The 96,139-nt window shown below is 42.2% G+C and carries 85 protein-coding genes, 1 tRNA gene, 1 other RNA gene and 1 pseudogene; 66 read left to right on the top strand and 22 right to left on the bottom strand.

Going from position 1 to position 96,139, the window contains the following annotated elements:
• Positions 1 to 134 precede the first annotated feature (134 nt).
• Together HMPREF2704_RS04910 and HMPREF2704_RS04905 are read left to right on the top strand one after the other, a co-directional pair.
• On the top strand, positions 135 to 815 hold the full coding sequence (locus tag HMPREF2704_RS04910; RefSeq protein ID WP_070845870.1) for an ABC transporter ATP-binding protein: 681 nt from the start codon (positions 135 to 137) through the stop codon (positions 813 to 815).
• On the top strand, positions 812 to 1,519 hold the full coding sequence (locus tag HMPREF2704_RS04905) for an ABC transporter (RefSeq protein ID WP_070845867.1): 708 nt from the start codon (positions 812 to 814) through the stop codon (positions 1,517 to 1,519). Before HMPREF2704_RS04910 ends, HMPREF2704_RS04905 begins: the two co-directional genes overlap by 4 nt.
• 135 nt (positions 1,520 to 1,654) lie before the next feature.
• On the opposite strand, the gene HMPREF2704_RS04900 is transcribed toward HMPREF2704_RS04905, so the two are convergent.
• The 10 genes and pseudogenes from HMPREF2704_RS04900 to HMPREF2704_RS04860 all read right to left on the bottom strand — a co-directional run bounded on the left by HMPREF2704_RS04900 (position 1,655) and on the right by HMPREF2704_RS04860 (position 10,165).
• Positions 1,655 to 2,188 (bottom strand): hypothetical protein, encoded by a 534-nt coding sequence (locus tag HMPREF2704_RS04900; protein ID WP_049474411.1) that lies wholly within the window; start codon positions 2,186 to 2,188, stop codon positions 1,655 to 1,657.
• A 571-nt stretch (positions 2,189 to 2,759) separates the two neighbouring features.
• Entirely contained in the window at positions 2,760 to 3,905 is a 1,146-nt protein-coding gene (locus HMPREF2704_RS04895) for a low temperature requirement protein A (protein ID WP_070845865.1), read from the bottom strand.
• 163 nt (positions 3,906 to 4,068) lie between these two features.
• Positions 4,069 to 4,425: pseudogene (locus HMPREF2704_RS04890) on the bottom strand (aldo/keto reductase); the annotation flags it as partial.
• Positions 4,426 to 5,044: 619 nt separating this feature from the next.
• Positions 5,045 to 5,560: an HdeD family acid-resistance protein gene (locus HMPREF2704_RS04880; RefSeq protein ID WP_003004261.1), complete on the bottom strand. Its 516-nt coding sequence runs from the start codon at positions 5,558 to 5,560 to the stop codon at positions 5,045 to 5,047.
• A gap of 218 nt (positions 5,561 to 5,778) precedes the next feature.
• Entirely contained in the window at positions 5,779 to 6,195 is a 417-nt protein-coding gene (locus HMPREF2704_RS10795) for a helix-turn-helix domain-containing protein (RefSeq protein WP_083324077.1), read from the bottom strand.
• A 518-nt stretch (positions 6,196 to 6,713) separates the two neighbouring features.
• The gene (locus tag HMPREF2704_RS04875) at positions 6,714 to 7,724 is read right to left on the bottom strand and encodes a YeiH family protein (protein WP_031576934.1); all 1,011 of its coding nucleotides are present in this window, start codon (positions 7,722 to 7,724) and stop codon (positions 6,714 to 6,716) included.
• 322 nt (positions 7,725 to 8,046) lie between these two features.
• Positions 8,047 to 8,460, bottom strand: a complete 414-nt coding sequence (locus HMPREF2704_RS10790; protein ID WP_081103087.1) for a helix-turn-helix domain-containing protein — start codon at positions 8,458 to 8,460, stop codon at positions 8,047 to 8,049.
• 96 nt (positions 8,461 to 8,556) lie between these two features.
• A tRNA-Lys gene (locus HMPREF2704_RS04870) sits at positions 8,557 to 8,629 on the bottom strand.
• A 5-nt stretch (positions 8,630 to 8,634) separates the two neighbouring features.
• Positions 8,635 to 8,827, bottom strand: a non-coding RNA gene (gene ssrS / locus HMPREF2704_RS04865) — 6S RNA.
• A 66-nt stretch (positions 8,828 to 8,893) separates the two neighbouring features.
• Entirely contained in the window at positions 8,894 to 10,165 is a 1,272-nt protein-coding gene (locus tag HMPREF2704_RS04860) for a replication-associated recombination protein A (protein ID WP_037608262.1), read from the bottom strand.
• Between the two features lie 114 nt (positions 10,166 to 10,279).
• Between HMPREF2704_RS04860 and HMPREF2704_RS04855 the strand changes: the two genes are divergently transcribed.
• The 7 genes from HMPREF2704_RS04855 to dtd all read left to right on the top strand — a co-directional run bounded on the left by HMPREF2704_RS04855 (position 10,280) and on the right by dtd (position 16,842).
• Positions 10,280 to 10,750 (top strand): DUF3013 family protein, encoded by a 471-nt coding sequence (locus HMPREF2704_RS04855; protein WP_024054562.1) that lies wholly within the window; start codon positions 10,280 to 10,282, stop codon positions 10,748 to 10,750.
• Positions 10,751 to 10,762: 12 nt separating this feature from the next.
• Positions 10,763 to 11,218 (top strand): NUDIX hydrolase, encoded by a 456-nt coding sequence (locus HMPREF2704_RS04850; protein ID WP_024054561.1) that lies wholly within the window; start codon positions 10,763 to 10,765, stop codon positions 11,216 to 11,218.
• The gene (locus tag HMPREF2704_RS04845; protein ID WP_070845863.1) at positions 11,205 to 12,104 is read left to right on the top strand and encodes a GIY-YIG nuclease family protein; all 900 of its coding nucleotides are present in this window, start codon (positions 11,205 to 11,207) and stop codon (positions 12,102 to 12,104) included. Before HMPREF2704_RS04850 ends, HMPREF2704_RS04845 begins: the two co-directional genes overlap by 14 nt.
• Positions 12,105 to 12,114: 10 nt before the next feature.
• Positions 12,115 to 13,065, top strand: coding sequence for a 50S ribosomal protein L11 methyltransferase (gene prmA, locus HMPREF2704_RS04840; RefSeq protein WP_070845861.1), 951 nt, complete (start codon positions 12,115 to 12,117; stop codon positions 13,063 to 13,065).
• Position 13,066: 1 nt separating this feature from the next.
• The gene (locus HMPREF2704_RS04835; RefSeq protein ID WP_070845857.1) at positions 13,067 to 13,810 is read left to right on the top strand and encodes a 16S rRNA (uracil(1498)-N(3))-methyltransferase; all 744 of its coding nucleotides are present in this window, start codon (positions 13,067 to 13,069) and stop codon (positions 13,808 to 13,810) included.
• Between the two features lie 162 nt (positions 13,811 to 13,972).
• Positions 13,973 to 16,192 (top strand): RelA/SpoT family protein, encoded by a 2,220-nt coding sequence (locus HMPREF2704_RS04830; protein WP_070845855.1) that lies wholly within the window; start codon positions 13,973 to 13,975, stop codon positions 16,190 to 16,192.
• Positions 16,193 to 16,398: 206 nt separating this feature from the next.
• Positions 16,399 to 16,842 carry a D-aminoacyl-tRNA deacylase gene (gene dtd / locus HMPREF2704_RS04825; protein ID WP_013904523.1) on the top strand — a complete coding sequence of 148 codons (444 nt, stop codon included), beginning with the start codon at positions 16,399 to 16,401 and terminating at the stop codon, positions 16,840 to 16,842.
• Positions 16,843 to 16,863: 21 nt separating this feature from the next.
• On the opposite strand, the gene HMPREF2704_RS04820 is transcribed toward dtd, so the two are convergent.
• Complete coding sequence (locus HMPREF2704_RS04820; RefSeq protein WP_061591415.1) at positions 16,864 to 17,517, bottom strand: metal-dependent transcriptional regulator; 654 nt, start codon at positions 17,515 to 17,517, stop codon at positions 16,864 to 16,866.
• Positions 17,518 to 17,641: 124 nt separating this feature from the next.
• On the opposite strand from HMPREF2704_RS04820, the gene HMPREF2704_RS04815 reads away from it, so the two are divergent.
• Positions 17,642 to 18,667 (top strand): DUF3114 domain-containing protein, encoded by a 1,026-nt coding sequence (locus HMPREF2704_RS04815; RefSeq protein WP_061591416.1) that lies wholly within the window; start codon positions 17,642 to 17,644, stop codon positions 18,665 to 18,667.
• A gap of 34 nt (positions 18,668 to 18,701) precedes the next feature.
• On the opposite strand, the gene tpx is transcribed toward HMPREF2704_RS04815, so the two are convergent.
• The 4 genes from tpx to HMPREF2704_RS04795 form a co-directional block, all read right to left on the bottom strand.
• Positions 18,702 to 19,196 (bottom strand): thiol peroxidase, encoded by a 495-nt coding sequence (tpx, locus tag HMPREF2704_RS04810; RefSeq protein ID WP_061455731.1) that lies wholly within the window; start codon positions 19,194 to 19,196, stop codon positions 18,702 to 18,704.
• A gap of 87 nt (positions 19,197 to 19,283) precedes the next feature.
• On the bottom strand, positions 19,284 to 20,213 hold the full coding sequence (gene fimA / locus HMPREF2704_RS04805; protein ID WP_070845852.1) for a metal ABC transporter substrate-binding lipoprotein/fibrin-binding adhesin FimA: 930 nt from the start codon (positions 20,211 to 20,213) through the stop codon (positions 19,284 to 19,286).
• An 11-nt stretch (positions 20,214 to 20,224) separates the two neighbouring features.
• A complete protein-coding gene (locus HMPREF2704_RS04800; RefSeq protein ID WP_070845850.1) occupies positions 20,225 to 21,067 on the bottom strand; it encodes a metal ABC transporter permease in 843 nt (280 codons plus the stop codon).
• The gene (locus HMPREF2704_RS04795; RefSeq protein ID WP_070845848.1) at positions 21,064 to 21,786 is read right to left on the bottom strand and encodes a metal ABC transporter ATP-binding protein; all 723 of its coding nucleotides are present in this window, start codon (positions 21,784 to 21,786) and stop codon (positions 21,064 to 21,066) included. Before HMPREF2704_RS04795 ends, HMPREF2704_RS04800 begins: the two co-directional genes overlap by 4 nt.
• Positions 21,787 to 21,978: 192 nt before the next feature.
• Between HMPREF2704_RS04795 and HMPREF2704_RS04790 the strand changes: the two genes are divergently transcribed.
• Positions 21,979 to 23,874, top strand: a complete 1,896-nt coding sequence (locus HMPREF2704_RS04790; protein WP_070845846.1) for a M13 family metallopeptidase — start codon at positions 21,979 to 21,981, stop codon at positions 23,872 to 23,874.
• A 265-nt stretch (positions 23,875 to 24,139) separates the two neighbouring features.
• Here the strand turns inward: HMPREF2704_RS04790 and HMPREF2704_RS04785 are convergent, their stop codons facing one another.
• A complete protein-coding gene (locus HMPREF2704_RS04785; RefSeq protein WP_048691616.1) occupies positions 24,140 to 24,916 on the bottom strand; it encodes a glycyl-radical enzyme activating protein in 777 nt (258 codons plus the stop codon).
• Between the two features lie 130 nt (positions 24,917 to 25,046).
• Here HMPREF2704_RS04785 and HMPREF2704_RS04780 point away from each other — a divergent pair, with 130 nt between their 5' ends.
• The 8 genes from HMPREF2704_RS04780 (at position 25,047) to HMPREF2704_RS04745 (ending at position 33,271) form a co-directional block, all read left to right on the top strand.
• Positions 25,047 to 25,790, top strand: coding sequence for a DeoR/GlpR family DNA-binding transcription regulator (locus HMPREF2704_RS04780; RefSeq protein ID WP_048717589.1), 744 nt, complete (start codon positions 25,047 to 25,049; stop codon positions 25,788 to 25,790).
• 14 nt (positions 25,791 to 25,804) lie between these two features.
• A complete protein-coding gene (locus HMPREF2704_RS04775) occupies positions 25,805 to 26,776 on the top strand; it encodes a sugar-binding transcriptional regulator (RefSeq protein ID WP_049486456.1) in 972 nt (323 codons plus the stop codon).
• A gap of 166 nt (positions 26,777 to 26,942) precedes the next feature.
• Entirely contained in the window at positions 26,943 to 27,266 is a 324-nt protein-coding gene (locus HMPREF2704_RS04770) for a PTS lactose/cellobiose transporter subunit IIA (protein WP_049486455.1), read from the top strand.
• 13 nt (positions 27,267 to 27,279) lie between these two features.
• Positions 27,280 to 27,588, top strand: a complete 309-nt coding sequence (locus HMPREF2704_RS04765; protein ID WP_070845844.1) for a PTS sugar transporter subunit IIB — start codon at positions 27,280 to 27,282, stop codon at positions 27,586 to 27,588.
• 11 nt (positions 27,589 to 27,599) lie between these two features.
• Positions 27,600 to 28,901: a PTS sugar transporter subunit IIC gene (locus HMPREF2704_RS04760; protein ID WP_049486454.1), complete on the top strand. Its 1,302-nt coding sequence runs from the start codon at positions 27,600 to 27,602 to the stop codon at positions 28,899 to 28,901.
• A 141-nt stretch (positions 28,902 to 29,042) separates the two neighbouring features.
• A complete protein-coding gene (locus HMPREF2704_RS04755; protein WP_070845842.1) occupies positions 29,043 to 31,481 on the top strand; it encodes a glycyl radical protein in 2,439 nt (812 codons plus the stop codon).
• A 15-nt stretch (positions 31,482 to 31,496) separates the two neighbouring features.
• On the top strand, positions 31,497 to 32,165 hold the full coding sequence (locus HMPREF2704_RS04750; protein WP_049486453.1) for a fructose-6-phosphate aldolase: 669 nt from the start codon (positions 31,497 to 31,499) through the stop codon (positions 32,163 to 32,165).
• Positions 32,166 to 32,179: 14 nt separating this feature from the next.
• Positions 32,180 to 33,271, top strand: coding sequence for a glycerol dehydrogenase (locus tag HMPREF2704_RS04745; protein ID WP_049506401.1), 1,092 nt, complete (start codon positions 32,180 to 32,182; stop codon positions 33,269 to 33,271).
• Between the two features lie 316 nt (positions 33,272 to 33,587).
• Here the strand turns inward: HMPREF2704_RS04745 and HMPREF2704_RS04740 are convergent, their stop codons facing one another.
• Positions 33,588 to 34,910, bottom strand: coding sequence for a DUF1958 domain-containing protein (locus tag HMPREF2704_RS04740; protein ID WP_070845840.1), 1,323 nt, complete (start codon positions 34,908 to 34,910; stop codon positions 33,588 to 33,590).
• A 165-nt stretch (positions 34,911 to 35,075) separates the two neighbouring features.
• On the opposite strand from HMPREF2704_RS04740, the gene HMPREF2704_RS04735 reads away from it, so the two are divergent.
• The 5 genes from HMPREF2704_RS04735 to HMPREF2704_RS04715 all read left to right on the top strand — a co-directional run bounded on the left by HMPREF2704_RS04735 (position 35,076) and on the right by HMPREF2704_RS04715 (position 42,158).
• Positions 35,076 to 37,052: a peptide ABC transporter substrate-binding protein gene (locus HMPREF2704_RS04735; protein WP_070845838.1), complete on the top strand. Its 1,977-nt coding sequence runs from the start codon at positions 35,076 to 35,078 to the stop codon at positions 37,050 to 37,052.
• Between the two features lie 123 nt (positions 37,053 to 37,175).
• The gene (gene leuS / locus HMPREF2704_RS04730) at positions 37,176 to 39,677 is read left to right on the top strand and encodes a leucine--tRNA ligase (protein ID WP_070845836.1); all 2,502 of its coding nucleotides are present in this window, start codon (positions 37,176 to 37,178) and stop codon (positions 39,675 to 39,677) included.
• Between the two features lie 182 nt (positions 39,678 to 39,859).
• Complete coding sequence (locus HMPREF2704_RS04725; RefSeq protein ID WP_070845834.1) at positions 39,860 to 40,315, top strand: MarR family transcriptional regulator; 456 nt, start codon at positions 39,860 to 39,862, stop codon at positions 40,313 to 40,315.
• Between the two features lie 57 nt (positions 40,316 to 40,372).
• Entirely contained in the window at positions 40,373 to 41,605 is a 1,233-nt protein-coding gene (locus HMPREF2704_RS11395) for an acyl-CoA thioesterase/BAAT N-terminal domain-containing protein (protein ID WP_061591275.1), read from the top strand.
• Between the two features lie 139 nt (positions 41,606 to 41,744).
• Positions 41,745 to 42,158: a YjdF family protein gene (locus tag HMPREF2704_RS04715; protein WP_070845832.1), complete on the top strand. Its 414-nt coding sequence runs from the start codon at positions 41,745 to 41,747 to the stop codon at positions 42,156 to 42,158.
• A gap of 53 nt (positions 42,159 to 42,211) precedes the next feature.
• On the opposite strand, the gene HMPREF2704_RS04710 is transcribed toward HMPREF2704_RS04715, so the two are convergent.
• The 3 genes from HMPREF2704_RS04710 to cbiM are packed head-to-tail and all read right to left on the bottom strand — an operon-like array spanning position 42,212 to position 44,714.
• Complete coding sequence (locus HMPREF2704_RS04710; protein ID WP_049474416.1) at positions 42,212 to 42,937, bottom strand: energy-coupling factor ABC transporter ATP-binding protein; 726 nt, start codon at positions 42,935 to 42,937, stop codon at positions 42,212 to 42,214.
• A gap of 12 nt (positions 42,938 to 42,949) precedes the next feature.
• Positions 42,950 to 43,738, bottom strand: a complete 789-nt coding sequence (locus HMPREF2704_RS04705; RefSeq protein ID WP_049522963.1) for an energy-coupling factor transporter transmembrane component T — start codon at positions 43,736 to 43,738, stop codon at positions 42,950 to 42,952.
• Positions 43,731 to 44,714 (bottom strand): cobalt transporter CbiM, encoded by a 984-nt coding sequence (cbiM, locus tag HMPREF2704_RS04700; RefSeq protein ID WP_021154344.1) that lies wholly within the window; start codon positions 44,712 to 44,714, stop codon positions 43,731 to 43,733. The genes HMPREF2704_RS04705 and cbiM overlap by 8 nt, the downstream gene beginning before the upstream one ends.
• Before the next feature lie 290 nt (positions 44,715 to 45,004).
• On the opposite strand from cbiM, the gene HMPREF2704_RS04695 reads away from it, so the two are divergent.
• The 8 genes from HMPREF2704_RS04695 (at position 45,005) to glmS (ending at position 53,773) form a co-directional block, all read left to right on the top strand.
• Positions 45,005 to 45,454: a MarR family winged helix-turn-helix transcriptional regulator gene (locus HMPREF2704_RS04695; RefSeq protein WP_003013716.1), complete on the top strand. Its 450-nt coding sequence runs from the start codon at positions 45,005 to 45,007 to the stop codon at positions 45,452 to 45,454.
• A gap of 17 nt (positions 45,455 to 45,471) precedes the next feature.
• Positions 45,472 to 46,326, top strand: a complete 855-nt coding sequence (locus HMPREF2704_RS04690) for an SDR family oxidoreductase (RefSeq protein WP_070845904.1) — start codon at positions 45,472 to 45,474, stop codon at positions 46,324 to 46,326.
• A complete protein-coding gene (locus HMPREF2704_RS04685; RefSeq protein ID WP_070845830.1) occupies positions 46,319 to 47,047 on the top strand; it encodes an ATP-binding cassette domain-containing protein in 729 nt (242 codons plus the stop codon). Before HMPREF2704_RS04690 ends, HMPREF2704_RS04685 begins: the two co-directional genes overlap by 8 nt.
• Positions 47,040 to 48,560 carry an ABC transporter permease/substrate-binding protein gene (locus HMPREF2704_RS04680; RefSeq protein WP_070845828.1) on the top strand — a complete coding sequence of 507 codons (1,521 nt, stop codon included), beginning with the start codon at positions 47,040 to 47,042 and terminating at the stop codon, positions 48,558 to 48,560. Before HMPREF2704_RS04685 ends, HMPREF2704_RS04680 begins: the two co-directional genes overlap by 8 nt.
• A complete protein-coding gene (locus HMPREF2704_RS04675; protein WP_070845826.1) occupies positions 48,557 to 49,180 on the top strand; it encodes an endonuclease III domain-containing protein in 624 nt (207 codons plus the stop codon). The genes HMPREF2704_RS04680 and HMPREF2704_RS04675 overlap by 4 nt, the downstream gene beginning before the upstream one ends.
• 336 nt (positions 49,181 to 49,516) lie before the next feature.
• Positions 49,517 to 50,212 (top strand): gamma-glutamyl-gamma-aminobutyrate hydrolase family protein, encoded by a 696-nt coding sequence (locus tag HMPREF2704_RS04670; RefSeq protein ID WP_129824477.1) that lies wholly within the window; start codon positions 49,517 to 49,519, stop codon positions 50,210 to 50,212.
• A 134-nt stretch (positions 50,213 to 50,346) separates the two neighbouring features.
• Positions 50,347 to 51,732, top strand: a complete 1,386-nt coding sequence (locus HMPREF2704_RS04665; RefSeq protein WP_070845822.1) for a glycoside hydrolase family 1 protein — start codon at positions 50,347 to 50,349, stop codon at positions 51,730 to 51,732.
• Between the two features lie 232 nt (positions 51,733 to 51,964).
• Positions 51,965 to 53,773 carry a glutamine--fructose-6-phosphate transaminase (isomerizing) gene (gene glmS / locus HMPREF2704_RS04660; RefSeq protein WP_013904548.1) on the top strand — a complete coding sequence of 603 codons (1,809 nt, stop codon included), beginning with the start codon at positions 51,965 to 51,967 and terminating at the stop codon, positions 53,771 to 53,773.
• A gap of 57 nt (positions 53,774 to 53,830) precedes the next feature.
• Here glmS and HMPREF2704_RS04655 read toward each other — a convergent pair whose 3' ends face one another.
• Positions 53,831 to 54,688, bottom strand: a complete 858-nt coding sequence (locus tag HMPREF2704_RS04655) for a 5'-nucleotidase, lipoprotein e(P4) family (RefSeq protein WP_070448942.1) — start codon at positions 54,686 to 54,688, stop codon at positions 53,831 to 53,833.
• Between the two features lie 434 nt (positions 54,689 to 55,122).
• Between HMPREF2704_RS04655 and HMPREF2704_RS04650 the strand changes: the two genes are divergently transcribed.
• The 19 genes from HMPREF2704_RS04650 to HMPREF2704_RS04560 all read left to right on the top strand — a co-directional run bounded on the left by HMPREF2704_RS04650 (position 55,123) and on the right by HMPREF2704_RS04560 (position 72,221).
• The gene (locus HMPREF2704_RS04650) at positions 55,123 to 56,124 is read left to right on the top strand and encodes a uroporphyrinogen decarboxylase family protein (RefSeq protein WP_070845820.1); all 1,002 of its coding nucleotides are present in this window, start codon (positions 55,123 to 55,125) and stop codon (positions 56,122 to 56,124) included.
• 17 nt (positions 56,125 to 56,141) lie between these two features.
• On the top strand, positions 56,142 to 56,342 hold the full coding sequence (locus tag HMPREF2704_RS04645; RefSeq protein ID WP_049482364.1) for a hypothetical protein: 201 nt from the start codon (positions 56,142 to 56,144) through the stop codon (positions 56,340 to 56,342).
• Positions 56,343 to 56,440: 98 nt separating this feature from the next.
• The gene (locus tag HMPREF2704_RS04640; protein WP_003016091.1) at positions 56,441 to 57,442 is read left to right on the top strand and encodes a uroporphyrinogen decarboxylase family protein; all 1,002 of its coding nucleotides are present in this window, start codon (positions 56,441 to 56,443) and stop codon (positions 57,440 to 57,442) included.
• Positions 57,443 to 57,469: 27 nt separating this feature from the next.
• Complete coding sequence (locus HMPREF2704_RS04635) at positions 57,470 to 58,348, top strand: transporter substrate-binding domain-containing protein (protein WP_045759046.1); 879 nt, start codon at positions 57,470 to 57,472, stop codon at positions 58,346 to 58,348.
• 66 nt (positions 58,349 to 58,414) lie between these two features.
• Complete coding sequence (locus HMPREF2704_RS04630; RefSeq protein WP_049482370.1) at positions 58,415 to 59,107, top strand: amino acid ABC transporter permease; 693 nt, start codon at positions 58,415 to 58,417, stop codon at positions 59,105 to 59,107.
• A 3-nt stretch (positions 59,108 to 59,110) separates the two neighbouring features.
• Positions 59,111 to 59,797, top strand: a complete 687-nt coding sequence (locus HMPREF2704_RS04625; RefSeq protein WP_070845818.1) for an amino acid ABC transporter permease — start codon at positions 59,111 to 59,113, stop codon at positions 59,795 to 59,797.
• A 19-nt stretch (positions 59,798 to 59,816) separates the two neighbouring features.
• Positions 59,817 to 60,581, top strand: a complete 765-nt coding sequence (locus tag HMPREF2704_RS04620) for an amino acid ABC transporter ATP-binding protein (protein WP_070845816.1) — start codon at positions 59,817 to 59,819, stop codon at positions 60,579 to 60,581.
• A 108-nt stretch (positions 60,582 to 60,689) separates the two neighbouring features.
• Entirely contained in the window at positions 60,690 to 61,073 is a 384-nt protein-coding gene (locus HMPREF2704_RS04615; protein ID WP_070845814.1) for a DUF1310 family protein, read from the top strand.
• A 172-nt stretch (positions 61,074 to 61,245) separates the two neighbouring features.
• Positions 61,246 to 61,641 carry a DUF1310 family protein gene (locus HMPREF2704_RS04610; RefSeq protein WP_070845812.1) on the top strand — a complete coding sequence of 132 codons (396 nt, stop codon included), beginning with the start codon at positions 61,246 to 61,248 and terminating at the stop codon, positions 61,639 to 61,641.
• Entirely contained in the window at positions 61,631 to 63,226 is a 1,596-nt protein-coding gene (locus HMPREF2704_RS04605; protein WP_070845810.1) for an alpha/beta hydrolase family protein, read from the top strand. Before HMPREF2704_RS04610 ends, HMPREF2704_RS04605 begins: the two co-directional genes overlap by 11 nt.
• The gene (locus HMPREF2704_RS04600; RefSeq protein WP_049491017.1) at positions 63,205 to 63,585 is read left to right on the top strand and encodes a hypothetical protein; all 381 of its coding nucleotides are present in this window, start codon (positions 63,205 to 63,207) and stop codon (positions 63,583 to 63,585) included. The genes HMPREF2704_RS04605 and HMPREF2704_RS04600 overlap by 22 nt, the downstream gene beginning before the upstream one ends.
• Positions 63,586 to 63,603: 18 nt before the next feature.
• A complete protein-coding gene (locus HMPREF2704_RS04595) occupies positions 63,604 to 63,903 on the top strand; it encodes a hypothetical protein (RefSeq protein WP_049523162.1) in 300 nt (99 codons plus the stop codon).
• Positions 63,904 to 64,258: 355 nt separating this feature from the next.
• The gene (locus HMPREF2704_RS04590; protein WP_070845809.1) at positions 64,259 to 66,388 is read left to right on the top strand and encodes an AAA family ATPase; all 2,130 of its coding nucleotides are present in this window, start codon (positions 64,259 to 64,261) and stop codon (positions 66,386 to 66,388) included.
• 225 nt (positions 66,389 to 66,613) lie between these two features.
• Entirely contained in the window at positions 66,614 to 66,859 is a 246-nt protein-coding gene (locus tag HMPREF2704_RS04585) for a hypothetical protein (protein WP_003009969.1), read from the top strand.
• Positions 66,860 to 67,015: 156 nt separating this feature from the next.
• On the top strand, positions 67,016 to 67,342 hold the full coding sequence (gene yajC / locus HMPREF2704_RS04580; RefSeq protein WP_003004444.1) for a preprotein translocase subunit YajC: 327 nt from the start codon (positions 67,016 to 67,018) through the stop codon (positions 67,340 to 67,342).
• A 154-nt stretch (positions 67,343 to 67,496) separates the two neighbouring features.
• Positions 67,497 to 68,246 (top strand): isoprenyl transferase, encoded by a 750-nt coding sequence (locus HMPREF2704_RS04575; RefSeq protein ID WP_070845808.1) that lies wholly within the window; start codon positions 67,497 to 67,499, stop codon positions 68,244 to 68,246.
• 9 nt (positions 68,247 to 68,255) lie between these two features.
• Entirely contained in the window at positions 68,256 to 69,059 is an 804-nt protein-coding gene (locus HMPREF2704_RS04570; protein WP_023919527.1) for a phosphatidate cytidylyltransferase, read from the top strand.
• A 36-nt stretch (positions 69,060 to 69,095) separates the two neighbouring features.
• Positions 69,096 to 70,355: an RIP metalloprotease RseP gene (gene rseP, locus HMPREF2704_RS04565; RefSeq protein WP_049523159.1), complete on the top strand. Its 1,260-nt coding sequence runs from the start codon at positions 69,096 to 69,098 to the stop codon at positions 70,353 to 70,355.
• Between the two features lie 15 nt (positions 70,356 to 70,370).
• Entirely contained in the window at positions 70,371 to 72,221 is a 1,851-nt protein-coding gene (locus HMPREF2704_RS04560) for a proline--tRNA ligase (protein WP_070845807.1), read from the top strand.
• A 54-nt stretch (positions 72,222 to 72,275) separates the two neighbouring features.
• Here HMPREF2704_RS04560 and HMPREF2704_RS04555 read toward each other — a convergent pair whose 3' ends face one another.
• Entirely contained in the window at positions 72,276 to 72,827 is a 552-nt protein-coding gene (locus HMPREF2704_RS04555) for a hypothetical protein (RefSeq protein WP_070845806.1), read from the bottom strand.
• A 477-nt stretch (positions 72,828 to 73,304) separates the two neighbouring features.
• Here HMPREF2704_RS04555 and HMPREF2704_RS04550 point away from each other — a divergent pair, with 477 nt between their 5' ends.
• From HMPREF2704_RS04550 to HMPREF2704_RS04485, 15 genes are all read left to right on the top strand, one after another.
• Positions 73,305 to 73,592, top strand: a complete 288-nt coding sequence (locus HMPREF2704_RS04550) for a WXG100 family type VII secretion target (RefSeq protein WP_003016069.1) — start codon at positions 73,305 to 73,307, stop codon at positions 73,590 to 73,592.
• Between the two features lie 131 nt (positions 73,593 to 73,723).
• The gene (gene esaA, locus HMPREF2704_RS04545) at positions 73,724 to 76,747 is read left to right on the top strand and encodes a type VII secretion protein EsaA (RefSeq protein ID WP_070845804.1); all 3,024 of its coding nucleotides are present in this window, start codon (positions 73,724 to 73,726) and stop codon (positions 76,745 to 76,747) included.
• Positions 76,744 to 77,199, top strand: a complete 456-nt coding sequence (gene essA, locus HMPREF2704_RS04540) for a type VII secretion protein EssA (protein WP_024054630.1) — start codon at positions 76,744 to 76,746, stop codon at positions 77,197 to 77,199. Before esaA ends, essA begins: the two co-directional genes overlap by 4 nt.
• Positions 77,200 to 77,442: an EsaB/YukD family protein gene (locus HMPREF2704_RS04535; protein ID WP_003013697.1), complete on the top strand. Its 243-nt coding sequence runs from the start codon at positions 77,200 to 77,202 to the stop codon at positions 77,440 to 77,442. It abuts the gene before it with no gap.
• 1 nt (position 77,443) lies between these two features.
• Positions 77,444 to 78,733 (top strand): type VII secretion protein EssB, encoded by a 1,290-nt coding sequence (gene essB, locus HMPREF2704_RS04530; protein WP_049514928.1) that lies wholly within the window; start codon positions 77,444 to 77,446, stop codon positions 78,731 to 78,733.
• Positions 78,734 to 78,736: 3 nt separating this feature from the next.
• On the top strand, positions 78,737 to 83,137 hold the full coding sequence (essC, locus tag HMPREF2704_RS04525; protein WP_070845801.1) for a type VII secretion protein EssC: 4,401 nt from the start codon (positions 78,737 to 78,739) through the stop codon (positions 83,135 to 83,137).
• Positions 83,138 to 83,153: 16 nt separating this feature from the next.
• Positions 83,154 to 83,522 carry a hypothetical protein gene (locus HMPREF2704_RS04520; RefSeq protein WP_024054634.1) on the top strand — a complete coding sequence of 123 codons (369 nt, stop codon included), beginning with the start codon at positions 83,154 to 83,156 and terminating at the stop codon, positions 83,520 to 83,522.
• Positions 83,523 to 83,529: 7 nt separating this feature from the next.
• Positions 83,530 to 85,590 (top strand): hypothetical protein, encoded by a 2,061-nt coding sequence (locus HMPREF2704_RS04515; protein WP_049523158.1) that lies wholly within the window; start codon positions 83,530 to 83,532, stop codon positions 85,588 to 85,590.
• A 2-nt stretch (positions 85,591 to 85,592) separates the two neighbouring features.
• Entirely contained in the window at positions 85,593 to 86,525 is a 933-nt protein-coding gene (locus tag HMPREF2704_RS04510) for a hypothetical protein (protein ID WP_024054636.1), read from the top strand.
• 21 nt (positions 86,526 to 86,546) lie between these two features.
• Positions 86,547 to 86,936 (top strand): hypothetical protein, encoded by a 390-nt coding sequence (locus HMPREF2704_RS04505; RefSeq protein ID WP_024054637.1) that lies wholly within the window; start codon positions 86,547 to 86,549, stop codon positions 86,934 to 86,936.
• A gap of 272 nt (positions 86,937 to 87,208) precedes the next feature.
• On the top strand, positions 87,209 to 87,763 hold the full coding sequence (locus HMPREF2704_RS04500; protein WP_024054639.1) for a hypothetical protein: 555 nt from the start codon (positions 87,209 to 87,211) through the stop codon (positions 87,761 to 87,763).
• A gap of 141 nt (positions 87,764 to 87,904) precedes the next feature.
• The gene (locus HMPREF2704_RS04495; RefSeq protein ID WP_024054640.1) at positions 87,905 to 88,309 is read left to right on the top strand and encodes a DUF3592 domain-containing protein; all 405 of its coding nucleotides are present in this window, start codon (positions 87,905 to 87,907) and stop codon (positions 88,307 to 88,309) included.
• A gap of 195 nt (positions 88,310 to 88,504) precedes the next feature.
• Entirely contained in the window at positions 88,505 to 92,899 is a 4,395-nt protein-coding gene (locus tag HMPREF2704_RS04490) for a PolC-type DNA polymerase III (protein ID WP_070845799.1), read from the top strand.
• 17 nt (positions 92,900 to 92,916) lie between these two features.
• Complete coding sequence (locus tag HMPREF2704_RS11155) at positions 92,917 to 93,066, top strand: hypothetical protein (RefSeq protein ID WP_003004689.1); 150 nt, start codon at positions 92,917 to 92,919, stop codon at positions 93,064 to 93,066.
• 172 nt (positions 93,067 to 93,238) lie between these two features.
• Positions 93,239 to 96,091 (top strand): AAA family ATPase, encoded by a 2,853-nt coding sequence (locus HMPREF2704_RS04485; RefSeq protein ID WP_061591298.1) that lies wholly within the window; start codon positions 93,239 to 93,241, stop codon positions 96,089 to 96,091.
• Positions 96,092 to 96,139: the final 48 nt, after the last annotated feature.

The following is a 96,139-nucleotide window of genomic DNA, read 5'->3' as shown; positions in this document are numbered from 1 at the left end:
AGAGGCTAGGACTTTTGTCCCAGCCTCTTTTTTGACTGTTCACGACGATTTTTTGACCGATTCTGACAGAGAGCTTCCAAGGTTTTCCCCTTGAAGTATAATGGACACAAGATCAATAAGAAAAGAGGGATCCTATGTTTCAGGTAGCATCTATTACAAAATCATTTAAGGAGAAAGCTGTATTAAAGGGGGTGTCTTTTTCGATAGAAGAAGGAGACAAAATTGCCTTGCTGGGAAATAATGGGGCAGGTAAAAGCACCCTGTTTAACATTATCGCAGGGCAGCTCCAGGCTGATTCGGGAACGATAAAGACTTCTCTTGATTTTCAAAGAGAAATTGGGATGATGCCTCAGGGAGATCTGCTCATCGAGGATCTAACCGTTGCTGAATTCGTCGAATTAAAAAGCCGGATGAATCAGCAGAAGCAGGCTGATATCAATGGACTCTTAGAAATGGTTGAATTGAGAGAATCAAGAGAGCAGATGGTGGGAAGTCTTTCTGGTGGTCAAAAGAGACGCTTGTCCTTGTTGTTAACTATTTTGAATCATCCAAAGTTGATTTTTTTAGATGAGCCGACGACTGGCATGGACTTGGAAGCAGTTGATAATTTTTGGAAATTGCTGGAGCAGCAAGAGTTTACATCTGTTGTGGTGACCCATGATTTTAACCAAATTGATGCCTTTTTTACAAAAGTCCTGATTTTAAAAGAGGGTCGAATTGCTGCAACAAAGGCTGTTGAGGATATTCACCAGGCTGGTCAAACTATTGAGCAGTATTTCCGAGAAGAGATGAATAAAGGAGGGGAACAAGCATGAGAAAGATTCAATTAAAACAAGTTTTACGAAATAAGCGCTTCGTATTATTCACCATTATTTTACCCATAGGCTGGTATATCTTCTTTTATCAGCTTCAAAAAGGGATTTCACCAAGTATTTTATTAGGCATTGCCGTATTTATCGGGGTCATTGGCAATAGCCTTGCAACTTTTAGTAAGCGAATCGCCTCAGATATCGGTTTTTATTCTTTTGAATCCCACTTTACAAACTATAGTGTCAAGAACTATTTATGGGATCAATCGATTGTACAACTGATTCTGAACAGTTTGATCTTTTTAGCAGTGCTAGTAGTTGCTGTCCTAGGTTTTCACTTTCCAGTGACGACTAACCTGTTGGTACAATTTTTCCTCTTATCCTTGATGGGGATCTACTTTAGTGTGATTGGCTTTGTACTTGGGGTGAGGGTAGATGCCAAGACGATTGATACCATTGGCTTTCCTGTTATTATTTTGGCCGCCATGACCATTATTCCCTTTGATACGCTTGGCGCAAGTGGAGGATTTATGGACTTGGTTGGCAAGCTACAACGGGTTTTCCCAGGCTATTATTATACAAAGCTGATCCAAGATTTGACTGAGAAACAAACGATTGATGCCACCCAAATAGCGCTCTTTGTTGCCGTATTTGGATTGAATTTGCTATTTATCTATCTGCTCGTACCCAAAGGAAAAATGGGGAATTAAGAACAGATAAAAAAGCCTTGAGAACAACTCAAGGCTTTTTCTTTGCTATAAAATGGTTCTTCTGTACTCTTCCTTCAAGTGCTTGGAAAGATCTTGCTATTCTAAAGTTCTAATGGAGGGCTTTTTTATTACATGCTAATAGAAAAAATCAATGCCGTAGTTTTCTTTTAGATAGGTCGCTAACTCGGCTTTTTCTTCCTCTCTAAATCGACAGAGGCTAAGGGCGAGACGCAATTTCAAGGTGCTTGTATTGATGATGATGTTTGACTTAGAAATATCTTCTAGCTGGGTGACTTCTCTGAGGTTAAAATCTAAATAGCAAGCCTTGCTGTTGACATGATCAGGGTCGCTGACGTCCACTTCAACATACGATGCTCGCAACAATTCTTCTTTGGGAATGAAGATTTCTTTTGAGAAGAAGAGTCCGGGATAGACCTCAATACCTTCAAAGGTGAATTCAAAGGAGACTCTGTGGCTAGTCAGTCTTTTGATGCCTGCAATTGTTGCGTAGATAGCAGCGAAAAAGAGGACGGTTGGAATCACAGTGAGAAGATTTAGTTGAGAAAAGTCGATCAATCCATGTAAGAGAAGAAAGAAAATTTGAATGAATATAGCCGATGCAAAGAGTAGATAGCCCCCACCGACATATTTTGAATAATAGATTTTCATTTTTGACTCCTTACATTTTAAATGCTATGAAAACTCGGAATTTCAAGTACCCTTATCATAGCGGATTCGGTGAAGAGCTGTCAAATGTTTGGTAGGGTTCAAAGGTGGTTTTTATTTTAAATGGAATAACAATGGTGCAGAATGATTTAACTTCGTAGGCTACATTATAGTATCTAAAAAAGTGAGCTAAATACTCTTAAGACAAGCAAAAAAGCCTTTGTTTTCAAGGCCTTTTGTGCATAAAAAATGCCCCCTACATGAATTTTTAAGAACTTTTCATATTGAAAATAAACAAAAATGTTGAAATATAGCTGATTTTAGGGAAATACTTTTAGGTATTTTCAATGTCAGGATTTAAAAATGGGGCAAAAGTGGGGCAAAAACAAATTAACGAAAAAAATATCGAGTTCGTGCATCAAGTAAATGATAAATTGCAAGAATAAGTGCAACATTTACTCGAACTCATCCTCTAGAGCTTCACTAGCAGTTCTGTAAGCTAAACATTTTCGTGGTCGGTGATTGATATCATATAAAGCCTTGGTTCCCAAAGCTTTTTTATGTTATAAACTCATTAAAAGAACCCCCAGTTAGATTTGGAATATTTTTTATTCTGTGTCACATAAAAATAAATAAAATGAATGGCTATAGCTAGAGTAAAAATGGTTGCAATACTCAACACTGTTATAGGATTAGAAGCGAAAAGCAAAGAGAGAATCAAGGCAGCCAGATAGAGTGTCGCTTGAGCACAGTAGTAACTTCTCGGATAGCGAAGATAGTTTTTGTTATAGGGCCCATTTGCTAGGACAGCAGCTTGGAAGAGGCCAATTCCGATATAAAAGAAGCTGATTGCAACGAGAAGATTAGCCTCGGGATTCAGGAGATAACCCATCGAAACTGTCATCAACATAAGCCCGATGAAAATAGGATAGTGACTATAAATTACAAATAATCCCTTTTGACTAGATCCTTCATCAATAGCATGGTCAAATTCGCCAAAATAAAACAAGAACAGGGAAAGCATGATAACGAAATTGAGAACCGAATAAATCGAGAAATTCTCGACTGTAAAGAAGCTAGCTAGCCCAACAACCATCTCTCCAAACGTAATAATCACAAGAAGGGAGACGCGCTCGATTAAATGGGGAAGATTTACCTGGAAATGCTCATCTTTAGTAATCAAGAAAATTGGCACAATAAATGTTAGCAGAATACTAGCAATAAAGATATAGACTCCAACGTAAATAGGAAAAAGAGCTGCCAGATAGACTCCTAAACTTCCTAGACCTGTTAACCATAGAAAACCTTTGATACTTTCCCGATCAGTATTATTGGTTGATTTTCTAAAAAATTCAACCAAATATTGAAAAAATAAGGTAAGGGTCAATGTACCAACAGCCCAACAGGTATAATAGAACCATTGTTGCCAATTGTATCCAATCATATTGGACATAAAGAGCATAAGTCCCATGTTGATAAACATGATTACCATGTTAAATAACGAGTTTGTTCCATAGCGATTGGTATAAATGGTTTGAATCATCCAGGAATTGATGATAACCATGACAGAGATGAAGAAATCAAGTAAAGAATCCCAAGCCACAACACCGCTATGAAAAGGGTGAATTAAAGCAGTTGCTTTTGAAATTGCAAAAACAAACACTAGGTCATAAAATAGTTCTGAAAATTCTACACGTTTATGCTTAATAAGAGTTGTCATATTAATATCTTTCTACTTTAGAAATACAATACATTATAACAGAAAATGGTAATGAAAGAAAAGGATATGCTTAAATAATTTCATGTGGCGCGAATTGTAAAAATCTTGACTTCTTTTGTCATTTACTTGAAAAAGCAACCCTGACGAGTTGATTAAAATCCTATTAAAAATTAACTTTGTCAGGATCATCCTGAGTTTTGATGCCTTGAATCTTATCCAAGACCGCCATATCTTCCTCTGATAAGTCGAAGCCGAAGATATCCAAGTTAGCTTTTATATTTTTAGGTGTCACAGACTTAGGTAGTGGCAAGAAACCTTTTTGAAGGCTCCAACGCAGAGCAACTTGTGCCACAGATTTACCGTTACGTTCAGCCACTGCTTCAACATCTTCATTTCCAAAAATACCACCTGTACCTAGTGGACTATAGGCTTCAATAAGGATATCGCGCTCTTGGCAATAGGCAACTAAGTCTTCTTGGTCACAACCTGGAGCCAAGAGGATTTGATTGACATGTGGAACATACGGATAAAGTCAAAGTCCTGGAGCACATTTATCTCATGTACCAACTCACAGGCGGAGTGATGGACGATTGATAGAAATGAACCACCTTCGAGGTGGTTTTTTCGACGAAAACGAGTGTGAGATAAATAACGAGTCTTTGGATGAGACTCGTTTATTTTGTGAATATAAACTTTTTGGTACAAAATTTGGTATAAAAAACAAAATGACAAGCAAAAAAGCCTTGGAACTCAAGGCTTTTTCCTGTTGATTTAGATGCCCCCTACATGGATTTGTAAGAACTTTTCATATTGAAAATAAACAAAAATGTTGAAATATAGCTGATTTTAGGGAAATACTTTTAGGTATTTTCAATGTCAGGATTTAAAAATGGGGCAAAAGCGGGGCAAAAACGAATGACTCGTATTTTGTTTGAAAACCTATAATACCTAATGATTATGCTATTCTAGATATATAGTTTTGTTATAAATAAATGTCAGTGCGAGATCAAATTGGAGAATAAAATGGAAAAACAAATTTCTACGTAGAATGGAATGCGAAAAAGTGATAATTAAAGAGACGAAAAAGCTGAGAATATGATTTCCCAGCTTTTTTGAATGCGATAGAAATAGCAACTAGACTATTTACGAAAGGCCTCAATAATGTAGGTGAAGCCAGTAACTAAAAATGAAAAGGCAATGACATAAACGACAAAGACACCTGTAGCCACTGGATTGAACAGAATCACTAGACCTAGTAAAAATTCAAGCAAGGCTACCCACATGATATTGCTACCAATAATAGGGAAAATCAATCTTAGACGATTGCCTTTAAAGAAAGCAATAATGGCTTCTACAATTAACCAAATTCCTACAATGGTCGGAATGACGACCGGCAGGGTCACAAAGCCATAAGCAACGAGGTAAAGAGCTAAGAGAAGACTAACAAATCCTTGGAAAAGATAAACAGGTGAGCGAAGCTCTTTTGGTGCAGAGAAATAGCCTAAAATAGCTGCTATAGAAGAAACCAGTAAACCAAATGAAATCCACCAGCTGTAAGCAACAAGATTAGCTACTGGGTTTGTAAATAGGAAAAGTCCTAAAAGGACAAAAACAACTCCTGCAAGGAATAGCAGTAAACGATTAGAAAATTTCATTTCAATACCCCCTATATAGTATAGTTTGCTAATAAAACTATTGTACTTATTTTTATAGAAAATGTCAATAAAATATATAAACAATTTGGAAGTTTCAGTCTGACTTACAAAAAGAAAAGGAGTTTTCACTCCTTTTCACAGATTGAAGACAAAGTCCTTATAAAAGTGTCTTCTAAAGATTTTAACTTCAATCTGAAGCGAGGTTATCCTCGCTTTTTCTATTTATCAAACAATTCCTTATTTTCAATTAAGAGTTCTAGTGGAGATTTATCCCTTGCTTCAATAAAACCAGGTTCATATTGGTTATGAAGTGTTCTTTTCTGAGAAGTTGGATCAATATACAACTCATCTCCATCTTCTGTGTATAGTTGGTTGCCTCTTGTTAAGTAAAGTAAATCCTCTAAGTACTGTCCATCAGTTTCTAGAAAATGTTCGATGTATTTGACAGCCTTTAAGATCTCACTTACTTTATCAGAGTATTCATTCGATTCAAGAACACTCTTTTCTAATTCAATCTCTTTACTAGTTCCAAATAGTTGGGTTGGAGTTGCATTAAAATATTCTGCTATCTTATCTAAATTTGCAAAGGTAGGATAGCTTTTTTGTTTTTCGTAGTCAGAGATGTCTGGAAAGATTGCTCATAAAAAAATGTGGGGCAAATGATGGGGCAAATCAGTTATAGACAAACAAAAAAGCCTTATAAATCAAGGCTTTTTCCTGTTGATTTAGATGCCCCCTGCATGGATTTGGAAAGGATTTTCATATTGAGAGTAATTAAAAATATTGAAATATAAGTGATTTTAGGGAAGTACTTTTAGGTATTTCCAATGTCATGATTTAAAAATGGGGCAAAAACGAATGACTCTCATTTGGTTTGAAAACCTATAATATCTAATGATTATGCTATACTAGAAATATAGTGTTGTTATCAATAAATATCAGTGCGAGACTAATCGGAGGATAAAATGGAAAAACAAATTAATGAAAAAATTATCGAAATGGATAGGGAATATCCCTTTTTATTTTGCTTTAAATCAGATTTTTGGATGGAATAGTAGATGATAAGACAAAATATCTTTGAACATACAAAAAGACAAACGCCAAAAATGACGTCTGTCTACGTTCTGAGGTAGCCTTTAGGCTCCCTTTTTTCTTAGAAAATACCGATGAGTAATTGCATGCCAAGACTAGTCAGGATGATAGCAATCCAGCAAAGGGCTCCAAGAAGAATGGATTTTCCACTGGATTTGATCATAGCAACGAGGTTAGTTTTGAGACCAATAGCACTCATAGCCATGATGATGAGGAATTTGGAGAGCTGTTTGAGAGGTGAAAAGAAGCTATTGCTAACACCAAAAGAAGTAAGGACGGTAGTTAGCAGAGAAGCTAGGATGAAGTAGAGAATGAAAACGGGGAAGATTTTTTTAAGCTTTACTCCTTGGTTGTTGTCTTGTTGACGGCTTTGCCAATAGGAGAGGAAGAGAGTAATAGGGATAATAGCTAAGGTACGAGTCAGTTTGACAATGGTTGCAGATTCTAGAGTATTGGTATGATACAGACTATCCCAGGCGCTAGCTGTGGCTGTTACAGAGGAAGTATCGTTGACCGCAGTACCCGCAAAGAGAGCAAAACCTTCGTTGGAGAGATGGAGCCAAGAACCTAGAGTTGGAAAGATAAGAGCTGCCAAGACATTGAAGAAAAAGATAACAGAAATGGCTTGGGCTACTTCTTTTTCCTTGGCGTGAATAACAGGAGCAGTCGCTGCAATGGCAGAACCGCCACAGATAGAAGAGCCTACCCCAATCAAGGTAGCTAGCTTTGTATCCATGTTAAAAAATCGTTGGAAAAAGAAAGCAATAATTAAAGCGATAGAAATAGTCGAAAGGATGACAGGAAGGGAAGATTTTCCAACTGCGAAAACTTGAGAGATATTGAGTCCAAAACCAAGTAAGATAACAGCATACTGAAGCAATTTTTTGGAGCTATAAGTCAAACCAGCATCCAGTTGTTTATAGGGAGTGAGAAAGGGGTAGAGAATCATTCCGATAAAAATGGCGAAAACAGGTGCTCCCACAACAGGCAGAAAGCCTCCTAAAACCCAAGAGATGATAGAAATGATCAGACAGGCTAACAGTCCTGCCCAATTTTTTGATAGAAATGACATAAAAACCTCCGAAAATAAATACCCCTTATTATAATCTTATTTATCAGAAAAGTAAAATAGAAAATAGAAAGTAGGAATAAGGTAGTAAATTAACGGAATTTTGCGGTCAGAGAGCTTTTTGTAATATAATAGATATATGTTCTTTGATCAATAAGGATGCAAATGTGGCATATGTTATTGAAAAAAATGAATTTGATGAGCCTGGACATGTGAAGTAATTATGTGAGATAAGAAAATAAATAAGAGAGTTGAAAATGTACTGATCCCAAAAGTTAGATTTTTTTCTGTCTAACTTTTGGGATCAGTACATATCCTCGCTTTTTTAATCTAATAGGTCCTTATTTTCAATTAAGAGTTCTAGTGGGGATTTATCTCTTGCTACAATAAAACCAGGTTCATATTGGTTATGAAATGTTCTTTTCTGAGAAGTTGGATCAATATACAACTCATCTCCATCTTCTGTGTATAGTTGGTTGCCTCTTGTTAAGTAAAGTAAATCCTCTAAGTACTGTCCATCAGTTTCTAGAAAATGTTCGATGTATTTGACAGCCTTTAAGATCTCACTTACTTTATCAGAGTATTCATTCGATTCAAGAACACTCTTTTCTAATTCAATCTCCTTACTTGTTCCAAAAAGTTGAGTTGGAGTTGCATTAAAATATTCTGCTATCTTATCTAAATTTGCAAAGGTAGGATAGCTTTTTTGTTTTTCGTAGTCAGAGATGTCTGGAAAGATTGCTCATAAAAAAATGTGGGGCAAATGATGGGGCAAATCAGTTATAGACAAACAAAAAAGCCTTGTAAATCAAGGCTTTTTCCTGTTGTATGTAGATGCCCCCTACAGGGCTCGAACCTGTGACCCATAGATTAAGAGTCTACTGCTCTACCAACTGAGCTAAGGAGGCAAATATAAAAAGCTGTATTGGTGCCGATACTTCACGATTTGTATTGAACCCGCGCAATTAAGCAGGTGGGCAACTCGCTCTGACTTAGCTGCTTCCGCGTGAAACGGCCTGCATACTGCCAGAAGTCTTTTGTTTCCCTAATAATACAAAAAATAGTCGGTCAACACTTAAGTGTGAAGTCGTACACCACAGCGTTTCTATATGTATATGATACCACATTTTGAAAATATTTCAAGGAAAAATCTCAATTTTTTGAAACCGATGTCACTTTTTCTTAAATTGATCAATCTTCTCCTTGGTGGCTCCGAGAGCACGCTCGTACTTGCCATTTTCATTGGGAATAAAGTAGGAAGCGTGTTTGAGCTTGTCTGGCAAGTAGTCCTGATTGACCCAGTTGCCAGGGTAGTTGTGAGGGTATTTATAGTTTTGCGCATTTCCCAGTTCCTTGCTTCCAGCATAATGACCATCGCGGAGGTGGCGAGGAATAGGAAGGTTGCCAGAACTTCTAAGATCAGCCAGCGCCTTGTCCATGGCAACGTAGGCTGAGTTGGATTTCGGCGAAAGGGCTAGATCGATGACGATGTTGGCGATGAGAATGCGGGCCTCAGGAAAGCCGATGCGCTCAGCTGCTTGTAACGCTGTCACGGTATGAATCTGCGCATCTGGATTGGCCAGACCGATATCCTCATAAGCGATGACAGTCAAGCGACGAGCTAGGCTGGGTAGATCTCCGGCTTCGATCAAACGAGCTGCATAGTGGAGACTAGCATCGACATCCGAACCACGGATAGATTTTTGCAGAGCAGAGAGCACGTCGTAGTGGCCGTCTCCATCTTTGTCCATGGTGATGTAGCTGCGCTGGAGACTGTTTTCCATGATCTCTAGCGTAATATGGCGAATTCCTTCTGCATTTTCAGAGGTCGACAGCACCGCCAGATCGAGAGAATTAAAGGCAGAGCGAAGATCTCCATTGGTTGAGGTAGCGATGAAATCCAAAGCGTCCTCATCGAGCACGACTGGAAAATCAAAGCCACGGTCGGGATCGTCCAGCGCCGTTTTTAGAGCTTGCTTGACCTCCTCCGTCGTCAACGGTTCCAGCTCAAAGATTTGTACGCGGCTACGAATAGCGGGTGTGACAGAGAAAAAGGGATTTTCAGTCGTTGCACCGATCATGATGACCAGACCACTTTCGAGCAAAGGCAGGAGAAAATCTTGTTTAGTTTTATCGAGGCGATGGATCTCGTCCAAGAGCAGGACCAAGCCACCAGAAAATTTGGCCTCCTCTGCGATTTCTTGTAGGCGTTTTTTACTGTCAACTGTTGCATTAAAGGTCCGAAAAGCATACTTGGTCGTTCCTGCGATCGCAGAAGCAATACTGGTCTTTCCGATCCCCGGAGGTCCATAGAGAATCATAGAGGACAGACGATTGGCCTCGACCATGCGACGAATGATTTTGCCTTCTCCAACCAGGTGCTGTTGACCGATGACTTGATCGATCGTTCGTGGTCGCATACGGAGTGCGAGATTGTCGGGCATTTCCTTCTCCTTTCTAGCTTTGTCTCCTTTCAAAGAGACGGTTTTTATGGTAAGATTGTAGTAACTATTGTATCATATTCCGCTCTAAGAGTGGGAAATTAGAAAGAGGACGCTATGTCTAAATACGGATTTTTAGATGTTTTACAAGAAGAGTTGGACAAGAACTTTCCTTTTGATTATGAGATTAGCTGGGACAAGCGCAATCATGCGGTTGAAGTGAGTTTTCTGCTTGAGGCGCAAAATCCTGCAGGAGTGGAGATGTTAGATGAAGACGGAGAAGTTTCGTCAGATGATATCCTTTTTGAAGAAGCGGTACTTTTTTACAACCCTGCCAAGTCAACAGTTAATGCAGAAGACTATTTAACTGTTATTCCGTATCTACCTAAAAAAGGTTTCTCTCGTGAATTCTTAGCTTATTTTGCGCTATTTTTCAAAGATACTGCAGAGGTTGGACTAGACGCCCTCATGGACTTTTTGGAAGACCCAGAAGCAGAAGAATTCGTCATGGAATGGAACCAAGAGGTCTTTGAAGAAGGAAAAGTTGGATTGGAAGAAGGAGAATTTTACCCTTATCCAAGATATTAGGAAGAAATGATTATGAATTTGGATTGTATTGATAAAAAGTTTGATTTTACGGGCTCTAAGATTGCCTTGATTTGTGGGGATAAGGTCTTGACTATCTTACGTGATGACAAGGACGATATCCCTTGTCCCAACATGTGGGAGTTGCCAGGTGGTGGTCGTGAAGGAAACGAAAGTCCTTTCGAGTGCGCGGCGCGTGAAGTTTATGAGGAACTGGGAATTCATTTAGGTGAAGACTGTCTGCTTTGGAGCAAGGTCTATCCCAGCGTGCTCTTTGAAGGTCGGCAGTCTGTCTTTATGGTCGGTCAGTTAAGTCAGGATCAGTTTGACAGTATCACCTTTGGGGATGAAGGACAGGCCTATAAACTGATGTCTATTGAGGAATTTCTCAATTCTAAACAAGCAGTGCCTCAGCTACAGGGGAGATTGAGGGATTATTTGGAGGAAAGTAAGGTAGATGCCAAATCGTAGTAAGAATATCAATATGTTTCTCATTAATGGAGAAGTTACTGGTATAATCAAATGTACCTTGTCCAATTGGACAGGGGTGATCTATAAAATTCCTCGAATTCAATTGGCAGATTTAAAATCACGTGATGAAATGAAGCAAAGTGGCATTTATTTCCTATTTGGTCGTAATGAGGATAAGCAAAAGGATGTTACCTACATCGGGCAGGCGACGAATCGCAAAAATGGTGAAGGTGTCCTTTTACGTGTTCAGGAACATACTCGTGACAATCATACAGATTATTTTAATGATGTCATTATTTTGACGACGCAGAATAACTCCTTTGGACCCACGGAAATTAGTTACTTGGAAAATAAATTTACACAACTAGCAAAGGACGCGGGGCGCTTCATTGTAAAAAATGGGAATGAGCCCAATTCTGGGAATGTAACAGAAGAAAAGCAATCCGAGTTGGATGAGGTTGTAGAAAATACTTTGATGATTGTAGGAACCTTAGGGTACCGAGTGTTTGTTCCTATGACCAAGAAAACAGGTCAGAATGTTTCTGATGAAAATTCAACTTATCTCTATCTAAAGCGAAAAACCAAGAAATCAAATAGAACGATCGAAGCAATCTGTGAACAGACTTCAGAAGGCTTTGTTGTTTTAGAAGGAAGTCAAGTGGATGTGGTTGATTCATCCGCAATACCAGCAAGCCTAAAAGAATTGCGTAAAGAGTTAATCAAAACAAATATGATTAAAGATGGTGTTTTACAAGAAAAACAACTGTTCTCCAGTCCATCTTACGCAGCCGCTTTTGTACTAGGCATGAATACGAATGGTCGAACGGATTGGAAAAATAAGGACGGTAAGACTTTAAAAGAATTAGAAGAAACAATGGATTGTTAAGGAGAATCAAATGGAAACATGGCAAGAGTTAAAAGTTACAGTGAAGCGTGAGGGTGAGGAACTAGTCTCCAACCTCTTGATCGAGTTAGGCGCCCAAGGGGTAGCAATCGAAGACAGCATGGATTATGTGGGAAATGTCGACCGCTTTGGTGAGATTTTTCCTGATGTCGAGCAGCAAGAAGAAATCGTGGTGACGGCCTACTACCCGGAAACGGTTGATGTAGCAGCGGTTGAAGCGGACTTGCAGGCTCGCTTAGCAGAATTGACGGATTTTATGGATCTAGGAGAGGTCAAGATGGGTACGACTGCCTTGGCTGAGGAAGACTGGGCAGACAACTGGAAGAAATACTATGAACCAGCTCGTATCACTCATGACTTGACCATCGTGCCGTCATGGACGGACTATGAGGTGACAGCGGGAGAAAAGATTATCAAGCTGGATCCTGGTATGGCCTTCGGAACAGGAACCCACCCGACAACCAAGATGAGCCTCTTTGCCTTAGAGCAGGTTCTCCGTGGTGGCGAAACGGTGCTAGATGTAGGAACTGGTTCAGGTGTCCTTTCCATTGCTAGCTCCCTTCTTGGTGCCAAGGAAATCTTTGCCTATGACTTGGATGACGTAGCGGTTCGCGTCGCTCAGGAAAATATTGAACTCAACCCAGGCATGGAAAACATCCATGTAGCCCCAGGCGATTTGCTGAAAGGCGTGGAGATTGAGGCAGATGTCATCGTGGCCAACATCCTGGCGGATATCCTTATCCATCTGACAGATGATGCTTATCGCTTGGTCAAGGATGAAGGTTATCTCATCATGAGTGGCATTATCAAGGACAAGTGGGACATGGTGCGCGAGTCGGCTGAGTCAGCAGGATTCTTCCTTGAAACCCACATGATCCAAGGGGAATGGAATGCCTGCGTCTTCAAGAAGACCAAGGATGTCTCCGGTGTGATTGGAGGCTAGCATGCAGCAGTATTTTGTAAAAGGTTTGGCTAGCTCACCTGTCGCCATTGAGGACAAGGAAACCAGCAAGCACATGTTTCAGGTCATGCGCTTAAAAGAAGATGATGAGGTGACTTTAGTCTTTGATGATGGGATCAAGCGCTTGGCGCGCGTGGTCAATGTAGAAGCCCGTCAGTTGGAGCTGGTTGAGGAATTAGCTGACAATGTGGAACTGCCAGTCCAAGTGACCATCGCATCAGGCTTTCCCAAGGGAGACAAGCTGGAGTTCATCACTCAGAAAGTAACAGAACTGGGTGCTAGCCAAATCTGGGCCTTTCCTGCAGACTGGTCCGTTGCCAAGTGGGACGGCAAGAAGTTGGGTAAAAAGGTCGAAAAACTAGAAAAAATTGCCCTTGGAGCAGCCGAGCAAAGCAAGCGGAATTTGGTCCCAAGCATTACCCTTTTTGAGAAAAAGGCAGACTTTCTGGCTCAGTTAGAACAGTTTGATCGGATCGTGGTGGCTTATGAAGAGTCGGCTAAAGAAGGAGAGGCAGCAGCTTTACTTCAGTCTCTGACCGGATTGGAAGCTGGAAGCAAATTGCTCTTTATCTTTGGGCCAGAGGGAGGCCTCTCCCCTGCAGAAATTGAAAGTTTTACAGTTAAAGGAGCCATTCTTGCAGGACTTGGTCCTCGCATCCTGCGAGCAGAAACAGCGCCACTCTACGCCCTCAGCGCCGTGAGTGTTGTCACAGAATTAATGAACTAACGAAGTGAAGGAATCGCTTCGTTAGTTTTTTTACAAGAATGATGAAAGCAAGGTGGATCCCAGAATGATCTTCGAGAAGTATCCGTATATTAAAGTAGCTTCATTGGTTCCCATCTGCTTCTAAAAGTGTTAAAATAGTATCCAAGAAACTGGAGAAAATACATGCCGAAAGAAGAGAATTTAACAGGGGACCAAGTCGTTGCCCTTACAAAAAAATATTTATCACCTGAAGATGTTGCTTTTGTACAAAAGGCTTTGGTCTATGCGGTTGATTGCCATAATGGGCAATTCCGTCAGTCTGGCGAGCCTTATATCATCCACCCAATTCAAGTAGCAGGGATCCTTGCCAAGCTGAAACTGGATGCTGTGACGGTCGCCTGCGGCTTTTTGCATGATGTCGTGGAAGATACGGATGCGACTTTAGATGATTTAGAGCGCGAATTTGGTCATGATGTGCGCGTGATTGTCGATGGGGTGACCAAGCTCGGGAAGGTCAAGTACAAGTCCCATGAAGAGCAGTTGGCGGAAAACCATCGCAAGATGCTCATGGCCATGTCTCAAGATATCCGCGTGATTTTGGTTAAATTGGCTGACCGCTTGCATAATATGCGTACCCTCAAGCATTTGCGCAAGGATAAGCAAGAGCGCATTTCGCGTGAGACCATGGAGATCTATGCGCCACTCGCCCACCGTCTCGGGATTTCCAGCGTCAAGTGGGAGCTTGAGGATTTGTCCTTCCGTTATCTGAATGAAGTTGAATTCTACAAGATTTCGCATATGATGAAGGAAAAACGTCGCGAGCGAGAAGAGTTGGTCGAAGAGGTTGTCCACAAGATCGAGACCTATGCTGGGGAACGCCATCTGCATGGGAAAATTTATGGTCGACCAAAGCATATCTATTCGATCTATCGCAAAATGCAGGATAAGAAGAAACGCTTCGATGAAATCTATGACTTGATTGCCATCCGCTGCATCCTGGACACTCCAAGTGATGTTTATGCCATGCTGGGCTATATCCATGAGCTCTGGAAGCCAATGCCGGGTCGATTTAAGGACTATATTGCCAACCGGAAGGCCAATGGCTATCAGTCCATCCATACGACTGTATACGGCCCTAAAGGACCGATTGAGTTCCAGATCCGAACCAAGGAAATGCATGAGGTTGCTGAGTACGGGGTTGCGGCTCACTGGGCCTATAAAAAAGGAATCAAGGGTCAAGTCAACAGCAAGGAATCGGCTATTGGGATGAACTGGATTAAGGAGATGATGGAACTCCAAGACCAGTCAGGCGATGCTAAAGAATTTGTTGAAAATGTAAAAGAAGACATCTTGGCAGAAGAGATTTACGTCTTCACACCAGATGGAACCGTGCGCTCGCTTCCGAAAGATTCTGGACCGATCGATTTTGCTTATGAAATCCACACCAAGGTTGGGGAAAAAGCGATTGGTGCCAAGGTCAACGGCCGGATGGTGCCCCTCAATACCAAACTTCGGACGGGAGACCAGGTGGAGATTATCACCAACGCCAACTCCTTTGGTCCGAGCCGTGACTGGCTGACACTTGTTAAAACTAGCAAGGCGCGCAACAAGATTCGTCAGTTCTTTAAAAATCAAGACAAGGAATTGTCGATTAACCGTGGTCGGGACCTCTTGATGGCCCAATTCCACGAGCATGACTTGGTAGCCAATAAGTTCATGAACAAAAAGCACATGGACAAAGTGCTACAAAAATCAAGCTATAAGACAGAAGAAGCCTTGTTTGCGGCGATTGGTTTTGGAGAGATTGGGGCTATTACCATCTTTAACCGCTTGACGGAGGATGAACGCCGGGAAGAAGAGCGGGCTAAGGCACGCGCAGAAGCAGAAGAGCTAGTCAAAGGTGGCGAGGTCAAGGTTGAAAATAAAAAAGACACCTTGAAGGTCCGTCACGAAGGTGGCGTGGTCATCCAAGGCGCTTCTGGGCTCTTGATTCGGATTGCGAAGTGCTGTAACCCAGTTCCAGGTGATGAAATCGTCGGCTACATCACCAAAGGACGCGGTGTTGCGATTCACCGTCAGGACTGTATGAACCTACGTGCCCAAGACAACTACGAGCAACGCTTGATCGATGTAGAATGGGAAGATAACAACACGACCAAGGACTACATCGCCCACATCGATATATACGGACTCAACCGTGCCGGACTTCTGAACGATGTGCTCCAAGTCCTCTCCAATACAGCTAAGATGGTCTCAACCGTCAATGCCCAACCAACCAAAGATATGAAATTTGCCAATATCCACATTTCCTTTGGGATTCCAAACCTGTCTATGTTGACAACAGTTGTGGATAAGATTAAGAGTGTGCCGGAGGTGTACTCTGTTAAGCGTACCAACGGCTAGTCGGCTGCTCAGTTATCTTTTATTGCTTCGTTAGCTCGCCTTGCCGTACTTAAGTACTGTCTTCGTCTCGCTGCCTCGCACTAAAAGCAACTGAACAGCCTTTACTTTTCAGATAGTGTGCCTGCGTCTCACTGCCTTGTCTGATGTCGATTTTCTTTTAAGGTCAGCAGTGAATGCTCAATAGATTTATAAAATAGGATAATAAAATGAAATTAGTAATTCAACGGGTCAAGAGTGCCTCGGTTTCCATTGATGGCCAAGTTTACAATGCGATCCAGCAAGGCTTGCTGCTCTTAGTGGGAGTAGGGCCTGAGGATGACCAGAAGGATTTGGAGTATGCAGTCCGCAAGGTATCGCAGATGCGTATTTTCTCAGATGAGGAAGATAAGATGAATCTTTCGGTCAAAGATATCCAAGGGGAAATCTTATCGATCTCTCAATTTACCCTCTTTGCGGAGACAAAAAAAGGCAACCGTCCTGCTTTTACAGGAGCTGCCAAGCCAGATATGGCCAGTCAGTTATATGATGCCTTTAATGATCAATTAGAAAAAGAAGTCCCTGTCAAACGAGGGATCTTTGGGGCTGATATGGCGATTGAATTGATCAATGATGGTCCAGTGACGATTTTGTTAGATACAAAAAATCCATAAGTAAGAAAACATGCAGTCGGTTTAGACTGCATATTTTTCGATATAGAGTTGTTGGGCGATCACTTGGTTGATAGAAATTTCTTGTCCTTGGATGACTAAGTGATAGAGGCCTGTGTAGTCATCATATCGTTGAAACTCGATAGTATCCCCAATCTGGAGATGGATCTGGTCTAAGAATTTTAACAATTCATAGGTGTCATAGACTCTTTGCAGAATATACAGACTAGGTTGGGTCGTTTCACTGAGACGGTCTTGGTAGGCTTCGACAAGCCTTTCGCCTTTCTTTGGAATTGTCCCACCATGAGGGCAGGTCTTAGGATTTCCAAGCATGTGATCCAGCCGGTCGATGAAATGTTCAGAAACGGTATGCTCGAGAACTTCTGCCTCTTCATGGACTTCTTCAGTTGTGTAGCCAAGATTTTTCAGCAGAAATACTTCGATCAAGCGGTGCTTGCGGTAGAGATCAGAGACCAATTGCGAGCCCAGATCCGTTAGTAGATAGCCATGGGTCTTATCTTTCACCAAGAGGCCCTCAGAGATCATGCGCTTAATCATCTCGGTCACAGCGGGTGGAGAGACCTGCATGCGACTAGCGATTTCCTTATTACTGATTTTTTCTACTTCTGTGCCAATTTCATAAATGCACTTGAGGTAATCTTCTTTGTTTGGTGTCATGCTTTCCTCTTTTCTTCGCTCACTTCTAGTATATCAAAAAAATCCTCAAAAACGCTAGTGGAGTAATGAGAATTGTCTCAAGCTCCAAAAGATGGTAGTATAGTAGAATAGAAAGGACGTCATCATGAACAGACGGGAATTAGCGAGACTAGGCTGGAGAGAAAATAGTTTAGCCTATCTAGAGAAGCACTTGCAGGGATTGAAAGATCCACAAGCCTACCAAGAACAATACCAGTCTGTCTTTTTCTTTGCCAGTCCTCTGTTTCAAAATATGTGGTTTCAAGAGATCAAGGATCTAACGGAAACGGCTGCCCAAGACTTGCTGAGGGGAGTCATGAAAATTCTTCTTATGCCAAGTGACCTGTCCGGAACTTGTGAAGAAACAGCCTTTCTTCTGAGTAGGATGGCTCCAGATTGTCCGCCAGGTTCCGATTTTTGGAAGGTTTTTTCACACGTCGTGCAAATCGCCTTTGAAAAGGATCCCTTAGCAGATCAGTCGGGAGATCAGCTCTTGAAACGCCAGGTTCACCAGTTGCGCTACCTACTTTCAAGTTACCAAGCCCAGTGGATTCGGACGCATGAGGCCAGAGCTGGACAGACTGACGAGGAGGCCTTACAAGCTTACTTACAGGAGGCTAGAGCGGTCACGGTGGATGCTTATGCGGCTGCCCGCCTTCACAATAAGGTCTCCCTAGGGCCAGATGGTCACCTTCATTATCCATCAGGGGCCTCCCAACAAGTCAATTTCAAGGTCTTGTTAAATTTTCATACGGAGTATATTCTCGATCAAGCCGGGCGTTTTCTCAATGAAGTCGATCCAGTAGAAGTTTCTGAAAATGGCATTGTCAATGGGGCTAGTTTTAACTACGGGCTGGCTAGGGGACGGACCCATAAGGACTTAGATATTGACCCCGTCAAAGCTTGGGATCCAGCCTTTCGCAAGCATGTCCTCTATCAGCAAGATGTTCGCTATCTAGCCCCTAAAAATGATCGCAGTGTCGAAGGCTACTGGAGTCGAAAAGGAGTCTTTGCACAAGGAGGCAAGAGCTACAAGCAACAAGTGGCACAGCGCGTGCGGAGTTTCCTCAGAGGCATCCCTCGCTTACGCTGGCGCGTCCTCCTACAGAATGGACTTCATCGGATTTTATAGCAATGGAAAAGAGGTCGCAGACCTCTTTTTTCATTTATCCAAGCGCATTGACGGCTTCGATTGCAGCGTCGTAATTTGGTTCGCTGTTGATATTGTCTAGGTATTCAACGTAAGTAACCTTGTTATCCGCATCTAAGACCAAGACAGCGCGTGCGAGTAGGTGCCATTCATTGATCAAGAGGCCGTATGCTTTCCCGAAGGAATGGTCGTAGTAGTCTGAGAGCATGATGGCATTGTCGAGCCCTTCAGCAGCGCACCATTTACCTTGAGCAAAAGGAAGGTCGACAGAGACCGTCAAGACGACAGTGTCTTCCATATCCGATAAGGTTTGATTGAAGTGACGTGTTTGCATCGAACAGATACCTGTGTCGATGGATGGGATAATGCTGAGGACTTTTTTCTTGCCAGCAAAATCAGCTAAAGATTTCTTCTCAAGAGCTGGAGTGATCAATGAAAAGTCATGAGCAGTATCGCCAACTTGAAGTTGAGATCCAGTAAAGGTAACAGGGTTTCCTAAAAATGTTGTCATAGCAAAGACTCCTTTTTTCTTTTCATTGTACATCAATGAAGGGGGAAGAGCCACTGATTTGTTTGAGAATCTAATCAGTTTGGAATCTTATTTGTTCAAACCTTCTGCGATCTTGTCTAAGTTCCATTTCATCATGCTGTAGTAGCTATCACCTTTTTCTCCCTCTTTGGCAATGGAATCAGTGAAGATCTTTGCATAGATCGGGATATTGGTATCTTTAGACACAGTTTTCATAGGACGTTCATCGACGCTAGATTCAACAAAGAGGGCAGGCACCTTGGTTTGCCGGAGCTTTTCTACCAGCGTTTTGATTTGGTCAGGTGTGCCTTCTTCTTCCGTATTGATTTCCCAGATATAGGCGGATGGGACGCCGTAGGCTTTGGAGAAGTATTTGAAGCAGCCTTCGCTGGTTACAATCATCTTCTTCTCTTCTGGGATATTGTTGAATTTTTGTTTGGCTTCTTGGTCGAGCTTGCTGAGTTTTTCAGTATAGGCAGCTAGATTTTTTTCGTAGAAGTCCTTGTTTTTGGGATCTTTTGCGATCAATTGTTTGGCAATGTTTTTAGCGTAGAGGATCCCGTTTTCGAGATTGAGCCAAGCGTGAGGGTCTTCTTTTCCAGCTTGGTTTTGGCCTTCCAAGTAGATGACGTCGACTCCCTCGCTAGCTGCGAAATAGTCTTTGTTTTCAACTTTATTGGCATTTTTGACCAATTTAGTAAACCAAGCATTGCCACCGGTTTCGAGGTTGATCCCGTTGTAGAAGATGAGGTCTGCTTGCGAAGTCTTTTTGACATCTTCTGGAAGCGGTTCGTACTCGTGAGGATCTTTGCCGACAGGAACGATACTGTGCAGATCGATCTTATCCTCAGCAATATTTTTAGTGATATCTGCAAGGATTGAATTGGTGGTGACCACTTTCAATTTACCAGAAGCTCCAGAAGAAGAGCCTTTGCTACAGGCCAACAGACCAAATAAGAGCGCCACAAAGAGGGCGAGGATAGAAGCGGTTTTTTTCATGTGTTTCTCCTTTAATGAGATGAAAGAGCGTGCTTATTCTTTCTCTGCTTAGGAGCGATAAAGAAGCTGATGAGAAAGAAGACAGCAGAAGTGAGGACAATACAAGACCCGACGGCGATGTTTAAGCTATAGCCAATAAAGAGTCCCAGGATGGATGCAAGAGCACCTAATCCGGATGAAAGGAGCATCATGGACCAGAGGCTATTGGTGTAGAGATAGGCTGTCGCAGCGGGTGTGATGAGCATGGCGACGATGAGAATGGTCCCGACACTCTGCATAGCCGTGACAGAAACCAAGGTCAAGAGTACCATGAGGAGGTAGTGATAGGCCTTGACCCGAACACCCATGGATTGGGCTAGAACGGGATCAAAAGATGTGAGCAGCAAGGGACGAAAGAGCAGAACAATCACCAGTAAGACCGCCACACCAATACCAATGGTCATCCACATATCCTGGTCTTGCACGGCCAAGATATTTCCAAAGAGGATGTGGAAAAGGTCGGTGGAACTTTTAGCGACTCCAATCAAGATGACCCCTAAGGCGAGGAAAGAAGAAAAGGTAATCCCAATCGCAGTGTCGCTCTTGATGATGGAGTTGCTCTTGATATAGGTGATGAGGACAGAAGCTAAAAGACCAAAGACAATGGCGCCAATAAAGAAATTGATACCCAGGATAAAGGACAAAGCCACCCCTGGAAGGACCGCGTGTGAGATGGCATCTCCCATGAGAGACATGCCTCGTAAAATAATGAAACATCCGACCGCACCAGCAACAATTCCGATGGCGATAGCAGTAATAAAGGCGTTTTGTAGGAAATGAAATTGTTGTAATCCATCGATAAATTCTGTAATCATCCAACTCCACCTCCTATAAAGAGTTCATGGCCGTAGGTGGCGTGCAGATTCTCCTTGGTAAAGGTCTCCTCTGTTTTTCCAAAAGCAATTAGCTTGCGATGAAGGAGGAGGACTTGGTCAAAGTAAGCTGGGACCTTGCTGAGGTCGTGATGGACGATCAGAATGGTCTTGCCTTCTTGTTTCAAGGTCTGGAGGGTCTGCATGATGATGTCTTCGCTGACAGAGTCAATCCCTGCGAAGGGCTCATCCAAAAAAATGACATCCGCTTCTTGGACCAAGCAGCGGGCGATCAGCACCCGTTGGAATTGCCCTCCTGAAAGTTGGCCAATCTGGCGATCCGCTAGATCAAGAAGATTGACAAGTTTCAAGGCATCTTCCACTTTTTGGCGATCCTCTTTGCTTTTTCTCTTTAAGATCGAAAGATGGGGATAGAGTCCCAGTGAGACACACTCCCGCACCGTGATGGGGAAGTGGAAATCAATAGCTGTCTTTTGTTCGACGTAGGCCACCCGTTGAAGAACTTGGCTGAGATCTTTTTGATTGAGCTGGACTTTTCCCGAATGAGGGAGAAGTCCTAGCATGGCCTTGATCAGGGTTGATTTTCCTGCTCCATTGGGTCCAAGAATTCCTAGGATGGTTGGACCCTGGATGGTGAGGGAAAGATCCTCCAAGGCCAGTGTTTGCTGATAAGCAACACTTAGATGTTCAATTTGAATCATGATTTTGCTCCTTTACCATTAATATACATGAATAAAAAAATTAAGTCAAGTTAATTTTTAAAATAATTATACATGAATAAAAAGTTAAGTCAAGTTAATTTTTAAAATAATTCAACTTAAATCTCTTGAAATCATTGAAAAAAGTTCCTATTTTTGATAAGGTTATTACAAAAGAATGAAAGCGAGAAGATCATGGTACGTTTACAAGATGATTTTTATGATTACGTCAATGGGGCATGGGCTGAGACAGCTGTGATTCCAGATGACAAACCGTCAACCGGTGGTTTTATGGACTTGATCCAAGATATCGAAAACTTGATGTTGGATATTACCGGAAAATGGCAAAGAGGAGAAGAATTGCCTGAAGATAGCATTCTGCAAAACTTTGTCAAATACCACAAAATGGTGGCAGATTTTGATGCACGGGAAGCAGCTGGTGTGGCTCCAGCTATGCCCTTGATCAACGAAATCAAGGCCTTATCTTCCTTTGAAGACTATACCAGCAAGTTGGGCACCTATGAGCTAGCTGGCAAACCAAATCTCTTGCCATTTAGCGTGTCACCAGACTTTATGAATGCCCAAATGAATGTCTTGTGGGGAGAAGCACTCGGTTTGATTTTGCCTGATACAACCTACTATGAAGAAGACAATGAAAAAGGACCAGAGTTATTAGCTGTTTGGCGTCAAATGGTTGAAAAACTCTTGGCAAAATTCGATTTCTCAGAGGAAGAAATCAAAGACATCCTGGATAAGGTCATTGCGGCTGATGCAGAATTGGCCAAATATGTCTTGTCAAACGAAGAAAAATCAGAGTACAACAAACTCTACCATCCTTATGAATGGGCAGATTTCAAGGCCTTGGTCCCAGAATTGCCACTCGATGCCTTCTTTACTGAAGTGATCGGACAAACACCAGATAAAATCATCGTTCCAGAAGAGCGTTTCTGGAAGGAATTCGCACCAAAATACTACTCGGCAGCCAACTGGGAAACCATTCATGCCAAATTGAAACTTGGTGCAGCTTTAGATTGGACGTCTTTCTTGACGGAAGAAATCCGTGTCTTGTCTGGTGAATATGGACGGATCATCACGGGGATTCCAGAACCTCGTCCAAAAGAAAAAGCAGCTCTGGCCTTGGCAGAAGGACCTTATAGCCAAGCACTTGGACTCTGGTATGCGGACGAAAAATTCTCACCAGAAGCAAAAGCAGATGTAGAGCATAAAGTAGCGACCATGATTGACGTCTATAAGGAGCGCTTAGAAAAAGCAGATTGGCTCGCTCCTGAAACTCGTGAAAAAGCCATTGTCAAACTCAATGTCATCACACCACATATCGGTTACCCTGAAAAATTACCAGAAACATACGCCAAAAAGATCATCGACGAAAGCAAGACCTTGGTTGAAAATGCTCAAGCCCTTTACGAAATTTCCATTGCCCATACTTGGAGCAAGTGGAACCAACCGGTTGATCGAAGCGAATGGCACATGCCAGCCCATCTGGTCAATGCTTACTATGATCCGCAACAGAACCAAATCGTCTTCCCAGCAGCGATTTTACAAGCACCTTTCTATGACCTTCACCAATCATCATCAGCCAACTACGGCGGAATCGGTGCAGTCATTGCCCATGAAATCTCCCACGCCTTTGACACCAATGGTGCTTCCTTTGATGAGCACGGTAGCTTGAAAGACTGGTGGAAGCCAGAAGATTACGAAGCCTTTACCGCTCGCACGCAAAAAGTCATCGATCAGTTTGAAGGGCAAGACTCTTACGGTGCCAAGATCAACGGGAAATTGACCGTTTCTGAAAACGTGGCAGACCTCGGCGGTATCGCTGCAGCCCTTGAAGCAGCGAAGAAAGAGAAAGATTTCTCAGCGGAAGAATTCTTCACCAATTTTGCTCGCATCTGGCGCATGAAAGCTCGGACTGAGTACATGCAACTCCTCGCAAGTGTCGATGTCCACGCACCAGGAAAACTCCGTACCAATGTCCAATTACCAAACTTTGACGAATTCTTTGAAACTTTTGATGTCAAAGAAGGCGACGGCATGTGGCGCGCACCAGAAGATCGTGTGATTATTTGGTAAAATAAGATAGGAGAGACGATTCGGTTTACCGAAACTTCCTGCAGAAAAATAGGAAATCAATGCCGCATTCCCTGAATGCCAATTGATTTATCTTTTTTCCAAAGGAAGTAGTCTCGACTTCAGTTAAGCAATTGATTGATTTTCTTGACCATGTGGGCCAGCCCACCAGTCAATCTCTCTTTTTCTCGACGGTCGTAAAAAAAATAAAAATCCCCAAAGCCAAGTTTCAATCTACTGAAACTAGTTTTGGGGATTTTTGAGTGGATTAGAAATAACAGTGAATGTCATGATCTAAAAAAACTTGCTGGTAGTCATATAAATCTTCTGGATGCAGAGCTTTTATTCCTTCCATTTCATAGCGACGTCCTAAAAGCTTGTATTTGTTTTCTCCAAACTGGTGAAATGGGAGAAGTTGTACTTCATCGATGTTGAGAGAATTAAAAAGGGAAGCAAATTCTTCAGCATCAGTTAAAGAGTCATTGAAATTAGGAATGACTGGAATACGTAAAACGATTGTTTTGTTTTGAGCAAAGGCATAATGAATATTTTTAATAATCAGATGATTGTTGACTCCGACAACCTTCTTATGTTTAAGTGTATTGTAATGTTTAAGGTCTGTATAAATAAAATCAACATACTGAATGAGATCGACAAATTTCTCATGTTCAACAAAAGCTGTCGTTTCGATTGCAGTATGAAGTCCAACTTCTTTCGCAGCTTTTAAGATAGCTTTGGCAAATTCAAATTGAGCGAAGATTTCTCCACCAGACAGGGTAAGGCCACCACCAGATTCTTCGTAGAAGTCAACGTCTTTTAAGACATCATCTATGATCTCGGTAACTGTTTTTTCTTCTCCTGTGATGGTTTCCTTTTTAGTAACAGCATCCAACATTTTTTCAGGATTTGCACGCTGGGATTCAGGATTGGAGCACCATGGACAACGTAGGGGACATCCTTTTAAAAATACAGTAGTTCGGATTCCAGGGCCATCATGGATACTAAAGTGTTGGATATTAAAGATTATGCCGCGATTTTGTTCCATATTTTTGCTCTCCTATCAATCTAGTAAGTCCATTATACATTATTTAAGAAACTAATTCAATTACGAACGAAAGTTTATTTTGTTTTGAATTCACTCGAAAATTTGCTAAAATAGAGAAGAGGTAAAAACAATGCAACGTTTAGATGAAATATTGAAATTAGTATCGGAATTTGAAAAGATTGATGTTAATAGTTTGTCTGAGAAATTACAAGTCTCTAAAGTGACCATTCGAAAGGATTTGGACAAGCTAGAATCCAAAGGATTATTGCATAGAGAACACGGCTATGCTGTTTTAAATAGTGGAGATGATATCAATGTTCGACTGTCCTTTCAATATGATACCAAGAAAAGAATAGCCAGGGAAGCTGCTAAATTAATTAAGGATAACGACACGGTTTTGATTGAATCGGGCTCTACATGTGCCTTGCTAGCGGAAGAAATTTGCCAAACAAAAAAGAATGTCAAGATTGTGACAAATTCTTACTTTATTGCAGATTATATTCAGGAATATGATTCTTGTAAAATCATCCTACTTGGTGGTGAATTTCAAAAAGAATCGAGAGTGACTGTAGGTCCGCTTTTGAAAGAATTAATCCGCTCGTTTAGAGTTCCCTTTGCTTTTGTAGGGGTAGACGGATATGATGACGAACTTGGCTTTACTGGGAAAGATATGATGAGAAGTGAAGTTGTTCAAGCTATGTCCGATGTTTCTAAAGAAGTGATTGTCTTAACAGATTCAAGTAAATTTGGGAAATGTGGAACTGTCAGACGATTTGCACTTTCACAAGTTTCGAGAGTCATAACAGATAAGAATATATCTCAAGAAGCGAAAGAAAAACTTGAGGATTCACAAACAATTTTAACTTTAGTATAAGAAGGAGAAGCCAATTGAAAGATGAACGGAAAAAGTTACTTGCTAAATTAGCCTATCTATACTATGTTGAAGACAAAAGTCAATCGCAAATCGCAGCAGAAACTGGAATCTACCGTACAACTGTCAGCAGAATGCTAGCAGAGGCCAAGAAAGAGGGCGTAGTAAAAATTGAAATCGAAAACTTTGATACTCGCCTCTTCCATTTAGAAAATTATATCAAACAAAAATATGGCTTAAAAGCTATCGAGATTATACCGAATCTAGTTGATGAACCTCGAGAAAGCCTTGAAAAGCGACTGGCGCAAGCAAGTGCGGTCATGCTTCGTAATTTGATTGAAGATGGAATGACAGTCGGATTTTCATGGGGCAAGTCTCTCAGATTAATGGTAGAACAAGTTGGAACGAAGCGCTTGGATGGTGTACAGTTTTATCCCCTAGCTGGAGGTCCCAGTCATATTCATGCTCGCTACCATGTCAATACGCTGATCTACAGTATGGCGAGTAAATTTCATGGGGAATGTCATTTTATAAACGCGAGTGTCATTCAAGAAAATTCTGAGGTGACGGAAGGCATCTTATCTTCTAAGTATTTTGAGGATTTGAAAGCTAGTTGGCGTTGTTTGGATGTTGCGGCTGTAGGGATTGGTGGCTATGCAGATAGCAAGAATCCTCAGTGGTTTGATATGCTGACATCAAATGATTTTAAGAAATTGGAGTCAGAACATGCTGTAGGAGAAGTATGCTGTCGTTTCTTTGATCAAGAAGGTATCCCCGTTTATCCTGAATTACAGGAAAGAACAATATCTATCACATTGGAGGAATTGAGAGAGGTACCAAACACCATCTCTTTGGCCTACGGTGATCAGAAAGCAAAAGCACTTTTATCGGTTTTGAAAGCCAACTATATCAATCATTTAGTCACAGATGAAGCAACGATCTTAAAAGTCTTAGAATTAGATGGTGATCAGCAATTTACTAAAAAATAGGACAGCAGGAATGCAGTCCTTATTTTTTTGAGTTGAATAGCACAAATGTGCAAAAAACAAAAACAATAATCAAATGTTGTGATTTTTATTGACCGGCAAAAATATAAATGGTATATTGACAATAGAAAAAGCGCTTTCAGTAGATTGATAAAGGAGTGTAGTGCACATGGAAATAATTGTTGCAGACCAAATTATTATGGGATTGATTTTAAATGCGGGTGATGCTAAACAGCATATTTACCAAGCTTTATCATATGCTAAGGAGGGCGATTTTACATCTTCTGAAGACGAAATTGCGAAAGCAGATGCAGCATTGCTAGAAGCGCATAACTTGCAAACACAATTTTTAGCCCAGGAAGCAGGTGGGACAAAGACAGAGATTACAGCTTTGTTTGTGCACTCACAAGATCACTTAATGACTTCAATCACAGAGATTAACTTGATCAAAGAAATGATTGACTTACGTAAAGAACTTTCAGCGAAACAATAAGGAGGAAAAGAAGATGAAAATTGGATTGTTTTGTGCAGCAGGATTTTCAACAGGAATGTTGGTAAATAATATGAAGGTGACGGCTAAGGAATTAGGGATTGATGCTGAAATCGATGCCTATTCTCAAGCGAAATTAGCAGATTTTGCTCCTGAAATCGATGTCGCTTTGTTGGGCCCTCAAGTAGCTTATACTTTGGATAAATCAAAAGCGATTTGTGAGGCAAACCATATTCCTATTGCTGTCATCCCTATGGCAGATTATGGGATGTTGGATGGTAAGAAAGTACTAAATCTAGCTCTAGAATTGCTAGGAGAAAAATAAGGAGGCTTCCCATGTCTAATTTTAATTCTCAGAAAATTATCGCTCCAATCATGCGGTTTGTAAACTTGAAAGGAATTATTGCTCTTAAAGATGGGATGTTAGCGATCCTTCCATTAACGGTAGTTGGTAGTTTGTTCCTGATTATTGGGCAATTACCATTTGAAGGCCTTAATCAGGCTATTGCTAGTGTATTTGGCGATACGTGGACAGAGCCATTTATGCAGGTTTATTCAGGAACATTCGCCATCATGGGCTTAATTTCGTGCTTCTCCATTGGTTATTCATATGCTAAAAACAGTGGAGTAGAACCCTTGCCAGCAGGAGTTTTGTCCCTATCTTCATACTTTATCTTGTTAAAATCTTCTTATGTACCAGCTAAGGGAGAACCAATTGGTGATGCCATTGCAAAAGTATGGTTTGGTGGTCAAGGGATTATCGGGGCTATTATTATAGGTCTGGTAGTTGGTGCGATTTATACTGTGTTTATCCAAAGACACATTGTTATTAAAATGCCAGAACAAGTACCTCAAGCCATTGCCAAACAATTTGAAGCGATGATTCCTGCTTTCGTGATTTTCTTACTATCAATGATTGTCTATATCGTATCAAAAGTAGTGACAAGTGGCGGTACTTTCATTGAAATGATCTATGATGTCATTCAGGTTCCTCTACAAGGTCTAACAGGATCACTTTACGGAGCGATTGGAATTGCCTTCTTTATTTCGTTCTTGTGGTGGTTTGGTGTGCACGGACAATCAGTTGTCAATGGTGTAGTAACAGCCTTACTACTTTCTAACCTGGATGCCAATAAATCAATGTTGGCAGCTGGGAAGCTATCCGTTGAAAATGGTGCTCACATTGTAACTCAACAATTCCTAGATAGTTTCCTTATTTTGTCTGGATCAGGTATAACCTTTGGTTTGGTTGTTGCTATGTTATTTGCTGCTAAGTCAAAACAATATAAGGCACTTGGGAAAGTTGCAGCTTTTCCTGCAATCTTCAATGTTAATGAACCCGTCGTATTTGGCTTCCCAATTGTAATGAACCCAGTGATGTTCCTTCCATTTATTATCGTTCCAATTTTAGCAGCGATAATTGTTTATACTTCAATTGCTATTGGGTTCATGCATCCATTCTCAGGTGTGACCCTTCCTTGGAGTACACCAGCCATTATTTCTGGATTTATGGTTGGAGGTTGGCAAGGTGCTTTCGTTCAAGTGCTGGTTCTCGCAACCTCGACTGTCGTATATTTCCCATTCTTCAAATTCCAAGATAATCTTGCCTATAACAACGAATTACAAGCTGAAAAATAGTGCGTTTATTAGGAGTGCACAGATGTGCGACTAGAATAGAATTTATAGGTATTATCCATAATTCATTGAAATTCGTAAAATTTAATGCTACTATAGTTACGAAAGAAAACAAAATAATTTCAAAAGAAAGGTTTTGAAAAAATGAAACAAGTAGAAGTAGCAAGTACAAGCATTAAAACAGAATATTTTGGAAGCCTCACTGAACGCATGAATAAGTATCGTGAAGATGTCTTAAACAAGAAGCCTTATATCGACGCTGAACGTGCCGTTCTTGCAACTAAGGCATATGATCGTTATAAGGAACAACCAAATGTTCTTAAACGTGCCTATATGTTGAAAGAGATTCTTGAAAATATGACAATCTATATTGAGGATGAATCCATGATTGCTGGAAACCAAGCATCCTCTAATAAAGATGCTCCGATCTTCCCAGAATATACTTTAGAGTTCGTTCTGAAGGAATTGGATCTTTTTGAAAAGCGGGATGGTGACGTCTTCTATATTACGGAAGAAACGAAAGAGCAGCTCCGTAGTATCGCACCGTTCTGGGAAAATAATAACTTACGTGCAAGAGCTGGAGCTCTTCTACCTGAAGAAGTATCTGTCTATATGGAAACAGGATTCTTCGGTATGGAAGGGAAGATGAATTCAGGAGATGCCCACTTAGCAGTCAATTATCAAAAATTATTGCAATATGGCTTGAAAGGTTTTGAAGAAAGAGCCCGCCAAGCTAAAGCAGCCCTAGATCTAACGGATCCAGCTAGCATTGATAAGTACCATTTTTACGATTCTATCTTTATCGTAGTTGATGCTGTTAAGACCTATGCTCAACGATTTGTTGAACTTGCTAAACAACTTGCTGAGACAGCAACTCCTGAACGTAAGAAGGAATTGCTTGAAATTGCAGAGATTTGCTCAAAAGTTCCATACGAGCCTGCAAGTACATTTGCAGAGGCTGTTCAGTCTGTTTGGTTTATCCAATGTATTCTTCAGATTGAATCAAATGGACACTCACTTTCATATGGCCGTTTTGACCAATATATGTATCCATACGTTAAAGATGATTTGGAAAGTGGACGGGAAACTGAAGAGAGTATTGTTGAACGCTTGACCAACCTTTGGATTAAGACTATTACAATTAACAAAGTACGTAGTCAAGCACATACCTTCTCATCTGCAGGTAGTCCGCTTTATCAAAATGTTACGATTGGTGGTCAAACGCGTGATAAGAAAGACGCTGTTAACCCATTGTCTTATTTAGTGTTGAAGTCTGTTGCTCAAACTCACCTTCCTCAACCAAACTTAACTGTTCGTTACCATGCTGGTTTGGATGCCCGCTTCATGAACGAATGTATTGAAGTTATGAAGCTCGGATTCGGTATGCCTGCTTTCAATAATGATGAGATCATTATTCCATCCTTTATTTCAAAAGGCGTGCTTGAAGAAGATGCTTATGATTACAGTGCAATTGGTTGTGTAGAAACAGCTGTTCCAGGTAAGTGGGGATATCGCTGTACAGGTATGAGTTATATGAACTTCCCTAAAGTTTTGCTCATTACGATGAATGACGGAATCGATCCTGCTTCTGGCAAGCGCTTTGCACCAAGCTTTGGTCATTTTAAAGACATGAAGAGCTTCGATGAATTGCAAACAGCATGGGACAAGACCTTACGCCACTTAACCCGCATGAGTGTGATCGTAGAAAACTCTATCGACCTATCTCTTGAAAGAGAAGTGCCAGATATCCTCTGTTCAGCTTTGACAGATGACTGTATTGGACGTGGAAAACACCTAAAAGAAGGTGGGGCTGTCTACGATTATATTTCTGGTTTACAAGTGGGTATTGCAAACTTATCCGATTCGCTTGCAGCGATCAAGAAACTGGTATTTGAAGAAGGGCGCTTAACACCACAAGAACTATGGCATGCTCTGGAAACCGATTACGAGGGCGAACGTGGAAAAGAAATCCAAGAGATGCTTATCCATGATGCACCGAAGTATGGAAACGATGATGACTATGCAGACAGCTTAGTTCGAGAAGCATACGATATTTATGTGGATGAAATTGCTAAATATCCAAATACTCGCTATGGACGTGGGCCAATCGGTGGTATCCGTTACTCAGGTACATCTTCTATTTCAGCCAATGTAGGACAAGGTCGTGGAACATTAGCTACTCCGGACGGTCGTAATGCTGGAACTCCACTAGCAGAAGGATGCTCTCCATCCCACAATATGGACCAACATGGCCCAACATCTGTTCTAAAATCAGTTTCTAAATTGCCAACAGATGAAATAGTTGGTGGTGTTTTACTGAACCAAAAAGTAAACCCACAAACTTTAGCCAAAGAAGAAGATAAATTAAAACTTATTGCTTTACTCCGTACGTTCTTTAATCGTCTACATGGATACCATATTCAATATAATGTGGTTTCTAGAGAAACGTTATTAGATGCTCAAAAACATCCGGAAAAACACCGTGACTTAATTGTACGTGTTGCAGGCTACTCAGCTTTCTTCAATGTACTATCAAGAGCTACACAAGATGATATTATTGGACGGACAGAGCATACTCTATAGTAAAGAGGTATGTATATGGAATTTATGCTTGATACTTTAAATATAAATGAAATAAAAAAATGGGCTCGAGTGTTACCTCTTGCTGGGGTAACCTCTAACCCAACAATTGCCAAAAAAGAAGGAGAAATCGATTTCTTTAAACGGATTCATGAGGTTCGGGAGATCATTGGTGAAGCTCCTTCTATCCATGTGCAAGTTGTTGCGAAAGATTATGACGGTATTTTAAAAGATGCTGCGAAAATTCGACAAGAATGTGGCGGAAATGTTTTTATTAAAGTTCCGGTTACTCCTGAGGGGTTGGCAGCTATCAAAACATTAAAATCAGAAGGTTATAAAATTACTGCAACCGCAATTTATACTGTATTTCAAGGTCTTTTGGCTATTGAAGCAGGCGCAGATTACCTTGCTCCCTATTATAATCGAATGGAGAACTTGAATATTGATTCAGCACAGGTAATAGCACAATTGGCAGATTCAATCGAAAAAAATCAATCATCAAGCAAAATTCTAGCAGCATCCTTTAAGAATGTCGGTCAAGTCAATCGAGCATTCAAAGAAGGGGCACAAGCCATCACTGCTGGGGCTGATGTCTTTGAAGCGGCTTTTGGAATGCCGTCAATTGAAAAAGCGGTGAATGATTTTGCAAATGATTGGTCAGCTATTCATCATCAGAATATAATTTGATAAAGGAGGAGTATATGAGAAATTTTGCAAGTCCGTCACGTTACATTCAAGGGGAAAATGCCTTATTTGAAAATGCAAAACCTATTTTAGAACTGGGGAGTCATCCTGTATTACTATGCGACTCAGTAGTCTATGAAATCGTAGGAGAACGATTTGAAAAATATCTCCTTCGGTATGGATTTACAGTCTTGCCAGTCTTCTTTAATGGAGAAGCTTCTGATAACGAAATCAATCGTGTGGTTAGTTTGGCAGAAGAAAATGGCTGTGATTTGGTCATTGGACTTGGTGGAGGAAAGACCATCGATAGTGCGAAAGCTATTGCCGATCTTTTAAAATCACCAGTTGTGATTGCCCCTACCATTGCCTCTACAGATGCTCCCGTTTCCGCTTTGTCAGTTATCTACACGGATGAAGGTGCCTTTGCTCGCTATATTTTCTATTCTAAAAACCCAGAATTGGTCTTGGTGGATAGCAAAGTCATCTCTCAAGCACCAAAACGTTTGCTCGCTTCTGGAATCGCAGATGGATTAGCGACTTGGGTCGAAGCGCGTGCGGTAATGCAAGCCAATGGAAAAACCATGTTGGGTCAACGACAAACCTTAGCGGGTGTCGCCATTGCACAACGTTGTGAAGAAACCTTATTTGCTGATGGACTCCAAGCCATGGCTGCTTGTGAAGCCAAAGTCGTAACCCCTGCTCTTGAAAACATCATTGAAGCCAATACCCTTCTTAGTGGTATTGGGTTTGAAAGTGGTGGGTTAGCAGCTGCCCATGCCATCCATAATGGCTTTACAGCCCTTACTGGGGACATCCACCATTTGACTCACGGTGAAAAAGTAGCCTACGGAACGTTAGTTCAATTGTTCTTAGAAAACCGTCCTAAGGAAGAATTGAATAAATACATTCGTTTCTATCAACAAATCGGTATGCCAACCACTCTGAAAGAAATGCATCTTGAAACTGCAAGTTATGAAGATCTTCTCAAGGTTGGCCAACAGGCCACCATCGAAGGAGAAACCATCCATCAAATGCCATTTGAAGTGAAGGCTTCTGATATTGCCCAAGCCATCGTAGCAGTAGATGCCTACGTTCAAGGTTTAGACTAAATCAATATCTGTCATTCACAGATAATGTAGACAAACTGATTTTTTACATCAAACAAACTAATGGATGCCTAAAAAATTAAAATTAGATACTTTTTAAGGCTCATTAAAAAATGCTTAGGAACTTTCCGCCGTGAGAAAAGTGCTAGAAACACGATTGTTTCTAGCACTCGGGAGTTTTGGAACTTTAGGTCCAAAACTAAGTCATGGAACTTCTTCGATGTTCGCTGACGTCCGTACTCACCTAAGGAAAGTTTCTAAGATGACTTTGTCGACAAACCAAGAACTCCCATACCTTATGGTAATGGGAGTTCTTTTTCTATTTTCTTCTTTTTGGATCGGTTTGTTTAAAGATCAGGTATAAAATTCCGGCAGGCAGGAAGCAGAAGAGCCACATAACATCGAGTCCCTTGCTTTTACTGCTAGAGGTCGTTGTTTTAGACTCACTTACGGCCACTCCCGCTTTAATACTTGGAGATACCTGTTGCAAGCCGTTCTGAACGACTAGGCGGTTGTCTTCCAGTTTAAGGGCTGGCTTCGTCCCCTTCTTAACGGTCGCATAGAAGTCTTGCTTCAAGTGAATTGTCTTCCCGTCGATGGTATGATCGCCTGCAGAAAGGATTTTTTTATACTGGTAGTCTGCGAACATTTTCTCAGCCAAGGTATTCCCGATTTGATTGCGGTAACTTTCGGCGATCTCGACATCGTAGTTTCCAACCCCCAAAATGACTTCGATAATCCGCTGTTTCCCCCGCTTGGTTGTCGCGGTGTAGTTGTAGTCAGCAGTCGGGCTGGATCCAGTTTTGAGTCCATCTGTTCCTTTAAGGGCGAACTTTCCACCTTCGAGGGAAGTATTGTAGTTATCATAGCTTTGCTCGTAGGGGGTACCTTCCATGATGGTAGTATGAGCTTGCTTGGTGTATTCCAACATTTCTGGCAGGTCGTTTACGATGTGATAAGCCAGAATAGACATGTCCCGCGCTGTAATTTCGTTATTGGCATTGACATCGTAGCGCTGAGGATTGTAGTAGCCCTGAAGGACCGAAATCATCGCCCCATTTGGATTGTGCCATTTTGTATGGCTCATCCCCATTTCTTGTGCGTACTGATTCATTAAGTCCAAAAACTTATCGGGATCATTGTCAGTGACGGCGTTGGCGAGCATAATCACGGCCGCACTAGAAGATGGAACAAAGAGCATCTTGATCAATTCAGATACCTTGTAGTCAACACCAGCTACAATAGGTGAGTTACTTAACAGATTGTTTTCCGAGATGGCTTGGTCTGCCTCTGTTGCTGTGACCACGGTATCATATTTGATCTTGCCTTCCTTAAGGGCCCGAAAGACCACATAGGCACTCATGAGTTTGGCCATGCTTCCGGAGTCCCGGACCGTGTCGATATTGTCTCCGTACAAAATGGCTCCAGTATTGGCGTCGATGACGATGTCAGCCTTAGGCTTGTAAAAATCGTCCAATACCAGTCCAGCATCAGCTGCGATTTTCATGACATCTTCTTGCTGGTAGATGTCATCCGCAAAAGCAGTGGAAATAGGGCCTAATGTCAAGACTCCTACAAGGAGGGACAAGAGGCTGCGTTTTAGTCGTTTGTGTAAATGTCTCACATAATTCATAGATTCCATTATATCATACAGGCCAGGGATTCAACTTGAAAAAATTTTAGAAAAAGTAGAAATTGAAAAAATAAAGGAAAAATAGAATAATTTCGCAGTAAAAGCGTTTACATTTCCCTAGAAAGTGCTATAATTTAAATTGAGTATAACATTTTTTACAATGAGGTGATTTATATGAACAAAGGGAAGGTACTCTTAGCGACCAGCGCTCTGCTTTTATCAGCTGGTGTACTGGCAGCCTGCTCAGGAGGGAAATCTACTAGCTCTGGTGGTCAGACCTATAGCTATGTCTATACCCAGGATCCGGATACCTTAGACTACTCGATTTCGAATAAAAAATCGACTTCCGAGTTTACAGGAAATGCGATAGATGGCTTGTTGGAAGTGGACAAGTACGGGAACTTGATCCCATCGCTTGCTAAAGACTGGACTGTTTCCAAGGATGGCTTGACCTATACTTATAAACTCCGTAAAGGGGTCAAATGGATGACTTCTGAAGGGGAAGAATATGGAGAAGTCAAGGCCAAAGACTTTGTCACAGGTCTCAAACACGCGGCAGACAAGAAATCACAAGCGATTTACTTGGTCCAAAAATCTGTCAAAGGCTTGGATGATTATGTATCAGGGAAAACATCTGATTTCTCAACTGTTGGAGTAAAGGCTATTGATGATTATACCGTTCAATATACCTTGAGCCAACCAGAAAGTTTCTGGAATTCTAAGACTACGATGGGGATCTTGATGCCAGTCAATGAAGAATTCCTGAAATCTAAAGGAGATGACTATGGTCAAGGAACTTCTCCATCTAGTATCCTCTACTGCGGTCCTTATTTGATCAAGTCCATCACTTCTAAATCTTCTGCGATATTGGAAAAGAACCCAACATACTGGGATGCAGATAATGTTAAGATCAGTAAAGTGAAGCTGACCTATTATGATGGACAAGACTCAGAATCCTTGATTCGTGGGTTTGATAACGGCGACTATACAGTTGCCCGTGTTTTCCCAAATGGTTCCAACTTTAAGAGTGTAGAGAAGAAGCATAAGGACGATATCGTCTTTACTGACCAAGGTTCCTCAACCTATAATCTTTCCTTCAATATTGACCGTCAGGCTTATGAAATCACAAAGAAGACTACTGATGCTCAAAAGACTTCAACTAAGAAAGCAATCTTAAATAAAGACTTCCGTCAAGCCATTATGTTTGCCTTCAACCGCAAGGCTTATGTAGCGCAAACTAACGGGGAAGCGGGTGCCAATAAGGTTATCCGTAATACCTTTACGCCACCAAACTTTGTCCAAATCGATGGCAAACAATTTGGTGATGCAGTAGAAAAAGACTTGGAAGCTTATGGGGATGAATGGAAAGGGGTCTCTGTCGCAGATGGAAAAGACACCCTCTACAATCCAAACAAGGCCAAAGAAGAGTTTGCCAAAGCCAAGGCAGACTTGCAGGCTCAAGGAGTTGAATTCCCAATTCATTTGGACCTTCCAACTTCTTCTACTTATACGGAAGGAATTAAACAGGCCCAATCCTTTAAACAATCAGTTGAGTCTACATTGGGAGCAGAAAATATTGTCATTGATTTGAATATGATTTCTGAGGATGATCTGCAACGGGTTACCTACTTTGCTGAAAGTGCTTCGCAACAAGACTGGGATTTGAACAATAACTTGGGTTGGGGACCAGACTATACGGACCCATCTTCTTACATCGACATCACTAGTGGTAAATCCGGCGAAAACGCCAATTCTTACTTTGGATTCGATGCTGGTACGGATAATGCAGCCGCAAAAGCAGCTGGTTTTGATGAATATGATCAATTGATCGAAGATGCGCACAATGAAACCAAAGATGTGAACAAGCGTTACGAAAAATATGCTGCCGCTCAAGCTTGGTTGACCGATAGTGCCCTCTTGATTCCGATCCATTCAGATGGAGCTTCTCCAGTCGTTCGTAAAACTGTACCATACTCTGCAGCCTTTGCTTGGACAGGCCACAAGGGTCAATCCTTCAACTATAAATATTTAGAAGTTCAAGACAAGGTCGTATCGGCGAAAGACTACGACAAAGCGCGTGATCAATGGAAGAAAGAAAAAGAAAAATCCAATAAAAAAGCGCAAGAAGAACTTGAAAAGCATGTGAAATAGACTTTTCTTGAAGAAAACAGGAAAGACAGGTCCCGTATGGGACCTGTCTTTTTCTTTGTCTGAACCTTTAAAAATCGCCTAAAAATGGTATAATAGGAGCATCACGAAAATTGGAGAGACGCTATGAGTTTTTACAATCATAAAGAAATCGAGCCTAAGTGGCAAAAATACTGGGCTGACCATCACACTTTTAAGACAGGAACAGACGCTTCAAAACCTAAGTTTTATGCATTGGACATGTTCCCTTACCCTTCTGGAGCGGGTCTTCACGTAGGACACCCAGAAGGCTACACAGCGACTGATATCCTTAGCCGTTTCAAACGCGCCCAAGGTTACAACGTCCTTCACCCAATGGGATGGGATGCTTTTGGTTTGCCTGCTGAGCAATACGCTATGGATACAGGGAATGACCCAGCGGAATTCACAGCAGAAAACATTGCCAACTTCAAACGTCAAATCAATGCGCTTGGCTTCTCTTACGACTGGGACCGTGAAGTCAATACGACAGATCCAAACTACTACAAGTGGACGCAATGGATCTTCACCAAGCTTTACGAAAAAGGTTTGGCCTATGAAGCGGAAGTGCCAGTAAACTGGGTTGAGGAACTAGGAACAGCTATCGCCAACGAAGAAGTTCTTCCAGATGGAACATCTGAGCGTGGTGGCTATCCAGTTGTTCGTAAACCAATGCGCCAATGGATGCTTAAAATCACTGCCTATGCGGAACGCTTGTTGGCTGACTTGGATGACCTTGACTGGCCAGAGTCTATCAAGGACATGCAGCGCAACTGGATCGGGAAATCAACTGGTGCCAATGTCACCTTCAAAGTAAAAGGAACAGACAAGGAATTCACCGTCTTTACAACTCGTCCAGATACCCTTTTCGGGGCGACCTTCACTGTCTTAGCTCCTGAGCATGACTTGGTTGACGCTATTACAAGCCCAGAGCAGGCTCAAGCTGTGGCTGACTACAAACACCAAGCTAGCCTTAAATCAGACTTAGCTCGTACTGACCTTGCCAAGGAAAAAACAGGGGTTTGGACTGGTGCTTATGCTATCAACCCTGTAAACGGCAAAGAAATTTCAATCTGGATTGCCGACTATGTTCTTTCTAGTTACGGAACAGGTGCTGTTATGGCTGTGCCTGCCCATGACCAACGTGACTGGGAATTTGCCAAACAGTTTGGCCTTCCAATCGTAGAAGTGCTGGAAGGTGGAAATGTAGCTGAAGCTGCTTACACAGAAGATGGACTTCACGTCAACTCAGATTTCTTGAACGGCCTCAATAAAGAAGAAGCGATTGCTAAAATCGTGGCTTGGTTGGAAGAAAAAGGCTATGGTCAAGAGAAAGTTACCTACCGTCTCCGTGACTGGCTCTTTAGCCGTCAACGTTACTGGGGTGAACCAATCCCAATCATTCATTGGGAAGACGGCACTTCAACAGCTGTTCCAGAAAGTGACCTCCCACTTGTCTTGCCAGTAACTAAGGACATCCGCCCTTCAGGTACTGGGGAAAGCCCACTAGCTAACTTGACCGACTGGCTGGAAGTGACTCGTGAAGATGGCGTCAAAGGTCGTCGTGAAACCAATACGATGCCACAATGGGCCGGTTCAAGTTGGTACTACCTCCGCTATATCGATCCACACAACACAGAGAAATTGGCTGATGAGGACCTCCTCAAACAATGGTTGCCAGTCGATATCTACGTAGGTGGTGCAGAACATGCCGTGCTTCACTTGCTTTACGCTCGTTTCTGGCACAAGTTCCTCTATGATTTAGGTGTCGTTCCAACTAAGGAGCCATTCCAAAAACTCTTTAACCAAGGAATGATCTTGGGAACAAGCTATCGTGACCACCGTGGCGCGCTTGTGGCAACTGACAAGGTTGAAAAACGTGACGGTTCCTTCTTCCATGTGGAAACAGGGGAAGAGTTGGAGCAAGCACCAGCTAAGATGTCTAAATCCCTCAAGAATGTGGTCAACCCAGACGATGTGGTGGAACAATACGGTGCCGATACCCTTCGTGTCTATGAAATGTTCATGGGACCACTCGATGCTTCTATTGCTTGGTCTGAAGAAGGTCTGGAAGGAAGCCGTAAGTTCCTCGACCGTGTGTACCGTTTGATCACTACCAAAGAAATCGTTGCGGAAAACAATGGCGCTCTAGACAAGGTTTACAACGAAACTGTTAAGGCTGTCACTGAGCAAATTGAGTCTATGAAATTCAACACAGCCATTGCTCAGCTCATGGTCTTTGTCAATGCGGCTAACAAGGAAGATAAACTTTATGTAGACTACGCCAAAGGCTTTATCCAATTGATCGCTCCATTTGCGCCTCACTTGGCAGAAGAACTCTGGCAAACAGTCACAGCAACAGGCGAGTCTATCTCTTATGTGGCTTGGCCAACATGGGACGAAAGTAAATTGGTTGAAGACGAAATCGAAATCGTCGTTCAAATCAAAGGTAAAGTCCGTGCCAAACTCATGGTCGCAAAAGACCTTTCACGCGAAGAATTGCAAGAAGTCGCTCTGGCTGACGACAAAGTCAAAGCAGAGATTGATGGCAAAGAAATTGTGAAAGTGATTGCGGTACCAAATAAATTGGTTAATATTGTTGTAAAATAACCAATTTATTTGCTGATTTCCAACCTCAAACAGTTTCCCAAACTGTTTGAGCCAACCAAGCTTGTAAATATCGTAACGAAATAAATTTAAAAGTCCTTCAGAGCTAAGTTCTGGAGGATTTTTGACTCTTCTTGACAAGAAAACGATATTTTGTTAATATCATTAACAAAAAGAAGGAAGCTATGAATAAGAAAGAACTGCATAAGTTTAATAATCGTTTTAACAGCTTTATTTTAGACTTTGAACGGTTGAAAAAGGATCAGCATAGGAATAGTATTGATAAATCAATCACTATTAATGAAGTCCATTTGATTGATCTAATAGGTCGGAATCAGCCTGTGAATCTAGTGAAATTATCTGAGTTACTTGAAGTATCAAGGAGCGCTATTACTCAGAGTGTTAGACGTTTAACCAAGAAAGACCTCGTTACTTTTGAATTTGTACAGGATAATGAAAAAAATAAATATCTGATATTATCCAAAAAAGGGGTTGAAGTTTTTAACATCCATAAAGAGCAGCAAGAACATATTGAAAAAGCCATTTTTTCAGTTTTAAGAAACTATAGTGATGAGGACCTTCAAATAGTTATGAAACTGATGGATGATGTTGAACAGGTATGGCGAGAATTACCGTGGTAAAAATCACGGTAATTTTAAAACTACATTGTTAATCACATTAACAAAAAAGAGGAAGATATGAATATACAAATTGAACTGATCTCAGAGTCTGAGTTAGCAGACGAATCTTTTAATATTGTCATCAATGGCTTAAAACCAAGAGAAACATATCGAGTCGAGATGTACCTAACTGATTATTATTGTATCAATGCTCCTATGCTTTTAGCTCATAATGTTTTATGGAAATCAACAGCGACTTTTGTATCAGATAAGAATGGTATTATTGATATTTCACAAACTCCATCTTGTTCTGGCTCTTATGAAGATATTGCAACAATGGGGTTATTCTTTAATGCTAAGCCCTTGACCAATAGGAAAAAGAAACTTCCAAACTCTCTTTCTAAAATTCCCTTATTAGATCACTTTTTTGTGGAAATCAAAATTATACAAGGTAATACTGTCGTCGCAGAGAGAACTTTCACAAGACATTACATGAGTTTGCAAATTAGTCATCAAGATATTTATGGGAAACATTTTCAAGGGAGACTCTTTTATGATCAAAAGGCAATAAAAGCACCAGCATTGATTATTGTGAGCGGTAGTGAAGGAAGGATTGAAAAGGCACAGAATATAGCTCAGCTTCTATCTTCTAGAGGTTATATTTGCCTAGCAGTTGCCTACTTTGGTTTAGAGGGGTTGCCAAAACATTTGGAACGTATTCCTTTAGAGTGCCTTGTGGAAGCAAAGGATTATCTACGTCAGCATCATCAAGTAGATAGTGAAAGAATTGGAATCTATGGACGTTCTAAGGGAGCAGAGTTAGTTTTAGCTGAGGAGAACATTTTTAATGACGTTCAATGTTTGGTACTAAATTCACCCTCTGATGTGGTGTATGAAGGGATAAAAGGGAAATGGAACTCCCATACTTCTTCTTGGACGTATTTGCAAAAGGAACTTACCTATCAAAAGTTTCGACTGAGAGATTATCTGTTTAGCAAACTTTTTAGAAAACCTATCCCTAAAGATCGCTCTGCTAGGATAGACATTAGTAGACTCTCTTCGCCAATCTTATTGCTCGGAAGTACTGTTGATGAAATATGGGATGCCTCGTCAGCAATAGCCAATATTGTCTCACATTATAAAGGCCACCACATTACATTTAAAAAATACCATGAAATAGGTCACATGTTGACAGTGGCTTATCAACCCAATCATCGCTATCGAAAAGATTGGCGTTTATTGATGAAAGAGAGTGAGGATTCTTGGTTGGCTACGATTCATTTTTTTGATAGGCATTTGAAGAAGCAATAACATAAGATTATAAATATGCTATAATAGTTCCAACTAAGATAAAAACACAGTTCTGGTTGGTAGTCCAGACGTAGGCAAGCCTATCAGTAACCTTCCTCCGGTTGTCCATTCTTAGGGATAGATTTAAGGAGGTGCTGTCGTGGAAACAATTTCAATTGGATTGACAGTTTATTTTGAAGATGGATTTTGGCATGGTTTGTTCGAACAAGTGTATCGAGAAACTTATCAAGTTTGTCGTGTGACATTTGGTCAGGAGCCAAAAGATGATGAAATTCTAGAGATCTTACAGACTCAGTTTACTCAATTATCTTTTAGTCCAGAAGCTACAGTTAAGCAGCATGTAAAAATCAAGAATCCTAAACGATTACAGCGAGCTGTGAAGAAACAAGTAAAGCAGAAAGTTTCTTCCAAGTCGAAAGAACTATTGCAGTTGCAGTATGAGGAAAGGAAAAAGATTTCAAAACATCTATCTAGTGTCCAAAAACAATTGCTCAAACAAGAGAAATTTGAACGCAAACAGCAAAAACGAAGGGAGAAGCGTAAAGGACATTAACCCTTATCTCTCTCATCAAAAAAGCTTCGTAGGAAGAACCCTACCGAGGCTTTTTAACATGTTGAAAACGATTGTTGAATATCTGGATGATTTTCCCAATCAGCTCGATTGTAGCTTCCTGTAATAGTGTGCTCTTCAGAAAAGAGCAGAACCCGTTCCACAATCGGAGCGATTTGCTCGAAATGGTGGGAGGAAATAACAATCGTTTTTCCTGCTGTTTTGAGTTCTTGCAACAAGGCGACAATCAGCTTCTGGTATTTGGGGGAGAGACCGTTAAAGGGCTCGTCAAATAGCAAGAGACTAGGATTCATGGTGAGGACACTGGCGATAGCGACTAGCTTCTTTTCGCCACCAGAAAGATGGTAGGGAATGCGATCTCTTAGGTGTTCAATCTCTAGAAGACCGAGCGTATCCTTAACGCGTTGTTCGACTTCGGACTCGTCTAAGCCTAATTGACGTGGGCCAAAAGCCAGTTCATCATAGACGCTTGTATTGAACAATTGGGTATCGCTGTTTTGAAAAATGAGTCCAACCTGCTGGAAGAGTTGCCCAGCACGATGGGGATCTTTCAAGAAGTCTTTGTCAATGGTCCAATCCTTGAAGTGGTACTGACCAGACGAGAGGGGCAAGAGCCCAACCAGAATTTTAAAGAGGGTCGATTTTCCAGCTCCGTTTGGGCCCATCAAGCCCACGGTTTCCCCTTTTTGAATCTGGAGTTGAATATCGTGGACACCAGTTTCTTCGGTATAGTGGTAATTTCCATCCTGAATGGTAATCATAGGGCTTCCTTTCTAGCCAAGTAAGGTCGTGAAGGTCGTGAGAACCGCCAATTCCAATAGGAAAAAGACGTCTTCCTTCTTCCAGTGGAAGGCTTCTTTGCGCTTTGTATCCATACCATATCCTCTCAGCAACATGGCCTCGTAGACCTCTTTGGTATGGTTCTTCGTTGATAGATACAAGAGACCCAGAAGAGAGCCAAAGAGATGGAGGTTCACTTTTTGACCAACGGTCCGGAGTTGGACGCACTCAATTTGTTGGTGAAGGTGTTTTCCCAAAATATAACTATATTTCAGCGTAATATCAATGGTCTGGACAAAGGTCTTGGGGACATGTAGCTGCCTTAGGGCCTCAACCAGTTGGATGCTTGTGGTAGTGGCTAAAAAGAGAGAAATATTGAGGACAATCATACCTGCACGTAGCAAAAAAAGCCCTCCATTTTGAAATCCTTGAAATAAGATGCTAGGCAAAATCACAATTGTGGAAATCAGCAGCACCTTGAACAGGACCTTAAAGAGGTGGAGTAGGACCTCTCCAGGAAGCATGGCAATGTGCATTAACAAAAGGATACCAATCAACCACAGTTGGATGGGATGGTGGGCAGTCGTAATGAGAATGGCTAGAATTAAAAAGGAAACGAGTCGCATCCAAGACGAAGTTTTGGCCTTGAATGCGGGCGTCGTTTGTTTCATTTTGCCAAGAAAGTGGCGCAATGTTTGAAGATTCATTTGTAAATAGTGATGGCTTTTGGATGCTTCAAGAGTTGCTTGCTCTTGATGAAGCCAGTCAGGGAGTTTACGCATGAGAAGTTTTTTCTCCGTTCATTGATCGAATGATTTTACTGATGATATAGAAGATAAGGACGGCTGTCACGGCTGAGAGAATATAGCCGATCGCAATTTTAGTTCCAGGAATGGTGTAATCACTAAACAAGGCATCAAATGAGAATCCATTTTTGATCCCTGTTGGAACTTTGCCATGAAGCAGGCTACCCAATTCTTCAGCAGACCATTCACCAAAGGCTGTCCCATCTGCGAGAAGTCCAAGTGGGCTGAGGACGATCAAAGCAAGGAGCACCCAGCGAATTTTTTTAACGAATGAAGTTGTATTGACTGAACTTGGTGTGTACAACTCTGTAGGAGCGACTTGTTTGACAAAACGGTAAATCACAAAGGTGAAGAAGGCTTCGACCCAACCTGCTACAAGGAGGTGAGCTCCCAACATGGCAGGTACGGTAATACTCAATCCATAAGGGTTATAGAGCGGCTGACCAGCTTCTGAAGCGATGAGTGGTTGCAAGCCCAATTCAACACCAGCTAAGAAGGCTGCAGCATTGATCGAAAGATAAGAGCCGACAATGACGCCAAGCGTTTCCTGATGGTGCTTGCGGAACAAGCTATAAATAGCATAACCAACGAAAGGCATCACAATGGCCATGTTGAAAATATTGGCCCCAAGAGCGAGAATACCTCCATCCCCAAATAAGAAGGCCTGTAGCAGTAAGGCGACTGTCAGCGCCAGAGAGGCTGCATAGGGACCTATGAGAATGGCAAGAAGGGTTCCTCCGACAGCGTGAGCGGTCGTTCCGCCAGGGACAGGAACATTAAACATCATTAATAAGAAGGACAAAGAAGCAGCGATCCCAAGCATCGGAGCCAGCTCTTTATTTTCTTTTAATTGCACCTTGACTTTTTTGACAGATAAGACAATAACAGGTGCAGCAGCAACCGCTAAAACCGCACAACTTGCAGGACTAAGGTAATTATCTGGTATATGCATAACAAATTCTCCGTTAGTATGAATTATTTTCGTTAACAGATTACCACATTATAAAATCAGGTGTCGTTACAAAACGAGTCCAACATTTGTTACACATGCTAGAAAGAGGGCTATCTTGCTAAAAGAAATTAGTAGAAAGAAGAAGAAAAAACTAGTTTGAAGGGCTAGAAAGGCTTTTTTAAGGTGAATTTGGATAAAATTATTGGTTCCATATCGAAATAGTTGACAGATGTAACAGGCAGTGGTACAATGACTTTGATATTTTGATATAGAAATAAAAAGGAGACAAAATGGACAAGATGCAAGGGGGATACCAAGCTTTACAGATACGCTTATTGAACGGGCGACTTTTTCAAAAACTCTTGAGCAAGGAACCAGATGCCCAATACCGAAGTGAACAGGGGAAAATTTTAACGATTTTGTGGAAGCAAGAGTTGGGGTGCGCTACTGCGACCGATATCGCTCTTGCGACGGGTCTAGCTAATAATACATTAACCAGTATGGTTAAGAAATTGGAAGAACAAGGTTTGGTTACGATTCAACCTTGCACGCAGGATAAAAGGAAAAAATATATTTCTTTGACAGACCTTGGTTGGGCGCAAAAAGAAATCGGTGACCGTGTCAGCAAAGAACTTGGAGAGATTTTTTACCAAGGCTTTTCGGATCAAGAAATCCGAGAATTTGAAGCCTATCAAGAGCGTATTATCACAAATCTAAAAGCTAAAGAGAGTGAACTGTAGTAGAGGGGAAAATGCTTATGATTGGAATAACAGGTGTAACAGGGAAATTAGGCTCTTATGTGGCTGATCTTGTCGATCAGCAGGGAATTGCTTCTATCCATCTGGCAAGAAGCCCAGAGCGGGCAACAGTCTACGCGTCAGCGGAAATTCGTAAGATGGTGTATGCCAATACTCCAGAGGTGGTTGAGGCCTTAAAGGGTATCGATGTCTTATTGATGGTCTCTGCTCGGGAAAATCCAGAGCGTGTTGAGGAACACACGAGTTTTTTAAATGCCGCCAAGCTTGCGGGGGTGCAGCATATCGTTTATACCTCCTTTTACGGAGCAGATGAGAAGGCAACTTTTACCTTGTCTCGAGATCATGCCCAGACGGAAGCCTATATCAAGGAGTTAGGATTCACCTACACTTTTTTGAGAGATAATTTTTACTTGGACTTCTTGATTGATATGGCGCTTGAAAATGGAGAGATTCGTGGTCCGGCTGGCAGTGGGCAGGTGTCAGCTGTTGCCCGTAAGGACACATCTAGGGTTGCAGCAGAAATTCTTTTAAATCCTAAGGAGTGGGAAAATCAAACCTTGAATCTGACAGGGCCAGAGGATCTTTCCATGGAAGAAATCGTAGCGCTTCTCTCAAAAGAGACCGGTAAGACCATCGCGTATGTGGATGAATCAGTAGAAGAAGCCTATGAGTCACGGAAAAAATGGCCAGCACAAACTTGGGAGTATGATGCCTGGGTCAGTACCTATACAGCGATTAAAGCTGGAGAACAAGCTGGAGTTTCAGCAGATGTCGAAAAAGTCCTAGGGCATCCAGCAAGTAGCTTATTGGATATTCTTAGAGACAGAAAACTTATTGAGGAAAAATATGATTGAATACAAACATGTAGCCTTGCGCTACACGGAAAAGGACATTTTGAAAGATGTCAATCTCCGCATTGAAAATGGAGAATTCATGGTGCTAGTGGGTCCTTCAGGATCTGGTAAGACCACCATGATCAAGATGATTAACCGTCTTTTGGAGCCGACAGATGGCAATATCTATATGGATGGGAAACGTATCAAGGACTATGATGAACGGGAGTTACGTCTCAGTACCGGCTATGTCCTTCAAGCCATTGCCTTATTTCCTAACTTGACCGTTGCTGAAAATATAGCATTGATTCCTGAGATGAAGGGCTGGACTAAAGAACAAATCACTTCTAAGACAGAAGAACTCTTGGATAAGGTGGGGCTCCCTGCTACAGAGTATGCAAATCGCATGCCTAGTGAATTATCTGGTGGGGAGCAACAGCGGATTGGCATTGTGCGCGCTATCATTGGAGAACCAAAAATTCTATTGATGGACGAGCCTTTTTCAGCCTTGGATGCCATCTCTCGCAAGCAGTTGCAGGCTCTTACAAAAGATTTACATAAAGAATTCGGCATGACGACCATCTTCGTAACCCATGATACGGACGAGGCCTTAAAATTAGGGGATCGAATTGCAGTTTTGCAGGATGGAGAAATTCGTCAGGTAGCAGACCCTGAAACAATTTTACAAGCGCCTGCGACAGACTTTGTCGCAGATTTGTTTGGAGGTGCTCACCATGTCTAAACTATTTACAACTTTTCAAGAACGTTTTGCGGACTGGCTTACAGCCCTTGGACAACACTTACAATTGTCTCTTTTGACCTTATTGGTTGCTATTTTTCTGACGATTCCGCTGGCGGTTTATCTAAATAGCCACAAAAAAGCGGCGAACTGGGTACTACAAGTTGCGGGTATCTTCCAGACCATTCCCTCAATGGCTCTGTTGGGTCTCTTCATTCCTTTCATGGGGATTGGAACCTTACCGGCCCTTACAGCTCTAGTCATTTATGCGATTTTCCCGATTTTGGAAAATACAATCACAGCCTTGAACGGCATTGATCCTAGTCTTGAGGAGGCAGGGATTGCTTTTGGAATGACCAAGTGGGAGCGACTCAAGAAGTTTGAAATTCCACTGGCCATGCCTGTCATTGTATCGGGGGTTCGTACAGCAACCGTTATGATCATTGGGACAGCGACTTTAGCCGCTCTTGTTGGAGCTGGAGGATTGGGTTCCTTTATCCTTTTGGGGATTGATCGTCGAAATGCTAGTCTCATTTTAATCGGCGCAATCTCATCAGCCATTTTGGCCATTCTATTTAATGTTATTCTCAAATGGTTGGAAAAGGCAAAGTTGCGTACGATTGTTGCGGCCTTTGCGGTGATGCTCCTTGGTTTGGGAGCGAGTTACGCTCCAAGCATGATTCCTCAGAAAGAAAAAGAAAATCTAGTCGTAGCTGGGAAATTGGGGCCTGAGCCTGAAATTCTCATGAATATGTACAAACTTCTCATTGAGGAAAATAGTGACATGACAGTGACGGTTAAGCCTAACTTTGGGAAGACAGATTTCCTTTATCAAGCGCTTAAAAAGGGTGATATCGATATCTATCCAGAATTTACAGGGACCATTACAAGTTCTCTTTTGCAACCAGCTCCTAAAGTCAGCAACGACTCCAAAGAAGTTTTCGAGGTTGCGCGTGATGGTATAAGGAAACAAGACAATCTCGTCTTGCTCAAACCCATGGCTTATCAAAACACCTATGCGATTGCTGTTCCGAAAAAGATTGCAAAAGAGTATAATCTGAAGACGATTTCTGATCTCAAGAAAGTTCAGGACAAGCTTAAAGCTGGTTTCACGTTGGAATTTAACGACCGTGAGGACGGAAACAAAGGGCTTCAATCAGTTTATGGACTAAATTTTAATGTAGCTACCATGGAGCCGGCCCTTCGCTATGAGGCAATCCAACAAGGCAATATCCAAATAACAGATGCCTATTCAACAGACCCAGAAATTGCTCAATATGATCTAGTTGTTCTAGAGGATGACCAACACCTCTTCCCACCTTACCAAGGAGCACCCCTCATGAAAGAAGCTCTTCTTAAGAAACATCCAGAATTGGAAGGTATTCTTAATAAGTTATCTGGTAAAATCACAGAGAGCCAAATGAGTCAAATGAACTACCAAGTGGGAGTAGAAGGAAAACCTGCTGCCAAAGTAGCGCGTGACTTTTTGGTCAAACAGGGATTATTGAAGAAATGATGCAGCAAGAGGAAATACAAGAGACTCTTTTGCGACTCTGTGAGCACTATGGAGAACAAAATTGGTGGCAATCGGAGAACAAACTGGAAGATCTGGTATCGACTATTTTGATCCAACGGACAACAGAGAAGAATGCTAAGTTGGCTTTAGCTGGTTTGATGGATGTCATGACAGTAGAGAGGATCCTGGCTTTACCGCTAGAAGAGTTACAGGAACGTATTCGGCCTGCCGGATTTTTTAAGCAAAAATCTCAAACGATTAGGGGACTTCTGATATGGTTAAGAGAAGTTGGTGGTTTTGAGGTTCTGTCCAAGATTGGAACAGAAGATTTACGGAAGCAACTGTTGGAGTTAAAAGGGATTGGACCAGAGACTGCAGATGCACTTTTACTTTATCTTTTTGATTGTCCAGTTTTTATTTCGGATGAATATGCGAGAAGACTTTTTCGACGCTTAGGATTTGGAAACTATGATACCTATAATGACATGCATGCTGTTTATGGTAACGTCTTGGAAGGGCTCGCTCTCAAACAATGCCAGGAGATCCATGCTGTCATTGATGAACATGGGAAAGCTTTTCGCAAAAGTAAAGGCCAGTTAGACGAAAGTTGGTTACGATAAAAAAGAGCCCGGGACAGTCGTTCCCTGACTCCACAAAAGCAACGGATTTGCCGTTGCTTTTTGCATGGTTTCGATAGCCTTAGTAAAATAGAATTGGTCAATAAGTCATTTAGAAAATCGATCTCATGCATATGAAAAAGTGATGAATACAGTAGAGAATAGTCACTTCTACACTCTCTATCATCACTTTGGCTGCCCTTTTTAACCCCTAAAATGCTTTCAGCAAGCTTTTGGGTTAGAAGGGGAGACCTTCTCTTCAAAAAAAACTCCATTGAGTCTGGCTTAAAATTATGTTACAATAAGCCTTGAAAATGAATGAAAGTATATGGAAAAAGTATGAAAAAACGACCAGTAATTGGAATTACAGGAAATGAAAGACCCTTCCCGGATGATCCAGACGCGAATATGAGTTATGCGGCGACTGGTTTTGTCGAAGCGGTCAAAGAGGCAGGAGGGATTCCCTTGATCTTGCCAATTGGAGATGCAGCCTTAGCCAAAGACTACATATCGATGATTGATAAGCTCATCATTACCGGTGGACAAAATGTCTTGCCCAAGTTTTACGGAGAAGAAATCACCATCGACAGTGATGACTACCTCTTGAAACGCGATCTCTTTGAGTTGGCCTTGATTGAAGAAGCGCGTGCGGCTAAAAAAGCGATCTTTACCGTCTGCCGTGGGACCCAGCTCTATAATGTCGCTCTAGGGGGAACTCTGTATCAAGACATTGAACACCACTGGCAGGACAATCCAGGTCAGTACACCAGCCAAGAGTTGGTGACCAAGGATCAGACGATCCTGCAAGAGATCTATGGTAAGACCAGTCGCATCAATTCTTTCCATCATCAAAGTATTAAAGACTTGGCAGATGGTTTAGAAGTGATCGCGCGGGATCCTAAAGATGACATCATAGAAGCCGTTCAATCCACAGATGAGAGTCGTTTCCTCGGCGTTCAGTGGCATCCGGAATTGCGTTTTGACAAGAGCCCAGCAGATCGCAAGCTCTTTGAATATGTCGTGACTCAATTGTAAAGAGGACCAGCTTCCTTAGGAATTTTTCCTAAGGGGCTTTTTCTTTAATCTGCGTAAGAAAGACTGTAAATTGTGACTAGGTTTTGGAGGAGGATGCGCTACAATAGAGCTAGTAGAATGAGGAGGATTAGGACATGTATCAATTTCCAAAGGATTTTTTATGGGGGAGTTCGACCTCGGGCCCTCAAACAGAAGGGCGTCTAGCCCAGGATGGAAAGGGAGACAATCTCTGGGATTACTGGTATAGGATCGAGCCCAACCGCTTTTATCAAGGGCAAGGACCAGAGAAAACATCGACTTTTTATGAACACTGGGAAGAAGATCTGGACCTCTTGTTAGAAACCGGCCACACTGCCTTTCGAACCTCTATCCAGTGGTCACGTATTTTCCCAGAAGGACGAGGGGAAATCGATCAAGCAGGTGTTGATTTCTACCGCCGTGTCTTTGAAAAGATTAAAGAAAAAGGGATTCACCTCTTGGTCAACCTCTATCATTTTGATTTACCGATGGCTCTTCAAGAGCAAGGGGATGGTTGGGAAAATAAAGAAACCGCCTATGCTTACCAGGAATATGCGCGTTTTTGTTTCAAGACCTATGGAGATCTGGTCGATCAGTGGATCACCTTTAATGAACCTATTGTCCCTGTAGAATTTGGTTATTTTTATGATGCCCATTTTCCTCATAAGGTAGACGCAGCAGCAGCTGTAAAAGTAGCCTACCACACCCAGTTGGCAAGCTCACTAGCGGTCAAGGCCTGTCATGAGGTGAATCCTAATTACCGTATCGGGATTGTGCTCAATTTGACACCAGCCTATCCTCGGAGCCAGCATCCAGAAGATGTGAAAGCTGCGCGTATTGCCGAGCTCTTTCAAGCCAAATCTTTTTTAGATCCATCTGTTCTTGGTCATTATCCTGAAGAATTAGTGGAGATCCTACGGGAGCGTGATCTCTTACCGGATTATGATCCCTTTGAATTGCGCTTGATCGAGGAAAATACGGTGGATTACCTAGGGGTTAACTATTACCAACCACTCCGTGTGGCGGCTCCTCGTTATGCTCCAAATCCAGCATCTCCCCTACTCTTTGAACAATTTTATGAACCTTACGTTATGCCAGGGCGCAAGATCAATCCCCACCGTGGTTGGGAAATCTATGAGCAAGGTTTGTATGACATTGCCCAAAATATCAAGGAAAACTATGGCAATATCGAGTGGATCCTGACCGAAAACGGGATGGGGGTTGAAGGAGAGGAAAAATTCCGCAAGGATGGAGTGATCCAAGACGACTACCGGATTGACTTTGTCAAAGACCATCTTCGTGAGCTCCACCGGGCTATTCAAGATGGTGCCAACTGTAAAGGTTATTTGATCTGGACCTTTATTGACTGCTGGTCATGGCTCAATGGCTACAAGAACCGCTATGGCTTGGTTGAGTTGGACCTCGAAAGTCAAAAACGAACCCTCAAAAAATCTGGTCATTGGTTCCGTAAGTTGAGCCAGCAGAATGGATTTGAAGAGTAGAAAAAGCAACCTATCAACCAAGATGTTGATAGGTTTTTCTTAACCCCTCCTTAACTAGACCAATTTTCTTGAATTTCCTAGTTGACAAACTGGAAGAAGCATTGTATACTGACTCCGCTGGTTGCTTTTTGGTCAAATTAGACTAGACCAATTTTAAAGTAGCTGAGAAATCGACCATGGGTCGTTTGACTAAGTAAAGGGGAAAGTATAGCAAGGCTATATCGTAAAAATTATGTGCGGAATCGTTGGTGTTGTAGGAAATACAAATGCTACAGATATTTTGATTCAAGGACTTGAAAAACTCGAATACCGAGGCTATGACTCTGCGGGTGTTTTCCTGGCTAGTGAAGGCAAGAGCCAATTGGTAAAGGCAGTTGGCCGCATTGCAGAATTGTCGTCTAAGGCAGAAGGTGTCGAAGGAACAGCTGGGATCGGACATACCCGCTGGGCCACTCACGGAAAACCAACTGAGGACAATGCTCACCCACACCGCTCGGAAACAGGTCGCTTTGTTTTGGTCCACAATGGGGTCATTGAAAATTACCTTGAAATCAAGGAAGAATACCTAGCAGGTCACCATTTCAAGGGGCAAACAGATACAGAAATTGCTGCCCACTTGATCGGAAAATTTGCTGAAGAAGATGGCTTGTCTACGCTCGAAGCCTTCAAAAAAGCCCTCCACATCATCCGTGGGGCCTATGCTTTTGCTTTGATGGATGCGGAAGATCCAAGCACCATCTATGTGGCAAAAAATAAATCACCACTCCTGATCGGTCTTGGTGATGGCTACAATATGGTCTGTTCTGATGCCATGGCCATGATTCGTGAAACTAACCAATATATGGAAATCCATGACCAAGAGTTGGTCATTGTCAAGGCTGACAGCGTTGAAGTGCAAGACTATGATGGCAACGTCAAAGAACGGGATAGCTACACGGCTGAACTCGACCTTTCTGATATTGGAAAAGGGACTTACCCATACTACATGCTCAAGGAAATCGATGAGCAACCAACTGTCATGCGTAAACTCATCCAAGCCTATACAGATGAATCTGGACAAGTAGTGGTAGATCCAGCTATTATCAAGGCTGTTCAAGAAGCAGATCGAATCTATATCCTTGCGGCTGGTACCTCTTACCATGCTGGATTTGCGTCTAAAAAAATGTTGGAAGAGTTGACAGATACTCCAGTAGAACTCGGTATTTCATCTGAGTGGGGCTATGGTATGCCACTTCTCAGCAAGAAACCACTCTTCATCTTTATCAGCCAATCTGGTGAAACAGCCGATAGCCGCCAAGTATTGGTCAAAGCTAATGAAATGGGCATCCCAAGCTTGACAGTGACCAATGTCCCAGGTTCAACTCTTTCACGTGAAGCAGACATGACTATGTTGCTCCATGCTGGTCCTGAAATTGCGGTAGCTTCTACTAAGGCTTATACGGCTCAAATCGCAGCCCTTGCCTTTCTGGCTAAAGCTGTTGGGGAAGCCAATGGCAATGAGAAGGCCAAAGCCTTTGATTTGGTGCACGAATTGTCTATCGTTGCCCAATCGATCGAATCAACCCTTTCAGAAAAAGAAGTCATCGATGAAAAAGTTCGTGGCTTGTTGGAAACAACCCGCAATGCTTTCTATATCGGACGTGGTCAAGATTACTATGTTGCCATGGAAGCCAGTTTGAAACTAAAAGAAATTTCTTACATCCAATGTGAAGGCTTTGCAGCGGGTGAGTTGAAACACGGGACCATCGCTCTGATCGAAGAGGGTACACCGGTCATCGCCCTCTTGTCTGACCCAGTCTTAGCCAGCCACACACGTGGAAACATCCAAGAAGTGGCAGCACGTGGGGCTCATGTTTTAACCATTGCAGAAGAAAATGTCGCTAAAGAGACAGATGATTTGGTCTTGACAGCGGTTCACCCTTACCTCTCTCCAATCTCAATGGTGGTGCCAACCCAATTGATTGCCTACTTTGCAACCCTTCATCGTGGGCTCGATGTCGACAAACCACGGAACCTTGCTAAGTCTGTAACCGTTGAATAAACTTGTCTATATAGAAAAAACATCCTCGTTAGGTTTTTCCTAACGAGGATATTTGTTTTATTTGTCAAAACCTTGCAAGGCTTTGAGGCGTTCTTCTGTTTGTCCCTTGGCGTCTAGTTTTTTACCTTGGTAAACAGCTGATTCCCATGATCCGTACATTGGATTTGGGAAGATGATGAATTTTTCACCAAATTCTTTTTGCAATTCGTCCAATTTCTTGTCGCGATCAGCTTCAGAGGTCTTAGAGAAGTCTGCAAAGTCGACCAGGTTGTCCCCGAAGAGCAAGACAAGGTTGGTCTTTTCTTGTACAGCTTGGCGACGGCCTTCTTTTGATTTGACGCCATCTTCTAAGAACATGAGGTGGTCACGTCCTTGAACAGGAATGCCTTCTTTTTCAAGGTTTTTGATGGTATCATCTACTTGAGAGGTTGTACGGTCAGAAATGTAGTAGATTTGAACCCCGTTTTGATCCGCATATTGAAGGAAATCTTTGGCACCTGGCACCGCTTTTGCGGCTGCTTTTTTCACCCAAACATCCCAATCTTTAGGATTGAAGGCCGTACCATCTTTGACGTTTTGAACTTGGTAAGGGCTGTTGTCTAAAACAGTTTCGTCCAAATCCAAGACGATGGAATAAGGCTTATCAGAAGGAGTTTGGAGGATCTCTTTCAAACGGTCAGTAGCGACATTGTAGCCTTGTAAATACAAAGCCTTGGTTTCTGCTGCCTTTTGGTACCAGAGAACAGACATGGTATTTTCTTGTGAGCGCTGCTGATCATAGGTCATCGTCACCTGATTTTTAGTGCTACTTGCTTTTGTCTCTTGCGTTTTGTTGGTGTTGCTTCCACAACTCGTCAGTAAAATGACAGAAGCAAGAGCAGAAACGATGGTAAAGGTGGTTTTTGTTGTTTTCATAAACCGTACACTCCTTAAAATTATTCTATAAAAATTATACTCCTTTCAATCTTGCCTGACAAGAAAGAGAAGAAGGTGTCTAGGAATCGGTGAAAAGAAAAAGAAGGAAAAACGCTGCTATGAAAGGTTTCTTCGCCTCAACATATGCTATTTTTTCCTTTAAAAGAAGGGATATAGTTTTCTGCTATAACCGGATCAAGAAAAGATCAAAGCATCCCTTTTCTTCTAAAATGAAACAATAAAGAAAGATACTCGCAAGTCCCTATTTTCAAGCACTTGCGTTTTTTTGATGCCTTTCTCAATAAAGAAATTTTAAGGCCTTGATAGGGAAAATATATTAGTCAGCTACTTTTTGAGGTGATATCATGGTTACAAATTCCAGAAGGAAAGCAGTCAGTCTTTCTGTTGGAGAAATATTGAGGAGGATGTACAGTATGAGTAAAAAAGAATTGGTTCTTCGTGCCATTCGAGGCGAAACAGTAGAGCGAATCCCTGTAGGATTTTGGCTCCATTATGTGACCCAAGAAGAAAAAGAATTGGGTCTAGACAATCCGGCTGTAGTAGAAAAAAGTATTCAGGGCCACCAACACTATGTAGAAGAAATTTCACCTGATTTTGTCAAGATCATGAGTGATGGCTTCTTCCGCTATCCGAGTGCTCTTTATTCGAGAGAGATCAGATCGATCCGAGAATTGAAGGATATTCAACCGATTGGAGAGCATCATCCATGGATTGAAAAACAAATCGAGGTGGTCAAGGAAATTTGTTCTCATTTCCATGAAGAGATTGCTTCTTTCTACAATATCTTCTCGCCCATTTCTTATTTGAAACGCTGGTTCCGTACGGATCAATCTCGTGGAGACCAAGTGATTGCAGACTTTATCAAGGAAGATCCAGAAACTTTAGCTCATGTCCTTGACGTGATTGCAGGAGACATCGCTACTTTAAGTCGTCGCTTGATCCAAGAAGCAGGTATTGAAGGGATTTACTTTTCAACCCAGCAGATCCAAGATGAGCGTGTGACAGATGAAGAATACCGCAAGTTCATTGAGCCTAGCAGCATCGCTGTCCTAGAAGCAGCCAATGAAGCTGGAGGCATCAATATCCTTCATATCTGTGGTTTTGAAGGGGCCAGCAATGAAGTGGAGCTCTTCAAGGATTATCCAGCTCAAGTCATTAACTGGGCGACCCATCATGAAGGCCTTAGCCTAGCCGCAGGTCGTAAACTTTTCGGCGATCGTGCCGTTTTGGGTGGCTTTGTCAACGGCAAGAAAGGTTTGCTCTACCAAGGAGAACGAGAAGCTATTGAGCAAGAAACGCGTCGCTTGGTGGCTGAAGCCGGAAGCCGTGGTTTGATTCTTGGAGCAGACTGTACCGTGCCAGATGATTTCCAATTGGAACGCTTAGATTGGGTACGTCAAGCAGCTGTATTGTAAGAAGAAAGGAGAGGGAGATGAAAAAGATCAATGTATGGTGTATCCTGGTAACCGTTTTGTTTTTGCTTTTAGGGCTTAGTAAAGTTGCTCTAGCAAGCAGTCATGGGATTGTACGGAAAGATCCGGACATCGAAAAATTGGAGAAAATTCCAGCCCATAGTCTCTCTCTCCTTCGCCCCTCTGATATAGCGGGAATTTTACTTCTTGAAGATCAGTGATAAAAAAAGATGAAGAGCTTGATAAAAAATATATATTAGTCAAAGCATAATTGAAGTGATAAGATAACAAACAAGAAAAGATGGAACGAGGTAAGAACATGTCAGCAAAAAGAGAATTAGTGTTAAAAGCTTTTAAAGGAGAAGCAGTTGATCGTGTGCCAGTTGGATTTTGGCACCATTTCACGACAGAAGAAGAGTGGCTAAAAGGATTTTCAAATCCTGAAATTATTGAAAAAAACCTCAATGGCCATAAAAACTTCCTTCACAAGGTCAAACCAGACTTTGTCAAACTCATGAGTGATGGTTACTTTGCTTATCCAAATCCAGCCATTCACAAAGGCCTTGAAAACATCTCTGACTTAGCAGGGATTGAACCACTCGGAGCAGATCATCCATGGATCACAGAGCAAGTAGAGCTCGTTAAAAAAATCCGTGCCGGTTTTGAAGAAGACATTGTGGCTATCTACAATATCTTTGCTCCAGTGACCTACTTCAAATGGTTGGTCGGAGAAGTTTCAGGAGGAGATGACTTGATCGCCAACTTTATCGATCAAGATGCAGCAACTCTTAAAAAAGTATTGGATACAATTGGCCAAGATATTGCAAGTTTGAGCCAACGAATCATCAAAGAAGCAGGGGCAGACGGGATCTACCTCAGTGTTCAAAGTATCCAGGATGCGCGGGTTACACAAGAAGTTTATAAAAACATTATTGCACCGAGTGAACTCCATGTCTTAGAGGCAGCCAATGAAGCTGGTGGCGTAAATATTCTTCATATCTGTGGCTACGAAGGAGCTCGCAATGATATCCATCTCTTCACAGACTACCCAGCCCAAGTCATTAACTGGGCAGTCGGGCCAGAAGGAATCAGCCTAGCAGAAGGACGCGAAATCTTCGGTGGACGCACGGTTCTTGGTGGCTTTGAAAATGGAAAAAATGGACTTCTTTACACAGGAGATAAGGCTGCGATCCAAGCAGAAACCAAACGCATCATCGCAGAAACTGGAACCACAGGCTTGGTCATTGGTGCCGATTGTACCATCCCAAGTGACATTGATGAAGAACGAATCGAATGGGTTCGTGAAGCTGCAGCAGAATAAGGAAAATAGAAAGAGGGAGAACAGAGTATGAGTAAAAAAACATGGATTATCGGTGGGGTGGCCGTTCTTGCCCTTGCAGGTGCAACCATTCTTGGTCGAAGCTTGAACCACGCAAACGAAAGTAAAGGATCAACAGGATCTAATAAAGTAACAACCTTGAAAGTAGCCCACACTCAAAACTATGTGCCTTACGATTTCGTCGATGAAAAAGGGGAATCAGATGGTTATGAAGTAGCCGTGCTCAAAGCCATTGACGAAAAACTACCAGACTACAAGTTTGAGTACACTGGAACAAGTGATGACGATCTCTTGATCGGTCTAGAATCTGGTAAATACGATATCGGAACCAAAGGAGCTTGGTATACCGAAGAACGTGCCAAGAAATTTATCATTCCAAAAGAACCAATCGGAGCAAGTATCATCGGATTTACCGTTCGGAAAGAAGATGCGAATAAATACAAGAATATCGATGACTTCGCTAAAGAAAAAGGAAAATTGGTTCCAATTTCACCACAAAATGCGCAGTGGAATGTTATTAAAGAATACAATGAAAAGCATAAGGACCAACAAATCGAATTAACAGCTGCCGAATCTTTCAAAGTCGCAGATGCCTATGCTTGGGTTCTTGAAGGACGTTACGATGCCTTCTTTGACATCAAACTTTCCTTTGAAAAAGCTGTCACAGATAAAGATGGTTCTTACCACCAATATGCGGACAAACTGAGCTGGTTTGCCTACAAAGGAATTCCAACTTACCCATTGATCCATAAGGATAAGAAAAACGAAAAATTTGCGGAAGCATACAGCAAGGCCATCAAAGAATTAGAAAAAGATGGCACACTTGCTAAATTGTCGAAAAAATATTTCGGTGAAGATGTCTTCAGTTATGTAGATAAAGAGAAATAAGATGGAACTGGGTGCGCATAGCCCCAGCTTCCTTATTTCTATACGGATACAGAAAGGAAAAGAAACATGGTCTCATACGACATTTCCAAGGTCTGGTCATTTCTTCCAACCTTGGTCCAAGCTCTGCCAGCGACCCTAGCTTTGATGTTTTTAACGACGGTTCTCGGTTCTGCATTTGGCTTGGTTTTGACCTGGGCACAAGTATCAGAAGATAAGGTAGGAGCAGGTCTGGCAAAAGGCTATGTCTTTACTTTGCGTTGTACCCCTCCGATTGTCTTGCTCTTTTTGGTCTTTTATGGGCTCCCCCAATTTTTGAACTGGTGGTTGGGCATTGACATTGACCACTGGTCCAAGTTTGTCTTTGTCCTTGTTGCCATGTTTCTTCTCTTTGCTGCTATGATCTCTGAGGTCTTCAAGGCAGCCTATTTGGCCATTCCAAAAGGTCAGATGGAAGCGGGCTTGAGTATTGGCTTGACGCCAGCTCAAACCATTTGGCGGATTGTCCTTCCCCAAGCCTTTCGCGTGGCTCTTCCCAATATGACGACTGCCATCTTGAACCTCATGCGCGATGCCGCTTTGGCTTATACCATTGGCTTTATCGATATCATGGGAGCAGGTAACAACTTGATCAGCCGCAATCTTGGGAATTATTCCCTCGAGACCTATACAGCCGTCGCAGTGATCTACTGGGCAATTGCCCTTGTGATTTCCTTCTCCGCTCAACTCCTCGAGAAACGACTCAGTGTAACAGAAAGGTAGCTTATGGATTTCAATTTTATTAGTAAAGCATTTCTAGCCACCTTGGGTGGTGTTCCAGTGACCCTTCTGATCATGGTCGTATCAATTCTCTTGAGTTTTCTTCCAGCCCTCTTTTTGGCACTCGGTCAGATTTATAAGGTCAAAGGTGTTCGCAGTTTCTCAGTGGTTTACTTAGCCTTTATCCGCGCGACGCCTCCTATTCTCTTGATTCTCTTCTTTTATAGTCTCTTTCCTAGCCTCTTAAATAGCTTTTTTAAGAGTATTGGTAGTCACTTTAATGTCTTTGAGATCAATCCCATTTATTATGCCTTTATCATCTTTAGCTTGATGACAACAGGAAGTCTTGCTGAAATTCTACGGTCAGCTATTCTAACGGTGGATAAGGGCCAGCTAGAAGCAGCGCAAGCCATTGGTTTGACTAATTGCCAAGCCTATATCCGCATTGTTTTTCCACAAGCCTTGCGTTCAGCCCTTCCCAATTTGTGTAACTTGGTTATCAACTTGGTCAAAGGAACTTCCCTTGTCTTTGTCATGACGATCAAGGATATCACCGCCATTGCCAAGGTCGAAGCCTCTTATGGCTATCAATATTTTGAATCCTATCTAGTGATTTTTATTCTTTATATTGTCATTTGTGGGGTGATTCAGTGGGGATTCAATCTCTTAGAAAAACGCCTGACACTCGCATAGAAGAAGGAGAAATAAGAAGATGTTAGAAGTAGAACACGTATCGAAAAAATTTAAGGACCACCAGGTCCTGGTAGATGTTAATCTCAAGGTCAACCAAGGGGATGTGGTCGTTATTTTGGGTCCATCTGGATCAGGAAAAACAACCTTCCTTCGCTGCCTCAATCACTTAGAAAAGGCAGATACAGGGCACCTCACCCTAGGTGGAAAAGAGTATGACCTCTCAAAACTTAGTAAAAAAGAGATTCTAGAAATCCGCCAAAAGACAGCCTTTGTCTTCCAGCATTACAATCTCTTCGCTAACAAAACAGCGCTTGAAAATATCTTAGAAGGCCTGGTTGTAGCCCGTAAGGTTCCAAAAGAAGAGGCCATCCAACGGGCAGAATCAGCCCTTGAAAAAGTTGGTCTCCTCGCTTATAAGGATTACTATCCTTCTCAATTGTCAGGTGGCCAGCAGCAACGGATCGGAATTGCGCGTGCCATCGCAGTGAAACCAGACGTGATCTTGCTGGACGAGCCGACTTCAGCGCTAGACCCAGAGTTGGTCGGGGATGTCTTAGATGTCATGAAGCAATTAGCCCAAGAAGGAGTGACCATGGTTGTCGTAACCCATGAGATGGGCTTCGCGCGTGATGTGGCTAACCACGTTATCTTTATGGATGGCGGACACATCATCGAAGAAAACGAACCTCATGAATTCTTCAACAGTCCAAAAGAAGAACGAACCAAACAATTCCTTTCACGGATTTTATCCGATGCCACTTATAGCGTCGAATATATGATTTAACAGGAGACACACCCAGTAAGGGTGTGTTTTTTAGGATCTGGAAAAAATTTTTAAAAATTGGGTCATTTTTTAGAAATCATTACGAATAATATAAGTGAGAGGGAACATATGACTGATAAAAAACAACGATTTGTACTACTATTCTTACTGACTTTGTTTCTAGGAGGTTGCGGCCTTTTTACGGATAAAGCTGCTGAGAGAAGGGAAATGATTCAGATTGCAGAGAGTCAGAAGATGAAAGTGGCAATTGAAACCTATTTAAAAAATCTGGATCCAGAGGCATTAACTCCAAATGGGAAAATAAAGTCTTATAGAATTTTAAAAGATAAATTAAAATATAATCCAATGGAAGGAATTATTGTCGAAATTGTCATTAATAGGGATGATCGGTTGACGATTGATATGACGGTCATAGAAAAGGATTCAGGAGAATATCTTGTTGCCACATCAGGAACGCCTAAAGAATTAACGAAATTAATAGAAAGAGATTAGCAATAGCAACCTCATTTATTTTATAGAATTTATTGATTGGGCCAAGTATGTTACATCAATACGTAGTGCTTGTAACCTTTTGGCAATGTTTTTTAACAAAAGTAACATTTCAGGTATGGATGGAATTTTGTATAATAAATTCTAAGAAACCTGAAGAAAGAATGGGAAGAAGATGAAAAAAAGTAAATTTATTGTGTTGATAATGGTAGCATTTAGCCTGAGCTTAGGGGGATGTAGCTTTTTTAATGGACAATCTGCCAAGAAACAAGAAATGATTCAAATTGCAGAGAGTAAGAAGATGAAAGTGGCGATTGAAAATATGTTAAAGGATATTGATCCTGAAGCATTAACTCCGCAGGGGAAAATACACTCGTATAAAATCTTGGAAAATCAATTGGAATACAATCCAATGGGTGGGATGAATGTATATTTGGAAGTCAATAATGATGAAAAACTAACTATTGATACTACTGTTCATATGGAAGATTCGGGAGAATTTGAGGCTGGAAGTTATGGTATTTCTGCAGAGTTAAGTCGTTTACTGAGGGGAGATGAATATGGTAAATAACACAAATTTTTCAGACAGACAGCATGTAGAAGCATCATTAATTGAATATAGATCATTAAAATTAGGAAAAAATCAAAAAATTAAAGAAGGTAGTGAATATGTTGGCAATGTTTCTCACATCTATGATAGTGTAAATGGCAATGAAGAACAAGTCTTCGTACTAACGGATAGTGGCAAGGGTGTTGAACAAGATCCAGTCCCCTATACTGCTTCAGATGAAGAACGTGCCCAAATCCATGACGTGACTGTCTTGATGAAGGGATCTGAAACTGAAATAAGTACACAAAAATTACTCCATGATACATATACGGATTGGGTAAAGACAGATTTGCCAGCAGCTTCCAATATTTTGAACCCTGGTGGTGCGAGCGAGTATGCAACAGAATATGCGAAGAATTATGCGCGAGATAAGGCTAAGGATAGTTTTAATAATTTTGTAGAAGCTTTTGAAGATGCGATTATTCCTACTTCTGTTAATCTTCCGCCGGAGGCCACGCCCTTAGGTAGGTTTATGAAAAAAGCGCTGGACAATCCTGTCAGCAATTTCGTACAGGAAAAAGCATCAGATGTGGTCGGCTTTTTTGCAGAAAGAACAGCCGAAGAACAGGTTAAATTTCCTGCTTTAGTGGGAGCTGCTTTTTTAAAAAAATACAATGACGAAAACGGGACTTTCCCGCCTCCGCAGTTTAAAGATGCTGCAACTCATTTGAAAGAGGTGATCCGAAAATACCCCAATGCCAAGATCGATCTATACGGTCACTCTCTGGGGTCTATGAATATTCAGTATGCGCTTGCCTGTTTGACGGAAGAGGAAGCTTCTCATATTGGGACCGTACATCTATACAATGGCCCCAATGCCTATCCCATCTTAACACCCAAGCAAAAAGCGCGTATAGATTCGCTGAAGTACAAAATCTACAACCACATTGACCATAAAGATTTGGTTAGCTTGGGCTATCAGGATTCTGGAAGCAAGGAATCCAGTGGGATTGTCAAGCACCTCAAAACTAAGAATTTGATAAATACTGGCCTGCAGCACATGATGCATGGTTATATCTATGATAAGGATGGGAATTTGGTTCTTGAAAAGGGAACGGAAGCCATCACTCGCAAGGAAATCATTGAAGAGCGGATGAAGGTTTACTATCGCCTAAAGGATAAATTACAAAAAACAGGTGGTGGACTGAGTTCAAGTGAACAAATCTATCTCGATGCCTTGCAGGCACGCCTGGCTTCTGATGAGCTGATTCGAGTAGTGGATGAAGGGCTGGAGCAAGCTCAGAAATCTAAGGCACGACTGGATACAGATTTAGAAGCTTTGGAGAAAGTATTACAGACCGTTCCGAAAGGCTTCATTCTCAATCTTGCCGAAGTAGAAGAGGCCTATGCACAGGCTGGTGCAACAAGGCAAACAGTTGTCACTCAAGTAAGAGAAAGATTCGACAACCGTTTGGCTGCATATCAGTCCTTATCGAATGAATTCCATGCTTTAAACAAGCAAGTGAATGCAGGAATTGAGCTCTTAAAAACAAAAGATCAAGAAATAGCAGGAGAAATGAACCAGTGGGAACAACTAGCTTATTAATTTCATCTACTCTTTCGAAAAAGGAAAAGAAACTAGATCACTTGGAAAGAGAGTTTCAAAAAGCGCGTTTGGAGCTAGATGAAAAGCGTTGCCTAGTGGAAAGAAAACAGCAGCTCTTCACCCAGATGCTGGAAGAAGAGTATGCGATGGCAGCTTCCTTCTTACAAGAGCAGGAGGTTGATGTCAATTGTGGATGGGAGTCCCTCCATCGCTGTATCGAAGAGTATGATCTCGAAGCTAGAGAAGCTGCACAAGTAGCCTTAAAACAGATCGAAATCGAGGAAGAGAATTTATGGCAATCCTACCGGAAAGATAGACGCCAACTGGAAGAGGAGTTTGCACAAGATAAAGTTTCATAGTATAGAAGAGGAGGAAGTATGGGTGATAGTCCAGTCAAAGATTTCTTTGATTTAGATATGAAAGATAAGATGAGGATCATCGAAAGCCGAAAGAAACTTGAAAAAGATTTAATCCGTGTTGTCTATGCGCCTGTTTTATTGACCTGCAAGGCAGGAGTTGAGAAGCGTTACAATGATGGCTTGACTGCGATTACAACAGTAGCCGAAGAAGACGTCCAGGTCGTTGGAAAGCAACTGGATCAGTCCATGGTGGGGCAATTTGCTAAAAATGTACAGACAGTTATTCAAGAAAAAGCTGGGAAATTTAAATCTATCTAGCCAAGAACTTCTATTTAAAATGGAATCTGGAGTGACTCCAGATTTTTTTAATAAATTTAAAAAATTATGTAAAAAAGTGTTGACAAATAATTCAGTCTGCGTTATAATAATTTATGTAAACAAAAAGAGGTTGAAAAAACCTACTGGTTTACAAGATCAATAGTGGAAAGGAGATGGTGATATGCTATTTCCAAAATTAAGACAACTAATTGATAAAAGGGAAAATAGAAACTGTTAGCCTGTAGGGCTATTATTAAATAAATGAATTAAAATTATGTAAACAATTAAGCAGCAGCCAATTGGTCTGCTAATTTTCAAGAATGAATTAAAATTATGTAAATTAGAGGTATACAATATGAATAACAACTTTAACAATATGGATGATCTTTTCAATCAACTAATGGGAAACATGGGTGGTTTTCGTTCTGAAAGCCGTCGCTACATGATCAACGGTCGTGAAGTGACACCAGAAGAATTCGCTATTTACCGCCAAACTGGTCAACTTCCAAATGAAGGAAGTGAGCAAGTGCAACACCATCAAGGTAAAGGAATGAAACAAGATGGGATCCTTGCAAAACTTGGTCGTAACTTGACCGAAGAAGCTCGTGAAGGAAAATTGGATCCGGTCATCGGACGTAATAAAGAAATTCAAGAAACTGCTGAAATCTTGTCTCGTCGTACCAAGAACAACCCTGTCCTTGTAGGGGATGCCGGTGTTGGTAAAACAGCAGTTGTAGAAGGTTTGGCACAAGCTATTGTGAACGGGGATGTTCCAGCGGCTATCAAAAACAAAGAAATCATCTCGATTGATATTTCTGGTCTAGAAGCTGGTACGCAATACCGTGGTAGCTTTGAAGAAAATATTCAAAATCTGATCCAAGAAGTCAAGGCTATGGGAAATGTCATTCTCTTCTTTGATGAAATCCATCAAATCCTTGGTGCAGGCAGCACAGGTGATGGTCAAGGATCTAAAGGTCTTGCGGATATCATCAAACCTGCTCTTTCACGTGGGGAATTGACTGTCATTGGTGCAACCACTCAAGATGAATATCGTAACACCATCTTGAAGAATGCGGCTCTTGCTCGTCGTTTCAACGAAGTGAAAGTCAATGCTCCATCAGCTGAAGATACTTTCAAGATTCTCCAAGGGATCCGTGATCTTTATGAAAAACACCACAATGTCATCTTGCCAGATGAAGTTTTGAAAGCAGCGGTTGATTATTCGATCCAATACATACCACAACGTAGCTTGCCTGATAAGGCCATTGACTTGGTCGATGTGACAGCTGCTCACTTGGCAGCCCAACATCCAGTAACAGATGTCCATGCTGTGGAACATGAAATTGAAGAAGAAAAAGCTAAACAAGAAGCTGCAGCTGCTAAAGAAGATTACGAAGCAGCTCTTAATGCAAAAGTTCGTATCGAAGAACTTGAAAAGAAAATTGAAAACCATACGGAAGACCATAAAGTAACAGCAACAATCAACGATGTGGCTGAATCAGTAGAACGGATGACGGGTATTCCAGTGTCTCAAATGGGTGCAACTGATATTGAACGTTTGAAAGATATGGGCCACCGCTTGCAAACTAAGGTTATCGGTCAAGATAAAGCCGTTGAAGCAGTGGCACGTGCTATCCGTCGGAACCGTGCAGGATTTGACGAAGGGAACCGTCCAATCGGTAGCTTCCTCTTTGTAGGTCCTACTGGTGTCGGTAAGACTGAATTGGCTAAACAATTGGCGCTTGATATGTTCGGTACCAAAGATGCCATCATCCGTTTGGATATGTCAGAATACAGCGACCGCACAGCCGTTTCTAAATTGATTGGTACAACAGCTGGTTATGTTGGTTACGATGATAACAGCAATACCTTGACAGAACGTGTTCGCCGTAACCCTTACTCAATCGTCCTTCTCGACGAAATTGAAAAGGCAGATCCTCAAGTGATCACCCTTCTCCTTCAAGTCTTGGATGATGGTCGTTTGACAGATGGTCAAGGGAACACGGTCAACTTCAAGAACACTGTGATTATCGCCACTTCAAACGCTGGCTTTGGTTACGAAGCCAACTTGACAGAAGATGCGGATAAACCAGAACTCATGGATCGTTTGAAACCTTACTTCCGTCCAGAATTCTTGAACCGTTTCAACGCTGTCATTGAATTCTCACACTTGAGCAAGGAAGACCTTTCTAAGATTGTTGATTTGATGTTGGTAGATGTCAATAAGACCCTTTCTAAGAAAGAAATCGACTTGGCAGTGAGCGATGCAGCTAAAGAATACATGACTGAAGAAGGTTATGATGAAGTGATGGGTGTTCGTCCACTCCGTCGGGTAGTTGAACAACAAATCCGTGACAAAGTCACAGACTTCCACTTGGATAACTTGGATGCCAAACATCTCGAAGCAGACATGGAAGATGGTGTCCTTGTGATTAGAGAAAAAGACACAAAGAAGGAAGAAAACACTGATAAACAAGCAGATTAAGGCGAATTAGTTTGTGAAAAATAGAGACTGCTATCATATAGCAGTCTTTATTTTTTCTTCCCACCTGGGGGAAATTATTCGCCGTATGAGGCGAAAAATACCCTATTTGGGCTAAAAAAACATCAATAATTAGTGAAATTAATCCAATTTGAGCAAAATTATTAATAAATAAAGAAAATAAGTATATAATCTATACAAGAATAAAATTTGAGGAATGGAAGTAAGATGAGCAATACAATTGATATCTACTCAACTCCCGAATACAGAAAAGTGGAAGCCGTTGTTCAACTGATGGTTGACGGTCGCTTGACGAGCTATCGTGTCGCAACTGAAACAAACATCAGCAAAATGAGCTTGGCGACTTTGACGAAGGGAACGAGTAAAATCAAAAATATTACCTATCAAACGGCTTTGGCCTTGATTGATTGGTATGATGAGAATCATGAAAAGTATGGCATTACGATTGACTAGTCAGTAGCCCACTTTTCGTGGTTTTTTTCTTTTTCATCAAAACTTGCCTCCTCTCTGAGACTGGAGCCTGATTTTGCTTGAAGAGGATGGGAAAACTTGAAAAGACGGGCGAAATTTGATATAGTATAGCATATATGAAAATTAAAGGAGAAACATATGCAAGGCGGAAGTTTGCTAATTATGCTCGTTCTTATGGTCGGTTTGATGTACTTCATGAGCCGTAGCCAAAAGAAACAGTACCAAAAACGGATGGAAAGTTTGAATAAACTTCAAAAAGGAAATGAAGTCATCACGATTGGTGGCTTGTACGGAACCATCGATGAAGTCGACACAGACCGCAAGACCGTTGTCTTGGATGTTGATGGTGTCTACCTGACCTTTGAATTGGGAGCGATCAAAACAGTTCTTCCTGTATCAGAAGGAATCTCAGCTACTGCGACAGAAGGTGCTAGCTCAGATGCTGATTCAGCCATCGAAGAATAATCATCAAAGAAGAGGCAAGGGCCTCTTTTTTGGTGGGCAAATAGGACGATGTGATGAAGGAAAGTCCTGCTGGTTCAAAAAAGAGGCCAGAGTCCCTATTTTATGGGGATTTATGGTATAATGAAGCGATAAATATTGAAATAGGTAGAAAAACATGTTTCGTTTTAAGAAAAAAGAAAAAATCGAGATACCTTTAGAAGTCCCGAAACACATTGGGATCATTATGGATGGCAATGGTCGCTGGGCGAAAAAGCGGATGCAACCGCGCGTCTTCGGTCATAAGGCGGGGATGGAAGCTCTCCAAGAAGTGACGATTGCAGCAAAAAATATGGGGGTTCAGGTCTTGACTGTCTATGCCTTTTCTACGGAAAACTGGACACGCCCTGAAGATGAGGTCAAGTTCATCATGCACTTGCCGGTCGAGTTTTATGATCGTTTCGTCCCCGAATTGCATCGCAACAATGTCAAGATTCAAATGATCGGTGATATCAAGAAATTGCCAAAAGAAACGCTGGAGGCTTTGGAAAGAGCAGAAGCGATGACCCATCTCAATACAGGTTTGATCCTGAATTTCGCACTCAATTATGGTGGACGTGCTGAGATCACTCAGGCTGTGAAGCAGATCGCCCAAGAAGTCTTGGATGCGAAGTTCAGCCCAGAAGATATCACAGAAGAGATGATCGCAGATTCTCTCTATACCGAGAGTTTGCCACGTGTCCTAAGGGACCCGGATTTGATTATTCGTACCAGCGGAGAGATCCGTTTGAGTAATTTCCTTCCTTGGCAGGCTGCTTATAGTGAGTTGTATTTCACAGATGTGATGTGGCCAGATTTTGGAGAGGAAGCACTACGAAGTGCTGTAGTAGAATATAGCCATCGCCACCGGAGATTTGGCGGTGTTTAGGAGAAGATGATGACGAAAGATTTACAAAAACGTGTGATTTTTGGAGGAATTGCCCTGCTCTTTTTCATTCCAACAGTAATGGTTGGAGGGGTGTTCTTTCAGATTGTGATTGGCTTGATCGCCATGCTAGGGGTTCATGAATTGCTCAAAATGAAGGGGCTTGAGACAGCGACCTTTGAAGGAGCGCTAGCCATGTTAGCGGCCTTTGTCCTGACTTTGCCGATCGAGGACTACCTCCCTTACCTTCCAGCAGATGGCAATATGATTGCTTATGGTTTGGTTGTCTTGATTCTCATGGGAACAACTGTTCTTGCTCAGAATTACAATTATGAAGATGTGGTCTATCCCATTGCGTCTAGCTTTTATGTTGGACTTGGTTTCCATTCCTTAGTAGATGCGCGAATTGCTGGTATTGACAAGGTCTTATTGGCCCTCTTTATTGTTTGGGCTACAGATTCAGGTGCTTATCTAGTAGGAAGTCGGTTTGGGAAACGCAAGCTCATGCCTGCGGTTTCTCCTAATAAAACGATTGAAGGCAGTCTTGGGGGAATCTTGTCTGCAGTTGCGGTAACTGTGATCTATATGATCGTGGATCGTTCTGTGGCGGGTGGACATGGTTTTCTTGCTATGATCTTCTTTACCATCCTCTTTAGTATCGCAGGTCAGTTTGGAGATCTGGTAGAGAGTGCGATTAAACGCCACTTCGGTGTGAAAGATTCTGGGAAATTTATTCCAGGACATGGTGGTGTTCTAGACCGCTTTGATAGTTTGATCTTTGTCTTTCCCTTGATGCATTTCTTGGGCTTGTTCTAAGACAGAAGAGATAGAAAGGAAACCACGTATAGAACGATGCAGTTTATTGCCTTTATTGTTATTTTTGGAGTGATCGTTCTCGTTCACGAGTTTGGTCATTTCTATTTTGCAAAAAAATCGGGCATCCTGGTGCGAGAATTCTCGATTGGGATGGGTCCCAAGATCTTTGCCCATATTGGTCAAGATGGAACAGCCTATACGATTCGCATTCTACCTTTAGGTGGCTATGTTCGTATGGCTGGCTGGGGTGAGGATACAACTGAGATTAAAACCGGAACGCCTGTTAGCTTGACGCTAAATGAGGCTGGCAAGGTCGTCCGGATCAATCTTTCAGGAAAGAATCTGGATCAGACAGCCCTTCCCATGAATGTTACCCAGTTTGACTTTGAAGACAAACTGGAAATTACGGGTTTGGTTCTCGATGAGACCAAGACTTATAGTGTTGATCATGATGCGACCATCGTTGAGGAAGATGGGACGGAAGTGCGGATTGCGCCGAGAGATGTTCAGTATCAGAATGCCAGCATTTGGGGACGGTTGATCACCAACTTTGCGGGTCCTATGAACAACTTTATCCTCAGTATTGTCGTTTACTCACTTCTAGCTTTTATGCGTGGTGGTGCGATTGACTACTACAGCAACAATGTTCAGGTGGCACCCGATGGGGCGCTGGCTAAGGTCGGTGTCAAAAGTACTGTTCAGATCCTTCAAGTCAACAACGATACCGTTAGCAACTGGGATGAGCTGACAGATGCTGTTGAGAAAGCAACTAAGGACAGCAAGACGGCTCCTGAATTGACCCTGAAAGTCAAAACAGACGGCCAAGAAAAAGAAGTCAAAGTGAAGCCAACCAAGTCAGGGAATCGTTACTATCTGGGTGTGACAAATGGCCTCAAGACAGGATTTGTGGATAAACTCTTGTCTGGTTTTACAGATACCTGGAATACAGCGACACGGATTCTGGGAGCTTTGAAAGATATCATTTTCCACTTTAGTCTCAATAAACTGGGTGGTCCGGTTGCCATCTACAATGCCAGCTCACAAGCTGCTCAATTAGGGATTCCGGCAGTCTTATCTCTTATGGCCATGCTCTCTATTAATATTGGGATCTTCAATCTAATCCCGATTCCAGCTTTGGATGGAGGAAAAATCTTGATCAATTTGATCGAGGTCGTCCGGAGAAAGCCACTGAAACAAGAAGTAGAAACCTATATGACGCTTGCAGGTGTAGCTGTAATGGTTATTTTGATGATTGCTGTCACCTGGAATGATATTATGAAATTATTTTTGAAATAGAAAAGGATATTGTCCATGAAACAAAGTAAAATGTTGATTCCAACGCTTCGCGAAATGCCAAGCGATGCTCAAGTCATTAGCCATGCTTTGATGTTGCGTGCAGGTTATGTTCGCCAAGTATCAGCTGGTGTCTATTCGTATTTGCCACTAGCTAATCGAGTGATTGAAAAAGCAAAAGGCATCATGCGCCAAGAATTTGAAAAAATTGGAGCAGTAGAAATGCTTGCTCCAGCCCTTTTGAGTGCGGATCTCTGGCGTGAATCTGGTCGTTACGAAACTTACGGGGAAGACCTCTATAAGTTGAAAAACCGTGAAGGCTCTGACTTTATCTTAGGTCCAACTCACGAAGAAACCTTTACCGCTATTGTGCGCGACTCCGTAAAATCTTACAAACAATTGCCGTTGAATCTCTACCAAATTCAACCAAAATACCGCGATGAAAAACGCCCACGGAACGGTCTTCTTCGGACCCGTGAGTTCATCATGAAAGATGGTTATAGCTTCCATGCTAACTACGATAGCTTGGACGTTACTTATGATGAATACAAGGCAGCTTATGAGCGGATCTTCACACGCAGTGGCATCGACTACAAAGCCATCATCGGTGATGGTGGTGCCATGGGCGGAAAAGATAGCCAAGAGTTTATGGCTGTTACACCTGCTCGTACAGACTTGGATCGTTGGGTTGTTTTAGACAAATCAGTGGCTTCCTTTGATGAGATCCCAGCAGAAGTCCAAGAAGAAATCAAAGCAGAATTGCTCAAATGGATGGTCTCTGGTGAAGATACCATTGCCTATTCAAGTGAATCCACCTATGCTGCCAACTTGGAAATGGCTACTAACGAATACAAGCCAAGTAACCGTGTTGTAGCGGAAGAAGAAGTGAAACGCGTGGAAACACCAGGTGTCAAATCGATTGATGAAGTAGCTGCATTCTTGAATGTTCCAGAAGAAGCTACTATCAAGACTTTGGTTTACATCGCAGATGGTGAGCCTGTTGTTGCCCTTCTCGTAGGTAATGATCAGCTCAATGAAGTGAAGTTGAAAAACCACCTCGGCGCAGACTTCTTTGAACCTGCAACCGAAGTGGAAGTGAAACAATTATTAGGAGCTGATTTTGGCTCTCTCGGTCCAGTTGATCTTCCTGAAAATGTTAAGATTATCGCAGACCGCAAGGTCCAAGACAGCCGTAATGCAGTAGTCGGTGCCAATGAAACAGGCTACCACTTGACTGGTGTCAACCCAGGACGTGACTTTACTGCAGAATACGTCGATATCCGTGAAGTTCGTGAAGGCGAAATCTCACCAGATGGGAAAGGGGTCTTGAACTTTGCACGTGGGATCGAAATCGGTCACATTTTCAAACTCGGTACACGCTACTCCGCTAGCATGGGAGCAGATGTCTTGGACGAAAACGGTCGTGCAGTTCCGATCATCATGGGCTGCTACGGAATCGGTGTCAGCCGTCTTCTTTCAGCTGTTATGGAGCAACATGCACGCCTCTTTGTCAATAAGACTCCAAAAGGGGAATACCGTTACGCTTGGGGGATTAACTTCCCTAAAGAATTGGCGCCATTTGATGTGCATTTGATTCCAGTCAATGTCAAGGATGAAGCAAGCCTTGCTTTGACCGATCGGATCGAAGAAGCTTTGGTGAATAAAGGCTACGAAGTCTTGGTGGATGACCGAAATGAACGCGCTGGTGTCAAATTCAGCGATAGTGATTTGATTGGACTTCCAATCCGCGTAACAGTTGGTAAGAAAGCAGCTGAAGGCATCGTTGAAGTGAAAATCAAAGCGACAGGAGATACCATTGAAGTTCATGCGGACAATCTCCTTGAAACTCTTTCAATCTTGAACAAATAAGAAAAAGCTTTCTGAGCTCTCACCAGTGTGGTGATGAAACTCAGGAAGCTCTTTTTATTTTTCTTCTTTGAGGCCTTGATCTTTGAAATAGGTAAAAAGATCTTGAGGTTTGCCATTGAGGTATTTCTTGAACTCGGCTCTTTCTTCCTCCCCTTGATCCCCGTAGATGGAAGCAAACTCATCTTTCTTGATTTTTGAGAAGTCAGCTTGTAAGACCTTGGCATAGGATTGTTTATCTTTCAAAATTTGAATGCGGAAGCTAAGACCAGGCTTGCCATTTAAGCTTTTATAGATATCGCTATGTTCTAATTCTTCCTGGTAGATTTCCTTTAACTCGGAAAGATCCATGTCTTGCAAATCTGAGGAAATGGGTTCAAAACTAAGAAAAGTAAAAGAGACAATTTCATCTTTTTTGTAGCCGATTTGAATTTTGTTTTGGTGGTGATCGCCGAGGTCACTAACAAAGGTCTTGTTTTGGACTTGCTCCTTTTTGGTTTGAGTGGCCTCTTGCTTGGAAGAAGCGTTAGTAGTCCCTTTGCCTTGTTGGCCTTGGCTACAAGCGGTAAGAGCTAGTAGACAGACAGAGACAAGTAGAAATTTTTTCATATATACTCCTTATAGGTTAATGGTGTTCGATCTTGTATGAAACAAGTTTTGAACAGGTTTCATTATACCATAAAAGTTTTAAAAATGAAAAAATATACAAAAGTCATCGAAATTTGCTTTTAAAAACACCTAAAATCAACAACTTTTATCTATGTGTTGAGTTAAAATAAAAGGACAGAGTGTCTTCTTTTCTTTCCAGAAATAATACTAGTTGGAGACTACTGGGGCAAGGAATTCGGGAAATATATTACAGTTTTATGACAAAATGTTACACAATTGTAACAAAGTTACAATGTTTTATCAGTTAGTCCTCTAAACTTGACATTCTGGCAATATTTCATTAAGATATTTTTAAGTAAATAATACAAACAGGGAGAAAAAGGTAAAATATACAGTTATCTGGCATTTTACTAATTCGTACTAAAATGTATTGTTTATGAAAAAAATATAAGGGTATCAGCCCAAAAGGAGAAACATATGGCTCAAATTAAATTAACTCCAGAAGACCTACGTGCTTCAGCACAACGTTATGCACAAGGTTCTCAAGAAATCGATCAAATCCTTACTACTTTGACTCATGAACAACAAGTCATCGACGCAAACTGGGATGGATCTGCATTTGATAGCTTTGAAGCACAATTCAACGAATTGTCTCCAAAAATCAAACAATTCGCTCAATTGTTGGAAGACATCAACGGTCAATTGATCAAAGTTGCTGATATCGTTGAACAAACTGACCAAGATATCGCTGCACAAATCCACTAAGATAGTCTTGGAGGTGATCTTACTTCTTGTAGGTAGATCACCCTTTTGTCTTTTGATATATAGAAAATAGGGGTTAGATTCTTAATTCCTAACCCCTATTTTGTATCTATGAATTAGAAAAAGGAAAAGGTATGGAAGTTAAAAATAAAAAATGGTTAAAATACATCGGTCAGAGTGCGGTTGTGCTCCTTTTGATGGGATCTGTCGTGGGTCTTTATACGACGGTTCAAAAGGACCAAAAGCAAAACGAAGCCAAGACCGTGCAAACAACGGAAAACACTAAGCTCAACATTGCGGTTGTCAATGAAGACAAGGCGGTCAAGCTGAATGATAAAGAATATAACCTTGGGGCTAGCTATGTAAAGAATATCGAACGGGATAATTCGCAAAACTGGTCTGTACTCCCTCGTGGAGCTGCTGAGTCAGGGCTTGCAGATGGCAAGTACCAGTTGATGATCGTTATTCCAAGTGATTTCTCAGAGAAGGTCTTGGAAGTGAACGCGGTTAATGCAGAGAAGACAACGGTGACGTATAAGGTCAATGCGGCTGGGAATTCTCAGGTTGAGAACGAGGCCAATAAAGTCGCTAAAGATATCGTTTCAGACTTGAATAGCCAGTTGGTTGATATGTATATGGTCAGCATTTTGAGCAACCTTTATACAGCTCAAAAGAACGTGGAAACAAGTAACAAAATTCAATCCACCAACATTGGTTCTTACCGAAGCAACTTGCTGGATTCGGCCTTGGATTCCAAGAATATCTTCCCAAGTCTCTATAGCTTGTCTACGTCATCTGTCGAGTCGAACAATGCCTTGAAGACAGTCCTTGAGTCTTATACACAGGCTTTTGATCAATTGACCCAATCTCAGGATCAGTACGGTCAAAACTTCGACACATTGATCAAGCAACGCTCTGAGGATAAGATCAGCCATGAAGAGTTCATGAACCAGCTGATGTCTATGAACCAGTCTGTTGTCAGTGAAAAGACCCAAGAGTTGTATAAGAATCTACAACAAAACCAAGAAGCAATTACCAAACAATTGAGTCAACCAACTGAAACAGCAGGAGATGCTTCAGGTACCAAGACCTATGCAGGCTTGACAAAAGATGTGAATGATCGTGTGGCAGACCTTGAAAAAGGGATCAAGGCAGAACGCGACAAATTAGATGAGCACGAAAAGAACATCGAGTCTTCTGTAAAAGCGAAGATCCTTGACTACTATGGTCTAAATGAAGGAGACAAAGTCACTCTTCGTACCTTGCTTGGAAAGCCAAAAATCGAAACTATCAGCAAGGCTCGAGATAAAGCGGATGATGACATTCGTCAAGCAATTGAAAAACTTCCGTCTTTAGATCCTGCTAGTCTGAATTTGAATAAGTATGGAAATCTCAACGCAGCGATTAATTTTGATAGTGCTTTTGCTGGAACAAAGGCGCATCCAAAAGGGAACGCCGATGACTTAAAAAAATTGGCTGCAGAAGTGGATGCCAAATCAACGGCAGTTGCGGATGTCCTTAATGCTAAATCTGGAAAACAAAAAGTTAGCATTCAAGTACCTGCCGGAGTCAAGGTTGATACTTGGACCTATGATGGACAGACTTATGCAGGCAGTGGTGAGCAGGAAGTTGAACTGAAAGATGGCAAACAAATTCAAATTCACCTTGTTGAAGATGGAGGAGCTATGCCAAGCGCGATTGATGTTGAAGTTCTTGTGAATGGAGTTTCTTCAACCAGTGTGACTGTATCTGCAGATGAATTGAAAACAGCTGTCGCTAACTATGCATCGAAAGCTAGTGAAATCGCCTTGGATTATCAACGCGCAGGAGCATTGATCGATGCCTACTATCCAGAAGATGACAACCATGTTCGTCATTCACTCTATGATCCAATCGAAGATATGGATTTGACAAACGCTTTGGTCGACATCGTGAAGGCTGCTGTTTCAAGTAACATGAAGGACTACCGTAAGAGTATTGAAACGGATGAATCTGGGGATGCAACGAAGAGTGTGAAAGCCCAGTTAGATGGTACCCTTAAACAGTTGCAAGACTTGGGACCACAATTGCAGGCCAATCTTCAAGCAATCGAAAACACTAACAAAGATCTAACCCAAAATATCAATGATCAATTGACGCAATATGCTGATCTTCAAAAACGTTTAGAAGAGATATCAAAAGCGCAAGAAACAGTGACACAGGCTCAAACCAAGACCGATGCAGATTTGTCAGCCCTTGGTTCTGAATACACGTCATTATTGAGCTCGACAGAAGGCGTTAAGAGCTCATCTCGTAGCAATGTAGAAGCTGCTAACTCTACCAATGAAATCTTTAGCCAATTGAACAAAGAATTGGCTAAAGCCCAAGGCAATACAGAGAAATTGTCTAGCAATGCAGAGAGCTTGATGGGTGAATTCGACAAGGAATTGTCTGAAAATGGGAACTTCGTCGAAGCCTTCCGTAAGGTCTTCAACAATGCCTATGAAAACGGAGTGCCGAATGAAGTCTTGCTCGACTTCTTGTCAAATCCAGTTGCAGAGAAATCTTCTTCTGTGAAAGCGACTATCAACGTCTACCGTCCATTTATCTGGATCTTTATGTTGGAAGTCTTGAGTCTCTTTACAGCTTATCTCTTTGCGACTCAGCCAATCATCCGTAAGGTTAAGGATCGTTTCAAATTGGATCGTTTGCAAGAATCAGATCTCTTGTCTGTCGGTGTCCTTGTGGGACTTTCTCTCATCCTTGGACTGGTGATCGGAATGATTTCAAGTATTCAACTCTCTGTTGGTCGTGAATATGTACCTTCATGGGTATTCTTAGCGGTTCTAGCAAGCTTTGTCTTGGTACAACTACAATACCTTCTCTTGAAACACTTCCGTGTGATTGGAATGGGACTGGCCTTCTTCATGTTGATCAGCTATGTCTACCTATCAAGCGCGATCGGAACGACCGCGACCTTGTCAGGCCTTCCAGCACTGGTGAAAAATGTCAACCTCCTTTCTATTTTAGAAGGACAGTTTGCGGGTTACTTTGATGGACAAACAGCCGGTATCGGCGTCTTCTTCGGATTGTTGGTCTTCTTCGGACTTTTGGCGGTTGCCAATATCTTCATTCCAAAGAAGTTTACTCAAACAAAGGAAATTGAATCAAGCTTATGAAAAAAATGATGTATCTTCTCTTTGTCTTAAGTCTCTTGCCAGCGGTTGTTGTTTCTGCAGATGATTTTATTGATAATCGTCTGCAGGTCAACAACTCACGTCTTGAGACAGAGCAGGAAAAGACACTTGGGGGCCAATTGGATGCGACTGAGTCTCTTTTCAATGAGAAGGATCAGAAAAAATTAGCAGATGAAAAACGCAAGCAAGAGAAACAATTGACCGATTCAGACGGCCAGTTGTTTTCTGCTATAAAGGGAAAGAAAAAAACGGGGCCTGAAGCGGACCTGTTCCAGCCTGAAAATCAAAAATTATCTAAATTCGAGTCCAATGTGGAGGACAATTCGGCCAGCTTGTCGGATTTTATTCCAGCTTTGCAAATGCTGGCTTGGAGTGCTCTTCTCTTTGGGATTGCTGGCTATATTTCCTATCGAATCTATAGAAAAGAGGCCTAAATGGACCAACATATCAATGTCACCTTCCGTATGAATGGTGCAAGCCATGACCTCCGAATCCCAACGCGGATGGAGGTGCGACGCTTGATTCGGGAATTGGATCAGATCTTTGGGTCTGCCATGGAGCCTAGAAGCAAGTATCAGTTGCGCGTGGTAAATAAAGGCATCTTGCTGGATGAAGGCAAGGTGGTACAGGAGTATCCGATCACGAGTGGTGATCTGATCGAGATTGAGGAGTGGTAAGGTGAAAGAAGAACAATTTACACTGGAAGAACAAGTCTTCCGTTTTGAAAAAGAAGAAACGAGCTGGCGGCTGGACCTTAAGCGTTCAGAAGTGGATAGCCAGGATTTACGCAATTTATGGATTTTGGATCTCCATCATCCCTTGTTTTTAGAGCAAAGCATGACAGCGGATCAAGACCAGATTCATCTGACCTATCAGACAGACGCGCTAGGCTTGACTGCAGAAGAAATCCAGGCATTACCGGTTTCAGACCGTCTGCGTCTAGCTATCAATGTCTTGGATTTGGCGCCAGCCTTGGAGCTTCCGGTGACCTTTATGTTGCATCCTATCAATTTGTTTGTGACCAAGGATGCGCAAGTTAAGATCGCTTATCGCGGGGTGCCGGGAATGATGGTGCCACGCAAGTGGGATCAGGTTGAATTCTTGCGGCAGGCCAAGTGCTATGCGGTCACTCTTTTTGGGGACTGGGATTTCATGGAGCTCTATCAAGGCACACTTGAATTAGAAGATCTGCCTGATTTCTTGGTAGAAATCCGTGATGCTGCTAGCTTAGAAGAGATGAAAGCTCTCTTAGAGAAAGCCTACCAAGAACGCAAGGAAGAGGAAGAAAAGACCTTGACCTTGGTTTCAAGTCGTCAACACCGAATCTTTAAGTTGGCAACCGTATGGCTTTCCGCTGTAGTGGCCCTCTTACTCTTGCCCTTGATTTATTTGGTCTTTTTCCAAGCCCCCTTTAAAGAAAAGTTGCTTCAAGCGGATACTGCTTTTCTTAAAGTAGACTACACCGGTGTGATCGATGAGTTGGAGGGAGTGGCTCCAAGCAGTCTTCCAACGACACAGAAATACGAGTTGGCGACGTCTTACTTGCAAGGCTTGAATTTCTCAGAGGACCAAAAGAAGGTCATCCTCAACAACGTCACGCTCAAATCAGACAGTCTCTATCTCCACTACTGGATCTATATCGGCCGTCATGACTTTACCCAAGCGCTGGATACAGCCAAGCGGATCGACGATTCAGACTTGATCATCTATGCCCTTCGCAAAGAAATCAAGGCGACACGTGATAGCGAAAAACTCTCTGGTGAACAGCGCGAGAAGAAACTCTCTGAGCTAGAGGGCGAATACAAGAAATACTGGGATGCCCGCTCTAAACTCTTGGAAGCAGAGACAGATGAAACCAAATCTTCCACTAGCAGCTCAACAACGGCTTCGTCTACAGAAGGCTCCTCTACAGAAAGCTCGTCTTCTACAACAGCAAGCTCAACTGAGTCTAGCGAACACAAGGAGTAGTCTATGAAAAAACGTATCATACTCTATAAAAAAGGCTTTCGCTATGAGCTAGCACTAGAAGAGGGGAAAACAGCGACCGTATCGAATCAAGAAACGGCTCAGTTGACCATTTCTTCGCAAGAACATCCCCTTCATTTCCAATGGAGTCAAGGAGAAGTCTTCTACCAATATGGGGAAGACAAGGGCGTGCTAGAAAATAGCAAGATCCTTGGGGATGTGGTCTGTTACTTGGCGACAGGAGAAGTCCATACCTATGAGCTGCTAGACAAGGAAGAGATCCTCGTAGCAGATGAAGAGGGTGCGGATGTGCGCGTGCATTATCCAGTGCGCTTTCTCCTTGTGAAAAAAGACCAGACCTGGACTTGTCAGCTCCTATCAGGGAAACTCTACCATAACCACAAACTCGTCACTGAAGCGACTGTTCCAATGGCTTTTGGAGATGAGCTGGCGATTGGAGATGTGACCTTTAAGCTCTATCCAGAAGAATTTGGCGTGGAAGGAACTGTTGAAGTAAGTCCTTATCTGGTGCCGCGCTTGCATTCGCGCTATGACTTCTACAAGGACTATCCAGAGTACCACCGGTCTCCGCGGATCATCTATCGGAGTTCGGAAGACAAAATCCTGATCAATCCTCCGGGTGCGGAGCCTCAAAAACCATCCGATGAACTCTTGAAGTTAATTATGCCTCCTCTCATCATGGTTGGGGTGACCCTCTTGATCACCATTTTCCAACCGCGAGGGCTGTATATCATCGCGACGGTATCCATGTCTGTGGTCAGTGTGATCTTTTCGGTACAAGGATTTTTCAAGAATCGTAAGAAATACAAAGAAGATAAGAAAGAGCGCGTGGAGCTCTACCATCTCTATCTCAAGGACAAGGCCAAGGACTTGGAACAGCTCTCTCGGAAGCAACGAGAAGGCATGTTTTACCATTTCCCAGCCATCGAAGACTTGACAAAGATGGTCAAACGCTATGATTCGCGGATCTACGAAAAAACACCGCTTCATTTTGACTTTTTGGCCTATCGTTTGGGATTGGGCAAGGTTCCAACCAGCTATGAGCTCAAATATGGTCAGGAAGAGCGCAGTGGGAAGAAAGATGCCTTGGAAGAAGAAGGCTATGCCCTTTTCCAAGCTCATCAAAAAATCGACAATCTTCCGATTGTAGCCAGCCTTAATCGGGGACCAGTAGGGTACGTTGGCCCTCGTCCCATCGTGCTAGAACAGTTGCAACTCCTCGTTGCCCAATTGGCTGTCTTTCATTCCTACCATGATCTGACCATTATTCCGATCATTCCAGAAGAGGAAAAAGAAAGCTGGGATTGGATGCGCTGGTTGCCTCATGCAACTCTGCAAGACATGAATGTCCGTAGCTTTGTCTACAATCAGCGGACACGCGATCAGGTCTTGAACAGTCTCAACCAAATCCTCAAGCTCCGCAAGGCGCAAAAAGAGGAAGAAAAAGCCAATGATACCAAGATCTTCCATCCTCACTATGTGGTCCTCATCACCGATGAAACCTTGATTTTGGACCATGTCATCATGGAGTTCTTCCGTGAGGATCCGACAGAGCTGGGCTGCTCCATCATCTATGTGGCAGACGTGCTCTCATCTCTTTCTGAAAATATCCAAACGGTTATCTCCATCAAGGACCGCAACCAAGGGCAATTGCTCTTGCAAGAAGGGGTCCTTCGGGAGCTCGACTTTCAATTGGATCACTTCCCTGAAGGTTATGACAAGGAAGCCATCTCGCGTGGCCTTGCGCCTCTCAAGCATATCCAACAGCTCAAGAGCTCAATTCCGGACTCGGTGACCTTCCTTGAAATGTACCAGGCGGAAACGTTCAATGACCTCAAGGTTTTGAGTCGTTGGGAGAGCCATGCCCCTTACCAAAGTTTGGCCGTGCCGATCGGTCTGCGCGGGAAGGACGATTTGGTTTACCTCAATCTTCATGAAAAAGCTCATGGACCACACGGCTTGATCGCAGGGACGACAGGATCTGGTAAGTCTGAAACCATTCAGTCTTATATCCTGAGCCTTGCTGTCAACTTCCACCCACATGATGTGGCTTTCCTCCTCATCGACTACAAGGGTGGGGGAATGGCCAACCTCTTCAAGGATCTGCCTCACTTGCTTGGGACCATCACCAACTTGGATGGTGCCCAGTCTATGCGGGCCTTGGCCTCTATCAATGCGGAGATCCATCGTCGAGAACGCCTCTTTGGTCAATATGGGGTCAACCATATCAACCAATACCAAAAGAAATTTAAACTGGGTGAAGCGACAGAACCGCTACCTCACCTCTTCTTGATCAGTGATGAGTTCGCCGAACTCAAGGTCAACCAACCAGACTTCATCAAGGAGTTGGTCTCTATCGCGCGTGTCGGGCGTTCCCTCGGGGTGCACTTGATCCTTGCGACGCAAAAACCTTCTGGGGTCGTGGATGACCAGATCTGGTCCAACTCCCGCTTCAAGCTGGCCCTCAAGGTAGCAGACCGTGGCGACTCTATGGAGATGCTGCGGACAGCAGATGCGGCTGAGATCACGCAGACCGGTCGTGCCTACCTCCAAGTCGGGAATAACGAAGTCTATGAACTCTTCCAAACCGCTTGGTCAGGAGCAGACTACCAGCCTGAGAAGGACCAGCTAGGGATCGAAGACCATACCATCTACTTGATCAATGAACTGGGCCAATACGAAGTCCTCAATCAAGACCTATCTGGTCTGGATATGGCAGAAGAAATCAAGGAAGTTCCAACAGAACTAGATGTCATCGTGCAAGAAATCAACCACTTGCACCAACAAGAAGGCATCGCAGCTGTGGCCCAACCATGGTTGCCACCCCTCAAAGAGCGGATCACGCTGGATGAGTTGGACAAGGTCGTGCCGATCGAGGCTTGGCAAAAACGGACAGCTCCAAGCGTCCTGATTGGGGTCGCCGATATCCCGCAGGCGCAAAAGCAAGAAGCAGTCGCTATCGATCTGTCAAAAGATGGGAATATCCTCCTTTACGGAAGTCCAGGTACAGGAAAGACCACTTTCCTTCAGACAGTCGCAATGGATCTAGCTCGCAAGCAGAGCCCAGAAAATCTGACCATGTACCTGCTTGATTTTGGAACCAATGGTCTAGCGCCCTTGACGCAATTGCCACATGTGGCAGATAGTCTCCTACTCGATCAGACGGAGAAAATCCAGAAATTCATCCGGATCATCAACCGCGAGTTGGATCGTCGTAAGAAGCTCCTCTCTGAGCATGGTGTCGGCACCATCGCTCTCTACCGTGAAGTGACCGGTAAGCAAGAGCCAACCATGGTCATCCTCATGGATAGCTATGAGTCTATGAAGGACGAGCCTTATGAGACAGACCTCTTTAAGCTCTTCATGCGGATTTCTCGTGAAGGTCTCAGCATCGGTGTGCACTTGATCATCACAGCTAGCCGTCAGAACAACCTACGGGCTCAGCTCTATTCCAACTTCAAACACCAGCTGACCTTGCCGCAAAATGATATCTCTGAAGTCCGCGGTATCGTGGGAGCAACCCCACTGGCGTCTACGATGGAAGACATCAAGGGACGAGCGCTCATGAAACGTGACGAAGTCGATGTCGTCCAGTTTGCCCTACCAGTCGCAGGGGACAATGATATCCAAATCATCAACAACCTCCGCGACCAAGTCCAAAGTCTCAAAGAGATGTGGACAGGCCGCACTCCAGCAGGCATCCCAATGGTGCCAGATGAGTTGACAGAAGCAGCCTTCTATGGACGTGAGGATGTAGCAGCTTTACTGAATGAAGGAAAGGTACCACTCGGATTGGATCTGGAGACGGTTGAGCCGGTGACATGGGATCTCAAGAAAGGCAACCTTCTCTATCTGACAGACAAAGAAGAGCAGATGACTCAATTCGTCAAACAAATTGCTCGTAGCAAGCAGAAGGTGATTGTGTTGGCGCCGAAGTATCATAAACTACCAAATGCAGATAATTTATTTGTCTTTTCATCGGCTGAGGAAGTTCTAGAATCTCTTAAAGATATGAATAAGCGTATTGATGAGAGATTGGAGAAACAGTTGTTTTCTCATGATGCTACTATTATTATATATAATATGATTGATCTACTGCAGGAGTTAACACAAAATGGTATTGACTACTTGACGTACTTATTGGAAAAAGGTTTGAAGGTTGGATACGGTGTTGTTGTTATGACTTCGGCTTCTATAAGTCGCAATATTGATTCAGCTTCGAAACAAGTAAGAGCATATAAACAAGCTTTCTTAGCAATTAGATTTAATGATCAAACTATGTTGAATGCAGTCAATAAGCCACTAAGAGAAGGAGTGTTAGAAAAACAATTACATTATTATGTAGTTGATAATCAACTAAGAATAATCAAGGTTTTGATATCGTAATATTATAGGAGATGTAATGGGAAATAAATCTGAATTAATCCAACAGTATAATGAAATTAGTGCTAAGAGTAATGCATTAAATGCAAAAATCGCTGAGTTATCAGAAGCTTTAAAGAATTTAAATAATGTTTCAACTACAGTAGATTATATTCTTAAAAATCATGAAAATATAAAAAATAATTATAATTTGGCTGGAACAGCATATAAAAATGAAACAGAAGCAGAACAAACAACTGTAAAGATAGCTTCGGAGAAATTTTCAAAATATAAAGAAGATATTGCAGGGGAACTCAATGCTAAAATATTATTTCTTGGCTTTGAGGCTGCTGCATGTAGAACGTCAATGAATACATTATCTATACTTATAGATATGGCGAAGGAGTGATAGTTTTATGAGTGACATTATCAAGATACATAATTTACCTGGTATAGATGATTTTGGAAAGTCTATTTCAGAATTTTCAAAATCATATTCAGTTGCTGTTAGTGATACAGAAAGAAAGTTTTCTATTAAAAAAAATAATTCAGAATTAGATGCGTTAGAAGCTTTTTACAAAAAATTAAACATTTTACAAGAAAAAGTTTTTCATAAAGTACCTGAAGAGTTAGAAAAATATTCTACACTCAATATCACGTTTAGTTCAACTATTAAGGATGCTGGATTTGATGTCAAAGCTTGGACTTCAGAAAGCGGGAAAAATACTGTAACACAGACTTTGACAGGTGATCAGTCAACTGCTGTTGAAGATGTCAAGTCTAAATTGCAACCTGCGTTGGATACTGCCACAAGATTATTAGAAATTGATAGTATAAATTTGACCCCTATCCAAACAACAGCACAGCAAGAATTATTAACTGAGTCTACGAATAGATCAAATACACATGATGCGATCGAAGGAGCACACAAAACATTTGTACAGGGGTTGGATGAAATAACGAAGACAATAAATCTGCTTCAAATAGAAGTCAATCATGCAAAGTCGATTTTAAGGATGCCTGCAGATTTTATTTTGGATAGTATTAGCCATAAAATTTTAACGAAGGATAAAATGTATTATCTTGATTCTATGTCAAGCGATGTTGATGCAACAGTAGTAAAAGATATCCTTAGTGAATCTCCTGGAAAAATAATGAAGCAACGACCTGAGGGGATTAGTGGTGGTACATATAATGTACTTTCCGCAGAAGTTACGGATTGGATAGTGCGTGGGAAAAATGGAGATAAACTAGCAGTAAAAAAATTAAATCATCTAGTAGATGCGATGGGGAGTGAGTCGATTGACACTGTATCTCAGTTTACAACTTCAATGATAGAAGCCGGTGATAGAGAAGCTTGGTTTCTAATTGGAAATATGAAAAAGAACCATTCAGAAAATCCGAATGATTCTAAAATTGGTAGAGATCAGAATCGATTAAATAACGTGAATGATTTCATTGGTTTGATGCAGTCTATTAATTTAATTGGTATCGGAGAAGATATAGAAAGATTAAATTATGGTGAATACACTGAGCCAGAAACTAAAATGACCAACAAACAAATGAAAGACATACAAATAACAAGTGATGGAATTTCTTTCTCTGTAAAAACAGATTTTAAACATGTAATACATAAAAATGTTTTGGGAATGGTCAAAGTAGATCAAATTATGACTGCCACTACAACAACGGAAAATTATAATAGTAGTACAATGGCTGGAGCAGGTGCAAATTTGATCTATAATCAAGAAAGGGCATCTAAACTTAAGAAAGCTCGAAAAGAAGCGTTGGAAGAATTTCAGAAAGAAATGGGTAAAGCTATTGGGCAAGGCTTATTAAATAGTCTTATTCCTGGTTCTGGAACAGTCATGGAGCTTTTAGGATCGTTTGCTGGAGATGACAAGGAGAAATCGGATGGTATTAAATCACTTAGTGATTATATTCCAAATAAATACGGGAAGAATGCACTGAAGGTTATTGGTAACATTGCTAAAGACCATTTTGAGTTTAGTAGTAAGATAGAGAAACTGTCAAAAGAGGAATTAAGTAATCAACAAAAAAGCATAGGTGAGTATTTGAAAAAAGGGACTTGGTATCTCAAATCGAATAAAGATACTTATACAGACTCTTCTGTTTACTATGACTTTAATGCAACTCTTCGAGCGGAAGAAATGGACGATAGAGGTATGAAAGGCTATGTAGAAGAAAAAATTCCAGAAGCTACTCGCAATGGTTTAACTCCGGAACAGTGGATAGAAAACCAAATTAAAAAGAACGAAGTTAAAGTTGATAATGATACCAAGAACTATCTTATGGGAGTATCTGATAAAAAAATAACAGATATGAAGCAAGAGGAAATAGATAAACTTACAAATGCTTTAAATGCTATCATTCCGCAGAATGAAAGTACGGGAAACAGAGGCGTAGAAAGGTATATTTTATACCTAGATGAGAAATTTGAATACAAGGAGAGATAAGTATGACTTTTAAAAAGTTTGCAATACTTTCAACGATTTTTGTCGCAATTTTAGGATTTTTTGTCTATAAATACTACCAAGATAAACAAGAAAAAGAAGATTATTACAATAATGTGTACACTTATAGTGGTGACTACGAAATTGGTGATTATGAATTTCTAGGAGATAAGGGTATCGTAGCAAAGTGGGTTAGTAAAGATCCGGAAGAAGATAAACAAATTCGTAAGCACCTTAAGAACGATCCACAAAGTAAAGTTGAATATCATAACAATGATGTTATCATGGCAGGTAAACGTTTTATCATTAGAGAGAATTTTAAAACGATGTCGCGCAAAAAAGGTGGAAGTACCTATCGTTTATTAATCTATGATACAAAAGATCAAACTTTAAAAAAGAAAGAGGTTGATGTATTAAAATGGCTTCGAGAAAAAGGTGAAGGCTGGGGATTAAGTACAGTTGGTCCATCTTTAAATACACTACCTAGCGGAAAGGAAGTGTTGTCTGTCAATATTCAAAAGAGTACAGAAAAAAAGGTAAATGGTATTCCGGTCTCTAAGACAGAAATTAAACCATATTATTTAGATTTGGAAACGGGTAAATTCATTGATTATCAGAAGGAAAGCAAAAAATTAGAGGGATTATATTCTTCAATCAATGAAAATTACCAAGGGGATTCTTTACCAGGAGATGAATTATTACATTATGGTCTTGATTTAAACTATAATACTGTAAACATCAAAAAAGAATTATTTGAACAAAGTAAAGATCTACCAATTCAGAAAGAATATCCGAAGGCTTACAAAATTTTAAAAGAAAATAATAGCGCTTATTATCCAACTTTTAATAGCGATCGAAGTCCAAAAGAAATTTTAAATCATTTATCTCCTCTTATACCAGAAGGTAGTGACATTTTACAAGATACAAGGATTCAATAGTTAAATAAGAAAGGAGATAAAATGGGAACAGGTACTAAACGAATTAGCTCAGAACATATAAAAGGAGTTAAAGCAAGTTTTAAGGTTGCGGATGAACATTTATCAGATAAGTCCTCTGACTTGATAGAATCAGATGCAACAGAAAAATTATCAGCAGCAACAAGCTCCATTAAACAAATGATTACTGATTTGAGTGATACTGTGGAAAATCTTGATCAGTATTTAAATTCAATAGCGGATGCTTTTGATAGAGTGGATGGCGATTTAGCTGAAGCGATTAAAAATAATATAAGTGAATCATTTTCAAATGGGAAGTCGACCAAGCAAATGCAGTCAGAAGAAGAAAAACGTCAAAATGCAGAGAAAAAACAAGAAACAACAAAATCTAAGAAAAAAGTTCAATATCCATAAGTGTCTTATTGTATTTGGGAAAATTTATTGTTTATAGCTGATTTTATTTTAATGAGGAAGTCGTTTATAAATTGGGAGAACCAAATATGAACTGCGATCAAAAAGTTAGACAGAAAAAATCAAACTTTTGGTGTCAGTACACAGGTTCTCTCTTTTTTCATCCCCTCAGCTCTCTCCACCTAGTGACGAACTTGCTCTTCAAACTAATTTCCGGTATGATAGTAGAAAATGTTTTTGAATCTAACTCAATTATAAAAGAAGGGAAATGATCCATGAAAAAGATGATGGTATTACTGGCGAGTGTGTTTGTATTAACAGCTTGTGCTCAGCCGAAAAAAGAGGTCAAGGAGGCGACTGCAAAGAAAACTGAGCAAACTACAAAAGCCTCCTCGTCTGCTAAAGAGGAACAGGGGTTGAAATTTGTAGTGGCACCTCAGTATGAAGGAAAAACATCTGACTTGATCGAACTAGGGAAGAAGTTAGTTAAAGAGCATCCGGAAGCTGGCAAGCAAGGTGAGATTACTTTGTATTATACAGGTAGTACCTATACTTTGAACCAACAAGAATATGTAGTATTTATGTTGGTCAACAAAACGGCAACGAATATTGATCATGATGCAGAATTTAAGCTAAATTGGAGTTACGATGGACAATCTATATATCAAAACCAGTTAGTTGAGTATAGGATTTCTGAAAATGGCAAATTACCGACTCAATCGGCAACGATCTTTTTGCTTCCTTTGACTAAGGAGCAACAATCAATTGTCGAAAGTATAACAGATGAAACGAAAATGAGTCTGAGTATCACAGACATTATGATGAAGTAGGTAATGGGGATGCCTGATATCAGAATACTTCTAGTCATTGCTGTGGCTGTTATTGGATTTCCCTTGTTTACCGTACTCTTTTTTGGACATTTTTGAAGAGAAGTTAGGATTAAGACCCTCTCGTCAAAGAGCGTTGAGGGAGTGGTAGTTGGCTATAAGCGGGCACAAATTGTGGTGGCTCCAATTGTAGAATATAGAGTGGATGGTCAGACCTATCGTAATAGTCTAAAATATTATCGGGTGGTGCGGGCAACACTTCCTTGGAAAACGAATCAAGCGGCTAGCGATATCGATTTGATGGCACAAAGGATAACCATCTACACCAATTCTACAGTCTCAAAGGGCAATCTTTTTCAAGATGCTTTTCCACTGGGATCGAAGATGACGGTCTGGTATAATCCAGCCTGTCCAAAAGAATCCTACGTTGAACGCTATAGTGGATTAGACAGGCTTTTTAAACGGCAGATATGGATTGGAATCTGGAGGTTAATTTTATTGCCTATTTTAGCAGTTGTGGCCATCACTATGGGGATGAAGTATAAATAATGGATCAGCCCTAACTGAATAAATGATGAAGAGAAATCACCGTCCTATCGGTGGTTTTTTCGTCTTCACTTCTCCCTCGAATTAATCCTTAAATTGTGATAAAATAAGGGTTACGAATGTTTTTGAATGGTCTGTTTTTGCATAGAGTCGGGCCGCTCAAAAGCGAGCAAAAGAATCAAGATCAAGGGAGAAACAATGTCCAACACCTTTGAAATTTTAATGGATCAGCTGGATATGCCGCTGGAGATGCGATCTTCCAGTGCCTTTTTGCATGCGGAGATTCAAGAAGTCGTGGTGCACAAGGTTAGTCGGGTTTGGGAGTTCCGCTTTGCCTTTGCGGAAGTTTTGCCGATTGCTTTGTTTAAGGAATTGCGCCAGCGCTTGAAGGATGAATTTTCAAAGACAGGAAACCAGGCGACCTTTACCATCCAAGTGGCCAATCAGGATTTTTCTGCAGATTTATTGCAGGCCTACTACCAGGAGGTCTTTGAAGATGGGCCTTGCGCTAGTCAAGGCTTTAAGGGACTTTACCAAGACTTGCAGGTGCGTGCGGAAGGGCAAGAATTGATCATCTCTGGGCCTTCTTCGGTTGATACGGAGCATTTTCGTAAGAACCATTTGCCTAACCTTGCCAAGCAGTTGGAAGCCTTTGGTTTTCCGCATTTCACCTGTCGAGTGGAGTCTGATGAGGAGTTGACAGAGCAAGAAGTGGCGCGCTTTGAGGAGGAAAATGAAAAGATCTTCCAAGCAGCCAATGAAGAGACCTTGCGGGCTATGGAATCCTTGGCCCAGATGGCTCCGCCACCAGCAGTTGAAGAAAAGCCGGTATTTGATTTCAAGGCTAAGAAGGCGGCGGCTAAACCTAAGCTAGACAAGGCCGAGATCACTCCGATGATCGAGATCACGACGGAAGAGAACCGGATTGTCTTTGAGGGTGTGGTCTTTGACGTGGAGCACAAGGTGACACGGACCGGTCGGGTCTTGATCAGCTTTAAGATGACCGACTATACCTCGAGTTTTTCCCTTCAGAAATGGGTCAAAAATGAGGAAGAAGCCCAGAAGTTTGACATGATCAAGAAGAACAGCTGGCTACGGGTGCGGGGAAATATCGAAATGAACAATTTCACGCGCGACTTGACCATGAATGTCCAAGACATCCAGGAAGTCGTGCATTATACCCGCAAGGACCTGATGCCAGAAGGTGAGCGCCGGGTGGAATTCCACGCCCATACCAACATGTCGACCATGGATGCCCTACCGGAAGTCGAAGAGCTGGTTGCCAAGGCAGCTGAGTGGGGCCACAAGGCGGTGGCCATTACCGATCATGGCAATGTGCAGAGCTTCCCACATGGCTTTAAAGCAGCCAAGAAGGCTGGGATCCAGCTGATCTATGGGATGGAAGCCAATATTGTAGAGGACAAGGTGCCGATCACCTATAACGAGGTGGATCTGGATCTCAATGAAGCGACCTATGTGGTCTTTGACGTGGAAACGACGGGACTTTCAGCCATTTACAATGACTTGATCCAGGTTGCCGCTTCTAAGATGTACAAGGGCAATGTCATTGAGGAGTTTGACGAATTTATCGATCCGGGCCATCCTCTGTCGGCCTTTACGACCCAATTGACTGGGATCACCAACGAGCACGTCCGTGGAGCCAAGCCCTTGGTGCAGGTCTTGAAGGAGTTTCAGGCCTTCTGTGAGGGAACGGTTCTTGTCGCCCACAATGCTACCTTTGACGTGGGCTTCATGAATGCCAACTACGAGCGTCATGGCTTACCAAAGATCACCCAGCCAGTCATCGATACGCTGGAATTTGCCCGCAACCTCTATCCAGATTTTAAACGGCATGGCTTGGGACCCTTGACCAAGCGCTTTGGAGTAGGCTTGGAGCACCACCACATGGCCAACTACGATGCGGAAGCAACGGGGCGCCTGCTCTTTATCTTCATCAAAGATGTCGCTGAAAAGCATGGGGTGACCAATCTCAAGGATCTGAATATCGATTTGATCGATGAGAATTCTTATAAGAAGGCCCGGGTCAAGCATGCGACTCTCTATGTCAAGAACCAGACCGGCCTTAAGAACATGTTTAAACTGGTCTCGCTGTCTGGGACCAAGTATTTCGAAGGAGTTCCACGGATTCCCAAGACCGTGCTGGACGCCCACCGCGAGGGCTTGATCCTTGGATCGGCCTGCTCAGAAGGGGAAGTCTTTGATGCGGTCATGTCGCAAGGTGTGGATGCGGCAGTCGAAGTGGCTAAGTACTATGACTTTATCGAGGTTATGCCACCGGCTATCTACGCACCTCTCATTGCCAAGGAGCAGGTCAAGGACATGGACGAGCTCCAGACCATTATCAAGAGTTTGATCGAAGTGGGGGATCGTCTCGGCAAGCCTGTTCTCGCGACAGGTAATGTCCACTATCTGGAACCGGAAGATGAGATCTATCGGGAGATCATTGTCCGTAGTCTCGGTCAAGGGGCTATGATCAACCGGACCATTGGGCACGGAGAAGATGCCCAGCCAGCGCCACTGCCAAAAGCGCATTTCAGAACCACCAATGAAATGCTGGATGAATTCGCCTTTTTGGGAGAAGACTTGGCACGCAAGATTGTCATTGAAAACACCAATGCGCTCGCAGAGACCTTTGAGCCGGTCGAAGTGGTCAAGGGGGACCTCTATACGCCATTTATCGACAAGGCCGAAGAAACAGTTGCGGAATTGACCTATAAGCGAGCCTTTGAAATCTATGGTAATCCACTTCCTGATATTGTCGATCTGCGGATTGAAAAGGAATTAACTTCTATCTTGGGGAATGGCTTTGCCGTGATTTATCTGGCATCGCAAATGCTGGTGCATCGTTCCAATGAGCGGGGCTACCTGGTTGGGTCGCGTGGATCCGTTGGGTCCAGCTTTGTGGCGACCATGATTGGGATTACCGAGGTCAATCCGCTTTCGCCTCACTATGTCTGCAGTCAGTGCCAGTACAGTGAATTCATCACAGACGGTTCTTATGGATCTGGTTTTGATATGCCGGACAAGGATTGTCCAAACTGTGACCACAAGCTCAGCAAAAACGGGCAGGATATTCCTTTTGAAACCTTCCTCGGTTTCGATGGGGACAAGGTACCCGATATCGATTTGAACTTCTCCGGGGAAGACCAGCCGAGTGCCCACTTGGATGTCCGCGATATCTTTGGGGAAGAATATGCCTTCCGGGCAGGAACGGTAGGTACGGTCGCAGCTAAGACTGCCTACGGTTTTGTCAAGGGTTATGAGCGGGACTATGGCAAGTACTACCGGGATGCCGAGGTCGAGCGCTTGGCTCTTGGTGCAGCTGGGGTCAAACGGACGACCGGTCAGCATCCAGGGGGAATCGTTGTTATTCCAAACTATATGGATGTCTATGACTTTACTCCGGTCCAGTATCCGGCAGACGATGTGACCGCTGAATGGCAGACCACTCACTTTAACTTCCACGATATCGATGAGAACGTCCTCAAGCTCGATGTCCTGGGACATGATGATCCGACCATGATTCGGAAGCTCCAAGACTTGTCAGGCATTGATCCAAATGATATCCCTATGGATGATCCAGGGGTTATGGCCCTCTTTTCTGGGACAGAAGTGCTAGGGGTGACAGCCGAGCAGATTGGAACGCCGACAGGGATGTTGGGGATTCCAGAGTTTGGGACCAACTTTGTTCGGGGCATGGTCGAAGAGACCCATCCGACGACCTTCGCAGAGTTACTTCAGCTCTCTGGTCTGTCTCACGGTACCGACGTGTGGTTGGGAAATGCCCAAGACTTGATCAAGGCGGGCATTGCCGATCTATCGACCGTTATCGGGTGTCGGGACGACATCATGGTTTACCTCATGCACGCGGGTCTCAAGCCTAAGATGGCCTTTACCATCATGGAGCGCGTGCGGAAAGGCATGTGGCTCAAGATCTCAGAAGAAGAGCGCAATGGCTACATCCAAGCCATGAAGGAAAACAATGTTCCTGAATGGTACATCGAGTCCTGTGGGAAGATCAAGTACATGTTCCCTAAAGCCCATGCGGCGGCCTATGTTATGATGGCCCTTCGTGTGGCCTACTTTAAGGTGCATCATCCACTTTATTACTACTGTGCTTACTTCTCGATTCGGGCCAAGGCTTTTGACATCAAAACCATGGGGGCAGGCCTTGAGGCCGTGAAAGCGCGGATGAAGGAAATTGCTGAGAAACGTAAGAACAACGAAGCTTCCAACGTAGAGATCGATCTCTACACCACCCTTGAGATTGTCAATGAGATGTGGGAGCGGGGCTTCAAGTTTGGCAAGCTAGACCTCTATCGCAGTCAGGCGACAGAATTCTTGATTGATGGGGATACCCTGATTCCACCATTTGTCGCTATGGATGGTCTGGGTGAGAACGTTGCCAAGCAAATCGTGCGGGCGCGTGAAGAAGGAGAATTCCTTTCTAAGACCGAGCTCCGGAAGCGTGGCGGTGTTTCGTCTACCCTGGTTGAAAAGATGGATGAGATGGGTATTCTTGGCAATATGCCGGAGGATAACCAGTTGAGCCTCTTTGATGATTTGTTCTAGAAACAAAGGAGGAGAACATGAAGTTAGAAATTTTTGCAGAAGACAAACCAGCTGAAAAAGTCTTTGAGTACAAGCTAGAAGTGGCAGACAATGTGCTGCTCCTTTCCACTGCCATGCTCTCAGGAGCAATTGCTCTAGCCGGCTTATTTTCAGCCTTGAAAGATTAACTGACAGCCTCTATTTTCCTTTTGAAAATAGAGGTTTTTCAGTCCTTTCAGATCTGATAAGTGTTTTCTTTGGCACGGGATTGTGTTACAATTTTTAGTAACGATTGTTTATGACAAGGAAATAGAAAAACAATGGATGTTCTTCCAAAAAGAGGAAATAGAGGAGAAGCGCGTGGCAAGATATTTAGTAGGGCCTTACAACAATAGTTGGAACTTTATGGATGCGATTGAAAAAGCGCAGGATGGGGATACCATCGAGTTTGAAAATGGGTATGTCTTTCAATGGCCGACAAATAAAGTGATCGAGATCGACAAGAACCTTCATTTTGTGGGGCATGTGGTCCCAAATCCAAATGGCAATGGGCGCATGTTTAACAACACGATTGAGGCTTCCTTCCGATTTGTAGAGGGAGCTCAGGTGACATTTGAAGATCTGTGGTTTAAAGTTGGTGGGAATTATACTACCTTGCTCTTATGGAATAGCTCAGATATCACCTGTAAACAGGTCTATTTTGAAGCAACCACTCCAACAAATAATGAATTTTTTATCTATATGGATACGCATTCGAAGTTGACACTGGAAGGAGTCGGGATGAAGGTTCCGGAAAAACACCAAAGTGCCATCGGAATGTCAGCATCAGAATTGTCTATTCGCAATTCAACGATCTTTTCTAAGATTGATCTGTCAGAAGGATCTAAATTGACCTTAGAAAATGTCCATATTGAAAAATTTGGGAATAATACGATCCATGCCAAGGACTCAGAAGTGATTGCAAAAAATTCAACGATTACAGGCGGGGATCTGGAAAAGGATTTTCCACCAGTTTGGTTGAGGAATGTCATCTGGGAGTCTGAAAACTGTAAAATTGAGCTACCTACCGGTACTGGGGTCTGTCTTGATAATAATGTTCAATTCAATTCGGATTCGGATCGTATAACCTCCATCAATTCATTCAATAGTATGATCCGAGCTCACCAGGCTACATTTACAGAATTTTTATGCGTCTATGAAGAGTCCTTTGCTTCCCTGACTGGAGAAACAACCTTCTTGAATGAGAATGCCGAAACCATTTCATTTGGCGTTTTTGATGATGGTGTGCTGATGGCTGAGCATATGATTTGTCATAAGATTGCGGATCCTAATATACGGCTTCAAGGTGGAGCCTTTGCGAAGGTGGGCACCATGACCTATAAGCAAGGGGATGCGCGTGATCTGACCAAGGAAATCGAGGATGACTGTGATTATCTTGTTGGCAGAGAAGTGGCGAAGGGAAATGCGCAAGTCGTTCCTACGGGACAGGCGACGGATGCAACGGTGGCTCCAACCACCGCAAGAGACTCTGGACCAGAGAAGAAACAAGATGCTCTTCAAGAACTCAATAGCCTGATTGGTCTTGAAAAAGTCAAACATGAGATCAAGAAAATGATCAACATGGTGGAATTTAACAAGAAACGAATCGCCAGTGGCAAGGCACCTGAAAAGCAAACCTTGCATGCTGCCTTTATGGGAAATCCTGGTACAGGGAAAACCACTGTGGCCCGTCTGTTGGGACAAGTGCTCTTTGATGCGGGTGTCCTCTCAGGGGAAGAATTCCGTTTCGTGGAAGCAACGGAGTCCGATCTGATTTCTTCGAATATTGGAGGAACGGCTGAACAGACCCAAGCCCTGCTTGAAAAAGCGCGAGGAGGCATTCTCTTTATTGATGAAGCCTATAGCTTGGATAAAAAGGACAGCGGTGCGGACTTTGGGATCGAGGCGATCAATACCATCCTCAAATTTATGGAGGACAATCGTGACGACATCATGATTATCTTTGCCGGCTATACCAAGGAAATGGAGGAGTTCTTAAAGACCAATCCAGGCCTTCGTTCTCGGGTACCAAATAATTTCATCTTTGAAGATTTCACAGGAGATGAGATTGTCCAACTAGGTGAAATGATCCTGAGCAAAGGAGACTACAAACTCGAAGACCGGGATTACTATGCGCGGCATGTTAAACGGGCTTATGATGGCTCGCTAGATAAGAGCAATGGTCGCTGGATCCGTAACCTGGATGAGCAATTGACCAAGACCATGGCAGATCGGGTGGTGGCCCAAGGTTCTGACGATATTGAGACCATCCTCAATAGCGATATTGATGCTGTTCTTAACCAAGGTAAGTATCAAGCAGGAGCCGACAAGGAAGAAGATGGGATGGCTGCCCTCAACCGTTTGGTTGGAATTGCTAAGGTGAAAGAGCAAGTTGAACAATTCGTGGCCATGGCTGAGTTCAACCAAAAACGGGCTGAACAAGGTGGCATCGTTGAAGATACGACCTTGCACTCTCTCTTTCTTGGAAACCCCGGTACAGGGAAAACGACTGTGGCCCGCATTTTGGGTAATATCCTCTTCCAAAAGGGGGTTATCAAGCAGAAGAAGTTTATCGAAGTATCCCGGAGCAATCTGGTTGGAGGCTACCAAGGTCAAACAGCCTTGAAGACGCGCGAAGTCCTAGAAAGTGCACTGGGTGGAGTCCTCTTTATCGATGAGGCCTATACGCTTTATACCGGTTTAAATGACGATTTTGGGAAGGAAGCCTTGGACGAAGTCCTCAAATTTATGGAGGATCACCGCCGCGATATCGTCATTATCTTTGCTGGTTACACGAAAGAGATGCACGACTTCTTGCAGGTCAATTCAGGTCTACAAAGCCGGATCCCAACTACATTTGATTTTGAAGACTACAGCCCAGATGAGATCGTGGAGATCGGTTTGTTAGGATTGCGTAAGCAAGGTTACCAGGTCAATGAAGCCCTTTATGGAGAGATTGTGAAAGGGAATTATATGCGTGCCAATGACCATAGTAATGGTCGCTGGGTCCGCAATCTCAATGAAAAACTCTTGCGCCAAGTATCAACTCGGGTAACCCGTGAAGGTAGTACAGACTACAATTCCATTTTGGATCAAGATTTGGAAGCTTTGAGAGAGAATAGCAGTTCAGAGCAACCCCATACCGTGGATGATCAAGGCTATGTTCTTCCTTAAGCTGAAGGAACAAGAAAAAAGAGGCTGGGACAAAAGTCCTAGCCTCTC

Origin of the sequence: Streptococcus sp. HMSC076C09 (assembly GCF_001837905.1) — a bacterium.
Taxonomy (GTDB): Bacteria; Bacillota; Bacilli; order Lactobacillales; family Streptococcaceae; genus Streptococcus; species Streptococcus parasanguinis_I.
Note: the sequence above shows the minus strand (reverse complement) of the source record. Positions and strands in the feature narration are given on the sequence as shown.

What these genes read in the sequence shown, in the direction of transcription:
- HMPREF2704_RS04710 (WP_049474416.1), bottom strand. Translation starts at nt 42,937, where the DNA reads ATGATTACCATTCAGGATGGAAATTACCACTATACCGAAGAAACTGGT.
- HMPREF2704_RS04900 (WP_049474411.1), bottom strand. Translation starts at nt 2,188, where the DNA reads ATGAAAATCTATTATTCAAAATATGTCGGTGGGGGCTATCTACTCTTT.
- HMPREF2704_RS04860 (WP_037608262.1), bottom strand. Translation starts at nt 10,165, where the DNA reads ATGCCCGACAATCTCGCACTCCGTATGCGACCACGAACGATCGATCAA.
- HMPREF2704_RS04575 (WP_070845808.1), top strand. Translation starts at nt 67,497, where the DNA reads ATGTTTCGTTTTAAGAAAAAAGAAAAAATCGAGATACCTTTAGAAGTC.
- HMPREF2704_RS04490 (WP_070845799.1), top strand. Translation starts at nt 88,505, where the DNA reads ATGTCCAACACCTTTGAAATTTTAATGGATCAGCTGGATATGCCGCTG.
- HMPREF2704_RS04780 (WP_048717589.1), top strand. Translation starts at nt 25,047, where the DNA reads ATGCAACGTTTAGATGAAATATTGAAATTAGTATCGGAATTTGAAAAG.
- HMPREF2704_RS04755 (WP_070845842.1), top strand. Translation starts at nt 29,043, where the DNA reads ATGAAACAAGTAGAAGTAGCAAGTACAAGCATTAAAACAGAATATTTT.
- HMPREF2704_RS04675 (WP_070845826.1), top strand. Translation starts at nt 48,557, where the DNA reads ATGATGCAGCAAGAGGAAATACAAGAGACTCTTTTGCGACTCTGTGAG.
- HMPREF2704_RS04770 (WP_049486455.1), top strand. Translation starts at nt 26,943, where the DNA reads ATGGAAATAATTGTTGCAGACCAAATTATTATGGGATTGATTTTAAAT.
- HMPREF2704_RS04725 (WP_070845834.1), top strand. Translation starts at nt 39,860, where the DNA reads ATGAATAAGAAAGAACTGCATAAGTTTAATAATCGTTTTAACAGCTTT.
- HMPREF2704_RS04615 (WP_070845814.1), top strand. Translation starts at nt 60,690, where the DNA reads ATGACTGATAAAAAACAACGATTTGTACTACTATTCTTACTGACTTTG.
- fimA (WP_070845852.1), bottom strand. Translation starts at nt 20,213, where the DNA reads ATGAAAAAAACCGCTTCTATCCTCGCCCTCTTTGTGGCGCTCTTATTT.
- HMPREF2704_RS04560 (WP_070845807.1), top strand. Translation starts at nt 70,371, where the DNA reads ATGAAACAAAGTAAAATGTTGATTCCAACGCTTCGCGAAATGCCAAGC.
- HMPREF2704_RS04550 (WP_003016069.1), top strand. Translation starts at nt 73,305, where the DNA reads ATGGCTCAAATTAAATTAACTCCAGAAGACCTACGTGCTTCAGCACAA.
- HMPREF2704_RS04640 (WP_003016091.1), top strand. Translation starts at nt 56,441, where the DNA reads ATGTCAGCAAAAAGAGAATTAGTGTTAAAAGCTTTTAAAGGAGAAGCA.
- tpx (WP_061455731.1), bottom strand. Translation starts at nt 19,196, where the DNA reads ATGACAACATTTTTAGGAAACCCTGTTACCTTTACTGGATCTCAACTT.
- HMPREF2704_RS04735 (WP_070845838.1), top strand. Translation starts at nt 35,076, where the DNA reads ATGAACAAAGGGAAGGTACTCTTAGCGACCAGCGCTCTGCTTTTATCA.
- HMPREF2704_RS04875 (WP_031576934.1), bottom strand. Translation starts at nt 7,724, where the DNA reads ATGTCATTTCTATCAAAAAATTGGGCAGGACTGTTAGCCTGTCTGATC.
- essA (WP_024054630.1), top strand. Translation starts at nt 76,744, where the DNA reads ATGAAAAAAATGATGTATCTTCTCTTTGTCTTAAGTCTCTTGCCAGCG.
- HMPREF2704_RS04705 (WP_049522963.1), bottom strand. Translation starts at nt 43,738, where the DNA reads ATGCGTAAACTCCCTGACTGGCTTCATCAAGAGCAAGCAACTCTTGAA.
- HMPREF2704_RS04895 (WP_070845865.1), bottom strand. Translation starts at nt 3,905, where the DNA reads ATGACAACTCTTATTAAGCATAAACGTGTAGAATTTTCAGAACTATTT.
- cbiM (WP_021154344.1), bottom strand. Translation starts at nt 44,714, where the DNA reads ATGCATATACCAGATAATTACCTTAGTCCTGCAAGTTGTGCGGTTTTA.
- HMPREF2704_RS04535 (WP_003013697.1), top strand. Translation starts at nt 77,200, where the DNA reads ATGGACCAACATATCAATGTCACCTTCCGTATGAATGGTGCAAGCCAT.
- HMPREF2704_RS11155 (WP_003004689.1), top strand. Translation starts at nt 92,917, where the DNA reads ATGAAGTTAGAAATTTTTGCAGAAGACAAACCAGCTGAAAAAGTCTTT.
- HMPREF2704_RS04795 (WP_070845848.1), bottom strand. Translation starts at nt 21,786, where the DNA reads ATGATTCAAATTGAACATCTAAGTGTTGCTTATCAGCAAACACTGGCC.
- HMPREF2704_RS04850 (WP_024054561.1), top strand. Translation starts at nt 10,763, where the DNA reads ATGAATTTGGATTGTATTGATAAAAAGTTTGATTTTACGGGCTCTAAG.
- HMPREF2704_RS04750 (WP_049486453.1), top strand. Translation starts at nt 31,497, where the DNA reads ATGGAATTTATGCTTGATACTTTAAATATAAATGAAATAAAAAAATGG.
- HMPREF2704_RS04910 (WP_070845870.1), top strand. Translation starts at nt 135, where the DNA reads ATGTTTCAGGTAGCATCTATTACAAAATCATTTAAGGAGAAAGCTGTA.
- esaA (WP_070845804.1), top strand. Translation starts at nt 73,724, where the DNA reads ATGGAAGTTAAAAATAAAAAATGGTTAAAATACATCGGTCAGAGTGCG.
- HMPREF2704_RS04635 (WP_045759046.1), top strand. Translation starts at nt 57,470, where the DNA reads ATGAGTAAAAAAACATGGATTATCGGTGGGGTGGCCGTTCTTGCCCTT.
- HMPREF2704_RS04785 (WP_048691616.1), bottom strand. Translation starts at nt 24,916, where the DNA reads ATGGAACAAAATCGCGGCATAATCTTTAATATCCAACACTTTAGTATC.
- HMPREF2704_RS04650 (WP_070845820.1), top strand. Translation starts at nt 55,123, where the DNA reads ATGAGTAAAAAAGAATTGGTTCTTCGTGCCATTCGAGGCGAAACAGTA.
- HMPREF2704_RS04555 (WP_070845806.1), bottom strand. Translation starts at nt 72,827, where the DNA reads ATGAAAAAATTTCTACTTGTCTCTGTCTGTCTACTAGCTCTTACCGCT.
- HMPREF2704_RS04845 (WP_070845863.1), top strand. Translation starts at nt 11,205, where the DNA reads ATGCCAAATCGTAGTAAGAATATCAATATGTTTCTCATTAATGGAGAA.
- HMPREF2704_RS04745 (WP_049506401.1), top strand. Translation starts at nt 32,180, where the DNA reads ATGAGAAATTTTGCAAGTCCGTCACGTTACATTCAAGGGGAAAATGCC.
- HMPREF2704_RS04610 (WP_070845812.1), top strand. Translation starts at nt 61,246, where the DNA reads ATGAAAAAAAGTAAATTTATTGTGTTGATAATGGTAGCATTTAGCCTG.
- HMPREF2704_RS04515 (WP_049523158.1), top strand. Translation starts at nt 83,530, where the DNA reads ATGAGTGACATTATCAAGATACATAATTTACCTGGTATAGATGATTTT.
- HMPREF2704_RS04855 (WP_024054562.1), top strand. Translation starts at nt 10,280, where the DNA reads ATGTCTAAATACGGATTTTTAGATGTTTTACAAGAAGAGTTGGACAAG.
- prmA (WP_070845861.1), top strand. Translation starts at nt 12,115, where the DNA reads ATGGAAACATGGCAAGAGTTAAAAGTTACAGTGAAGCGTGAGGGTGAG.
- HMPREF2704_RS04605 (WP_070845810.1), top strand. Translation starts at nt 61,631, where the DNA reads ATGGTAAATAACACAAATTTTTCAGACAGACAGCATGTAGAAGCATCA.
- dtd (WP_013904523.1), top strand. Translation starts at nt 16,399, where the DNA reads ATGAAATTAGTAATTCAACGGGTCAAGAGTGCCTCGGTTTCCATTGAT.
- leuS (WP_070845836.1), top strand. Translation starts at nt 37,176, where the DNA reads ATGAGTTTTTACAATCATAAAGAAATCGAGCCTAAGTGGCAAAAATAC.
- essC (WP_070845801.1), top strand. Translation starts at nt 78,737, where the DNA reads ATGAAAAAACGTATCATACTCTATAAAAAAGGCTTTCGCTATGAGCTA.
- HMPREF2704_RS04680 (WP_070845828.1), top strand. Translation starts at nt 47,040, where the DNA reads ATGTCTAAACTATTTACAACTTTTCAAGAACGTTTTGCGGACTGGCTT.
- HMPREF2704_RS04695 (WP_003013716.1), top strand. Translation starts at nt 45,005, where the DNA reads ATGGACAAGATGCAAGGGGGATACCAAGCTTTACAGATACGCTTATTG.
- HMPREF2704_RS04625 (WP_070845818.1), top strand. Translation starts at nt 59,111, where the DNA reads ATGGATTTCAATTTTATTAGTAAAGCATTTCTAGCCACCTTGGGTGGT.
- HMPREF2704_RS04670 (WP_129824477.1), top strand. Translation starts at nt 49,517, where the DNA reads ATGAAAAAACGACCAGTAATTGGAATTACAGGAAATGAAAGACCCTTC.
- HMPREF2704_RS04905 (WP_070845867.1), top strand. Translation starts at nt 812, where the DNA reads ATGAGAAAGATTCAATTAAAACAAGTTTTACGAAATAAGCGCTTCGTA.
- HMPREF2704_RS04500 (WP_024054639.1), top strand. Translation starts at nt 87,209, where the DNA reads ATGAAAAAGATGATGGTATTACTGGCGAGTGTGTTTGTATTAACAGCT.
- HMPREF2704_RS04815 (WP_061591416.1), top strand. Translation starts at nt 17,642, where the DNA reads ATGAACAGACGGGAATTAGCGAGACTAGGCTGGAGAGAAAATAGTTTA.
- HMPREF2704_RS04765 (WP_070845844.1), top strand. Translation starts at nt 27,280, where the DNA reads ATGAAAATTGGATTGTTTTGTGCAGCAGGATTTTCAACAGGAATGTTG.
- HMPREF2704_RS04685 (WP_070845830.1), top strand. Translation starts at nt 46,319, where the DNA reads ATGATTGAATACAAACATGTAGCCTTGCGCTACACGGAAAAGGACATT.
- HMPREF2704_RS04595 (WP_049523162.1), top strand. Translation starts at nt 63,604, where the DNA reads ATGGGTGATAGTCCAGTCAAAGATTTCTTTGATTTAGATATGAAAGAT.
- HMPREF2704_RS04665 (WP_070845822.1), top strand. Translation starts at nt 50,347, where the DNA reads ATGTATCAATTTCCAAAGGATTTTTTATGGGGGAGTTCGACCTCGGGC.
- HMPREF2704_RS04620 (WP_070845816.1), top strand. Translation starts at nt 59,817, where the DNA reads ATGTTAGAAGTAGAACACGTATCGAAAAAATTTAAGGACCACCAGGTC.
- HMPREF2704_RS04820 (WP_061591415.1), bottom strand. Translation starts at nt 17,517, where the DNA reads ATGACACCAAACAAAGAAGATTACCTCAAGTGCATTTATGAAATTGGC.
- HMPREF2704_RS04630 (WP_049482370.1), top strand. Translation starts at nt 58,415, where the DNA reads ATGGTCTCATACGACATTTCCAAGGTCTGGTCATTTCTTCCAACCTTG.
- HMPREF2704_RS04585 (WP_003009969.1), top strand. Translation starts at nt 66,614, where the DNA reads ATGAGCAATACAATTGATATCTACTCAACTCCCGAATACAGAAAAGTG.
- HMPREF2704_RS04570 (WP_023919527.1), top strand. Translation starts at nt 68,256, where the DNA reads ATGACGAAAGATTTACAAAAACGTGTGATTTTTGGAGGAATTGCCCTG.
- HMPREF2704_RS04590 (WP_070845809.1), top strand. Translation starts at nt 64,259, where the DNA reads ATGAATAACAACTTTAACAATATGGATGATCTTTTCAATCAACTAATG.
- HMPREF2704_RS04645 (WP_049482364.1), top strand. Translation starts at nt 56,142, where the DNA reads ATGAAAAAGATCAATGTATGGTGTATCCTGGTAACCGTTTTGTTTTTG.
- HMPREF2704_RS04510 (WP_024054636.1), top strand. Translation starts at nt 85,593, where the DNA reads ATGACTTTTAAAAAGTTTGCAATACTTTCAACGATTTTTGTCGCAATT.
- rseP (WP_049523159.1), top strand. Translation starts at nt 69,096, where the DNA reads ATGCAGTTTATTGCCTTTATTGTTATTTTTGGAGTGATCGTTCTCGTT.
- HMPREF2704_RS04880 (WP_003004261.1), bottom strand. Translation starts at nt 5,560, where the DNA reads ATGAAATTTTCTAATCGTTTACTGCTATTCCTTGCAGGAGTTGTTTTT.
- HMPREF2704_RS04505 (WP_024054637.1), top strand. Translation starts at nt 86,547, where the DNA reads ATGGGAACAGGTACTAAACGAATTAGCTCAGAACATATAAAAGGAGTT.
- HMPREF2704_RS04690 (WP_070845904.1), top strand. Translation starts at nt 45,472, where the DNA reads ATGATTGGAATAACAGGTGTAACAGGGAAATTAGGCTCTTATGTGGCT.
- glmS (WP_013904548.1), top strand. Translation starts at nt 51,965, where the DNA reads ATGTGCGGAATCGTTGGTGTTGTAGGAAATACAAATGCTACAGATATT.
- HMPREF2704_RS04830 (WP_070845855.1), top strand. Translation starts at nt 13,973, where the DNA reads ATGCCGAAAGAAGAGAATTTAACAGGGGACCAAGTCGTTGCCCTTACA.
- HMPREF2704_RS04800 (WP_070845850.1), bottom strand. Translation starts at nt 21,067, where the DNA reads ATGATTACAGAATTTATCGATGGATTACAACAATTTCATTTCCTACAA.
- HMPREF2704_RS04760 (WP_049486454.1), top strand. Translation starts at nt 27,600, where the DNA reads ATGTCTAATTTTAATTCTCAGAAAATTATCGCTCCAATCATGCGGTTT.
- HMPREF2704_RS04655 (WP_070448942.1), bottom strand. Translation starts at nt 54,688, where the DNA reads ATGAAAACAACAAAAACCACCTTTACCATCGTTTCTGCTCTTGCTTCT.
- HMPREF2704_RS04790 (WP_070845846.1), top strand. Translation starts at nt 21,979, where the DNA reads ATGGTACGTTTACAAGATGATTTTTATGATTACGTCAATGGGGCATGG.
- HMPREF2704_RS04520 (WP_024054634.1), top strand. Translation starts at nt 83,154, where the DNA reads ATGGGAAATAAATCTGAATTAATCCAACAGTATAATGAAATTAGTGCT.
- yajC (WP_003004444.1), top strand. Translation starts at nt 67,016, where the DNA reads ATGCAAGGCGGAAGTTTGCTAATTATGCTCGTTCTTATGGTCGGTTTG.
- HMPREF2704_RS04740 (WP_070845840.1), bottom strand. Translation starts at nt 34,910, where the DNA reads ATGGAATCTATGAATTATGTGAGACATTTACACAAACGACTAAAACGC.
- HMPREF2704_RS04835 (WP_070845857.1), top strand. Translation starts at nt 13,067, where the DNA reads ATGCAGCAGTATTTTGTAAAAGGTTTGGCTAGCTCACCTGTCGCCATT.
- HMPREF2704_RS11395 (WP_061591275.1), top strand. Translation starts at nt 40,373, where the DNA reads ATGAATATACAAATTGAACTGATCTCAGAGTCTGAGTTAGCAGACGAA.